The following is a 115,343-nucleotide window of genomic DNA, read 5'->3' as shown; positions in this document are numbered from 1 at the left end:
GACGACCACGGCCCCGCCGACGACGTCAGAGTGCCCGCCGACGTACTTCGTCGTCGAGTGGACGACCACGTCCGCGCCGAGAGCGAGCGGCTGCTGCAGCGCGGGCGAGGCGAACGTGTTGTCGACGACGAGGAGCGCTCCGGCGTCGTGCGCGACCTTGGCGACCGCCGCGATGTCGGTGATGCCGAGGAGCGGGTTGGACGGCGTCTCGACCCAGACCACGGTCGTCTGGCCGGGGCGGATCGCCTCGGCGACGGCCTGCGGGTCGGACGTGTTGACCGGGGTGTGGCCGACGTCCCACGCGCCGTGCACGCGGGCGACGAGACGGTACGTTCCGCCGTACGCGTCGTCGGGCATGACGACGTGACCGCCCGGTCGCGTGAGCGCGCGCAGGAGGACGTCCTCGCCGGCGAGGCCGGACGAGAACGCGAACGCGCGCTCCCCTCCCTCGACCGCGGCGAGCGCGGTCTCGAGCGCGGTGCGCGTCGGGTTGCCGGAGCGGGAGTACTCGTACCCGCCGCGCAGCCCGCCGACCCCGTCCTGCTTGTACGTCGAGACCTGGTAGATCGGAGTGACGACGGCGCCCGTCGTCGTGTCCGGGTCCTGGCCCGCGTGGATGGCCTTGGTGGAGAAACCTGCGTCGTCCCAGTGTGCGTTCACGTCTCCGAGGCTACGCGGACGCTCTGACACCGGCCCACGAAGGGCGCGTCACGCCAGCACGTGAGACGGCGCGCGGCTCAGCCTGCGAGATATCCCAGCAGGTCGTGCCGCGTGAGCACGCCGACGGGGTGCCCGTCGTCGACCACCATGAGCGCGTCCGCGTCGTGCAGCGCGGCGCGCACCGCCTCGAGCGGCTCACCCGAGCCGATCTTCGGCAGCGCCGCCGCCATGTGCGCCCCGACCGTGTCGGTCAGCTGCGCGCGACCGGAGAACACGGCGTCGAGCAGGTCGCGCTCGCTCACCGAGCCCGCGACCTCACCGATGACGACGGGCGGCTCCGCGAGCACGACCGGCATCTGCGAGACGCCGAACTCGCGCAGGATCTCGATCGCGTCGCGCACCGTCTCGGTCGGGTGCGTGTGCACGAGGGCGGGCAGGTCGCCCGACTTGCCGCGCAGCACGTCCCCAGCCGTGACACCCTGGCCCGCGTCGAGGAAGCCGTACGAGCGCATCCACGTGTCCGAGAAGATCTTCGACATGTACCCGCGGCCCGAGTCGGGCAGCAGCACGACGATCACCGCGCGCCTCGCGGCCTCCGGGTCCTCGTCCTCGAGGCGACGGGCGAGCCGCAGGGCCGCCTCGACGGCCATGCCGCACGAGCCGCCGACGAGGAGCGCCTCCTCGAGCGCGAGGCGACGTGTCATCGCGAACGAGTCGGCGTCGGAGACGGCGATGATCTCGTGCGGGACGGCCGGGTCGTAGGCCTTCGGCCAGAAGTCCTCGCCGACGCCCTCGACGAGGTACGGGCGGCCTGTGCCGCCCGAGTAGACCGACCCCTCGGGGTCGGCGCCGACGATGCGGACCTCCCCGCCGTCCTCGAGCGCACGGTCGGCGGACACCTCGCGCAGGAAGCGGCCGGTGCCCGTGATGGTGCCGCCCGTCCCGACGCCCGCGACGAGGTGGGTGACCTTGCCGTCCGTGTCGGCCCAGATCTCGGGTCCGGTCGTCGCGTAGTGCGACGCGGGCCCGTTGAGGTTGGAGTACTGGTCGGGCTTCCACGCGCCGGGCGTCTCGCGGACGATCCGGTCGGAAACCGAGTAGTAGGAGCTCGGGTCGTCAGGCGCGACGGACGTCGGCGTGACGACGACCTCGGCACCGTACGCGGCGAGCACGTCACGCTTGTCCTGGCTCACCTTGTCCGGGCACACGAACACGCAGCGATAACCCTTGCGCTGCGCGACCATCGCAAGGCCGACCCCCGTGTTGCCGCTCGTCGGCTCGACGATCGTGCCGCCCGGCTGCAGCTCCCCCGAGGCCTCTGCGGCTTCGATGATGCGCAGGGCGATGCGGTCCTTGATGGAGCCGCCGGGGTTGAGGTACTCGACCTTGGCGAGGATGGTCGCGGAGAGGCCCGCGGTGACGGTGTTCAGCCGGACGAGAGGGGTGTTCCCGACCAGCTCGCTGACGTGCTCGGCAAACTTCATGCGCCCACGCTAGCCGCTCGGCCGCTGTCGGTCTGCCCCGCGCGGCGAGCGTCCGGGGTGCGGGAGAATCGGGACCATGCCGCTCGTCCTCCCGCCCGCCGTCGACCCCGTCCTCGACGGCCTGAGCCGCTGGCCCGACGTCGGGGCGGACCTCGTCGCGGTCGACGCCGCCGACCGGCTCCTGCTCGCCGAGGCTGCGCCGCTGCTCGCGACGTGCGGCCCGGGCGAGGTCGTCGTGATCGACGACGCGTACGGGGCGCTCGCGCTCGGCGCCGTCGCGCTCGGCGCACGCGACGTCCGCGTGCACACGGACGCGGTAACGAGCGAGCGCGCGATCCTCGCGAACGCGGCGCGGCTCGACGGCGTCCCGCGGCCCGGGGACCCCGCGACGCGTGCGACGTCGCTGCCGGGCGCGGAGGGCCGGGACATGCCGGCGCTTCTCCCCGAGCTGCGGGTCGAACCCGCACTGACGCCGTCAGTCGTCGGGGGCGCGCGGCTCGTCCTCGCGCGGCTCCCCCGCGCTCTCGACGCGCTCGCCGAGCAGGCGGCGCTCGTCGCCGACCACGCCGCCGCTGACGTCACGTTCCTCGCGACGGGCCGCCTCAAGCACATGACCCGCAGCATGAACGAGGTGCTCGCCTCCCGGTTCGACGACGTGCGCGCGACCCTCGCGCACGGCAAGTCGCGCGCGCTCGTCGCGCGCTCCCCGCGCCCGGCGCCCGCAGGCGCCGTCCCGTTCCCCCGCTCGGTGCACCACGGCGACGTCGGCCTGGACGTCGTCGCGCACGGTGCGGCGTTCGCGGGGACGAGCCTCGACATCGGCACGCGCTTCCTGCTGACCTTCCTCGACGACGTCGCCGCGGACCTCCCCGAGGGCGGCACCGGGCTCGACCTCGGCTGCGGCACGGGACTGCTCGCCTCGGCCGTCGCGCGCGCGGTGCCGTCGGCGCGCGTCGTCGCGACCGACCGGTCGGCCGCTGCGGTCGCGTCGGCCGCGCTCACGGCGCGCGCGAACGGCGTCGGTGACCGGGTCGAGGTGCTGCGCGACGACGTCGCGGCCTCGGTCCCGGACGCGAGCGTCGACGTCGTCGTGTGCAACCCGCCGTTCCACGCGGGGGCGGCGATCAGCACGGACATCGCGTCGGCGATGTTCCGCGCGGCCGCGCGCGTGCTGCGCCCTGGCGGGGTGCTGTGGACGGTCTACAACACGCCGTTGCGGTACCGCGGCGAGCTGGGTCGCGTCGTCGGGCCGACGACCCACGCGGGGCAGAACCCCAAGTTCACCGTCACGCGCTCGGTCCGCGGGTAGCCCGCGGCTCGTCAGAGCGCACGCAGCCGCGGGAGCGCCGCGGCGACCTCGGCGAGGATCGCCGGGTCCCCCGCGTAGAGCCCGTCCGGTCGCGGCCGGTGCACGACGACGTCGGTGAAGCCGAGCTCGGCCGCGCGGCCGACCATGTGCTCGAGCCGGGCGACCCCCTCGAGGTGCCCGCCGTCGCCGGCAGGCCCGAGCGAGTAGGTGAACGAGTCGAGGGAGAGGTAGCGCGGGAACAGCTCGTGGTCCTCGACCGCGTCCTCGCGTCCGCCGCGGAGCAGCGCCTCGTCGAGGCGCGCGGTGAGCACCTCGAGACCGGCCCACCACGCCTCCTCGGACTCCATGTCCTCGAGGCCGGTCGTGACCCAGCCGCTGCCGTGGCGCACGGCGACGTCGAGCGCGCGCGGGCCGTTGGCCGCGACGAGGAGCGGCGGTGGACCGTCGAGGGGACCGGGGAAGGTGCGGGCGTCGACGGCCGTGTAGAACTCGCCGACGTGGTCCGTGACGGGCTGGGTGAGCATCGTCGTGAGGAGGGTGCAGAACTCGTCGAGGCGCCGCACGCGCTGCCCGGGCGTGAGCTCGTCCTGGCCGAGGACGGCGGCGTCGAAGCCGCGCCCGCCAGCACCGATGCCGAGGAGGAGGCGCCCGCCGGACATGTCGTCGAGCGTCATGACGTCCTTCGCGAACGTCACGGGGTGGCGGAAGTTCGGGGACGCGACGAACGTGCCGAGCGGGATGCGCTCGGTCGCGAGGGCCGCGGCCGTCAGCGTGGGGACGGTCGCGAACCATGGCTCGCCCGCGAGCGTGCGCCACGCGAGGTGGTCGTACGTCCAGGCGTGGTCGAAGCCGAGCTCTTCGACCTCCCGCCACATGGGTGCGGCCTCGGGCCACCGGTACTGGGGAAGGATGCAGACGCCGACTCGCATGCGGCCACGATAGTGCGGCCGTGCAGGCCGGTGACGTCCACCGGTCCGGCGCGGCGTCGGGGCCGGTACGCACGCAGGGCCGGACCTCGGTGGAGGTCCGGCCCTGCGTGAGGGGTGCTGGTGTCAGCTGACGCCGAGGATGTCGACGACGAAGACGAGGACGTCGTCGCCACCGATGCCGGCCTGCGGCACGCCTCGCGAGCCGTAGCCGTGGTGCGGCGGGATCGACAGCAGGACGCGGGAGCCGACCTGCTGGCCGACGAGGCCCTGGTCCCAGCCGCCGATGACGGCGCCGACGCCGATCGGGAAGTCGATCGACGCGCCACGGTCGTAGGAGTTGTCGAAGACGTGACCGCCCCAGGTCTGACCCAGGTAGTTCACGACGATGGTGTTGCCGGCCTCGACGGTGTCGCCGGAGCCCTGGACGAGCACCTTGATCTCGAGCTCTTCAGGTGCTGCTGCGTCGGGGAACGTCAGGACCGGCTTGTCGCCGAACCCACCGGACGCCTGGGGAAGTGAAGCCATGACTGCCTCTCGTCGTCGGTCGGGCGCGCGGGAGCGCGACCGTGGTCAAGCCTAGGGCGCTCGCAGGGGCGCCGCAGACGGGTCGGTCAGTCGCGCCCGGAGAGCAGCGCGAAGATGCGGAGGAACTCGGTGTAGAGCCACACGAGCGTGAGGATGAGGCCGAAGGCCGCGCTCCACGCGAAGTTCCGCGGGGCACCGGACTCGACGCCGCGCTTGATGGAGTCGAAGTCCATGACGAGCGAGTACGCGGCGAGCACGACGGCGAGAGCACCGATGACGACGCCGAGCGGCAGGCCGGCGATCGTGATCTCGGAGCGCAGGCCCCACGCGGCGTCGGTCGCGCCGAACAGCATCATGCCGAGGTTGACCAGGCTGAACACGGCGTAGCCGATCATCGCGACGAGGAAGATCTTGGTCGCCTTGGCGGACACGCGGACCTTGCCCGACGCGAAGAGGGCGAGGGTGACGCCCGCGGTGACGACGGTGGCGATGAGCGCTTGCATCGCGATGCCCGGGTACACCGAGTCGAGGATCGCGCTCAGACCACCGAGGAACACACCCTCCGCGACGGCGTACGCCGTGATGAGCGCGGGGCTCGGGGTCTTCTTGAAGATGTTGACGAGGGCCAGCACGAAGCCGACGCCGAGGCCGACGAGGTACAGGCCGGGCATCGCGTCCGTGAGCTGCCAGGTGATGGCCGCGACGATGACGAGCAGGCCGAGCAGGCCGCCGGTCTTCACGATGACGTCGTCGTAGGTCAAGCGGTTCGTCTGCACCGGCGTCGCGGACGGCGCACCGTACATGGCGTCGAGGGTCGCAGGGCTGACGGAAGCCTCGCCGCGGCGCTTCACCGGGTCGGCGAAGACGGGGTTGGATCCGAAGGCGGGGTTGGACACTGGTCCTCCAGGGGGCCGGGTGTGTTCACGAGGCGCCTGGATGACGCCCCTGCACGCTGAACGCGCGAGGTGGTCGATCCGTTCCCGGCTCTGCCGGGCGGTCCGCCCGCACGCTGCGTGCGCCGATCCTACTGGCCGGATCTGGGCGGCACCTGGGTGTTCTCCTGCTCGTCTCGCGGAAGGGGCAGAACCGGTGCCCCCGGTGGGACTCGAACCCACACTCGGTCGGGTTTAAGCCGACTGCCTCTGCCGGTTGGGCTACGGGGGCGTGCCGCCGGGCGGCACCGCCCGAGCATAGCGAGAGGGGACGGCCCGCCGGGCCGTCCCCTCTCGTGTGCTGCTGCGTGCTTACTTGCTCTCGGCCGCAGGCTTCGCCGGAGCGGCGGGCCGCGGCGCGGACGCGGCGCGGAAGGACGCGCGCGGGTCGTGGATCGAGCCGAGCGAGATGACCTCGCGGCGCAGGAACAGCGCGCCGGTCCAGCCCGCCATGATGCGGATCTTGCGGTTCCAGGTCGGCATCGCCATGACGTGGTAGGTGCGGTGCAGGACCCACGCGAGCGGGCCGCGGACCTTGATGCGGCCGAACATCTGGGCGACGCCCTTGTACATGCCGAGCGACGCGACGGCGCCGACGTTCTTGTGGCTGTACTCGGTCGGCTCCGCGCTGCGCAGCACCTTGGCGAGGTTGTCGCCGAGGTGGTTCGCCTGGCGGATCGCGTGCTGGGCGTTCGGCGGGCAGAACTTGCCCGGGTTGAGCAGGTCCGGGACGGCGGCGCAGTCACCGGCGGCCCACGCGTCGGGCACGACGTTGCCCTCGGCGTCGACGACCTGGAGCGTCGGCAGGCAGGTCACGCGACCCATCTGGTCGAGCGGCAGGTCGGAGTCCTGGAGGACCGGGTTGGCCTTGACGCCGGCGGTCCACACGATCGTGTCGGCGTCGAACTCGACCTTGTTGGAGAGCACGACGTGCCCGTCCACGCACGAGTTCAGGAACGTCGAGAGGTGGATCTCGATGTTGCGCTTGCGCAGCACCTCGAGGGTGTAGCCACCGAGCTCCTCGGACACCTCGGGCAGGATGCGGGGCGAGCCCTCGACAAGCACGAAGCGCAGGTCGGCGGCGTCGAGCTCGGGGTAGTACTTGACCGCGGCGCGGGCCATGTCCTCGACCTCGCCGAGCGCCTCGATGCCGGCGAAGCCACCACCGACGAAGACGAAGGTGAGCATGCGCTTGCGCACCTCAGGGTCCCAGGTGGACGACGCGACGTCGATCCGGTTGAGCACCTGGTTGCGGACGGCGATGGCCTCCTCGACCGTCTTGAAGCCGATCGCCTGCTCCGCGAGGCCCGGGATGGGCAGCGTGCGGGCGACCGAGCCGAGACCGACGATGAGGTGGTCGTAGGTGATCGAGTACGCCTCGCCACCCTCGGGCTGGATCGTGACCTTGCGGTCGGCGTGGGCGATGCCGGTGACCATGCCCTGGAGCAGGTCGACGTTCTTCATCGCGCGGCGCAGCGGGGCGACGACGTGACGGCCGTCGATCGAGCCGGCTGCGGCCTCCGGGAGGAAGGGCGCGTAGGTCATGTAAGGACGCGGGTCGACGACGACGATCGCCGCCTCGCGCTTCCCCAGACGCTTGCGAAGACGACGGGCGGAGTAGAGGCCGACCGAGCCACCGCCGAGGACGACGATGCGCGGGACCTTGCGGGGCTTCGGCTTGGCCGGTGCCTGGTTCTGGGCAGCGTCCACCGAGGACAGTTCATTCTGGGGCATGAGTCAATGCTAATACGCCCTCGCCTGCGCGCATCCGTCTCGTCCGTCACACGGGACCGGGGCGGGCCTGACGATGCTCAGCGGACCGCGCGAGCCCGTCGCCGCTGGTCCCACGCGCTGCGCATCCGCCTCTCGACGGGACGCTCGACACCGGCGTGCAGCGCCCAGGCGGCCGCGAGGGACAGGACGAACGCGAGGACGGTGGCGGCCAGCCCGGCGAAGCCCTGCTGACGGCCGAGAAGGGCGACCAGGCCGTACACGACCGTCGCGTGGACGAGGTAGAACGCGAACGACCACTCCCCCAGCCGTACGGCGAACCGGCCCGCGAGGCGGCTCGGCCGCCCCTCGAGCTCACGCACGGCGACCGCGACGACGAGGGCCGCCGTCCCGACCGTCATCACTTCCTGGAGCCCGCCCGCGAGGCCACGCTGGACGGCCACCACGCCCTCGCTGAAGCCCGCGGACACGAGCACGTCGTCCCCGGCGAAGAACCACGCACCGAGCGCGACGACGCCGAACGCGACCGGCAGCACCGGCAGCCGGGGCCGCCAGCCGAGGGCGACGGCGCGGGCGAGCGCCATGCCGAGCAGGAACTCCGACAACCGCAGGACGGGCCACGGCAGCCCGCCGACCGAAGCACCGACGTCTCCCCCGGCGAGCACGAGCACCCGCACGAGCACCGCGACGCCGACGACGGCGCCCGCGACGGCGAGCGCTCCACGGCGCGTCGTGCGCGCGAGCGCGCGGTCCGCGGCGGGGTGCAGGGCGTAGAAGAAGGCCTCGCACGTCAGGGTCCACGCGGCCGGGTTGCCCGAGAACAGGACGCCCGGCTCGCGGGACCACCCCTGGAGCAGGAGCACCGAGAGGATGATCAGCACGGCGTCGAGCGGACGCACCCACGGCCCGGCGTCCTGGTCGAGCGCGAGCGTCGTGAAGACCGGGAGGGCGAGCGCGAGGGCGACGAGGTGCGCCGGGTAGATCCGCGCCACCCTCCGCCACCAGAACGTGGGAGCGTCCGGCGGCACGAAGCCCGGGACCGCTCGCCCCGAGGACCACGTGAGCACGAACCCTGACAGGACGAAGAAGAACGTCACGCCGTGCGTGCCGACCATCAGGGGGCGCGCGATCTCGGGAGGCAGGACGACGAGCTGACCGACGTGGTGCGCGAAGACCGCGAACGCGGCCCACCAGCGCAGGCCGGTGAGCGCGTCGAGGCGGACCGGGCGGCTCGCGGACGTGCCGGGCGCGGCGGCGCCGGGCCCGGAGACGGAGGGGGTGCCCCCGTCAGTCACGAGCGGCGGCGCTGAGGGCGATCCCGTCGAGGATGTCGTGCTCGCTCGTGACGACCGACGTCAGGGTGCCGCCGCGCGCCGCGACCTCGTCGCGCACGCGCGCGACGACCTCGGACCAGACGAGCGCCCCCGCCGCGATGACGTCCACGCGCCCGGGGTGCATGAAGCCGAGCGCCGCGCGCTCGTCGCGCGGCATGTGCACGAGGCTGTCACACGCCGCGAGGACGTCCTCGACGGGCAGGACCGCGCCGTTGATCTTGTCGCGGTCGTACACCGGCAGACCGAGCGCGTGCGCGGTCACCGTCGTGACCGAGCCGGCGAGCCCGACGAGCGTGACGGCCTGCCCCAGGTCGACGGTCTGCTGCGCCGTGTCGAGCGCGGCGCGGACGTCGGCGCGAGCGCCGGCCTCCTGCTCCGCGGTCGGCGGGTCGTCGTGCAGGTGGCGCTCGGTCATGCGGACGCAACCCACGTCCATCGAGTGCGCGGCGTCGGGCGTCGTCGTGCCGAGCACGAGCTCGGTCGAGCCGCCGCCCAGGTCGACGACGACGAACGGGCCGCCGTGCTCGCCCCCGAGGACGCTCGTCGCACCTGCGAAGGAGAGCTCGGCCTCCTCGTCGCCCGCGACCACCTCCGGCTCGACGCCGAGGATCTCGCGGACGCCGTCGACGAACTCCTGGCGGTTGCGCGCGTCACGCGTCGCGGACGTCGCGACGAAGCGGACATGCTCGGCGCCAAGCTCGGCGATCGTCGCCGCGTACTCGCGCGTCATCTCGAGCGTGCGGGCGAGCGCCTCCGGAGCGAGCTCGCCCGTGCGGTCCACCCCCTGCCCCAGACGCACGACCTCCATGCGGCGCACGAGGTCCGTCAGAGAGCCGTCCGGCGCCACGTCGGCGACGAGGAGGCGGATGGAGTTGGTCCCACAGTCGATGGCAGCTACGCGAGTCACGCGGAACATCCTCGCACCTGTCGCCGACGCTCCGCGCAGGACCGTCCGGCCCGCGTCGGGGCCAGGCGGTTCAGCAGAAGCAGCGGTCGCGGTTCCACGTGTCGCGGATCATCTCGAGCGCCTCGTCGCCGAGCGGCTGCACGCCCGGGCCCGCCGCGAGGGCGTGCCCGATGAGGACGTGCAAGCACTTCACACGCGTCGGCATGCCGCCGGCAGAGATGCCGTCGATCTCGTCGACGTGGCCGAGCTCCTCGCGCTGCGCGAGGTAGTGCTCGTGCGCGCGGCGGTACGCCGCGGCGAGCTCCTCGTCCTGCGTGAGCCGCTCGGACATCTCCTTCATGACGCCGTTGGCCTCGAGCGTGCTCGCGGCCGCCACGAGCACGGGATGCGTGAGGTAGTACGTCGTCGGGAACGGCGTCCCGTCGTCGAGCCGCGGCGCCGTGCGCACGACGAGCGGACGACCGCAGCGGCACCGCGCCGCGATGCCCACGACACCGCGGGGAAGCCGCCCCAGCTGCTCGGCGACGACTGCGAGGTCGCCGTCGGTCACGGTCGCGTCGTGCCCCAGGCGGGCGGTCGGGTCGTCGGCGGCAGGGTTCGCCGCAGGCTGGTCGTTCACGGGACTCCGTCAGTCGTCGGAAGGATGGGGCACCCCATTGTCGCGCACGCGCGGCTCAGGGGGCGTCGGGGTCGTCCTCGTCGTCGACGACGACGTCACCCGCGACCTCGAGGGAGTTCCAGATCGTCGAGTACCAGGGGGTGTCCGCGAAGCCGACGTCGACGGGGCCGTCCCCCTCCGGCTTGCCCGTCCCCGGGTTGACGGCGTCCTCGACCGTCTCGGGGTCGAGGACGCGGTACGCCGTCTCCCCCGGGTAGACGAACGCGAGGCGCTCGCGCGCCTGCGACGCGACGTACGCGTCGTCGGCGAAGCGGCGCCGCTGGTACTCGAGCTCCTCGTTGCGCTCGGTCGCTGCCGCGACCTGGTCGCGCAGCGCCTGGAGGTGGGCAGCCTGCGAGAAGTACGCGCGGACGGTCGGGAAGAGCATGACGAACGCGAGCATGACGACGATCGCGAGCGCGGCCGAACGCATCGTCAGGACGCGCGGCCACGACGAGCGGGGCCGCTCCGGGGGCGCGGCCGGGGTGCGCGCCGAGCGCGCCTCACGGCCGGCGGGGCGCGACGACGCGGGACGGCCGCCGTCGTTCCGCTGGGCGCGCGGCTTAGCGCCGCCAGCCCGCACGGGGCTGACGGGCGTCACGGGGCGCCGGGCAGACATGTCTCCATCCTCGCCCGCCGACGGCGTGAAAACCGTCAGCGACTCTCGGCAGCCGGGCGCAGGGAGGCTTCCTTCACCGAGCCCACACGGGCCCGGGGACGCCGGAGGCCGGCTCCCTGACGGGAACCGGCCTCCGGACGAGCTGTCGCGCTAGGCGAGCGTCACGCCTTCCAGCGCGGGAACGCCGAGGCGCCCGCGTAGGTGGCAGCAGCGCCGAGGTTGTCCTCGATGCGCAGCAGCTGGTTGTACTTGTTGATGCGCTCGCCACGGGCGGGGGCACCGGTCTTGATCTGGCCCGCGTTGACCGCGACCGACAGGTCGGCGATCGTCACGTCCTCGGTCTCGCCCGAGCGGTGCGACACCATCGCCGTGAAGCCGGCACGCTGCGCGAGCTGGACGGCCTCGAGGGTCTCGGTGAGCGAGCCGATCTGGTTGAGCTTGACCAGGAGCGAGTTGGCCGACTTGAGCTCGATGCCCTTGGCGAGGCGCTCCGGGTTGGTGACGAACAGGTCGTCGCCGACGATCTGGACCTTGTCGCCCACGGTCTCGACGAGCTTGGCCCAGTCCTCCCACTCGTCCTCGGACAGCGGGTCCTCGATGGAGACGAGCGGGTAGTCCGCGACGAGCTGCGCGTAGTACTCGATCATCTCGGCGCCGGTCTTCTGGCCGCCCTCGAACTGGTAGGCGCCGTCCTTGAAGAACTCGGTCGACGCGACGTCGAGCGCGAGCGCGACGTCGACGCCCGGCTTGTAGCCGGCCTTCTCGATCGCGACGAGGATCAGGTCGAGCGCAGCGCGGTTCGACGGGAGGTTCGGCGCGAAGCCACCCTCATCGCCGAGGCCCGTGGCCAGGCCCTCGCTCTTGAGGACGGACTTGAGGGAGTGGTAGACCTCTGCGCCCATGCGCAGGGCCTCCTTGAAGGAGGACGCGCCGATCGGCGCGATCATGAACTCCTGGATGTCGACGTTCGAGTCAGCGTGCGAGCCACCGTTGAGGATGTTCATCATCGGGACGGGCAGGACGTGGGCGTTCGGGCCGCCGACGTACTGGAAGAGCTCGAGACCGGCCGACTCGGCAGCGGCCTTCGCGACGGCGAGCGAGACGCCGAGGATCGCGTTGGCGCCGAGCTTGCCCTTGTTCGGGGTGCCGTCGAGCTCGATCAGGCGAGCGTCGATCGCGCGCTGGTCGCCAGCGTCGAAGCCGATGAGCTCGTCCTCGATCACGTCGTTGACGGCGTCGACGGCGCCCTGGACGCCCTTGCCGAGGTAGCGGCCCTTGTCGCCGTCACGGCGCTCGACTGCTTCGAAGGCGCCGGTGGAGGCACCGGACGGGACGCCGGCACGCGCGAACGTGCCGTCCTCGAGGACGACCTCGACCTCGACGGTCGGGTTGCCACGGGAGTCGAGGATCTCGCGGGCGTGCACGGCTTCGATGATGGCCACAGAAACTCCTTGAGAAGACTTGGTGGTTGTCGTCTCAATCCTAGGACCTCCCCGGCGCTGCCGTGGACCGTCTTTCGTCCTATGACCCGCTGCGGGCCGCGCGACGCCGCGGGCCCGGGGCGACGTTCGCCCCGGGCCCGCGGCCGCCGTCGTGCTGCGCTCAGCTGCTCGGGCAGGGGTTGGTCGACGAGACCTGACCGTCCTGGACGCGCGCTACCGCGCCGTTCAGGGTGTAGTCGCGGGTGCCGTTGTTGTCCCACGTGCCAGAGCCGTCGTTGAAGGCCGCGACGACGGTCTGGCCGCCGGACTCGACGGTGTGTCGGACCCAGCCGGAGCACGCGGGCGTCATCGAGACGCCGGGGACCGCCGTCCAGGATCCGGACCCGACCTTGTAGTGGATCTTCACCGAGCCCCACCGCGCCGGGTAGTAGACGGTCGTCGACGTCGTCGCGGACCGGCACGGGTCGCCTGCGCGCACGGCGCCGTTCTCGACGATGACCGACGCCCCGCTCAGGGTGTAGTCGCGCGAGCCGTTGTTGTCCCACGTGCCGGAGCCGTTGTTGAACGCGGCGGTCGCGCTCGTGGCGGAGCCCAGGTCGAGGTCGATCTTGGCGTAGCCGGTGCACGCCGGCGTCATCGCGCGGCCGGGCGCTGTCGTCCAGGCGCCCGACCCGACCCGGTAGTGGATGTTCGTCGTGCTCCAGGACGTCCGGTAGAAGACGGTCGTGCGGTTCTGCCCGGGGTCACCCGGCTCCCCGCCGCCGGGCGTCGAGGCGACGACGGCGAGCGCGAGCGCGCCGTACTGCGGGACGGTCGCGGTGAAGCGGCCGGAAGAGTCGACCGTGTACCGGGTGCCGGTCGCAGAGACGAGGTCGGTGTACTCCCCCGCCGGGAGCGACGTCTGGTACGTGCGCGTCACGGCGTTCGCACCGTTGTTGATCACGACGTAACCCTTGTCGCCGCGGCCGAACGCGATGTGGTTGTTGCCGTCGTCCCACCAGCTCGTCACCGACGTGCCGCTGACCGCGTTGCGGAACTTGACCATGCCCTGGATCTCGGGCTTGCGGTGCATGCACGTCCACACCGCGGTGTTGGAGCAGCTCGCGTCCGGGACGCGGGTCGCCGTCGAACCCGGCACGCCCGCGTCGCGGTCGGTGAACTTGTAGCCGGAGTACACGGTCGGCCACCCGTACGGGTAGGCGAGCATGAAGACGTTGCCGAGGATGTACTTCTGGCCCCACTGGTAGTTCATGGTGCCGTGACCGTCACGCTCCGTGTCGTGGTTGTCGACGAAGACGCCGGCACGGTCGGACGGAAGCAGGCCGTTGGTGATCCCGCGGATGCCGGCGATCGACCCGTCCATGTAGCTCTTGAGGTTCCGCGCGTACTGGAACTCGTGCGAGTCGCCTGAACCGAGGTATTCCGAGGGCTGGATCGGCTCGCCGGCCGAGCCGATGACCTCGTGGACCCAGAAGACGTTCGGGTTGCTCAGCCGCGACTTGATCGCCTCGAGGTCGGCGGCAGGGATGTGCTTGGAGGCGTCCATGCGGAAGCCGGCGACGCCGAGGCTCAGGAGGTCGTTGAGGTAAGCGGCGATGCGGTCGCGGACGGCGTTCGAGCCGGTGCGCAGGTCCTGCAGGGAGACGAGCCGGCAGTTCTGCACCTGGTAGCGGTCGCCGTAGTTGGAGATGTTCGAGCGGCAGTCGTTGAAGCTGCTCGCGTCGTAGATCCCCGGGAAGTTGTCGACGCCGAAGGTGCTGCCGCCCGTGCCGGTCCCCGAACCGGCGTCAGCGCCGGTCATGTGGTTGATGACGGCGTCGGCGATGATGCCCACGCCGGCGGCGCGGCACGTGTCGACCATGTTCTTGAACTCGGCACGCGTGCCGAGCTTGCTCTCCAGGCGGTAGCTGACCGGCTGGTACGACGTCCACCAGGCCGTCCCCTGGATGTGCTCCTGGGGCGGCGAGACCTGGACGTACGCGAAGCCCGCGGGTCCGATCGTCGACGTGCACTCGGCGGCGACCGAGCTCCACGTCCACTGGAACAGGTTGAGGGCGGTGCTGCCGCGACCGGGGACCTCGGGCGCGCCGAGCGCGACCGGGGCGGCGGCGACGGTCGCGGGCGCCGGGGCGGCGGCCGCGCCGCTCGCAAGGCCCGCTCCGGCGAGGAGGGCGGCGCCCGCGGCGATCGCGAACGCCTTGAGCCGCACGGACGACGGCGCTGTCGTTGTGGTGCTTCTTCTGATGAGCATCAAGCTGCCTCTCACGGGAAAAGGGCGCGCTCTCGTGGGCGAATCGTTCGACCTTGAGCGACCCGTACGATGCCGCTCCTCCCAGGCGACAGCCTGCATCTGCAGGCTCGGCCACCGTAGGCATGCCCGCAACCTCGCCGCAACCGTTCCGAGCGTTTGCAGAAGGAACCCGTTCCACTAGCCTGGGTGGCACAACTCCATCGAGGGCGATGGCGAGATTCCGCGGCTCGGACACCTGCAACGTTGCAGCAACGTGCTGCGCGCCGACGCGCCCTCCTATCGACGTCCCACATCCTCCCGGTGGGCGAGAGCCCGGCCGCGCTCCCTCGACAGGGTGCGCGGCCGGGCTCTTGTGAGCCGATCGGGGGCGCGGCTCAGTAGGCACCCTCGTGCGCGAAGACAGCCTTCGCCGTGCGCAGGAGGATGAGCAGATCACCGGCGATGGTCCAGTTCTCGACGTAGTAGAGGTCCTTCCGCAGACCCTCGTCCCACGACAGGTCGGACCGCCCGCTGATCTGCCAGAGGCCAGTCAGTCCAGGCTTGACGAGCATGCGCCGCGGCGCCCACCCGTCGTAGAGAGCGACCTCGCTCGGCAGCGGCGGCCGCGGGCCGACGAGGCTCATCTCGCCCTTGAGCACGTTGAACAGCTGCGGCAGCTCGTCGAGCGAGTAGCGCCTCAGGACACGACCGAGCGGCGTGACCCGAGGGTCGTCCTTGAGCTTGAACAGCACACCGTTGCCCTCGTTCTCGCCCTCGAGGACCGCACGCTCCGCGTCGGCACCCACGCGCATCGAGCGGAACTTGATCATGCGGAACGTCTTGCCGTCCCGCCCCACGCGCTCCTGGCGGTAGAGGGCCGGCCCATCGCTCGTCAGGCGGATCGCGGCGGCGATCGCGAGCATCGGCAGCGAGAGCAGGAGGACGACCACGAGCGCGCCGACCCAGTCGATGATCGACTTGAAGACGTAGCGCACGCCCGCGTACTGCGGCGCGTCGACGTGGACGAGGGACAGGCCCTCGGCGGGGCTGAGCACCATGCGGGGACCCGCGACGTCGACGAGCCCGGGCGCGACGATCAGGTCGGTGCCCGTGGACTCGAGCCGGTACCCGAGGTCGCGGACGACGGACGCGTTGATGTGGTCGGCGCCGACGACAGCGACGGCGTCGGCCCGCACGCGGGTGACGGTGTGCGGGACGTCGAGCACGTCGCCCAGGACAGGGACGTCGTCGATCCACTCGCCCTCGAGCGGGTCGCCGTCCGGGACGCAGGCTCCGACGACGACGTATCCGGCGAGAGGGCGCGCAGCGATCTCCCGGGCGAGCTCGGCGACGCCGGACCGCGAGCCGATCAGGACCATGCGCGAGAGCGCGCGGCCGCGACGACGCAGCCTCTTGAGGTAGGTGCGGGCGCCGTAGCGCCCGACGAGCAGGAGCGCCGTGCCGAGCGGGATCGCGATCGCGACGTACTCGCGCGGCAGGTCCACCTCGGCGACGTAGGCCGCGAGCGCGACGGCGGCGAAGACGTGCCACGTCGCACGCCACACGCGCCCGTACTCCTCGACCCCGATCCCGACGATGCGCCGGTCACGGGACTTCTCGGCCGCGAGGCTCGCGAGCCACAGCACCGCGAGGACGAGGCCGACGACGACGTTCGCGCCGGGCCGTGCCGGGTCCGCCGACGGGAGCGACAGCATGAACGCGGTCGCCGTGGCGACGAGGATCGCTGCGAGGTCGGTCGTGAGCACGAGCGACGAGTACCGTCGCGGCCAGCTGATCGACGGGAAGACCCGGCGGACCGGTGTGCTGCTCGCGATGGCGCGGGTCGGCTGCTCGCGCGTACCGACCGGCTCCGGCGTCGTCGTCGCCGGCTGGGCCGGCGCAGGCGCGGGCTGCGCCACCATCCCTGCCCTGCCCCTGAATGTCGTCTCTGTGGTCACAGCTCCCCCACTGCTCAGGTATGTCTCTCCTCGGTGTCGGCGGTAACAGCCCGCCGCGTCGGGCGGGCTCGTCGCTCCGTCCGTCCCCTGGTCGCCCCCGCGACCTGAGGAGAACCTCTCCGGGCGGGTCCGGGGCCTTGCACCCCGCACCGCTCCCCGCACTTGAAAACTACTGACGTCACCAGCGGCGAAACAGGTGTCGGCGAGGCGAGGCGAGGGTGATCGTCCGAGACGGGCGGGCGAGACACAGGGTGGTCGAAGGTGACCTTTGCCGGGGCGCGTATCACCAGGTTGCGGGCGTGCCCGTGGCACGCTCGCACAGGGGCCCGGGCGCTGGGGTGCCGGACGAGGGGCGCCCTCACCCCGCCGTCGCCCGGGGTCACCCCCAGGGGCCGGGTCGGGCGACCCGATCGCGCCCCCCGCGACCAGGCGGACGCGGCGCGACTCGTCCGGACGACGACCTGCCGGGTGCGCGCCGCCGAGACGACGCGGTTCGTGCAGGACGATGCGGTGCGTGCAGGACGACGCGGTGCGTGCAGGACTACGCGGTGCGTGCAGGACTACGCGGTGCGTGCGGCTCCGGGCTCAGCTTTCGAGGGCGACCTGCTCGATGCTCTCGGCAGGCGACTCGAGGAGCGTCAGCGCGCGGCGGAGCTTCGTGCTCGACGTGTGCACCGTGTACGGGAAGTAGACGACCTGGACGCCGACGTCGGCGAAGCGCTGCTCGAGCTCGTCGCCCTTGGGCGTGCCGCGCCAGTCGTCCCCCTTGAAGAACACGTCGAACTGGCAGCGCCGCCACGTCTCGAGCTTGTCCGGCTGCGTCTCGATGAAGACCTCGTCGACGTAACCGATGTGGCTGACGATCTCCGCGCGCTCGTGCACCGGCACGACCGGCCGACGGCCCTTGGCCTGCTCGAGCATGTCGTCGTCGACGACGCCCGCGATGAGGTAGTCGCAGTTCGCTGCGGCATGACGCAGGACGTTGAGGTGCCCCACGTGGAACAGGTCCCACGCTCCCGGGGCGTAGCCGACCACACCCGTGCCCTTCACAGGGCGCTCTCGGCGCCCCCGTACCATCTGTCCCACGTGCTCCCCCGTCGGTCTGCGCCCCTCGGGTGCGCACCTCAACGCTAGGAGCAGGGACGGAGCAGCAGACACCCCTCGCGGGGTGGCCCGTGGGGTGATTCGCGCACCGCGCGCGGCTCGCCCGCGCGCCAGGCTGGTCCGCAGGCGAGCCACGCCGGGCGCTCGCCGTGGGGCGCAGCGACGCCAGGCGCGGCGACGCGAGGCTCAGCGCCCCGGGCTCAGCGACCTCCGGCTCAGCGACGCCGGGCTCAGCGAGCGGAGCCCGAGGCGCCCGCGGTGCCGACGCCCGCCGCAGCAGACACGGAGCCGCCGATCACGGCGTCGATCAGCTCGGTCGCCCACGTCAGCACCTCGGCACCCCGCAGCGGACGGCCACCGATGCGCGCGGTCGTCGGGAACGGCACGAGGACCGCCCGGATCGCCGGCTTGAGCACCGTCCCCGGGTACAGGCGCTTGAGGCGCAGCGTCGCCGACTCCGGCAGGTCGACCGGCGCGAACCGCACGAACTTCCCCTGAGCGGTGACGTCGCTGAGGCCCGCCGCGCGCGCGTGGTTGCGGAACGCCGCGACGTCGAACAGCGCGGACACGACTTCCGGCACCGCGCCGTAGCGGTCCGTGAGCTCGGCACGCACCTCGTCGAGCGCGGCCGACGTCTGCGCGGCAGCGATCTTCTGGTACGCCTCGAGGCGCAGGCGCTCGTGCGCGATGTAGTCGTGCGGGATGTGCGCGTCGACCGGGAGCTCGATCGTGACCTCGGGTGCCTCCTCCTCCGCGTCGCCGCGGTAGGCGGCGACCGCCTCGCCGACCATGCGCACGTACAGGTCGAAGCCGACGCCCTGGATGTGGCCCGACTGCTCGCCGCCGAGCAGGTTGCCCGCGCCGCGGATCTCGAGGTCCTTCATCGCGATCTGCATGCCCGCACCGAGGTCGGTGTGGGCGGCCATCGTCGCGAGGCGGTCGTGCGCCGTCTCCGTGAGCGGCTTCTCCGGCGGGTACAGGAAGTACGCGTACGCGCGGTCGCGGCCACGCCCGACACGACCGCGCAGCTGGTGGAGCTGCGACAGTCCGAGGACGTCCGCGCGCTCCAGGATGAGCGTGTTCGCGTTCGAGATGTCGAGCCCCGTCTCGATGATCGTCGTCGACACGAGCACGTCGAACTTCCGGTCCCAGAAGTCCATGATGACCTGCTCGAGCTGGGCCTCGTTCATCTTGCCGTGCGCGGTCGCGATGCGTGCTTCGGGGACGAGCTCCTGGAGGCGCGCAGCCGTCTTGGAGATCGTGTCGACCTTGTTGTGGACGTAGAAGACCTGGCCCTCACGCAGGAGCTCACGGCGGATGGCCGCGGTGATCTGCTTGTCGTCGTACGCGCCGACGTACGTGAGCACGGGGTGGCGCTCCTCGGGCGGCGTCTGGAGGGTCGACATCTCCCGGATGCCTGTGACGGCCATCTCGAGCGTGCGCGGGATCGGCGTCGCAGACATGGCGAGCACGTCGACGTTGGTGCGCAGCTGCTTGAGGGTCTCCTTGTGCTCGACGCCGAAGCGCTGCTCCTCGTCGACGATCACGAGGCCGAGGTCCTTGAAACGGACCGAGCCGGACAGGAGGCGGTGCGTGCCGATGACCACGTCGACCGACCCGTCCTTGAGCCCCTCGAGCACCGCGTTCGCCTCGGCGTCCGTCTGGAAGCGCGAGAGCGCGCGGACCTTGACGGGGAACGCCGAGTAGCGCTCGGAGAACGTGTCGAAGTGCTGCTGGACGAGCAGCGTCGTCGGGACGAGCACGGCGACCTGCTTGCCGTCCTGCACCGCTTTGAAGGCCGCGCGGACCGCGATCTCGGTCTTGCCGTAGCCGACGTCGCCGCACACGAGGCGGTCCATCGGCACAGGCTTCTCCATGTCCGCCTTGACCTCCTCGATCGTCGCGAGCTGGTCGGGGGTCTCGACGTAGGCGAACGCGTCCTCGAGCTCGCGCTGCCACGGCGTGTCAGGGCCGAACGCGTGCCCCTGCGTCGCCATGCGCGCCGAGTACAGGCGCACGAGCTCCCCGGCGATCTCCTTGACGTGCTTGCGCGCCTTCGCCTTGGTGCGCGACCAGTCGGAGCCGCCCATCTTGTTGAGCGTCGGCGCCTCGCCGCCCGTGTACTTCGTCACGAGGTCGAGCTGGTCGGTCGGCACGAAGAGGCGGTCGCCCGGGTGCCCGCGCTTCGACGACGCGTACTCGACGACGAGGTACTCGCGCGTCGCCGCGTTCGCGCCCGAGCCGAGCGTGCGCTGCACGAGCTCGACGAAGCGGCCGACGCCGTGCTGCTCGTGGACGACGTAGTCGCCCGCGCGCAGCGAGAGCGGGTCGACGACGTTGCGCCGCCGCGACGGCATGCGGCGCATGTCCTTCGTCGTCGCACCGGCGCGACCGGTGATGTCCTGCTCCGAGAAGACCGCGAGGCGCAGCTCCTCGTCGACGAAGCCCGCGCCGACGGACGCGGTGACGACGTGGACGACGCCGCCCTCGGGCGCCGCCGGGACGTCGGGGACGAGGCGGGCCGCGGTCTCGGCGGCGCCGAGCTGCTCGGCCATGCGCTTCGCCGGTCCGGGGCCCTCGGTCGCGAGCACCAGGCGCCACCCGGCGCGCTGCAGGCCGCGCACGTCGTCGAGCGCCCGCTCGACGTCGCCGTGGTACGCGACGACGTCGCGCGCGCGCATGCGCAGCGTCGCGCCGTCGGTCTCGAGGCCCGGCTCGACGTCGTCCTCCTCGGGGCCCTGCCCGAACGGGCTGAGGGTCCACCAGCCGAGCGCTCGGCGCGCGCTGATCGCGCGCAGGTCGGCGAGCGACATGAACGACGCCGCCGACAGGTCGATCGGCACGGAGCCGCCCGCGGCCGCGGAGGTCCAGGCGGCCGCGAGGAACTCCTCCGTCGTCGACACGAGGTCGTGCGCGCGGCGGCGCACACGCTCGGGGTCGGAGAGGACGAGCAGCGACTCGTCCGGGACGAGGTCGAGGACCGGGACCATGCGGTCGACGAGCGCGGGGCTGAGCGACTCCATGCCCTCGACCGCGATGCCCTGCGACATGCGGTCGAGCATCTCGGTCGCGCCCGGGAGCTGCGGGATGAGCGCAGCGGCGCGCTCGCGCACCTCGGGGGTCAGCAGGAGCTCGCGGCACGGCGGCGCCCACAGGCCGTGCTCGGCGATCTCGAGGCTGCGCTGGTCGGCGACCGCGAACCAGCGGATCTCCTCGACCTCCTCGCCCCAGAACTCGATGCGCAGCGGGTGGTCCTCGGTCGGCGGGAAGACGTCGAGGATGCCACCGCGGACGGCGAACTCGCCGCGCCGCTCGACCATGTCGACGCGCGTGTACGCGGCCGCGACGAGCTGCTCGGCGACCTCGGTCAGGTCCGCCTGCTGGCCGGCCGCGAGCTGGACCGGGTCGAGGTCCCCGAGGCCCTCGACGACCGGCTGCATGAGGGCGCGCACGGGCACGACGAGGACGCGGACGGGGCCCGCGGGGCCGTGCTCCGGCGTCGGGTGCGCGAGGCGGCGCATGACGGCGAGGCGGCGCGCGACCGTGTCGCTGCGGGGTGACAGCCGCTCGTGCGGCAGCGTCTCCCACGCGGGGAGCACCGCGACGTCGTCGTGCGGGAGGTAGCACGCAAGCGCGGCGGCGAGGTCGTCAGCCTCGCGGCCCGTTGCCGTGACGACGACGAGGGGCCGCGCGCCCTGGACGGCCGCGTCGTCCTGGCCGTGCGCGCCCGCGAGGAGCGCGAGCAGCGGAGGGCGCGCACCCGACGGCGTGACGACGTCGAGCTCGCCGCGCGCGTGCACGTGCTCGAGCGCCGCCGCGACCGCGGGATCCTGTCGCAGCAGGGAAAGGACACCGGTGAGCGACATGGGTTTCCTCGAGCATGGGGAGCGGGTGGGCGACGTTCCAGTCTACGTGTGCGCCGCGACCCTGCTCCCTGGGAGCGCGACCCTCCGGGCCGGTGCGGGATCGCGCCGCGCACGCGCTGCGGCCAGCGGCAGCGCGAGGCCGAGGGCGAGAGCGAGGATCGACATCGAGGAGTAGACCGGCGCGAAGAACATGTCCCACAGGCAGCGCAGCGTCAGCGCGACGAGGAGGCCGCTCGCGACACCCGCCGCGAGACGGGTGACGAGGCCGCGTACGAGGAGGACGGTCATGACGGCTGCGAGGAGCAGCCCGAGGAGCCCGGCCCACGCCCACAGGTCGCCGACGACGGAGTGCAGCTCGATCCCCCGCCCGAACATGTAGCGGTGGACGTAGCCGTTGTCCGGGTCGTAGCCCAGCTCGGCCATGCCGCCCTTCGCCGCGCGCAGGTCGAGGCCGTTCGGCACGACGCCGAACCCGAAGCCCCACGGTCGCGCCTCGGCGAGCGCGAAGGTCGCGCCCATCTCAGGCCGTGAACCCACCAGGAGCGAACCGGACTGCTCGATCTGCCGGGCCGACCGCTCGGCTGCGGCCGTGCCGAGCGCCCCCTCGAGCGCGAGCGCCTTGCCGAGCTGGTAGACGCCCGCGCCGAGCACCGCGAGGAGCACGAGCAGGCTCCGCGCCGACCGCCGCCGTCGCGACCGGCGCCGCCACGCCTGCCACATGACGAGCGCCGTGGCCATGAGCAGGAGCCCGAACATCGACCGGCTGTCCTGCACCGCGCAGACGCCCGCGAGCAGGAGCAGCCCGCCCACCTCGACGTACCAGCGGCGCGTGAGCCACGCGAGCGACATCACGACGACCGTCACCGGCAGGCCGTACGCGAACTTCCACGCGTTCGAGCCGGTCGGGCCCAGCGCGCCGTCCATCAGCATGCCGACGCCGAAGAACAGCGCGACCCACGCGTCGCCCCACACGCTCCGCGCCCACAGGACCGCGGCGACGCCGACGACGATGCCGACGACGTGCATCGCCGCGTCGCGCGTGACGCTCCGGATGACGACGTGGTCGACCTGCGCGAGCGCCGACAGCGCGAGCCCGTTCGCGACGGCGAGCGCGCCGACCGTCAGGAGCAGACCGGCGCCGCGGAAGCGCAGCGCGGCAGGGACGACGACGGGCAGGACCGCGATCGTGAGCGCGGTGCCCGCGGTCAGGCCGCCGAGCACCGAGTACCAGGAGCCGACGATCAGGACGAGGAACGCGGACGCGCCCTGCGTGAGCCGCAGGCGGTGACGCAGCGCCACCTCGTCGACGACGCTGAGCACGGGGACGCCGCGACGAGCCAGGTGGGACGCCGGGGACACGCCCGTCGTCTGCACTGTCGCCATCGCGCTCCCCTTCGCGTCCGTGCGCACGCTCACGGGCGCGCGACCGTCACCGACGGTACTCCTGGTAGACGCTCCCGACCGCGCCCGCGACCATGCCGGCGCCGCGCACGGCGGTCCGTGCCCCCTGGGCCCGCAGGCCGGTGTCGAGGGTAGCGAGCCCGCCGAGCGACCGCACCGCTCCGCCCGCGACGCGTGCAGCGCCCTGGACGGCGAGCTTCACCCGTCCGCGCAGCGCGGCGCCGCGCGAGCGGACGCCGAGCAGGTGCACGCGCGCGCGAGCGTTGCCGTTGCGGAACGCCCGCTGCAGCACCCACGAGCGCGTGGCGCGCTCGACCGGCACGATGTCGACGATGCTCGCCTCGTCACAGAAGACGATCTCCCCGCCGCGGGCGACGATCTCGCTCGTGAACGCGGTGTCAGAGCCTCCCGTGAAGCGGAAGGCCTGGTCGAACCGCAGCCCCCACTCGCGCACGAGCCGCATGTCGAGCAGGAGGTTGCCCGTGCCGGCGGCGGGGACGCGCGTCCCCGTCGGGTAGCGCTTGCGCTCGAAGAACTTGCCCTCCGCGATCCACCGGTCGGGCTCCTGCTCGAACTGCGCGACGACGGCACCTGCGACCGCGGCGCACCCGTACTCCTCGTGCGTCGCGAGCATCGTCCGCAGCCAGGCGGGCGACGGGATCTCGTCGTCGTCGATGAACACGAGGATGTCGCCGGTCGTCTCGTCGAGGGCGCGGTTGCGCGCGGAGACGATCCCGGGGTCGGGCTCGTGCACGTACCGGACCGGGTCCCCCGCGGCCTCGCGCTCGGCGACGATGTCGCGTGCGCTCGGCACGTCGTCGTTGTCGACGACGAGGAGCTCGGCACCGGGCACCTGCCGCACCTGCTCGAGCAGGCGCGGCAGGGCTTCGCGGAGACCGTCGGGGCGACGGAAGGTGAGGATCCCTACCGTCACCCCGACGGGTGCTGCTGCTCCCGTCACGGCTGGCCGGCCCAGAGGTCGTCCCAGGCGACGAGGACGTCCGGGTTGCCGGTCGTGCCACCGACGTACGCCTGCAGCGCGACCCCACCAGCCTCCTGGAGGTCAGCGGTCGAGTCGTTCGCCGTCGCCCGCCACGCAGCCGGCTCCGGGTCACCGTCACGCCACACCTTGGCGCGCACCGTCGTCGGCGACGTGCCCGTCACCTGCGCCCGCACCCGCAGCTTCTCGCCCGGCACCAGCGTCAGACCCTCGACCACACCACCGTTGAGCGCCGTGATCGACGAGATGCCACGACCCACGTGCAGCTGGATGCCACCGTCGGTCGCCACCCGAACGCGAGCGACATAACCGCTCGTGCCGATCGCACGACCAGCGATCGTCAAGAACGAGTTGCCCGCAGGCAGCCGGTCCATCGACACCGTCGTCTGGATCTCCGTCGACGTCGACGACACCGACCGCAAGAAGGCCGAGCGCGTCGCACCCGGGGTCAACGACATCCGACCCTCACCACCAGCGACCGAGTACCGCGACAGCGTCGACGCCGTGCTCGTGACCGTCCAGTCACCACCGGTCTGCGCCGAACCCCAGCCCGACGTCACCGACCGGGCGAAGCCGTCCACGGCCAGAGCGCCCGCAGGCGGCTCCTCCACGTCCGGCTCCTCGACCACGACCTGGTGCGTCACCGTGCCCGTCGCACCGTCGTCGTCCGTCACCGTCAGCTTCACCGAGTACGACCCAGCCTCCGCGTACGTGTGCGACGTCGTACGACCCGTGCCGTTCTCACCGTCACCAAAGTCCCACGCGTACGACGCGACCGTCCCGTCCGAGTCAGACGAACCCGACGCATCGAAGCCCACCTCCAACCCGTCCACCGCCGACGAGAACGCCGCCACCGGCGCCACGTTCGGCACCGGGGGCTGCCCGCCGCCGCCGAACCCGTCGGGAGCGCCGGCCCAGAGGTCGTCCCAGGCGACGAGGACGTCCGGGTTGCCGGTCGTGCCACCGACGTACGCCTGCAGCGCGACCCCACCAGCCTCCTGGAGGTCAGCGGTCGAGTCGTTCGCCGTCGCCCGCCACGCAGCCGGCTCCGGGTCACCGTCACGCCACACCTTGGCGCGCACCGTCGTCGGCGACGTGCCCGTCACCTGCGCCCGCACCCGCAGCTTCTCGCCCGGCACCAGCGTCAGCCCCTCGACCACACCACCGTTGAGCGCCGTGATCGACGAGATGCCACGACCCACGTGCAGCTGGATGCCACCGTCGGTCGCCACCCGAACGCGAGCGACATAACCGCTCGTGCCGATCGCACGACCAGCGATCGTCAAGAACGAGTTGCCCGCAGGCAGCCGGTCCATCGACACCGTCGTCTGGATCTCCGTCGACGTCGAGGACACCGACCGCAAGAAGGCCGAGCGCGTCGCACCCGGGGTCAACGACATCCGACCCTCACCACCAGCGACCGAGTACCGCGACAGCGTCGACGCCGTGCTCGTGACCGTCCAGTCACCACCGGTCTGCGCCGAACCCCAGCCCGACGTCACCGACCGGGCGAAGCCGTCCACGGCCAGAGCGCCCGCAGGCGGCTCCTCCACGTCCGGCTCCTCGACCACGACCTGGTGCGTCACCGTGCCCGTCGCACCGTCGTCGTCCGTCACCGTCAGCTTCACCGAGTACGTCCCAGCCGCCGCGTACGTGTGCGACGTCGTACGACCCGTGCCGTTCTCACCGTCACCAAAGTCCCACGCGTACGACGCGACCGTCCCGTCCGAGTCAGACGAACCCGACGCATCGAAGCCCACCTCCAACCCGTCCACCGCCGACGAGAACGCCGCCACCGGCGCCACGTTCGGCACCGGGGGTGCCACGGTGACGTTCCTGGTGGTCTGCGCGGTCGCGCCGCGGTTGTCCGTGACCGTGAGGGTGATCGTGTACGTGCCCGCTGCGGCGTAGGTGTGCGTCGTGGTGCGACCGGTACCGGTCTCACCGTCGCCGAACGCCCACGTGTAGGAGGCGATCGTCCCGTCGGGGTCGCTCGACGCGGAAGCGTCCACCGCGACCCCGAGGTTGGTCACGTCCGTGGTGAACGACGCGGTGGGCGCCGCGTTCGGCTCTTCGCCCGTCGCGCCGAGCGCGTGGTGCAGCGCGACGGTCTGCGCGTCGAGCGGCGCGCCGTAGACGGCGACGTCGTCGATCGAGCCGATGAGCGTCTGCGAGGACGAGCCCCACGTGTTGTCGCCGCCGACCCTCCAGTAGCCCGTGTAGTTCTCCGGCAGCACCTGCGGGTTGGTGCCGACGAGGACGCCGTCGACGTACAGCCGCATGCCGTTGTCGCCGAGCGTCGAGACGACGTGGTGCCACTGACCGTCGTTGTACGCGGTGGACGACGTCACGCGGTACTCGGCGCCGCGGTAGATGCCGAAGACGAGTCGGCCGTCGTCCTGCATGTACGTGTGCCGGTCATAGCTCGTCGACGTGTTGGCCGTCGAGTTGCCGAAGCCGACGATGCGACCGCCCTGCGTCGTCGTGGTCTTGAACCACGCCTCGGTCGAGAACTTCGTGGGGTTGGCCTGGGCCTGCGCGTCGTAGACGTGCGCCCGGTTCGTGAACCGGATGGACGCGTTGTTCAGGTCCCTGATCGCGCCGGCCTCGCCGCGCACCGCGGTCCCGGACAGCGTGCCGGGCTTGCCGAGCGGGCCCGAGTCGGCGACCGCCGAGCCGGATGTCTCGGCGAAGCGCCAGAAGAGCAGCGGGTCCGCAGCCGCGACCGCGGCGCCGTAGGCGTCGCTCGGAGCCGTGTACGCGGGAACCGTGCCGCCTGCGGCCGCGTAGTGCTCACGCACCTGCTGCGGCGTCAGGACGCGGCCGTCGTAGACGGCGGCCTCGTCGATCGCACCGGCGAACCACACGCTCGTCGGCACGCTCGCCCAGCTCGAGAGGCTGCCGCCGCCGAGACGCCAGAAGCCGTTGTAGGCGTCGGCTGTGCGCACGTCGTCGCGGTGCGCGACACGGACGCCGTCGACGTAGAGCGCGAGCCCGTCGGCCTGGCTCATCGTCGCGACCACGTGGTGCCAGGCGTTGTCGTTGTACGAGGCGCGCGACGAGACGACGTTGCGCCCGTTGGCCTGGACGCCGAAGTGCAGACGTCCGGAGTTGTCCATGTAGACGTGCCGGTCGGACGTGCCCGAGGTGCCTGAGCTCGCGGAGCCGAATCCGATGATGCGGCCGCCGCGGGTCGTGCTCGTCCTGAACCATGCCTCCGCCGAGAACTCGATCGGCGCGGGCTCGCTCGTCGAGTGGACGGCGTCACCGTTGCTCGACCCGGAGAACGTCATGGCCGTGTTGCTGTCGCCGGCGACCGCACCGGCGGACCCCGGGGTCACGCCGGCGCGCGTCGTCAGCGGGCGCGTCCCCGTGAGGTCGGCAGCCGTCGTCCCGCTCGCCTCGGACAGCCGCCAGTAGCTCGACGGCCCGTCCTCGGCGACCGTGCGGGCGTACGTCGAGAACGACCCGCTCGAGGCGACCGTGACGGTCACCCACTCCGACCAGACGTTGTTGCCCGCGGCGTCCATCGCGCGGACGCGGTAGCGCGGCGTCGAACCGGGCGCGAGGCCCGTGTCGACGTAGGACATCGTGGGCCGCTTCCAGAAGGAGGCTGTCACCGTCCGCTCCTGAAGGACGGTGTTGTTGTCGTTCCGCACGAGGCGGTACGTCAGCTCCTCGTCGCCGCGGTCGAAGTTCGCGGGCCACGAGACGACGACCGTCCCGGACGCCGGCGAGACCGCGCGGAGCGCGGACTGGGCGCCGCCGTAGCGGGGCGCGTCCGTGTCGGGCGTCGTCTTGCGGGAGGCGAAGCGAGCGAGGCCCTGCTGGGCGGTGTTGTTCACGCGCGTGAACTCGCCGCCCATGATGACGTAGCCGCTGCCGGCCGCGATCGCCCAGGCGCCCTGGCCCTGGCCCGTGTAGGAGCCCGTGTTCAGGTCGGGGAACCAGTCGAGGATCTCCGGGTGCGGCTGGCCCTGCGTGTCCGCGTACCCGTAGATGTCGGGGACGTTCGTGCCGGTCGCGTACTTGGTGACCGCGGTGCCGCGGTTGACGCGCCACGGGTTGGTCTGCGGGAAGCCGCCGCTGTTGCCGCAGTAGTGCTTGTGGGACGCGACGTAGACCGCGTCCTCGAACGGCGTGACGTCGTACGAGTCACCGTGGCAGTCCTCGACCCACTTGAGCGTGCCGTCGGCCCACGAGACGGCGAACACGCCCTCGACGTTGCCGCCGGCACCGAAGTGGTAGCCGACGCCGTAGAAGTTCTCGCTGTCCTTCGAGAGCCTGAGGATCGCCGACTCGTCGCCGGCGTTGCGGATCTGCGAGTTGGCGGGCAGCGACAGGAGGTTGCCGGTCGCGGCGTCGAAGCGCGCGAGGCCGTATCCGGGGTTCGAGGAGCCACGGACAGACGTGAAGTTGCCGGCGACGACGACCGCGGAGCCGTCGGGCGACACCTCGACGGCCTGCACGCCGCGGTTGTCGATCCCTGCGTCGAACGGCAGCGTCGTCGTGCCGGCCCCCGGCGCGACAGCGGCGACCTTGTACCGGGCGATGCCGTTGACCGCGGTGAACGAGCCACCGATGAAGACCGCGGTGCTCGACACGGACACGCTCAGGACGGTCGTGTTGACGACGGGTCGGAACGGCAGCAGCTCGCCGGTCGCGGTGCTGAACGCCGCGACGCGGTAGCGGGCCTGACCGTCGATCGACGTGAAGCTGCCGCCGACGTACAGGGTCGAGCCGTCCGGGGAGACAGCGACCGAGCGGACCTGCGCGTTCGCCTTCGGCGCCCACGGCAGGAGCGCGCCCGTGCGGACGTCGAACGCCATGAGGTTGCCTCGGACCTGCTCGCTCGTCCCCGCGGCCGCGCCCGGCGGGCGGGCCGACGTGAACTCGCCACCGACGTACACGGTGTTCCCGACGACGACCTGCGACCACGCGACGCCGTTGATCTGGGCGGTCGGCAGGCTCGCGGAGCCTGCGACCTCCGGCTTCGAGCTGCGCGGGGGGCCGACGACGCCGGTACCGGTGTCAGAGGTCGGCGCGGCCTGGGCGGCGGTCGGCACGAGCGCCCCGAGGAAGAGGATCGCGAGCGCCGAGAGAGCCGCGAGCAGGGCCCTCCGGGGACGGTGGAGACGGATCATGATGTCCTCGAGCTTCTGTGCGTCGCGGTCGTGCGCGGTTCGTGCGGACTGAGGTGAGGTGGGGCTGGAGGCGCGCATCACGCGTCTCCCTCGAACGCCACAACCTTGAGGTCGGCGGCGACGTCGACCTCCACGTGGACGGGGACGTCGCGCTCGGCGACGCGGAAGACGTACGTCCCGGAGGCCTTCTTGCCTGCGGCGGCGGACGCGGGGAAGGGGTCGACACCCGGCCCCGACAGGGTGGTCGCGGGCGTCTCGTCCGCGCCGAGGTAGAGGTTGACGATCGCGCCCGACAGGTCGAGGGCCTCGTCCGTGTCGTTCGTGACGGTGACGGTCACCCGGAGAGCGTCGCCGGCGACCTCGCCGGGGAGGGTGGCCTCGCCCTCGACCTCCTCGACCTTCGTCACCCGGGCGACGACGCCCTTCGTGATCGTGGCCTTCTCGTCGAGCTGGACGGGCTTCCCCTTCTTGCGCTTGACCGGGTCGAGCGGCTCGGGAGCCTTCTTCGGGTCCGACGGCTCGGTCGGCAGGTCGGTCGGCGGCGCGGGCACCTCGGCCTGCGTGGAGCCGGACGTCGCGCCCGCCCCTGCCGTCGCCGACGGCGTCGCGCTGGACGCGGCGGTCGGCGCGTCCTGCGACTGCCCGGTGCACCCACCGAGCACGAGGGCGGTCGCGACCATCGCGACGACCCTCGTCGTCCTCGTCCGGCGCCCCTGTGCGCGGACCTTGTCCTGATTCATCCTGTGTCCTCCCCCGAGCGACGCCGTCAGCACGCGGCTGACAGGTGACTGAATCGTGCTCCCGGCCGACGCCTGCGGCGCACAGGTGTCGCGCAACCTCACCCGTGCGTCACCCGTCCTTCACCCAGGGCGAGCCCGCCCGGGGCGGACGAGCCCGGCTAGCGTGAACGTTGCTCAGGGAACGTTCGCGAGACTGGAGGGGGCATGAGCCGAGCACTCGTCGTCGTGAGCTACGGGTCGTCCGCCCTGCTCGCGGAGAACCTCGCGGCCTGGGGGCGCGCGAGCACGCCGGGCTGGACCGTCGTCGTGGTGGACAACCCGACGACGACCGAGGAGCGCGCCCGTGTGCGGTCCCTCGCGGACCAGCACGGTTGGCTGCTCGTCGAGCCGGACCACAACCTCGGTTTCGGCGACGGCTGCGCGGCCGGCGTCGCGGCGGCCCGCACGGTCACCGAGCCGAACGCGATCGTGCTGCTCAACCCTGACGCGCGCGTGTCCGTCGAGGACGCCGACGAGCTCGCGCGACGGGTCGAGGAGGACGAGTCCCTGCTCCTCGTGCCGCAGATGGTGCACGGCGACGGTCGGCCCGCCTTCACGATCGGCTACGTCGACCGCCGCACGGGCATGCCGACCGGCGCGGCGTCGTCGTCCGGGCTCGCGTGGCTCACGGGCGCGTGCCTCGCGATGGCGCGCGGCGCGTGGGAGACGCTGGGCGGCTTCGCGAGCGACTACTTCTTGTACTGGGAGGACGTCGACGTCGCGTGGCGGTGGCATGCTGCGGGCGGCCGGGTCGACGTCGCACGCGACCTGCGCTGCGTGCACGACGCCGGCGGGACGCAGGCCGGCGCGGGCTCGCCGAGCAAGTCGCCGCTCTACTACTTCTTCAACACCCGCAACCGTCTCGTGTTCGCCGCGCGCAACCTGGGCGCGCGCGGCCGCGTGCGCTGGGCGCTGCACTCGCCCCGCTACGCGCGGCAGGTGGTGCTGCGTGGCGGGCGCCGCCAGCTGCTGCGCCCGTGGCGCTGCGTCGTGCCCGCCGTCCGGGGCACCGTCAGCGGCCTGAGAGCCCTCGTCGTCGGACTGCCCGCGACCACCCCGAGAGCTGCGACGCCGCAGGTAGGCGCGCCGTCGGCAGGCTGATCGGGTGGTTCAGGGGGTGGTTGCGGCCCGTGCGGTGGCCCCACGTCCTGAGGGCGTGGTTCGATCTGACCAGGGCCCGGACAGGCGGTCCCGTCCCGGTGCCCGCGCTCGTCTCAGGAGCGCCGCGCCGGGTGACGATCATGGGGTGCACGTGGATCTGATGGAATACCTCTCAGCCTTGCGCAAGCGCTGGCTGGTCATCGCCCTTCTCGCCGTCCTCGGCGCGGGGGCAGGGTTCGGGCTCGCGAAGTCCACCACCCCCACCTACCGGTCGTCGACGACGACGTTCGTGTCGCTCGCGCGCGGCGAGACCGTCACCGAGCTGGTCCAGGGCACGATGTACACCCAGAACCTCGTCGAGTCGTTCGCGCGGCTCGCGACGATGCCGACGGTTCTCGAGCCGGTCATCGAGGAGCTCGACCTGGGCATGAGCGCGCGCACGCTGGCTCGGACGATCACCGCCACGACGCCGCTCGACACGATGTTCGTCGAGATCAGTGCGACGTCGCGCGACCCCGCGCTTGCCGCAGAGGTCGCAGACGCCGTCACCGCAAGCCTGGCCCGCACGGTCGAGGAGATCGCTCCCTCGGGTTCGGAGGACACGCCGGCCGTCACCATGACCGTCGTCGCCGACGCGGTCGTGCCGACCGTCCCGTTCACGCCGAACACCAAGATGAACGTCGCGCTCGGCGGCACCGCCGGTCTCGCCGTCGGCGTCGCGCTCGCGCTGCTCCTCACGGTGCTCGACACGCGCGTCCGCGGCATCAAGGACGTCCCGTCGCACCAGGACCGCGTCCTGCTCGGCGTCGTCCCGCGCGAGCGCTCGCGCCGCGACCAGGTGACGATCCTCGGGGAGCCGCACGGCGCTGGCGCCGAGTCCTTCCGACGCATCCAGACCAACCTGCAGTTCATCGGCGCGGCGAGCCAGCTGCGCACGCTCGTCGTGTCGTCGTCGATCTCGGGCGAGGGCAAGTCCACGGTCGCGATCAACGTCGCGCTCGCCCTCTCGGAGAAGGGCGGCCGCGTCCTCCTCGTCGACGCGGACCTGCGCCGCCCCACGATCGCGAGCGTCACCGGCCTCGAGCCGTCGGTCGGGCTCACGACGGTCCTCGTCGGCTCGGCGTCGCTCGAGGACGTCACGCAGCCGTGGGGCCACCCGGGTCTCGACGTCGTCGTCTCGGGCGACATCCCCCCGAACCCCGCCCAGCTCATCGACTCCTCGGCGATGCAGGAGCTCATCGACGAGGCGGCGAAGGAGTACGACCACGTCGTGCTCGACGCCCCACCGATCCTGCCCGTGGCGGACGGCGTCGTCCTCGCGCGACGGACCGACGGCGTGGTCATGGTCGTGGGATCGGCGCGCGTGCGTCGCACCCAGGTGAGCACCGCGCTCACCGCCCTCGACACGGTCGGGGCGCGCTGCCTCGGCGTCGTCGTGAACTTCGCCGACCCGAGCGACGCGGACACCCCGCGCGGCTACGTCGCGAGCGAGCCGTCCGGCCTCGCCGCGGCGGCCCGCCGACAGCGGTCGCGCCGCTCCGTGCCGACACCGGAAGACACGGGGACCGAGACCCGGCGCGGGCCGCGCGCAGCGAAGAGCAGCTGACGAGGCCACGCCCCGGAAGACAGACGCCGCGGCCCGCTCCCTCCGGGGAGCGGGCCGCACGTGTCGTGTGAGTGCTCAGCGGCGCCGGCGGGCGAGGGCCGTGCGGACGATCGCGGCGACGTCCACGACGTCCGTGCGCACGCGCGGCACGACGAGCGCGAGCAGCCCCAGGGCGGCGAGGCCAGCAGCGACACCCGCGAGCGTCGCGGGCCACTCCCCTGCGACCCGCCCGGACACGAGGTGGGCTGCCCCAGCGATCGAGCCGCCCACGAGCAGCACCCGCACGGCGCCGAGCATGAGCGTGCGCGTCGGGATCGGGGCACGGCGGGACAGCCACAGGATCGACAACGGCCACTCGACCGTGTGCGCGAGCGTGTACCCGACCGCGACGCCCACGAGACCCCAGCGGCTCGCCACGACGACGAAGACGACCTTGACCGCGATCGTCACGACGGTGAACCGCAGGAGCAGGTCCGACAGGCCGTGCGAGAGGTAGACCCAGTACCCGACGTACGCGAGGGTCTGCATGACGGCGGTCGTCGCGAGCAGACGCACGAGCGGCTCGACGCCGACCCAGCCGCTGCCGAGCAGGATCTGGGTCGCCGGGTCGGCGGTGCCGACGAGGAGCGCCGCCCCGATCATCACGGGGTACGCGAGAGCGATCTGCCCGCGTGCGAGGAACCGGGCGAACCTCGGCGGGTCGTCCTGGAGGCGGGAGAGCACAGGCAGCGCGATCGTCGTCGTGGGGGCGCGCACCTGCGCGACGGGCGTCATCACGAGCTTGAACGCCCGGTCGTACGTGCCGAGCTGCGCGGTGCCGAGCTGGGACCCGATCACGAAGTTGTCGACGTTGTTGCCGATGTACACGGCGACCTGCGAGGCGGCGAGGTTCCATCCGAAGTGCCAGAACTCGCGCATCGGGACGCCGCGGCGCGGCCGGTCGGGCACCCACCGGCACTTCACGGCGAGCATGACGAGCAGCACGAGCGACTGCAGCACCTGCTGCCCGACGAGCGCCCACACGCCCGCGCCCGCGAGCGCGAGGACGACCGCGACGGCGATCGCGGCGGCCTGCGAGACGACGTCGACGACCGCGAGCGCGCCGAAACGCATCGTGCGCACGAGGTCCGCGCGCAGCTGGCTCGCCATCCCGTTGAGGAGGAAGACGACGCCGACAGCGCGGGCGACCGGGACGACGGCAGGCTCGTCGAACACCATGCCGACGAGCGGAGCCGCCGCGACCATGAGAAGCCCGAGCCCCGCGCCGATCGCCGTGTTGACCCAGAACAGGTTGGAACGCTGGGCGTGCGTGATCGTGGGCGCGCGCATCGCAGCCGTCGAGAGGCCGAGGTCGCGGAAGATCTCACCGACGCCGACGAACACGAGGACCATCGTCATGACGCCGTACTCGGTCGGCGAGAGCAGCCTCGCGAGCAGGACGACCGAGGCCATCTGCATGCCGACCCGTGCGATCTGGGCGGCGAAGGTGATGCCCGCGCCGCGTGCCGCCGACCGTCCGAGCTCGTCCACGTGTCCCCGTCCCCCTGCTGTCCCTGACCGCTGGAAGTCTAGTTCTGCGGGTCGTCGCAGCCCGGCGGTCTGCGGGTGAACCGGGGGCGACCCTGCAGGTCGCCGGGGGCGACGGCGCTGCTGCGGGCGGCGCCGGGAGCGTGGTCGGGCGACGCCGGCGTGAGGGTGAGGGTGAGATCGTCCTGCGATCCCGTCCGGCACTCCGGGTCGTTCATAGACTCGCGGACAACCACCGTTCCCTCCCGTACGAGGTCATGCCGTGCCCCGCCTGATGATCGCGCACCCGTCCGCCGACCAGTACGGGAGCGACCTGCAGCTGCTCGAGACCGTCGTCGCGGCCCGTGCCGCCGGCTGGTCGGTCCTCGTGGTGGTCCCCGAGGACGGACCGCTCGTCCCGATGCTCGCCAAGGCGGGCGCTCACGTCGTCGTGCAGCGTTTCCCGGTGCTACGCCGGTCGACGATGAGCGCGCGCGGTCTGGTCGGCTACGCGCTCTCCGGGCTGCGCGCGATCGTCGCGGGAGCGCGCTCGCTGCGCCGCGCGAAGCCCGACGTCCTGCTCGTCAACACGGTCGTCGTACCGACGTGGCTCGTGAGCGCGCGGCTCGCGCGCGTCCCTGTCGTGTCGCACGTCCACGAGGCGGAGGAGTCGTCGGGCCGCACGGCGCGCCGTCTGCTCGCGTCACCGCTCCTGCTCGCGACCCAGGTGATCGCGAACTCGCGCGCGACCGCGCGCACGTTGACCGACGTCGTGCCGTCGCTCGGGCGCCGGACCACCGTCGTGCACAACGGTGTGCCCGACCGCGGCCCCGAGCCCACGGACCCGCGCATCCGGCGTCCGCAGGACCCTGCGGTCGTCGCGATCGTCGGGCGTCTGTCCCCGCACAAAGGCATCGACGTCGCGCTCGAGGCCGTGGCGCACCTGCGCCGCGAGGGCCGCGACGTGCGGCTCGAGGTCGCCGGCTCCGCGTTCCGCGGCTACGAGTGGTACGTCGCCGAGCTCGAGCAGCGTGCTGACGAGCCGGACCTGCGCGGGGCGGTGACCTTCCACGGCTACGTGGACCCGGCGCGGAAGGTCATCGACAAGGCTGACGTCGTCGTCGCGCCGTCGTGGCGTGAGTCGTTCGGCAACGCGGCGGTCGAGACGCTCCTCGCCTGCCGCCCGCTCGTCGCTGCCGCGACGCAGGGGCTCGTCGAGGTCGTCGACGACGGGCGCACCGGCCTGCTCGTGGCAGCGGGCGACGCGCCCGGCTTCGCGCGCGCCGTCGCGAAGCTGCTCGACGACCCCGAGCAGGCGACGCGCATGGCGCGGGCGGGCCGCGCCGACGCGCTCGACCGCTTCTCGACCCGCCGCTACGCAGCGCAGATGCTCGCGGTGCTCGGCACGGCGAGCGGTCGCAACACGACGCAGCGCCGCGGTCGCGCAGCCGGCGCGCGGCAGGCCGTCGGGACGGTCGAGCTGTCCGAGCACGCCAACCCCCGCGCGGCCGACCGCCCGCGGGTCCACGTCGCCGTGCCGACGTTCCGCCGCAACGAGCTCCTCGAACCGCTCCTCGGGATGCTCGCGCCGCACGTGCTCGGCTCGCCGTCGCTCGCGGACCGCACCGAGATCCTCATCATCGACAACGACCCGGACGGCGGCGCACGGGACGTCGTCGCGGCTGTCGCGGCCGAGGCCGACCTGCCCGTCCGTTACGTCCACGAGCCGCGGCCCGGCATCGCGGCGGTGCGCGCCCGCGCGGTCGAGGAGGCGTCCGCCGACGGTCTCGTCGTGTTCATCGACGACGACGGCCTCCCGGGCGAGAGCTGGCTCGGTCCCCTCGTCGAGACGTGGGAGCGCACCGGCGCCGAGGCCGTCGCGGGGCGCATCGTCCCCGGCTTCGTCGACGAGCCCTCGGCGTGGAGCGCCGCGGGCCGGTTCTTCGAGCGGAGCAACCTCCCCACCGGCACGCTGCGTCGCAGCGCGCCGTCGGGCAACCTCCTCGTCGACGTCGCGGGGGTCGCGGCGCTCGGCGTCGCGTTCGACCCGGAGGTGGGCATGCGGGGCGGCGAGGACACGCTCTTCACCCGCGGCATCACCGAGGCGGGCGGACGGGTCGTCGCGTGCGGGGAGTCAGTCGTCGTCGACCTCGTGCCGCCGGAGCGGGACGACCGGCGCTGGGTCGTCTCCCGCGTCTACGGTCATGCGAATCGCTCGGTCGACGTCGAGCTCGCGTTCACGCAGGGCGTTGTCGCGCGGGCGAGGGTGCGGACGGCGTCGGTCGTCCGCGGCGTCGTCGTCGCCGCTCGTGGCGCGGCCCGCTGGGTCGCCGCCCAGGCCACCCGCAACCTTGCGACCGACGCGTCGGCGTGGCGCGACCTCGCGCGCGGGCCTGGTCTCGTGGCAGGCGGTCTCGGGCTGCAGCACGAGGCGTACCGCCGTTCCTGAGGCCCTCGCCCGGCTGCGCTGCACGCACGGCAGGAGCCCCGGTCCGTGCGGACCAGGGCTCCTGCTGTCGGTCGTGCGAGGTCAGCCGCGCTTGAGCACGAACGGGCGACCGTCGACGAACACGTTGTTGTCCGAGACGACGTTCGTCGTCACCGGGCGGATGATGCCGCAGCCGTCGATGCGCTGGCCGTTGCCGAAGACGTTGTCACGGAAGACGACGTTCTCGAGCGGGCCGTTGTTCATCTGGGCGATGTTCACGGTGCAGCCACCGTTGTCGAGGTAGCTGTCCTCGACGGTGAGGTTGCCGACCTTGCCGCGGGCCTGCGTGATCTGGATCGCGGCGTTGTACGTGTCCTTGAGGACCGAGTTCACGATCTTGATGTTCTTGCCGGCCTGGATCTGGACGTTGTCGTCGTGCGACGGGCCGCCGTTGTGGTTCGGGTCGTTCGCGTACCACTTGTTGCCGTGGAGCATCGAGTCCTTGATCGTCACGTTGTCGCCGATGATCGTGACCTGGTCGACGACGGTGTGGATGTTCACGCGCTCGAGCGTGAAGTTGTAGCCGAGGACCGCGCTGTCGTAGGGCGACGGCGCCTGCGAGGCGATCGTCGTGTCCTTGATGACGAGGTTCTTGTTGCCCTCGGTGTTCCACACGAAGTGGGTGATCGCCTTCGCGGGGGTCGCGGCGCCGCGGATGATCGAGTTCTTGATCGTCACGTTGTCAGCGCGGACCTTGACGATGCCGTGGATGTCCATGCCGTCGAGGACGGTGTTGGGCTCCCAGATCGTGAGGTTGCCCTTGTGGACGGTGAGCTTGGTGCCGGCGGGGACGCCGGTGGTCTGCTCGGTCGGGAGCTGCGGCTCAGCCGGGGCCGGCGCGGGGGTGGGCGTCGGCGTGGGGGTGGGCGTCGGCGTCGGCGTGGGGGCGGGCGCCGGCGTGGGGGTGGGCGTCGGCGTCGGCGTGGGGGCGGGCGTCGGCGTCGGCGTGGGGGTGGGCGTCGGCGTCGGCGTCGGGGTCGGCTCCGGGGCCGGAGCAGGAGCCGGGGCGGGCGCCGGGGCGCTCTCGGCCGGGAAGCCCATGAAGGTGTAGCCCAGGACCTTGACGGTCACGCGGACCGAGGCGTCCGAGCTGTGCACCGTGAGATAGTCCTTGCCGTCGAGCGCGATCTCCGTCTGCGCGGAACCGAGGTTCTGGACCGGCGTCGTCAGGACGGGCGAAGCCTTCGCGGCGGCCGTCATGTCGCCGGCAGAGACCGAGATCTTCGTCGCCTTCCACGCCCAGCGGCCCTCGACCTGGAGGCGGGCCGACAGGACGTTGTCCGGGAGCGCGGAGAGGTCGACACGGGTCGTCCCGTTGGAGGCGACGGAGACGTCGCCCAGCACCGTGAGCGGCTCGGCGAGCGTCGTCGTCTGCTCCGTCGGCTGCGTCTCGACGCTGTAGCCGACGACCTTGACGGTCACGCGGACCGAAGCGTCAGAGCTGTGGACCGTGAGGTAGTCCTTGCCGTCGAGGGAGATCGACTTCTGGGCCGAGCCCAGGTCCTGGACCGGAGTGGTCAGGACGGGCGCGGCCTTCGCGGCGGCCGTCATGTCGCCGGCGGCGACCGAGATCTTCGTCGCCTTCCAGGCCCAGCGGCCCTCGACGACCAGGTCGGCGGCGACGACGTTGTCGGGCAGGGCCGAGAGGTCGACGCGAGCCGTGCCGTTCGAGGCGACGGCGACGGAGTCGAGGACGGTCAGGGGGGTGTCGAGGCGGACGGCGTCGAGACGCGGGGCGGGGGCGGTAAACGCCGTCGACACGGAGCTCGCGGTAGCGGCGAACGCCGGGATCGACGAGGCCGCGAACGGGGTGACGAGGGCGAGAGCGACCGAGGCCGCGAGGACTGCGCGTCCCGCGGTAGGCCGTGCGGTGAGGGGGTTTCGCACTGATGATTCACAATCTGTCGGCCCGACAGGGGGGGCTGGCCGACGTGTCAGGGGCTGGCGGGCAACGCCTGAACCCGAGTGGGTGTTTCCACCCTTCCGATCGACGACCCTACCGATCGATTTGAGGAGAATTCGGACAACTTCGTCCGAACCGGGTCTCACCGCGCCCTCCCGCGAGCGCTTCCGGCGCGCGTCGACGAGAGCACTCTTCGCCGAGTCGCGTCCTACGTCCGATCGCCACACCTGCAGCGACGCTCGCCCTCCGCGCGCCGAAAGCACTCGCCGAGCGCATCGTCCGGACTTGTGCTCCCCGCCCTCACCGCCGCTCCGAATGTGATGCGGATCATGCCCGCCGCGGCGGCTCCGCAGCCGTAGCCCGGCCTCCCCGACGCTCTCCGCGGCCCTCGCCCACCCCGGGACGGCCCTCCTCGCTGAACCCGGGCGCGACCACCCCGCCCCAGGCGCACGGCACCCACCCCCACCCGCTACGACTCGGGCCTGCGAACGCTCGCCGGGGTGCACCCGGCACGCCAGCGGTCGCCGCGGCCCGGCACGCCAGCGGTCGCCGCGGCCCGGCTCGCCAGCGGTCGCCGCGGCCCGGCCCAGCGGCGTCACCCGCTCGCGCCCGGGTGCGGCGGCACCTCTCCCAGCCCCCCGCACGCGACGAAGCCTCCGGGGCGTCCACAACCCCGGAGGCTTCGTCGTGCGGGCGGCGCCCGCGTCTACGTCGCCCGGTCTCGGCCGGGCCTCGGCTTGGCTATCCCACCTGGCCGAGCGCAGCGATCTCGCGGAACCACTTGCGCGCTGCTGCGACGAGGAACGCCGCGGTGAGCGCGACGATCACGCTGTACACGGCAGCGAACACCGTGACGGCACCGAGAAGCAGGAAGACGAGGCACAGGACGCCATAGTCCGTCGGCGTCATCAGGAGCGCCCGCAGGTCCAGGCCCGAGCCGCCGGTCGGCGCCGTCGACCGCACGCCGTGCGCCTTGCGCATCTGTTCCGTGAGGATCATCCCGAAGAACAGGACCGAGCTGACCACCGCGTTGAGCAGCGGCACGAGCAACCACACCGTCGGCATCGCCTCGGCACGGTAGAAGCTGACCGCGAGCGCGAGCGGCAGCACCGCGACCTTGGTCGCGTCGACCATGTGGTCCAGCCACTCCCCCGCGCTGCTCCCGGTGCCGGACAGTCGAGCGACCTGACCGTCGGCCGAGTCGAACGCGTAACCGATCACGAGGCACAGCGACACGACGAGGCCCGCCCACCAGCGAGGCGTCGTCGCGGCGAGCACACCGATCCCTGTGAAGGTGAACAGGGCGCTGATGCCGGTCACCTGGTTCGGCGTCAGACCACGGCCGTACGCCCACGCGGCGAAGACCCTGCCGAGCCGCCGGTTGACGTACCGCGAGTACGCGGGCGCCGAACGTGCGACACCCTTCTGCGCCTGAGCAAGACGGTCGTACGTCTCCCGGAACGTGGCCCCCTGGACCTGCGAGCTCATCGCGACACCTTCTGCTTGGTCCTGGACGACTCCGACGCGCGCCGGCCGTCCTGCTTCCCCGGGACGCGACCGTCCGCGAGGTCGAGCGCGAGGCGCTCGTACCGGTCGGCGACGTCGTCCCAGCTGTAGTCCCGCGCGCGCTGGCGCGAGGCCACCCCGCGCCTCGCCACCTCGTCAGGCGCTGCCTCGGCCGCCTCGACGTGGCGGGCGACCCCGCCGGGGTCGCTGAAGTACCAGCCCGCGGCCCCGAGCACCTCGCGGTTGAAGCTCACGTCGAACGCGATCGTCGCGGTGCCCGCGCCGATCGCGCGCAGCAGCGACGGGTTGGTCCCGCCGACCGAGTGCCCGTGGAGGTAGGTGGCCGCGTTGGCGTAGAGCTGGTCGAGCAGGTCCTGGTCCCACACCCCGCCGAGGAACCGCACGCGCGGGTCGCCACCCGCGGCGGCGTGCACCTGGCGCGTGTAGTCGTCCGTGTACGGCGCCGACCCGACGACGACGAGCGGCATCGTGGCGTTCGACCTCACGTAGCCCTCGACGATCAGGTGGACGTGGTTCTCCGGCTCGAAGCGTGCGACCGCGACGTGGAACCTGCCCGGCTCGAGGTCGAGCTCGGCGAGCCGGTCCGAACCGACCTCGACGATCGGGGCGCCGTACGCGATCAGGCGCGTCTCGGCCGCGAACTCCTCCGTGTAGTAGTCGGCGATGCCCTGGGCGTCGGCGATGAGCGCGTCGGAGCGGCGCACCGCGGCGCCCTCGGCCCAGCGGTAGTAGCTGCGGCCGCGCGCGCTCCACTTGGTGCGCTTCCACTCGAGACCGTCGACGTGGGTCGCGACCGGGACCCGGGCCGCGCGCACGGCCGGCAGGAACGGGGCGTTGGCCGCGTTGAAGACGAACGCCACGTCGGTCCGGCGGGTCAGCAGGTGCATGACGGACAGCCCGCTGTGGCTGAGGGTCTCGAGCGCGCGGTGGCGGACGGCGGGAAGCGTCACGAGGCTCATGCCGGCGTACTCACCGCGTTCCTCGGAGTTGCCGTTGCGGCAGTAGACGCGGACCTCGTGGCCGCGCGCGGCGAGCCGGCGCCCGACCTCCTCGACGGCGGTCTCGAAGCCGCCGTAGCGTGCCGGGACGCCGCGGGTGCCGATCATCGCGATCGACAGGCGCCGCCCGCCGTCGTCCCTGAGCGTCCCCTGCTGCTCGTCCGTGCTGTCGGTCGTGGTCATGGTTCTCCCCCGGCATGTGTGACGTCTGTGACCACTGTGTCGACCCTCGGGCTCCAGGTGCATCGACTGTCACCCCGTTGTCACCCGGACCGCCCCTATTTCACCCGCGGTGGTGCCGCAGCCCGGTCGCGGCTCGCGGGATGCGGACGGCGGCGCGGACCGCCGCCGCGGCGCCGATGTCGTCCTCGTGGACTGCGCGTGCCGCCTCGACCCGCTGCACCCACTGCGCATCCACACGGCTCGTCGTGAGGTCGCGGCACAGGTCGCGGATCCCGTGCGCGAGGGTCCAGCGGAGCTCGAGACCTGGCCACACCTGAGAGAGCCGGCCCAGGTCGGCGGGAACGACGTCGCCTGGGTCCAGCGCGGCACCGAACGTCACGGGGGCGCCGGTGATGATGCTGACGAGCTCGAGCGCGTCCCGCAGCGTCAGGACGTCCTCGAGACGGCCGACGTCGATCGTGTCGCTGCCCGTCGACGTCTGCCCGAGGCGCACGAGCGCGTGCATGATCGTGCGGCACGCGTCCTTGACATGGAGGAAGGCGCGCAGGCGGCTCCCGTCGTGGTCGATCGCGACGGCACCGTCGACGAGCGCGGAGACGACAGCGCGGTTGAGCTCGTCGTCGAGGCGCAGCCGAGGTGACGCGCCGTAGAGCGTCGCGAGGCGCAGCACGGCGACGCCTGCGGTCGGGGAGGCGGCGAGTCGGAAGGCGTCCTCGGCGGAGATCCGGGCGCTCGCCGAGGGGGACGAGCGGTCGAGCAGGGGGGCTCCGGTCGTCGTCGTCGCGGGTCTGCCGCGGTACACGTCGCGGCTCGACACCATGACGAGGCGCTCGACGCCGGCGCCCGCCGCGGCGGTCGCGACGGCGCGGGCCATGTCGACGAGCTGGGTCTGGACGACGGACGCCGCCCAGTCGTCCTCGGGCGTCGCGGCCATGCCTGCGAGATGGACGACGGCGCCGACGTCGGCCAGGTCGTCGGCGCTCAGGTCGCGGACGTCGCCGTCGCGCTGCTCGTACGGGTAGGGCGAGCGCTTGGCGGGCGGGACGTCGCGCCAGCCGCTGTCGACGCCGAGGACGTCGTGGCCCGCGCGGCGGAGCATCGGGACGAGAACTGAGCCGAGATAGCCGCGGTCACCTGTGACCAGCACCTTCATGCCCAGTCCTCCTCGACGTCCTGAACGAGGACGTGCTCCTCGCAAGATCGAACGTACCCGGACGTACCGCGCGCCAGAACCGTATGGCGGTATGACCGGAGGGTGACCCCGAGGGGCAGGGCGGGTGACGTCTCGGTCCGCGTCAGGGACGCGCGTGGATGCGGTTCTGCGCGGCGACGAGACCCTCGGTGACGACGGCCTCGACGGCGTCGGCGGCGAGGTCGAGCAGGAACGGCAGCTCCTTGCGCTCGGTCGACGAGAAGTCCTTGAGGACGAAGTCGGCCGTGTCCATGCGGCCGGGCGGGCGACCGACACCTGCGCGCACACGGACGTAGTCCTTGGTGCCGAGCGCCTTGGTGATGTCGCGCAGGCCGTTGTGGCCGCCCTCGCCGCCACCGATCTTGAGCCGTACGTCACCGAACGGGATGTCGAGCTCGTCGTGCACGACGACGACGCGCTCGGGCGGCACGCCGAAGTAGCTCGCGAGCGCGCTGACGGGGCCACCGGAGGTGTTCATGTAGCTCGTGGGCTTGGCGAGGACGACTCGCGGCCCGGGTGCGCCGCCCGGCAGCACGCCGAGCCGCGCCTCACCGACGACGTTGCGCGTCCGGTGGGTGGAGAACGTCGCGCCCGTCCGCCGCGCGAGCTCGTCGAGCACCATCTGCCCGAGGTTGTGCCTGTTGCCCGCGTACTGCGGCCCGGGGTTGCCCAGGCCGACGACGCACCACAGGTCGGCGCTCATCGGGTTCTCCGTTCGGGTTCGTGGGTGTCAGGGTCATGACGAAGCGCCCGGCACCTGACGGTACCGGGCGCTGCGTCGTAAGAGGCTCAGGCCTCCTCGGTCGCCTCCTCGGCGGACTCGGCGGCCTCGCTGCGGACCTCGGAGACGAGGACGATGTCCGACTCGGCGTCGGTGAGGAGCTCGGCACCGGCCGGGAGCTTGACGTCGGCGGCGCGGACGACGGCGCCAGCCTCGAGGCCGGTGATGTCGACCTCGAGCGACTCGGGCAGGTCGGTCGCGTCGGCGCTGATCTCGAGCGTCTGGCGCTCGGTGACGTGCATCGTGCCGGGGGCAGCGTCGCCGACGACGACGATGTTGACCTCGACGTTGACCTTCTCGCCCTTCTTCACGAGGAGGAGGTCGACGTGCTCGATGACCTGGCGGACCGGGTCGCGCTGGACGTCGCGGACGATCGCGAGCTTCTCGTCGCCCTCGACGTCGATCGTGAAGAGAGCGTTCGAGTGCTTGAGCGCGAGGAACGTCTCGTGGCCCGGGAGGGACACGTGCAGCGGGTCGGTGCCGTGCCCGTAGAGGACGGCGGGGATGAGGCCCTCGCGGCGCGTACGGCGCGCTGCGCCCTTGCCGAAGTCGGTGCGCAGGGTTGCGGTGAGCTTGATGTCAGACACGGAACTGCTCCTGAGAAGAGTGCGGACCGGACGCAGTGGGAGACGCCCGGCAGGCGGTGCATCGGCGCGGGGCACATGACGGACGCGCGCGTGCGACCGCCCAGTCGATCACGGAGCGACAGCCACACCGGTCAGACCGGTCCCGTCCTGCACCCACGCTTCACAGCGTGGCGGTTCTTCGGGAGGCTCCTGCGGAGCCCGTCCTGCGTCCCTCGCCGAGGCAACCTGTCCATCGTACACCGCGCCGCACCCCTCCGGGCGCGGCGCGGTGCACGGGTCAGGTCAGGCGTTGCCGTCGAAGAGGCTCGTGACGGAGCCGTCGTCGAAGACCTCGCGGATCGCGCGCGCGATGAGCGGCGCGATCGACAGGATCGTCAGCTGCGGGAACCGCTTCTCGGGGACGATCGGGAGGGTGTCGGTCACGACGACCTCGCGGGCGCCGGACTCCGAGAGCCGCTGCGCGGCCGGGTCGGAGAGAACACCGTGCGTCGCCGCGACGATGACGTCCTTCGCGCCCGCGTCGAGGACGACGCGGACGGCACCGGCGATCGTGCCGCCGGTGTCGATCAGGTCGTCGACGAGAACGCAGGTGCGGCCGACGACGTCACCGACGACGCGGTTGGCGACGGCCTGGTTCGGGCGGCTCGTGTCGCGCGTCTTGTGGACGAACGCGAGCGGGCCCCCGCCCAGCTTGGACGCCCAGTGCTCTGCGACACGGATGCGGCCGGCGTCGGGCGAGACGACGGTGACGTTCGAGACGTCGACCCGCGTCCGGACGTAGTCGATGAGCAGGGGCATCGCCCACAGGTGGTCGACGGGGCCGTCGAAGAAACCCTGGGTCTGCGACGTGTGCAGGTCGACGCTCATCAGGCGGTCTGCACCCGCGGTCTTGAACAGGTCCGCCATGAGGCGCGCCGAGATCGGCTCGCGGCCCTTGTGCTTCTTGTCCTGACGGGCATAGCCGTAGAACGGCTGGACGACCGTGATCGTCTTGGCGGACGCACGCTTGAGCGCGTCGACCATGATGAGCTGCTCCATGATCCACTGGTTGATCGGAGCGGTGTGGCTCTGCAGCACGAAGACGTCCGCTCCGCGCACGCTCTCCGCGTAGCGCACGTAGATCTCGCCGTTCGCGAAGTCGTAGGCGGTCGTGTGCACGAGGTCGATGTCGAGCTCGGCGGCGACGTCCCGCGCGAGGTCGGGGTGGGCCCGACCTGAGACGAGCACGAGCCTCTTCTCGTCGGCGTGGGAGATGATCCCGGTCATCGTGCGCTGTCTCCTTCGTGAGGGGTGTGGTCGCTGCGGGGAGTCAGGGGTTCTCCGGGCGTGGCCGCCTGGAGGCGCTCGTGCCGCGCCTGGGGCGCGAGCGTCGCGGTCTCGTCCTGGGCGGCGAGGGCGAGCTCGGCGGCCTGGGCGGACTCAGTCCCCGGACGACGGCGGGCGACCCAGCCGTCGATCGTGCGCTGCGGGGCGTTCGAGACCGCGAGCGCGCCCGGCGGGACGTCCTGGAGGATGACCGCGCCGGCGCCCGTGTAGGCGCCGTCGCCGATCGAGACCGGGGCGACGAACTTGTTGTTCGCACCCGTGCGCGCGTAGGCGCCGACGGTCGTGCGGTGCTTGTTGACGCCGTCGTAGTTGACGAAGATCGAGCCCGCGCCGATGTTGGTGTGCTCGCCGATCGTGGCGTCGCCGACGTAGGTCAGGTGCGGCACCTTGGAGCCCTCGCCGATCGAGGCGTTCTTCGTCTCGACGAACGTGCCGATCTTGCCGTCCGTGCCGAGGCGCGTGCCGGGGCGGAGGTAGGCGAACGGTCCGACCGAGGCGCCGTCGGCGATCTGCGACAGCGACCCGTGGGTGCGCACGATCGTCGCGTGCTCGCCGACCTCGACGTCCTGGAGGGTCGTGTCGGGGCCGATCGTCGAGCCGGAGCCGATCGTCGTCGCACCGAGGAGCTGCGTCCCGGGGAGGATCGTCGCGTCCTGGCCGATCTCGACGTCGACGTCGACCCACGTGGTGCCCGGGTCGACGATCGTCACGCCCGCGAGCATGTGGCGCTCGAGGACACGGCGGTTGAGCTCGGCGCGCAGGACGGCGAGCTGGGCGCGGTCGTTGACGCCCTCGACGGTCATCGCGGACCCGGCCTGCACGGCGCGCACACGGCCGCCGTCGGCCTTCGCGATCGCGAGGACGTCGGTGAGGTAGACCTCGCCCTGAGCGTTGTCCTGGCCGAGGCGCCCGAGCGCGGAGCGCAGCACCGCGGCGTCGAACACGTACATCGACGAGTTGATCTCGCGGACCTCGCGCTGCTCGTCCGTCGCGTCCTTGTGCTCGACGATCCCGGCGACGTCACCGTCGGCGTCGCGCAGGATCCGGCCGTAGCCGGTCGCGTCGTCGACGACGGCCGTGAGGACCGTCACGGCGTGCTGGCCGGAGGTGTGCTGCGTGAGCAGGTCGGCGAGCGTCTCGGCGTCGATCAGCGGGGCGTCGCCCGCGAGGACGACGACGGGACCGTCGACGCCGAGCGGGCCGGCGGCGCCGGGCTCGAGCTCGCCCGTCGCGGCCGCGGCCGCCTGGACGGCGGCGTCGAGCGACGCGAGCGCGCACTGGACGGCGCGGCCCGTGCCGGGGATCTCGTCCTGGTCGACGACGAGCGCGCCGGGGACGCGGGCGAGAGCCTCGGCCGCGACGGCCTCGCGCTCGTGCCGGACGACGACGGCGACCCGCTCGGGGTCGAGCGAGGTCGCCGCGGCGAGGGCGTGGCCGAGGATGGTGCGCCCGGCGAGGGCGTGGAGGACCTTGGGGGTGGCGGAGCGCATCCGCGTGCCCTGGCCTGCAGCCAGGACGACGACGGCGGCGGGACGTGCATTGCTCACAGCGGTGGTCACATGGACTCCGGTCGCGTGGGGTCAGGGTGTCGCACTCACCGCATCGGGCTCGTGCCTCGCCACTCTACCGTTGCCCCGCCTCTGCCCGCGCGGACGATCGGCTCCGCCCTCAGGATTCGAACCTGAACTGCACGGCTCCAAAGGCCGGCGTGCTGCCGTTACACCAGGGCGGACCGGCGGCCCAGGCCACCGACCCGTCTAGTCTGCCAGGTCCGGCCACCTGCCCCGTTCCGGGGCCGTGACCGGCATGATGGGGACGTGTCCACCGAGAAGAAGCAGCCTCGCGCCCGCATGTCTGCCAAGGAGCGCCGCGAGCAGCTGCTCGCCGTGAGCCGGAAGCTCTTCGCCGAGAAGGGCTTCGACGGGACGAGCATCGAGGAGATCGCGACGCGCGCGAACGTCTCGAAGCCTGTCGTCTACGAGCACTTCGGCGGCAAGGAGGGCGTGTACGCGGTCGTCGTCGACCGGGAGGTCGAGGCGCTCACGAGCGCGCTCACGAGCGCGCTCGAGGCGGGCGGGCACCCGAAGCTCCTCGTCGAGCGCACCGCCATGGCGCTGCTCGACTACATCGAGAAGAACGAGGACGGCTTCCGCGTCCTCGTGCGGGACTCCCCCGTCGCGCAGGCGACGGGCACGTTCTCGAGCCTCATCGGTGACGTCGCGATGCAGGTCGAGCACCTGCTCGGCGCGCAGTTCAAGAAGCGAGGGCTCGACCCGCGGTCCTCGCCCGTGTACGCGCAGATGCTCGTCGGCATGGTCGCGCTGACGGGCCAGCACTGGCTCGACGCGCGCAACCTGCGCAAGGACGAGGTCGCCGCGCACCTCGTCAACCTGGCGTGGAACGGTCTCGCCGGGATGGAGAAGGACCCGCGCCTCGTCGAGGAGTACCCGGGCTGACGCACGTCAGGCCGGGCAGGTCGTGAGACCTGCCCGGCCTGCGTCGCCCGCCGACCCGCTCGCGCGGGGCCCTGCGACGGGACAGCCGTGCCGGTCGTGCGCGATCGCGGCGCGCACGACCGGGTCGATCAGACGTACAGGGGCGTGAGCGCCAGGTAGTCGTCGAGCGACCCGTCGCGCAGGCACACCTCGATGATCTGGCGGCCCAGCGGGTCGAGGTCGTCGGTGAGGAACTGCACGAGCTCGCTCTTGAAGAAGTCCGTGAGGATCTTCGCGCCGGCGTCGTACGCGTCGGTGCCGACCTGCGACTGGAACTCGGGCTGGAGGAACGTCGGCCGGATGAGCTGGCCGTCGATCTTGACCTCCTTGAGCGCGTAGCCGAACAGCGGGCAGCGCGCGGGCGTGAGGTTGTCCGGGTTGATGCGGCCGCCCCCGCGACGCGCCAGGTACTCGCGGGTGAGCCACTCGGCGCCGAACCCGACCTTGTAGGCACCGATGTGCTGGTTCGGGGTCAGTACGTAGCGGGTGCGGTCGGCCTCGACGAGCTGGCGCAGCAGGAGGTTCGCCGCGGCGACCTTCGTGCCGGTCGAGAAGGGCCAGTACGAGCCGACACCCTCGGCGACCATGCCGCCGTGCTTGAGCTTGTCCGTCTGCGACTTGGACTCGCCGATCGACGGGTTCTTGTCGCCGCGCGGCGCGATGAGGCGCCACAGCCAGGCGAGCGCCGGCGGCACGACGTGCATCATGCCCATGATCCCGTAGGTCGCGTCGAAGCGGGTCGCGGCTGGCATGCGCACGCCGAACGTGCGGACGTCGATCGCCATCGGCTTGGAGACGACGTCCTTGATCATGCGACGCGGGATGACGACGCGCGGGTTGGGGCAGCGCTTGCCGTTGGAGTCGAGCTCGTGCTCCCACGGGAGGCACGTCGCGTTCGGGACGCCGTGGATGTTGAAGAACACGAGCGGCGTGTCGGGCTGGATGCACGCCTTCTCGAAGTGCGGGTCCTCGCCGTAGGACTGCAGGTTGTCGACGCGGACGAACCAGCCGTCCTCGGCGTCGGCCACGACGAGCTTGCCGTCACCGGGCTGCAGGTCCTTGTGGCACAGCGTCATGTCGTCCGTGACGGGCGCCAGGTGCGACGACTCGTTGAGAGTGATGTAGTACGGCTCGTTGGTCACGACGTTCGTGCCGAGCAGGATGCGGCCGTCGGGCTGACGGCGGATGTCCTGGCACATCTCGGACTTGCCGCCGCCCGAGGCGCCCTCGTGCATGATGACGGTCTCGTTCTCGTACGGCGTCGTCACGAGGACGGACGACGCGTGCGCGGTGATCCAGCCCTCCTGCTCGCCGATGTCGAGGAGCGCGGAGAAGACGCCCTTCTTCGCGGACGGCCCCGGGTAGAGGTTGTAGGCGTAGATCTCGTGGAGCGTCTCGGTGCGGTCGTGGACGACGACCTGGCGGCCGGCGAAGTGCGTGTGCCGGAACGGCGGGGCGGCGTACATGATCGAGCGCGGCGTGAACTCGCCGAGCTCCTCGAACGTGACGAAGCCCTGGAGGTCGACGAGCGCGGTCGCGAAGAACGCGCAGTTGGCGGGGACGATCGCGAGCGAGGGCGAGCCGTAGGTGAGGCCGCCGGCCTTGAAGGGAACCACGATGAGGTCCTGCTGGGAGAGCCAGTCGAGCGTCTCCTGCTTGGTCGACGCGAAGTCGTGCCCGTAGACGTCGCGGAAGCGCGGCTTGTCGGTCGGGCGGTCGTCCGCGATGCGCATGCAGTCCGGGTCGCGGCGCCGCATGTAGTCCTCGGGGTAGTTCACGGCGATGCCGTTGGTGCAGCGGACGACGTCCGCCTCCTTGACGAGACCGTTCCCGGGGACCTGGAACACGACGTCGAACGTGTCCGCGTTCGCGTCGGGTCCCATGGACATCGCGAACAGCTCGGCGCGCGTCGCCGGCACCGTGATGTTCGTGCACGCCCTCAGGGCTGCCTCCACCGCGGGCGGCAGGGTCACCTGGTCCAGAAAGTCCTTCACTACGTCCTCCTTGGTCGCGCCGAGCGTGGCCTCGGAGGCGTGCGCGCTCGGTTGTCCGGCTCCAGCCCCGACCACGGGGCTGACTCGCCGTTGACCAAGACGTTACTGAGGGCTACGTCACATTCCCTGGGACTAAGGGCTAGGACGGGCATCCCGGTAGATGGACACCAGGATCTCACGACCGGCCGCGACAGTCTCGGAGATATCTCGACGTCAAGGTAATCTGTCCGGATGGACGCCCCACGCGAGACCCGCGCGCGCGACCTCGACCGCGCCGAGGTGCCTGGCAGCGCCACGAGCACGACGCGCGCCACGCGCTCGGACGAGGTCGACCGCATCGTCGCCGCCTGGAACCGCGAGCGCCCCGACCTCGACGTGGGGCCGCTCGAGGTCCTCTCGCGCGTCGCGCGCCTCACGCGCCACCTCGACCGTGCCCGCCGCGGTGTCTTCGCCGCTCACCGCCTCGAGCACTGGGAGTTCGACGTCCTCGTCGCCCTCCGCCGGGCCGGTGCGCCCTACCAGCTCTCCCCCGGCGCGCTCATCCAGCAGACGCTCGTGACGAGCGGGACCATGACCAACCGCATCGACCGCCTCGAGGCCCGCGGTCTCGTCGAGCGCCACCGCTCCGCCGAGGACCGCCGGGGTGTCATCGTGCGCCTCACCGCCGACGGCCTCGCCCTCGTGGACTCCGCCTTCGCCGCCCTCCTCGCCGAGGAGAACGAGCTCCTGAGCGACCTCGACCCCGCAGGACGCGCCCAGCTCGCGACCCTCCTGCGCGTCGTCCTGGCGCATTTCGACGACGCCGAGGGGCCCGCGCGAGCCACGTAGGCTACCGGGGTGGCTCATCTCCTGGGCGCAGAGAACCTGCGCATCGCCTTCCCCCACCGCACGGTCCTCGAGTCCGTCAGCCTCGGCGTCGACGAGGGCGACCGCATCGGCATCGTGGGTCGCAACGGCGACGGGAAGTCGACACTCATGCGCCTCCTCGCCGGTGTCGCGACCCCCGACTCCGGGCGTGTGACCGTCCGCGGCGGCGTGACGATCGGCATGCTCGACCAGTCCGACACGCTCGACCCCGACCTCACGATCGGCCGCGCTGTCGTCGGCGACACGCCCGAGCACGAGTGGGCGGGCGACGCGAAGGTCCGCGACGTCATCTCCGGCCTGCTCGGCGACCTGCCCTGGGACGGTCGCGTCGGCGACCTGTCGGGTGGTCAGCGCCGTCGCGTCGCTCTCGCCGCGCTGCTCACGGGCGACGACGACGTCCTGTTCCTCGACGAGCCCACGAACCACCTCGACGTCGAGGGCATCACCTGGCTCGCCGCCCACCTCAAGCGCCGCTGGAGCGCGAACGCGGGCGGGCTGCTCGTCGTCACGCACGACCGCTGGTTCCTCGACGAGGTCTGCACGACGACGTGGGAGGTCCACGACGGCATCGTCGAGCCGTTCGAGGGCGGCTACGCGGCGTACGTCCTGCAGCGCGTCGAGCGCGACCGCATGGCTGCCGCGTCCGAGGCCAAGCGCCAGAACCTCATGCGCAAGGAGCTCGCGTGGCTGCGTCGCGGCGCACCCGCGCGCACGTCGAAGCCCAAGTTCCGCATCGAGGCCGCCAACCAGCTCATCGCGAACGAGCCTCCGGTCCGCGACTCGGTCGAGCTCGCACGGATGGCGACGTCGCGCCTCGGCAAGGACGTCGTCGACCTGGTCGACGCGGGCTTCGCGTACGGCGACACCCCCGTCCTCGAGGGCGTCGAGTGGCGCATCGCGCCCGGTGAGCGCACCGGGCTGCTCGGCGTCAACGGGGCGGGCAAGTCGACCCTCCTCAAGCTCGTCACAGGGGAGCTCTCGCCGACGTCGGGCCGCGTCAAGCACGGCAAGACGGTCAAGTTCGCGACCCTCACGCAGGAGCTCGCCGAGCTTGCGGACGTGTGGGAGGACCGCGTGAGCGACGTCGTCGCGACGAAGCGCACGACGTACATGGCGGGCGGCAAGGAGATGACGCCGGGCCAGCTGCTCGAGCGTCTCGGCTTCACGAACGCCCAGCTCTCGACCCCCGTCAAGGACCTGTCCGGCGGGCAGCGGCGGCGCCTGCAGCTCCTGCTCATCCTGCTCGACGAGCCCAACGTCCTCGTGCTCGACGAGCCGACGAACGACATGGACACCGACATGCTCGCCGCGATCGAGGACCTCCTCGACTCGTGGCCCGGCTGCCTGCTCGTCGTCTCGCACGACCGCTACCTGCTCGAGCGCGTCACCGACCAGCAGTACGCGGTGATCGACGGTCGCCTGCGCCACCTGCCCGGCGGCGTCGACGAGTACCTCGAGCTGCGCAAGGCGCAGGACGCGGCGCGGGCCCGCGGTGCAGCCCCGTCCGGCACCCCGACCGAGGACTCGGGCTCCGGGCTCTCGGGCGCCGAGCTGCGCGCCGTGACGAAGGAGATCGGCGCGATCGACCGCCGCCTGACGAAGCTCGCGAGCCAGGTCGAGCAGGTGCACGCGACGATGGCGAAGCACGACCAGAGCGACTTCACCGGCCTCGCGGTGCACACCGAGAAGCTGCGCGCCCTCGAAGCCGAGATCGAGGAGCTCGAGGCCCGCTGGCTCGAGCTCTCAGAGCTCGTCGACTGACGCGTCGGGCGGCACCGCCCGAGCCGGGACGCCCACCCACGCGACCGCTCTCTCCCCACCCCGCGTTACCGATCGCCCATGGGCACACCGCACGTGTGCAGGCAGGCGATCTGTCGATGCGGAAGGGCGCGTCAGGCGGGCTGGGAGACGACCCGCGCGCCCGGGACGTTCCCGACCGCCGTCGCGACGTCGTCGACCACGTCGGCGGCCGTCATCGCGGCCGCGATCGCAAGAGCGTGCTGGCGCGAGCGCGCGAGCGCCGCGACCGTCGGCCCCGAGCCCGACACCACGACGCCGAGCGCGCCGGCAGAGCGAGCGACCTCCATCGTCTCGCCGAGCCCGGGTGCCATCTCGAGCGCGGCCGGCTCGAGATCGTTGCGCAGGCACGCGCCGAGCGCGTGCGCGTCACCCGCCCTCAGCGCGTGCATCATCGCGGTCGACGGCTCCTCGTCGAACGAGTCGGCGAGCGTCCCCGCCCGCTGCAGGTCGTCGAACGTCGAGTAGACCCCAGCGGTCGACATGCCGTCGATGCGGAGCCCGAACGCCCAGCAGAACTCGCCGCGCGTCATCGCCGGCGTCACGAGGTGACCGCGTCCCGTCCCGACCGCCGTGTGCCCGAGCAGCGCGAACGGCACGTCAGAACCGAGCTCGCCCGCGAGCTCGTGCAGCTCGTCCCGGCTCAGGCCCGCGCCCCACAGCGCGTCGCACGCGACGAGCGCCGCGGCGCCGTCGGCCGAGCCTCCCGCCATGCCGCCTGCGACCGGGACGCCCTTGCGCAGGTGCAGGTGCACGTCGGGGTCCACCCCGGCGCGCTCCGCGACGAGCACGGCGGCGCGCCACGCGATGTTGGTCTCGTCCGCGGGGACGGCGTCCGCCTGCGGCCCCGTCACCGTGAGCGACAGCCCGTCGGCCGGGCTCGCCTCGACCTCTTCGACGAGGGACACCGCCTGGAACACCGACAGGACGCGGTGGTAGCCGTCCGCGCCGAGCGGGCTCACCTGGAGCGCGAGGTTCACCTTCCCCGGTGCCCGCACCACGACGGGCCGCCCGGGGGCGAGAGGAGCCGTGCTGCCCGGCTCGTCGGCCGCGCGCAAGCCCCCGCGCCCGGTCACCGCTGCCTCTCGCGCGGCCCCGCGACGCTCAGCCCGTGCTCGATCAGCTGCTCGGTCACCCGAGCGAAGTCCGCGACGTCGAGACGCTCGCCGCGCGCGGTCGGGTCGACGCCCGCGGCGCGGATCGCCTCCTCGGTGCGGACCGCGTCCCCGGTCACGGCGGCGAGGGCCGAACGGAGCGTCTTGCGGCGCTGCGCGAACGCGGCGTCGACCACCGCGAACACCTCGACGCGCGACGCACGCGTCGTCGGGGGCTCGCGCCGCGTCATCGACACGAGGGCCGAGTCGACGTTCGGCACCGGCCAGAACACCGTGCGACCGACCGTCGCGGCACGGTGCGCGCTGCAGTACCAGGCGGCCTTCACGGACGGCACCCCGTAGGTCCGCGAACCGGGCGGCGCCGCCAGGCGGTCCGCGACCTCCGCCTGGACCATGACGAGCACGCGCTCGAGAGAGTCGAAACGCTCGAGGAACGTCAGCAGCACCGGCACCGACACGTTGTACGGCAGGTTGGCGACGAGGGCGACGGGCGGCGGCCCGGGCAGCTCGGTGACGGTCATCGCGTCCTGGAGGACGAGCTCGAAACGGTCGACAGCGTCAGGCTGGTGCGCCGCGACCGTCGCCGGGAGCTCGGCCGCGAGCACGGGATCGATCTCGACCGCGACGACCGACGCACCCGTCTCGAGCAGGCCGAGCGTGAGCGAACCGAGGCCGGGCCCGATCTCGACGACCCGCTCCCCCGCCTGCACGCCAGCCGCGCGGACGATCTTGCGGACCGTGCCGCCGTCGTGCACGAAGTTCTGCCCGAGCGTCTTGGTGGGGCGGACGCCGAGACGCTCCGCGAGGGCCCTGATCTGCGCCGGGCCGAGCAGCGCGGCAGGAGTCTCGGTCATGGGCACGAGCCTACGCGGAACCGCGACGGCACGGAAAAGGCCGGGGCCGCACGGTCTCCCGTGCGGCCCCGGCCGAGGTCGAGCCTGCTCATCGCAGGCCGAGCTTCGCCGAGCAGTGCGGCCACTGGCCCCAGCCCGAGCGGGCCTGGAGCATCTTGGCGCGCTTCGTCTGCTCCGCGGCGGACGCCTGCGACGGCAGGCCGCTGCCGCCGACCGAGCGCCACGTGGCGACGGAGAACTGGTACAGGCCGTGGTAGGCGCCGCTCGCCGAGACGGCGTTCGGGCGACCACCGGACTCGCACGCGGCGAGCTTGGCCCAGACGCCGGACGACGGCGCCTTGCCCTGCGACTTCGTGGACGTGCTGCCGGAGGACTTCGCAGCCTTGGGGGCCGGCCGCTCCTTCGTGCCCTTGACGCGGACCTCGGTCACGGGCTTCTTGGTGACCTCGTCGGACGTCTTGACCTTGTCGACGACCTCGCCGTCGACGAGCGTGACCTCGTACGTGCGGGTGCGCTTGCCGTCCTTGCCCGCGGTGCGGACGACGACGGGCAGGTCCTCGTAGCGCGAGGAGTCCTCGACGGTCTTGGTCTTGTGCTCGATCTTCGTGACCTTGGTGCGCTCCTCGACGGCGTGGCGCGTCACGACGACGGACACGGTGCCGACGACGCCGGGCTCGAGCTCGCTGCCGTCGTCGTCACGGACGTCGACCGCGACGGTGTCGAGCTCGCCGAGGGTGACCCCGGCAGCGTCGAGCGCCTCGTCGACGTTCGACGGGCCCGCGGCGAGCGGGATGACCTCGCCGGCGTCGACGACGTTGACGGCCTCGTCGGACGGGAGCTCGACGGGGAGGGCGGTGCGCTCGGACGAGCGCGAGGCGACGAGGTGGACGTCCTCGCCGCGGGCGGCGAGGGTGTCGAGGACCTCGCCGGCGTCCGTGCCGGTCGCCCAGACGGTGCTCTCGGTGTCACCGTCGGAGACGGTGACCTGGCGTGCGATGCGCACGGTGACCTGGGTGCCCTCGTTGAGGGCTGCCTCGGGCGTCGGGGCGACGATGTCGTGCTCGCCCACCGTGAGGCCCTGCTCGGCGAGGACGCCGGCCACGGAGCCGCTCCAGGTGCTGACCTTCGTGACGTCACCGTCGATGTCGAGCGTGACGCTCTTGTGAGCGTCGCTCGCGACGGCGGCTCCCGCACCTACGACCGCGAGGGCTGCGACGCCGACGACGAGCGCCGCTCCACGGCGTCGGTTGCGTCGGCGCGAGCGCATCGCGGGAGGGGTGTCGACGACCTGCAGGGGGGCGGTCGGGGCGTCGGCCGCGTCGGCGGACCGGAGGTAGGGGTTGTGCATCAGGTTCCAGACGTCGAGCTCCCCGGGCACAGGAGCGCGGCCGTCGATGCCCCGAGGGCGGACGTCACAGCACAGGCGTTCCCTCGTGAGGGCTTCTGTGTGGGGGGCGACGTCCGGTGCGCCACGCGCACGCGTCTCGACGGTCGGCTGCTGATCCGGCCGTTCCGGGTGGCCCGTGGGCCTCGTCCCGGGTCCTGCGCCGCGGTCGCTGCCGTGTCTTCGGCAGCATCTCGAGTGCGTGGCCTGCGCGCTGCGCGGGCCCTGTCCACGACGTGAGGACGCTCCAACGTAACCGATTCGTGATCATGCGCCAACCCCTGAAGGTCCCGACCACGCCGACTTCGTGGCGTCCGCGCAGATCACCGGTACGGTGACGATCGTCTCAGTACCAGTTCTTCGCCTGCGAGTGCGCCCAGGCGTCGCACGGGGCGTCGTAGCGGTTCGCGATGTAGCTCAGGCCCCACGCGATCTGCACGCTCGGGGTCGAGAGGTAGCGCGCCGCGGCGGCGCTCTCCCGCCAGCCAGCGCCGAAGTGGATGCTCATGATCGCCTGCGGGATGCCGCGTGCCGTGCTGCTCGGGTTGGCGGCCTGGTAGCGCCAGCCGCTCTCCTTCTGCCACAGGCTGACGAGGCAGGAGTACTCCTTGCCGGTCCAGCCGCGGTCGGCGGCCATGCCGCGTGCGAGCTCCTTGGCGCTCGCCGGGGTGGTCCCGGGCGTGCCCGCGGGGGCGTCCGTCGGAGGGCTCGTCGGCTTCGGGTCAGGCTTCGGGTCTGGCGCTGTCTCGGGCTTCGGGTCGGGCTCCGGCTCCCCCGCGGGGTCCGGGTCGGCAGCGGGCCCGGCCTCGGTGGTCGGCGCCTGCGTCGGTGCGGTCGGCGCAGACGGCGTGCGGGTCGGCGCGGAGGTCGGCGTGGGCGACGTGCCGGTGCCCACGCGGACGACCTCGTCGACCGGTGCGGTCGCGACGAGCGAGACGACCTCGCTGCGGGACACCTCGACGCCGTCGATCCGGGAGACGAGGAACGTCGTCACGGCGGACCCGGGACGGCCGGCGGTGCGCACGACGCGCTGCCCCTCGGGGAGCGTCGGGTCCTCGACCTCGACCGTCTCGAAGGGCACCTCCGTCTCGAGGGTCTCGTCGTCCCACTCGACCCTCGCGACGACGACGCGCATGCCGGGCTGGACCGGCGCGTCGAGGTCGTGCGAGGTCGCGTACCCGTCGAGGACGACGCCCTGCGCGACGAGGAGGTCGGACACGGTCGTCGCGGTCGTCGTGACCTCGAGCTCGTCGCCGTCGAGCGAGACGGTCACGGGGACGGGCGCCCCCTCGCGCACCTCGCCGCGGGATACCGCGCCGTCGGTGCGCTCGACCGCGTCGGCGCCCAGCAGCTCGGCTCCGTCGGCGACGACGACGGGCGGCGGGTCCCCCCACGCGACGTCGCCGAGGGGCGCGACGAGCTTGAGGCCGCCGACGGTCAGGGCGCAGACGCCCAGGACGATGGCACCCGAGACGAGCGGACGGGCAGAACGCGACAAGGGCTCAGTACCAGCCGCGCGCCTGCGAGTGGTTCCAGGCGGCGCACGGCGTGCCGTACCGGCCGGAGACGTACCCGAGGCCCCACGTGATCTGCGTCTTGGCGTTCGTGCGCCAGTCCGCCGCGACCGAGCCCATCTTCGAGCCGGGGTACGCCTGCGGGATGCCGTACGCGCCCGAGCTCGAGTTCGCTGCGGTCACGCGCCAGTTGCTCTCCTTGGTCCAGAGCTTGTCGAGGCACGCGAACTGCTCGCCGTCCCAGCCGCGGTCGGCGACCATCGACTTGGCGAGCGCGCGGGCCTGCGACGGGCTGAGGACCTTCGCACCGGCGTCGGGAAGCTTGAGGGTGCCGACGCGCACGACCTCGTCGCGCACCTCGGACTCGACGACGCTCGTCACGGGCGTGCGGGAGACGACGGCGCCCCCGACCTTCTCGACGATGTAGGTGACGGACGACCGACCGTCGCGGCCCGACGTCTCGACGATCTTGGTGCCCTCGACGAGCGCGTCGTCGGGCTTCTCCTGGGAGTCGTGCTCGACGACCTCGACCTCGGTGACGGTCGTGCGCTCGACCGTGTCGACGACGACCTCCATGCCCTCGGCGACAGGGGTCGTCGGGTCGACCGACACGGCCTCGTCGTCCGCGAGGACGACGCCGAGCTCGGTGAGCGCGGCACCCACGGTCGCGGCGGCCGTGCTGACGGCGGTCTTCTCGCCGCGCAGCACGACCGTGAGGTTCTGGGTGCGGGCGGACGAGCGTGAGGCGACCTCGCGCGAGCGCTCGGTCAGGTCGGCGACGGCCGCGACGGTCGCAGCGCTCGTGGGCTCGGGAGCCTCGGCGGATGCTTGCGCGAAGGCGACCGACCCGCCGACGACGAACGTGAGCACGCCTGCCTGCGCGACGACCTTGAGGCCGGCTCCGCTGCTGCGGGCGCGACGGGCGCGCCGGGCGCGGCGTGGGGCAAGTGGCACGTTCGTCGCTCTCCTCTCGGTGCTCGCGCGGCGGCAGCTCCCGCCGGGTCGGCGGGGACGTCCCGACGATTCAACCCCGGGTCCCGCGGTCAGGGCAACACACGACCTGAGGCCCTCGAGACACCTATCGCCACAAACCCGGACAACTTGAGCGTCGGCCTGCTCAGGTCACCACTCGCCGTAGACGCGGACGGCTGTCTCGGCCGTCGCGCGGGCGACGTCCTGCACCGGGAGGTCGAGAGCCGCGGCCATCCCGCGGACCGTGTGCGGGAGGAGATAGGGGGCGTTCGGGCGGCCGCGCACGGGGTGCGGCGTCAGGTACGGGGCGTCCGTCTCGACCATGACGAGAGAGAGCGGCACCGCACGCAGCGCCTCGCGCAGGTGCTCGTTCGCCGGGTACGTGACGGGGCCCGCGAAGGACAGGTACCAGCCGTGCGAAGCGCACACGCGCGCCATCTCGGCGTCGCCCGAGAAGCAGTGGAACACCGTGCGGTCGGGCGCGCCGTCCGCCTCGAGCAGCTCGATCACGTCCTGGTGCGCGTCGCGGTCGTGGATCTGCAGCGCGAGACCGAGCTCCTTCGCGAGCGCGACGTGCGCCCGGAACGACTCGCGCTGCACCTCGCGCGCCCGCTCGCCGCCCCGGAAGAAGTCCAGGCCGGTCTCGCCGATCGCGCGGACACGCTCGTGACGCGCGAGGTCGGCGACCTGCGCGAGCGCGTCGTCGAGCGGAACCGCGTGATGCTCGCGCGGCTGCGGGTCGAGCCCGTCCGGGGCGACTTCGCGGATACCCGCATGCAGGGGCGCCTCGTTCGGGTGCAGCGCGACCGCACCGAGCAGCGCGCGGTGCTCGTCGAGCATCGCGACCGTCTCGCGAGCGGCGGGCAGGTCGCAACCGACCTGGACCATGCGCGTGACGCCGACCGACGCCGCACGCGCGACGTGCTCCGCGACCGTCGGTACCGGCTGCGACCCGTCGAGGACGTGGTGGATCGAGTCGAGGTGCGTGTGGTTGTCGACGACCTGGACGCCGAGCGGCTCCGGGTCCTGCGGCCAGCTGCGGTCCCGCTCCCGACGACGCCCCACTCAGACCTCGGGGTCCTCGAGACGCGGGAAGAGCACCGCGCCCTTGGTGATCGTGGTGCCGGCGGCGAGCACGCCGAACGTCCCGGCACCGCTCACGGGCTGCGCGTCGAGCGCGCCGAGCCGCTCCTCGGCGCCGAGCGACTCCCAGAGCCGCTCGGTCGCCTGCGGGATGACCGGGTGCAGCAGCACGGCGAGCGAGCGCAGCGCCTCGGCGGCGGTCACGAGGATCGTCGCGAGGCGGCCACCCTGTCCGGTCTGCGACTCGTCCTTCGCGACCTTCCACGGCTCGGTGTCGGTGATGTAGTGGTTCGCGGCGTCGACGAGCGTCCAGATCGCGCTGATCGCCTCGTGCGGCGCGATGCGGTCGATCGCGGCGTCGGCGTCGGCGGTGGCCTTCGCGGCGACGGCCGCGAGGTCGGTCTCGAGCTGCGTCGGCTCGCCCGCCTCGGGCAGCACCCCGCCGAAGTACTTGCCGACCATCGCGGCGACGCGCGAGGCGAGGTTGCCCAAGCCGTTGGCGAGGTCGCCCGCGTAGCGCGCGGACATGTCCTCCCACGAGAACGAGCCGTCGGAGCCGAACGAGATCGCGCGCATGAAGTAGTAGCGGAACGCGTCCGAGCCGAAGTGGTCGATGATCTGGCTCGGCGCGATGCCCGTGAGCTTCGACTTGCTCATCTTCTCCCCGCCGACGAGCAGCCAGCCGTGCGCGAACACGGTCGTGGGCAGCGGCAGGCCGGCGGCCATGAGCATCGCGGGCCAGATGACGGCGTGGAAGCGCAGGATGTCCTTGCCGACGAGGTGCACGTTCGGCGGCCACACCTGCGCGAAACGCTCGGCGCCCTCACCCTCGGTGTCGCCGAGACCGACGGCGGTCGCGTAGTTGAGCAGCGCGTCGAACCACACGTACAGCACGTGCGAGGAGTCCCACGGGATCGGGATGCCCCAGTCGAACGTGTTGCGGGAGATCGACAGGTCCTTCATGCCGCTCTTGACGAACGAGATCACCTCGTTGCGCGCGGACGCGGGCTGGACGAACTCGGGGTGCTCCTCGTAGAGGGCGAGCAGCCTGTCCGTGTAGGCGCTCATCCGGAAGAAGTAGTTGTCCTCCTCGAGCCACTCCACCGGGCGCGAGTGGATCGGGCAGACCTTCTGGCCCGCGTAGTCGCCCTCACCGTCGAGGACCTCGCCCTCGAGCTTGAACTCCTCGCAGCCGACGCAGTAGTAGCCCTCGTACTTGCCCTCGTAGATCTCACCGGCGTCGAACAGGCGCTGGATGAACGACTGCACGCGGTCGACGTGCCGCTCCTGCGTCGTGCGGATGAAGTCGTCGTTGCGCGCGTCGAGCGTCTCGAGGACGGGCTTCCAGGCGCTCTCGACGAGGCGGTCGGCCCACTCCTGCGGGGTGACGCCGTTGGCCTCGGCGGTGTTCATGACCTTCTGACCGTGCTCGTCGGTCCCGGTGAGGAACCAGACGCTCTCCTGGCGCTGGCGGTGCCAACGGGTGAGGACGTCCGCCGCGACCGTCGTGTACGCGTGCCCGATGTGGGGGGCGTCGTTGACGTAGTAGATCGGCGTGGTCAGGTAGAAGGACTTGGTCTGCGCCATGGCGTCATCCTAGAACCCGGCAGGCACCGGCCGGGACGGCGTCCCGCGCAGCGAGGCGCGGCCGGCACGACGGCGGACGGGTCACGGCACGTCGGTCACCTGGAGGCGCACCCGCAGCAGCCGGTCGTCGTCGTCCGCAGGGTCGCCGCGGCCGTCGGTGCTGCCCGTGACGACGAGCAGGTGCCCGTCCGGCAGCGCGACGACGTTGCGGACGCGGCCGACGCCGTCCAGCAGGACCGTCGGCGTCGCGGGCTCGCCACGCACGAGCGTGCCGAGGTCGACGCGCCACACGCGCTGGCCACGCAGGGCGGCCACGTAGACGCCGTCGCGGGTCACCGCGATCCCGCTCGGCGACGCCTCGTCCGTGCTCCACGTGACGAGCGGGTCGACGAAGCCCTCGGCCTCGCCTCCCGTGCCCTCGATGTCGGGCCAGCCGTAGCTCGCGCCCGCGACGATCTCGTTGAGCTCGTCGAACGCGTCCTGGCCCAGCTCGGACGCGTACATGCGACCGTCCTCGTCCCAGCCGAGGCCCTGCACGTTGCGGTGGCCCGAAGTCCACACGGGCGACCCGGGCAGCGGGTTGTCGGCGGGCACCGAGCCGTCGGGCTCGAGCCTGAGGATCTTGCCCGCGAGGCTGTCGAGGTCCTGTGCGTTCGCGGGCTCCGTCGCGTCGCCCGTGCCCGCGTAGAGGCGGCCGTCGGGGCCGAACGCGAGCGCGCCGCCGTCGTGCGTGCGCGCCTTCGGGATGCCGTCGAGGACCGTCTCGAGCCGCCCGAGGGTCGTGCCCTCGAGCACGCCCCGCACGATCGCGTTGTCCTCCTCGCCCGTGCGGTAGACGTACACGTAGCCGTCCGTCGCGAAGGTCCCGGCGACCGCGACGCCCAGGAGGCCGCCCTCGCCGTCGGGCACCGTCGTCTCGCGCAGCTCGTCCGCGCCCGGTCCGTCGACCCGCGTCCGCTCGCCGTCGGGCGCGACGCGCACGAGGCGCGCGGAGTCGCGCAGGGAGACGAGCAGGTCGCCGCCCGGCAGGGCCGCGACGCCCCACGGCACGTCGAGGCCCGACGCGACGACCTCGACGTCCGCGGCTGTCGCGGTCGAGCGGGACGGCAACGGCTCGGGCGTCGGGGTCGCGTCGCCCGGCTCGTCGGTCTCGTCGTCGTCGGCGGGGGCCGACGACGCCGCTCCCCCGGGCATGGGCACCGCAGGAACACGCGGGGCGTCGTCGTCGAACGCGCCCGCGAGCGCGGCCACGAGGAAGCCGACCGCGGCGAGCGCTGCGACGACCGCGACGGTGACGCGCACACGCTTCGGGACGCCGCGTCGGGCGGCGCGGTCCGTCACCGGGCGTCCCCCTGCCAGCCGAGGTTGCGCGCGACCCGCTCGAGCGTCGCGACCGTGACCTCGTAGTCGCGGGCGGCGATGCCCTCGCCGGCAAGCTCGCGACGTCGGGTGATGACCGCCTGCAGCTCCTCGTACGCGGCCTCGCCCGCGACCGTCACGGCGAGCGTGCCGACGTCGTCGGGCGCACCCTCGACGTGCTCGTGACCGGCGACCCAGCCGCGGTGGCGCAGGTCGTCGACCAGCAGGGAGGTCGTGCCCGTGCCGCCCGGTGCGTGCACGAACGGCGCGAGGACGGCGTCGACCTGCGCGGTGCTGCTCGCCCCGTCCCGGATCACGGAGAACACCTGCCAGTGGCGCCGCGAGAGACCGCCCCACTCGTCCGCGTCGGCGCTCATGGACTCCTCGAGGAGGGAGTCGACGAGCTTGACCCAGTACCCGAGCGGGCGCCCCGTGCCGCCCGCGATCGAACCTGACAACGGCATGACCCCTGCTCCTCCCGCCGGCCTGTACGGTTCGTTCCCAGTCTGGTCCCGCCGCGCGACGGGCGCGACCGGCGCCGTCAGCGGGCGCGACCGGCGAGGACTGCCTCGTAGAGGTCGCGCTTGGGCACCCCGGCGCGCTGCGCGACCGCAGCGACGGCCTCCTTGAGGCGCGTGCCGGCGTCGACCTGCGTGAGCACGGCGGGCACGAGGTCCTCGACCGAGGGCGGCGCCTGCTCCTGCGCTCCCGCGACGACGATCGAGATCTCCCCGCGCAGCTGCTCCTCGCCCGCGCGTGCGGCGAGCTCGGCGAGCGTGCCGCGCAGCACCTCTTCGTAGGTCTTGGTCAGCTCTCGGCAGACGGCGGCCGGACGGTCCGCGCCGAAGGCCTCGGCCATCGCGGCGAGCGTGTCGTGCACGCGGTGCGGCGACTCGAAGAACACCATCGTGCGGCGCTCGTCCGCGAGCGCGCCGAACGTCCGGGCACGCTCGCCGGGCTTGCGCGGCGCGAAGCCCTCGAAGCAGAAGCGGTCCGTCGCGAGGCCCGAGACCGCGAGCGCGGTGAGCACCGCGGACGGGCCGGGCGCGGCGGTGACGCGCAGCCCGCGCTCGACCGCGCGCGTGACGACGCGGTAGCCCGGGTCCGAGACGGTCGGCATCCCGGCGTCCGTCACGACGAGCACGGTGCCGCCGCCCTCGACGACGTCGAGCAGCTCGTCCGCGCGCGCCGTCTCGTTGTGCTCGTGATAGCTGACGATCCGGCCCGCGACCCTGAGGTCGAGGCGCGCCGCGAGGGCGAGCAGCCTGCGCGTGTCCTCGGCCGCGACGACCTCCGCCTCGACGAGGAGGCGGCGCAGCCGCGGCGAGGCGTCCTCGACGTCGCCGATCGGGGTGGCCGCGAGGACGAGGGAACCGGTCATGCGCCAAGCCTGCCACGGCGTCGGCCCCTCCCCTACGATGGCGTCCGTGAGCGCAGCCGCCCCTTCCCCCGCGTGGGACCCCGTCCCTGACGCGCCGGAGGATCCCCGGTCCACGCACGAGCGGCTCCTCGCCGTCCTCCTCGGCGAGCGCGCGCTGCGCCTCGGCACGACGGCGTCCGACCGGCTGTGGGGCTGGCTCGGCCCGGCCCTCGTCGCGGTCGTCGCGGCCGTGCTGCGCTTCTGGCACCTCGGCCGGCCGGGGACGCTCGTCTTCGACGAGACGTACTACGTCAAGCAGGGGTACACGCTCCTCGTCGCGGGCTTCGACGCCGAGTGGCCCGAGGACCCGAACGCCCTGTTCGAGGCGGGCGACCAGGACATCTGGCTCGACAAGGCCGACTACGTCGTCCACCCGCCGATCGGCAAGTGGATGATCGCGCTCGGCCTGCGCATCGGCGGCTCGCAGAACCCGTGGGCGTGGCGGCTGGCGACCGCGGTCGTCGGCGTGGTCGCGGTGTTCCTGGTCGCGCGCGTCGCGCGCCGCCTCTTCTCCTCGACGCTCGCCGGCGTCGTCGCCGGCGGTCTGTTCGCGGTCGACGGCGTGGGCATCGTGCACGCGCGCACGGGCCTGCTCGACAGCTTCGTGATGTTCTGGGCGGTCGTGGCGTTCGCGCTGATCGTCGCGGACCGCTTCGACTCGCGGCGGCGGCTCGCCGCGCGGGCGGCGGCGCTGCTCGACGCGAACCAGCCGTTGGGCCGGTACGGCCCGTGGCTGGGCGTGCGCTGGTACCGGCTCGCGGCCGCGCTCGCCCTCGGCCTGTGCATCGGGACCAAGTGGTCCGGCATGTACTTCCTCGCGGCGTACTGCGTCCTCGTCGTCCTGTGGGACGCGTCGGCGCGCCGCGCCGTCGGCGTGACGGGCTGGCCGATCGGCACGCTCCTCCGGGACGCGATCCCGGCCGCGCTGACGATGGTGCCGATCGCGGTCGCGACCTACCTCGCCTCCTGGGCCGGCTGGTTCCGCAGCCCGTCGTCCTACATGCGCCACTGGGCGCAGGACAACCCCGGGCAGGGCGTCCAGTGGCTCCCCGAGAGCTGGCGCTCGTTGCTCGAGTACCACTCGCGGATGTGGGACTTCCACAACGGGCTCACGTCGCCCCACCCGTACCAGGCCCACCCGCTCGGCTGGATCGTGCAGTGGCGGCCGACGTCCTTCTACTACGAGGACCAGGTCCGCGGCGAGGCGATCCCTTCGGGGGGCACGTGCGGCTGGGACGAGTGCACGCAGGCGATCACGTCGCTCGGCAACCCCCTCGTGTGGTGGCTCGGCGCGCTCGCCGTCGCCGCGACGGTCGTCCTCCTCGTGCGCCGGAAGGACTGGCGCGCGACGGCGGTGCTCGTCGGCCTCGTCGCCGGCTGGGTGCCGTGGCTCGGCTACGCGCACCGCACGATCTTCACCTTCTACTCGATCGCCTTCGCGCCGTTCGTGTACCTCGCGCTCACGTACGTCTTCGTGGTCGCGTGGGAGTGGTCCGAGGGCCGACCGTCGCGCCGGGTCACCGTGCGGCGCACGGCCGTCTGGGTCGCGGTCGCGATCGGCGTGGTCTCGCTGTACTTCTACCCGATCTGGACCGCGATGCCCGTGCCGACGTGGTTCTGGCGCTCGCACATGTGGCTGCCCGGCTGGGTCTGACGCGCACCGAGCGCTCCCCTGCCTCCGGCGTGGTCCGCCTGTCCGCACCGGGGCGAACAACCCAGGCCGAGACCTGGGCCCGGGATAAATGTCAGGCGGTCGTGACACGCTCGTAGGTAGCCTTTCCATGCCGCTTGAAAAGCCCACCCGCACCCGTCGGAGGCCCCTCGTGTCCCTGCTCCGTCTCACGCTGGCGTACCTGCGCCCCTACAAAGCCTGGGTCGCGGCCGTCGTCGTGCTCCAGTCGATCGCGACGATCGCGTCGCTCTACCTGCCGAGCCTCAACGCGCGGATCATCGACCAGGGCGTCGCTCAGGGCGACACCGACTTCATCTGGTCGACGGGAGTGCGCATGCTCCTCGTCTGCCTGCTGCAGGTCGCCGCCGCGATCGCCGGCATCTACTTCGGCGCGCGCGCCGCGATGGCCGTGGGCCGCGACATGCGCCGCGACGTCTTCCGCAAGGTCGACTCGCTCGGGACGCTCGACGTGAGCCGGTTCGGCACCGCGACCCTCATCACGCGCAACACGAACGACGTCCAGCAGGTGCAGATGCTCGTGCTGATGACGCTCAACTTCATGGTCTCGACGCCCATCATGTGCGCCGGTGGGATCGTCATGGCGCTGCGCGAGGATCCGGGCCTCTCCTGGCTCGTGTGGGTGTCCGTGCCGCTCCTGTTCGTCGTCGTCACGGCTCTCGTCGTCAAGCTGCTCCCGCTGTTCCGCGTGATGCAGGAGCGCATCGACGGGATCAACGGGGTGCTGCGCGAGCAGATCGTCGGCATCCGCGTCATCCGTGCCTTCGTGCGGGAGGGCTTCGAGTCCGAGCGGTACCGCGAGGCGAACCTCAGGCTCACGGACGTCTCGGTGCGCGTCGGCAACCTGTTCGTCCTGATGTTCCCCGTGATCATGATGATCCTGCACCTCGCGACGGCCGCGGTGCTGTGGTTCGGCGGCCACCGCGTCGACTCGGGTCTGATCGAGGTCGGCGCGCTGACGGCGTTCCTCCAGTACCTGCTGCAGATCCTGGTCGCCGTCATGATGGGCGTCTTCATGGTCATGATGATCCCGCGCGCCGCGGTCTCCGCCGAGCGCGTCCAGGAGCTCCTCGGCACGGACCCGACGATGGTCGTCGCGACCGGCAGCGCCCCCACCCCGTCGAGCGGGGAGGTCGAGCTGCGCGACGTGACCTTCGGCTATCCCGGCGCCGAGCTGCCGGTGCTCGACCACGTGTCGTTCGTCGCCCCGCAGGGCCGCACGACGGCGATCGTCGGGTCCACCGGTTCCGGCAAGTCGACGCTGCTCTCGCTGGTCCCGCGCCTGTTCGACGCACAGTCGGGCACCGTCGCGATCGGCGGCACCCCGGTCCAGGACCTGTCCCGCGAACAGCTCGCGACGCTCATCGGCTACGTCCCGCAGAAGCCCTACCTGTTCTCGGGGACGATCGCCTCGAACCTCCGCTTCGGCAAGCCCGACGCGACGGAGGACGAGCTGTGGGAGGCGCTCCGCGTCGCCCAGGCCGAGGACTTCGTCCGTGAGAAGTCGGACGTGCTCGACGAGAACGTCGCCCAGGGCGGCACGAACGTCTCCGGCGGGCAGCGTCAGCGGCTCTGCATCGCGCGAGCGCTCGTCGGCAGGCCGCGCGTCCTGCTGTTCGACGACTCGTTCTCCGCGCTCGACGTCACGACCGACGCCCGGCTCCGGGAGTCGCTCGCCGAGGCGACCGCGGACACCGGCACGACCGTGATCATCGTCGCGCAGCGCATCGCCACGATCCGGTCCGCCGACCAGATCGTCGTCCTCGACGGCGGCAAGGTTGTCGGCACCGGCACCCACGAACAGCTCCTCGAGAGCAACGAGACGTACCGCGAGATCGTCGAGTCCCAGATGAGCGCGGAGGAGGTGGCCTGATGGCTGACGAGGACGTCGCAGTCCAGGACGAGATCGAGTTCCAGCCCGGCGAGGCCGACGGCGGCATGTTCGGCGACGGGCCGCCCGCCAAGAAGGCCAAGCACTTCTGGCCGTCCGCCAAGCGGCTCGTCGGGCTCCTCGCCCCCGAGAAGTTCCTCATGAGCGTCGTCATGGTGCTCGTCGTCGCGTCCGTCGTGCTCACCGTGATCGCGCCGCGCATCCTCGGTCGCGCGATGGACGTCATCTTCAACGGCTTCCTCGGGAAGTCCTTGCCCGCGGGCGTGCCGAAGGACGTCCTCGTCGAGGAGCTCCGCGCCGCCGGGGAGGCCCGCCAGGCCGACATGCTCGCCGCGACCGACGTGATCCCCGGACAGGGCATCGACTTCAGCCGGCTCGCCGAGCTGATCGTCCTCGTGCTCGGGATGTACGTCGTCGCGTCCGTGCTCATGTGGGCGAACGGGTTCCTGCTCAACCGCCTCGTCATGCGCGTCGTGTTCCGGCTCCGCGAGGACATCGAGCGCAAGCTCAACCGGCTCCCGCTGAGCTACTTCGACACGCGCCAGCGCGGGGACCTCATGTCCCGCGTGACGAACGACGTCGACAACATCCAGGCGGCCCTGCAGCAGGCGTTCTCCCAGCTCGTCTCGTCGCTCATGACCGTCCTCGGCATCACGGTGATGATGTTCGTCGTCTCCTGGCAGCTCGCGCTCATCGCGCTCGTGGCGCTGCCGCTCTCGGGCATCGTCGCGGGTGTGATCGGCGTGCGGTCCCAGAAGCTCTTCGCCGCGCAGTGGAAGAACACCGGCGCGCTCAACGGGCACGTCGAGGAGTCCTACTCGGGCCTCGAGCTCATCCGGGCGTACGGCCGCGGCGAGGAGATGCTCGAGGAGTTCGACAACCGCAACGACAAGCTGTTCTCCGCGTCGTTCGGGGCGCAGTTCGTCTCCGGGATGATCATGCCCGCGATGACCTTCATCTCCTACCTGTCGTACGTGCTCGTCGCGGTGGCGGGCGGGCTGCGGGTCGCCTCCGGCAGCATCACGCTCGGCGACGCGACGGCGTTCATCCAGTACTCGCGCGAGTTCACGCAGCCCGTGAGCGAGATGGCGTCGATCGCCAACATGCTGCAGTCCGGCGTCGCCTCCGCGGAGCGCACGTTCGAGCTGCTCGACGCCGACGAGCAGGAGCCGGAGGACGTGCGTGCCACGCTCCCCGAGACCGCGAACGGCCGCGTCGTCTTCGAGGACGTGTCCTTCAGCTACGACCCGGAGGAGCCGCTCATCGAAGGCCTGTCCTTCACGGTCGAGCCGGGGCAGACGGTCGCGATCGTCGGGCACACGGGCGCGGGCAAGACGACGCTCGTCAACCTCGTCATGCGCTTCTACGAGCTCGGCGGCGGTCGGATCCTGGTCGACGGCGTCGACATCCGCGACCTCTCGCGCGACGAGCTGCGCGGCCGCACGGGCATGGTGCTCCAGGACGCGTGGCTGTTCGAGGGCACCATCCGGGAGAACATCCGCTACGGCCGCCTGGACGCGACCGACGAGGAGGTCGTCGAGGCGGCGAAGGCGACGATGGTCGACCGCTTCGTGCGGCAGCTCCCCGACGGCTACGACACTGTGATCGACGCGGAAGGCGGGAGCGTGTCGGCGGGCGAGCGCCAGCTCATCACGATCGCGCGCGCGTTCATCGCTCAGCCGTCGCTGCTCATCCTCGACGAGGCGACGTCGTCGGTCGACACGCGCACCGAGCTGCTCGTGCAGCACGCGATGGCGGCGCTGCGGTCCGACCGCACGTCGTTCGTCATCGCGCACCGCCTCTCGACCATCCGTGACGCGCACACGATCCTCGTCATGGAGCACGGGGCGATCGTCGAGCAGGGCACGCACGCCGAGCTCCTCGAGCGCCGCGGCGTCTACCACGCGCTCTACGAGAGCCAGTTCAAGGGGTCCGCGATCGGCGACCCCAACGCTCGCCAGGAGGCCTGAGCCTCCCGAGCCACCTCACGAGGGCGGGGCGCGACACGCGCCCCGCCCTCCGTCGTCCCCGCGCGACTTCTGCTCGTCTCCCGCGGGGCCACGCCCTCGAGGCCGCTCGCGCTCGCGGGGCCCGTCCGCCGCCGCATCTCCCCCAGCCGGACCGACCCGCCTGACCGCCCGCGCGCGTGCGCGCAGGTCTACCGTGAGTGCAAGAGCGGTTCCTGCAGCGGAGGCCAGACGTGCGCATCGGAGTCCCGACCGAGATCAAGGTCCACGAGTACCGCGTCGCCGTGACGCCGGCTGGCGTCCACTCGCTCACGGGCGCCGGCCACCAGGTGGTGGTCCAGTCCGGCGCCGGTGCCGGCTCAGCGCTCTCCGACGACGAGTACCGCGCCGCAGGCGCGACCGTCGTCGACGACGCCGCCGCGGTCTGGGAGCAGGCCGACATGATCTGCAAGGTCAAGGAACCGCTGCCCCAGGAGTACCCGCTCATGCGTGACGGCCTGCTCCTGTTCACGTACCTGCACTCCGCCGCGGACCTCGCGGGGACGCGCGCCCTGATCGACAACGGCGTCACCGCGGTCGCCTACGAGACGGTCTCGGCGCCGGACGGCTCGCTGCCGCTGCTCGCCCCGATGAGCGAGGTCGCGGGACGCATCGCCGCCCAGGTCGGTGCCGTCGAGCTCATGCGGCCGCGCGGACGCGGCACGCTCATGGGAGGCGTGCCGGGCACCCCGCCCGCCAAGGTCGTCGTGCTCGGCGGCGGCACCGTCGGACGCAACGCGACGCAGGTCGCGGCGGGCATGCGCGCCGACGTGTGCGTCGTCGACGTGTCCCCCGCCGTGCTTCGCGCGATCGACGCCGAGCACTCGGGCCAGGTGCGCACAGCGATGTCGAACCCGTGGGAGATCGAGCCGCTCCTCCTCGACGCCGACCTCGTGATCGGGGCGGTCCTCGTGCCCGGCGCGCGTGCGCCGCACCTCGTCTCGGAGGACCTGGTGGCGCGCATGCGCCCGGGCTCGGTGCTCGTCGACGTCGCGATCGACCAGGGCGGCTGCTCGGAGGTCTCGCGTCCGACGACCCACGAGTCGCCGACCTACCGTGTCCACGGGACGACCGTCTACGCGGTCACCAACATGCCGGGCGCGGTTCCGGTGACGTCGACGCGGGCGCTCACGAACGCGACGCTGCCCTACCTCCACGAGCTCGCGAACGTCGGGGCCGCGATCGCCGAGAGCACCGGCCCTACGTGGGACGTGCACCCGCGCCGCGCAGCGCTGCTCGCGGGCCTGCAGGCGGGTCTGACGACGCACGCGGGCGAGGTCCGCAACGCGGCGGTCGCGCGGGCGCACCGCCTCTGACCTGGCACGGCGCGCCGAAAGGCTGGTGAAACGCCAGAGGGACCGTCTCGGTGAGACGGTCCCTCTGGGCTTCCGGTGGAGCTAAGGAGATTCGAACTCCTGACCTCTTCGATGCGAACGAAGCGCGCTACCAACTGCGCCATAGCCCCGTGAAGCGATACCTAGGTTAGCACCTGCACCGCGTGGTTTGCACATCCGTGTCGCGCTGTCAGAGCCTCCCCGCCGGGGCGGCCGAGACAGCCGCGAGTCACTCGCCGGAGGCGCGCCTCCGGGCGAGGATCGCGTCGAGGTCGAGACCGAGACCCTCGGTCGAGACGGCCTCCGACTCCTCCGCGCTCGAGGCGCTCGCGCTGCTCGCACGCTCGGACGCGTTGCTGGGCGTCGTCACGTCGGCGTCGTCGAGCGGGGCAGGCTCGCGGCGCGGGGCTGCGGCCTTCATCGTGTAGGTGGGGCGCGGGAGCGAGAAGCCAGCGAGCTCGCCGCCCTCCTCGACCACGGTCGCAGGGGCCGGCGTGGCCTCGGTGGCCTTCGCCGCGGGAGCCGACTCCTCGGCCTCCGAGACCGCAACCTCTGCCCCGGACGCCACCGGCTCGGACGCCGTCGACTCGACGGTCACGGCCTTCTCGGTGCTCTGCGCTTCCTCGGAGCTCTGCGCTTCCTCAAAGCTCTGCGCGACGACCGCGCGCACCGCGTCCGAGGAGATCATCTGGGTGCTCACGTCGCTCGCGTGGACCGCTCGTCCGGTGACCGACGGACGCGTCTTCGCGGGTGCGGCACCGGAGCGGGCCTGCGCGGCCGCGGCAGCGTCCGCGCGGCGACCGGCGACGACCGCGCGGCGACCGAGCACGAGCACGCCCGCGAGCATCGCGGTCAGCACGGACGGGATCACGACGGGGATCGTGAACGCGGAGACCGCCGTCCAGGCGATCGCCGACGCGGACAGGAGCGTGAGGGTCAGGGCGAGCCGGCGCTTCGCTGCGGCAGCTCGCTGCTCGGCGATCGCGGCACGGCGGGCGCGCTGCGCTGCGGCCTCGCGGGCGGCGTCGCTGCTGCGAGGCGTCATGGGTCGCGCGGACACAGGTCGGGTACGCCCGGCAGGCGACACCGTGCGCTGCGCACCCGTGGTGGGTCGGTCCATGTCCTGCGCTCCCTTCGCGCGTCCGGTGATCTGTCCTGCGCTGACCGTGGGCATCGAACCCGTGAGCAGCTGGTCGTGCTTCGTCTGTCCCGGCCGGCACTCCCGGTTCTCGTCCCCGAGGGCGCGAGCCGGTCGTGCGACCGCGAGGATCCGCATCGAGCCCGAGAAGCGGTCGTCGGACCTGGCCTCGAGCAGCTGGTCGCGATGACGCGTCCGCTGCGGGAGCAGGTAGGCGACCCACAACCCGACCAGGGCCAGGATCCCGGCCCCGCCTGGAATTGGTTCCACCGTTCTGACGGTATGCGAGCGCGCTCGGGTGGCCGTGCACGCGGCACGGCGTGTCTTACACGGTTGTGATTAACGCCCCTCGCGGGCGGCCTGCCACCGGGCGAGGAGGCCACCCGGAACTTCCTCGGAGGTGAGCGCGAACGTGCGGTGGTCGCACCACCGCCCCTGGATGTGGAGGTACCGCTCGCGCACGCCCTCGTCCCGGAAGCCGAGCTTCTCGACGACGCGCAGGCTCGGCGCGTTCTCGGGACGGATGTTGATCTCGATCCTGTGCAGCTGCAGCGCGGAGAAGCAGTGGTCGACGGCGAGGGCGACGGCGGTCGGCACGGCACCGCGGCCCGCAGCCTCCTGCGCGATCCAGTAGCCGATGCTCGCCGAGCACAGCGACCCGTAGGTGATCGACGAGACCGTGAGCTGCCCGACGAGCTCGCCGTCGAGCTCCAGGCCGAACGGCAGGGTCGTGCCCGAGCGGGCCAGGCGGCGCAGCGCGGACACGTACGACGCGAACGTCCCAGGCGGCGACGAGTGCCCCTCCGGTGTGGTCGCGTCCCACGGCGTGAGCCACGCGGCGTTGCGCACCCGCAGCTCGGTCCAGCGTTGCGCGTCGGCACGGCGCAGCGGGCGCAGGACGACGCTGCCCGCCGGGGTGTCGTCCCGCAGGACCACGGGCCAGCCGACGGTCATCCCTCGAGGACCAGGCAGTTCACGCGCTCGCCGAGCTGGACGAACGTCTGCTGCTCCGGGACCACCGCGAGCGCGTTCGCGTCGGACAGGGCCGACAGAGAGAGCTGGTCGATCGTCGCCGGGTCACCGACCGGGGTGACGCGGTAGCCCTCGTCGGGGCTGCCGACGAGGTGCGCGGGCACGAACTGGCGCACGTCCGCCGGGCTGCTCCACGCGACGTCGGCGTACGCAGCGACCGACGGGCGGAACAGGTCGGCCTTCCCGGCCATCGCGCGCAGGGCGGGCCGCACGAACACCTCGTAGGAGATCTGCGCCGCGACCGGCTGGCCGGGCAGCGCGAAGATCGGGACCTGGTCGTCCCCCTCGCCGAGCATCCCGAAGCCCTGGTGCCGGCCGGGGCTGACGGCGACGTGGTCGAACCGCACCGTACCGAGGGGACCGAGCACGTCCTTGAGCGTGTCGTGCGTGCCCTCGGACAGACCGCCCGTCGTGATGAGCAGGTCCGCGCGCACGAGCTGGTCCTCGATCATCTCGCGCAGCGTCGCGCGGTCGTCCGAGACCGCGGCGACGGGGATCGCGACGGCACCCGCGTCCTGGACGGCGATCGCGAGCGCCTGGCCGTTGGCGTTGTAGACGCCGTCACCCCGGCGGCCCGGCTCGATCAGCTCGGAGCCGACGGGGAGGATGACGACTCGCGGCCGCGGGTGCACGCGCAGCCGCTGGCGGCCGAGGGCCGCCGCGAGCGAGATCTGGCGGGCGCCGAGCCGCACGCCCGCCCCGATCGCGACCTGGCCCGCCACGACGTCGGCCGCCGCGTGGCGCACGCCCGCGCCCGCAGGCGTCGGGCGCAGCACGCGCACGGTGGCCGTGCCGCGGTCCGTCACCTCGAGCGGGAGGACCGTGTCCGCGCCGAGCGGCACGGGCACACCCGTGCTCACACGGATCGCCTGCCCGGGCACGAGGCGCACGGGTTCGACCGCACCGGACCACACGTCCTGGACGACGGGGAGCGTGACCGCTCCGCCGTCCGCGGCCCCGTAGACGTCGTCGTGCCGCACCGCGTAGCCGTCGTGGAGCGCGACATCGCGCGCTGGTACGTCCGCAGGGGCGAGGACGTCCTCGGCGAGGATGCAGCCCGCTGCATCAGCGAGCACGACGTCGAGCGGCGGGACCGGGCGCAGCGCAGCGAGCGCCTCGGAGAGGTGGGTCTGGACCGGTCTCACGATCGCATCACGGCTGCAGCGTCCTCACATAGCCCTCGAGCCAGTCACGGAAGTCACCGCCCAGGTCCTCACGGTCGCACGCGAGCTGAACCACGGCCTTGAGGTAGTCGAGGCGGTCGCCCGTATCGTAGCGCCGGCCCCGGAAGACGACGCCGTACACGCCGCCGCCCTGCTCGGCGGGCGTGCTCGCGAGCTCCGCGAGAGCGTCGGTCAGCTGGATCTCGCCGCCGCGGCCGGGCTTCGTGCGCTCGAGCACCTCGAAGACGGCAGGGCTCAGGACGTAGCGGCCGATGATCGCGAGGTTGCTCGGCGCGTCCTCGGCCGCGGGCTTCTCGACGAGAGCGTCGATCCGGACGACGTCGGAGGCCTCGACCTCGAGCCCGTCGCCGACCTCGGCGACCGGAGAGACGGCTGCGCAGCCGTAGAGCGAGATCTGCGCCGGGTCGACCTCGAGGAGCGCGACGACGGAACCCCCCGTGCGCTCGGCGACCGCGGTCATCACGGGAAGGATCGGGTCGCGCGCGTCGATGAGGTCGTCACCGAGGAGCACCGCGAACGGCTCGTTGCCGACGTGGTGCTTGGCGCGCAGGACCGCGTGGCCGAGGCCGAGCGGCTCGCCCTGACGGACGAAGTGGATGTCGGCGAGATTCGTCGACTCCTTGACTGCCTCGAGACGGTCTTCGTCGCCCTTGGCCTCGAGGTTCGCCTCGAGCTCGGGGACGCCGTCGAAGTGGTCCTCGAGGCTGCGCTTGGAGCGACCGGTGATGAACAGGACGTCCTCGAGGCCAGCCGCGACGGCCTCCTCGACGACGTACTGGATCGCCGGCTTGTCCACGATGGGGAGCATCTCCTTCGGCGTGCTCTTGGTCGCCGGGAGGAAGCGGGTGCCGAGTCCTGCTGCGGGGATGACTGCCTTGGTGATCGCCATGACGAGAGCGTAGCCGCGGTCCCGCGTCTGCGCAGATGACGGGCGGCGCACAGAACTTTGAGACACTGGGCCCATGAACGGAGCGACACAGCCCTACCCGATCCACGCGGCTCTCGAGATCGAGGATGCGAAGAACGTGCTCAGGGCTGCTGTCCGTGCGAACCGCCAGCAGCGGTCGGCGAGGCTCCGTCAGGAGGCGGCTGAGGCGTTCGCCGACGTCCTCGTCTCGAGCGAGCAGCTCGCGAGCGCGAGGTGCGTCGCGGCGTACGTGTCGCGCCCGCACGAGCCCGGGACGCTGCCGCTCATCGAGCGGCTCGCAGAGCGCGGCGTGCGCATCCTGCTGCCCGTCCTCGGTGCGGGCCTCGAGCGGGGCTGGGCGCCCTACGCGGGTACCGACGACCTGCAGGAGCGCGCCCCCGGCCGTCCGCCGGAGCCCGGTACGGAGGCGCACGGCCCGGAGGCGCTCGAGGAGGCCGACGTCGTGATCGCGCCCGCGCTCGCCGTCGACACGACGGGTATGCGCCTCGGTCAGGGCGGCGGCTGGTATGACCGCGCGCTGAGCCACAAGCGCCCGGAGGCGCCCGTCGTCGCGATGGTCTTCCCGGAAGAGATCTACGACGCCGCGCAGCGCCCCATCCCCCACGAGCCTCACGACGTGCCGGTCGACGCGGTCGTGACTCCGTCGGGCTGGATGTCGATCCCCGCGACGTCGCAGGTCTGACGGCCCGAGCCGCCCGCGGCGGCACTCGGTCGAGCCGAGGCGCCGGCGGCGGCTACTCGGTCGGCTCGAGCACGAGCGTCGCCCGCGCCGCGGCCGTCGTCGCCTCCGGGGAGAACGGCCACGCGAACGTCTCCCCGCGCACCCACGCGCCGAGCTGGTCGGCGTAGTGCGTGTGCCCCGGGTGACCCGAGACGCCGGTGACGACGACCCAGCGTGACGCGTCGAGGTCGGCGAGGTCGACGACCATGCGCATCGACGGACCCGCCGTCACCGAGAAGTCTCGCGCCCCGGTGACCTCGTGCCGCGCGGAGGCGTCCCACGACGTCGCGTTGACGATCGACGAGCCGCCCGAAAGCTGCTCAGCACCGGGGTTGACGAGCATGCGCACGGGAGCGGGCACGCTGTCGCCGCCGAGCACCGGGTGCGCGAGGCGGAGCTGGTGCAGACGCCCCCACTGCCACTCGGACGGGTTCTTGCCGAGCGTCGTCGTCAGCTCGAGGCGGGCGCCCTCGAGAGCCTCCTTGAGGATCTCGTCGCGCGTCTCGACGACGTTGACCGTCCGGCGGTCGTCCCACCACTTCGACGTCGGGTCCGCCATGAGCTCGTCGACGACGGCGAGCCACCGGCTGCCGCCGGACGACTGCATCGACGCGGGCAGGTCGTCTCCGAAGGTCTTCTCGAGGAGGTGCGACCACACGGCCGCGAAGTAGGCGGCGCCGGCGGAGTCGGCGTCCATCTCGTAGTCCCAGTCCCGCAGGAGGTCCTGCCCCTCGGAGAGGAAGCCAGGCTCGAGCTCGACGTCGAGCAGCGCTGGCACCAGCAGGTGCGCGTACGGGCTCCACACGTCGGACTGGAGCGCCGCCATCGCGTCCACCGTGACGGGCGACCCGGACTCGACCTGGCCCTTGATGAGCGCGCGGATCCGCTCTGACCGGTAGCCGTAGTCCCAGTCGGAGGTGAGGTACGGCTCGACACCGCGTTCGGTGACTGCCTGGTTCGCCGCGACGATGAACCCCTCGGCAGGGTCGAGGACGGCGGGCATGTCCTCGGCGTCGACGAACCCGGTCCAGTCGTAGCGCGAGTCCCAGCCCGGTCGCGGCCAGGTGCCGTCGGACGCGGACGTCCCGGGGACGTTCGCGCGAACGGGGATCAGGCCAGGGGCCTGGTAGCCGATGTGACCGTCGGTCGTCGCGAAGACGATGTTCTGCGAGGGCACCGCGAAGAGCGCGGCAGCCGCGGCGACGTCCGCGGCGGTCTCGGCGCGGTTGAGCGCGAACACCGCGTCAGCGGTCCGGCCGGGGGTGAGCGCAGTCCACGAGAGCGCGACGCCGTACGTCTGCCCCGTGCCCGGCGCGGTGCCCGTGGGGGTGCGCAGCGCGCCGACCACGTCGCCCAGCTCGCCCGAGACGACCGGGCCGTGCACCGTGCCGCGGACGGTGATGACGACGTCGTCCCCGCCGTTGACCTTGATGGTCTCCTCGCGCAGGGTGAGCGGTTCCCACTCGCCGTCGCGCAGGTACGTGTCGTCCTTGATCGCCTCGATGAAGAAGTCGGTGACGTCGGCGCCGAGGTTTGTCAGGCCCCACGCGAGGGACGCGTTGTGCCCGATGATCACGCCGGGGAAGCCTGCGAAGGAGAAGCCGGAGACGTCGTACGGGCATGCGTCGGACACGGGAGCGCAGCGCAGGCCCACCTGGTGCCAGATGCTCGGCGCAGCGAGGCCGAGGTGGGGGTCGTTCGCGAGGAGAGGCTTGCCGGTCGCCGTGAGGTCGCCCGAGACGACCCACGAGTTCGAGCCCGTGCCCTCGCCGCGCGCGACGGTCTGCGGGACGGCCGCGAGCGCGGCCGCGGCCGTCTCGACGGCGTCCTGCAGAGACGCGTCGCCCCACGGCACGTCGTCCTGCGCGTCGGCGGTCGTGCGCGCGCCCGTGCTGCCGCTGGCCTCCCCCTCGCCCGCCGCGCGGGCCTTGCGCTGCTCGGTGAGCTCCTTGCGGTCGAGGATCGGGGCGTTGCCGGTGCGCGCGTAGCGCGGGAAGAGCTGCTCGACCTGCTCGACGTCGCCGACGATCCCGTACGTCGCCGCGCGGTCGAGCTCGTCGTCGTAGTTGCCGCGCAGGTCCCACGCCATCGCCTTGAGCCACGCGACCGAGTCGATCGGGTCCCACGGCTCGGGAGCCGTGACTTTCACCTGCATGCCGAGGACCGTGTACTCGACCGCGATCGACGACGTGCCGCGCCCGGCGAGGTAGTCGTTCACGCCCGCCGCGTAGGCGGTGAGGTTGGCGCGCGTCGCCTCGTCGAGGAGCGCCCACTCCTGCTCGGCGACCCGGCGCCACCCGAACGTGCGCACGACACGGTCGGCGGCGATCGCGTCGGGGTTGTCCCCGACGAGCTCGGCGAGGCGGCCCGCAGTCACGTGGCGGCGGTAGTCCATCTCGAAGAAGCGGTCCTGCGCGTGGACGTAGCCCTGCGCGCGGAAGAGGTCGGCGCTCGACGTCGCGGTGATCTGCGGGACGCCCTGCGGCCCTCGCTCGACGGTCACCTCCGCCTGGAGCCCGGCGATCGGCACCTCTCCCGACGCGGACGGGAAGGGTCGGCGCACCGCGCCGACGACGATCACGCTCGCGGCGACCAGGACGATCACGACGAGCGCGGAGACGACGATGAGGGAACGACGAAGGAGGCGGGCACGACGAGGCACAGGCCGAGCCTAGCCCGAGAGGCTGGACGAGGTGTGAGGAAGCCGTCAGACCGGGCGCGGGCACAGCGCGTTAGAATCAGCACTCGGAGAGCTGGAGTGCCAAGGGCGGCCGACCGGTCGGCGCCGCGCCGGACGGTACTCGCCCACATCCCGCTCGGAGCACGTCACGTCGCCGTCCTTGAGGAGTTCCGCCAGTGCCCACCTACGCGTACACCTGCACCGCGTGCGGTCACAGCTTCGACATCCAGCAGTCGTTCAGCGACGACGCCCTGACGGTGTGCCCGGAGTGCTCGGGTCGCCTGCGCAAGATCTTCAGCACGGTCGGCGTGACCTTCAAGGGGTCAGGCTTCTACCGCACCGACTCGCGCTCGGGCTCGAAGAGCTCGGTCCCCGCGTCCCCGTCGAAGTCGTCCGGCGGTTCGTCCTCGGCGCCCGCGGCGTCCTGACCGGCGGGCGCCGGCGGCTGCCCACAGGGCGACCGTCGGAGAGCCCCCTCCGCATGTCCTCCTGTCGGCGGGTCGGCCGCAGCGTGGCAGACCTAGCGTCCCGGCATGCCTCCGCTCCCGACGCCCGGATCCGACAGAACCGCACACCCCGGCCGCGCGCACTCTGACCGCGCCGCGGCCGCCCGCCGCAGACAACGCCTGCGCACCCACCTCTGGCGCTGGCGCGTCGTCGCGACGTGCCTCGCGCTCGCCGCGACGACGGTCGCGGTCGTCGCGGCCGTGCGCACCCCGCACGCGCCCACCCGCCCGGTGGTCGCCCTCGCCCGGGACACCGCGCCGGGCGAGCCGCTCGCGCTGACGATCGCCCGGCTGCCGACGCACCTCGGGCCGGCCTGCGCCGTGACGACGCCCGGCGAGATCGAGGACGAGACCCTCGTCGTCGCGCTGCCCGCCGGGACGCTCCTGTGCCCCTCGATGCTCGCGAGCTCCCCCGCCCAAGGGCTCGCGCGCGACGGGGACGTCGTCGTCCCGGTCACGCTGACCGACCCGGCCGTCGCAGCCGCGCTCAAGCCAGGCGACCGGGTCAACCTCGTGCGCGGCCGCAGCACGGACGGCGACGATGAGACCCGTGTCGTCGCGCGTGGCGCGCTCGTGCTGCCGTCGCGCGACGACCAGGAGACCGCCTCAGACGGCGGCCTCCTGGGTGGCTCCCCTGCTGCGAGCAGCGCGCGGACGACCGTCCTCGTCGCGGTGCGGCCTGACGAGGGTCTCGCACTCGTGGACGCCTCGCTCTCGGGCTACGTCGGCGCGGTCATCGTGCAATGATGCTGACGAGACGGCGTCCACGAGGGCGCGCCACATACGGACAAGTCCCCGAGGGAGACGACGCATGAAGGAGACCTTGAACGGCTTCAAGGAGTTCATCCTCCGCGGCAACGTGATCGAGCTGGCAGTCGCCGTGATCGTCGGCACCGCGTTCTCGGACATCGTCGCGAAGATCCAGGAGGGTGTGATCAACCCGCTCATCGCGGCGTTCTTCGCGGCTCCGGACCTGTCGTCGGTCGGTGCATTCACGATCAACGACTCGGTGTTCCGGCCCGGCCTCGTGCTGAACGCGGTGATCAACTTTCTCATCGTCGCGGCCGTCATCTACTTCGTGATCATCCTGCCGATCAACAAGCTCGCGCAGGCCCGCAAGCGTGGTGAGGTCTCGGAGCCCGCAGCCCCGTCCGAGGAGATCCTGCTGCTCCAGGAGATCCGCGACCTGCTCAAGCAGCAGAACGGCGGCGCCACGAGCGAAGCCCCGGGGACGACCCCGACGCTCTGACGTCCTCCCCGCACCGCAGCACAGCACAGACGAGGAGAGAGCCGGTCCCGTGGGACCGGCTCTCTCCTCGTCTCCGTCTGCTGCCTTCCCGTCAGTCGCGGTAGCCTGCGCCGCCCCAGTGGGGTGGCAGGTCGCGCAGGAGGTGCGCGTCGTCGTTCTCACGGGCAGGCCCCTCGGACCACCCCTCGCCCCGCTCGTCAGCGCTGATCCCCGACACCTCCGCCGTCTCGGTGCCGCGGCGCACGACACGCCGGTGCTTGCGGCGGGGAGCCGCCGCACCGGCGTCCGTCACCGTCGCTCCGCCCTGCGGCGCCCCGGCTGCGGCCTCGGCGGCCGCAGGAACGTCGGGCTGGTCGGGCGCGGGCTGGTCGGGGCGGGGATCGTGCTGGCTCACGCCACCATCATCCCAGGCGGGCGATGCCCTTCCCGCCTGCGCCCGGGCAGCCGGTGCCGGCGGCTGGACGGCCGCCGAGACAGGGTCCGGGCCCGCGCTCAGCCCTCGAGCGCGCGGCGCACAGCCGCGTTGACGGCCGCGTCCACACGGTTCGACCGACGCACGACCCCGAGCTCCGCGCGCAGCGCACCCGCGAGCTGCTCGGCGTCGCGCTCGATGCCGTCCGAGCGGATCCACGCGGCGAGCTCGTCGATCTCGTTGTCGCCGTAGGCGTTGATCGGCAGGCCGGGCTGGACGTCGGGGCGCGGAGCACGCACGGACTCGACGGTCGTGTCGGAGGCGGCGGTGACGAGGTCGACCTGCACCCCGCCCACCATCGCGAAGCCGCCCTGCATGACGGACTCGGGCCCGGTGTGGCGCGCGCCCTCGACGACTTCGGACGCCGAGCCGGGTGACACGACGTCGGCCGCCGCAGCGGGCGCGACGTGCGCCTCCTCGGCCGTCGAGGCGGCCGAGGCCGCGGTCGCGGCGCTCACGCCGGACACGCTCGAGCGCGCTGAGCCGGAGGACAGCGTCGACTGCGCGACGCCGGTCTCGTGCGCGGAAGCGACGCTCGACACGTCCGCCGCCGTCTCACCCGAGACGGGCGCCCAGGCGGGCGCGCCCCATCCGGGTGCGTACGGGTTCGCGCGGGGCGTCTCCCCCGAGATCGCGGCTGCGAACGACGGCGTCACGACGCCGTCGACCGGCCGGACGGGCTGCTCGGGTGCGTCGTCGCGCGGCGCGACCACGGGCTCGGCGACGGCAGGCGCGGCCACGTCGTCCACAGGAGCCGCGCCGACGGCCACGTCTGCGACGCACGGAGCGTCCTCGACGACGACGTCGCCCGACGCCTCGCCAGCGACCGGCTCGACCGGCCTCTCGAGCTCGATCGGGTCGACGACCGCCGGCAGCGTCACGGGGACGTTCGCGGCCTCGCGGCCGCCGAACATCGGCTGCTCGAACATGCTCGCGGCCACGTCGAGCACGACCTGCCGGATGCGGCTCGCCTCCTTGACAGGGTCCAGGAAGGCTGCAGCCGACCACACCTGGACGACCGTCCACCCGAGCGCCTCGAGGCGCTCGGCCCGCTGGCGGTCACGCACGCGCACGGACGGCTCCGCGACGTACGCGGCGTCGTCGGTCAGGACGGCGACGAGCATGCGGTCCGGGAGGTCGGGGTGCCCGACGACGAGCGGGATCCGCTCCCCGCCGCGCATGCCGAAGTCCGTCTCGACCATGAGGCCGGCACGCCACAGGCGCTCGGCGAGGTCGATCACGAGACGGTCCGGGTTGAGGTCCGTCTCCATGCCGTCCGCGAGCATCGAGCGCGGGCCCTGGGCAGCGCGGCGCTCGACGAACTCGAGGAGGTCGCCCAGCAGGCGCGCACCGGGGGTGCGCAGACGCTCCGGGTCGAGGTCCTCGTAGCCGAAGCACGAGACGACGGTCAGGCGCGCGCGCGAGACGCCGAGCGCGTCGAGCAGCATCGCCTCGCCTGCAGGCTCGGACACGGCACCGAAGCGGTGCAGGACGCGGCCGTGCGGCGTGCGACCGAAGCCGACCGACATGATGACGGCGTCGCGCGAGAGGCCAGCGACCGCGGAGAGGTCCGCGATCACGACCGGCTCGTGCGCGGCCGGGTCGAAGAACGAGGACAGCGCCGGGTTGCGGCGCACCTCGCCGAGGAGCGCCTCGCGGACGCGGTCTGCGTGCAGCTCGCTCAGCGTGATGATCGCGAGCGACTCCTCGGGGCGGACGAGCGCGTGCTCGATCGCGAGCTCGACGACCCGCTCGACCTCGCCCTGCGTCGTCTGCACCGTGCCGGTCGTCGCGTCGGGCATGCCGGACGCGTCGACCGTCTGGAAGTCGATGAGATCCCGCGAGACGGGCAGCGGGGTCGGCCGCAGCACGTCGCCGTAGCCGTGCTTCGTGAGGAACTCGACGAGCTCCTGGTCCCGCGACGAGACCTGCGCGCGCAGGGGCACGGTCGGCAGGACGCGTGCGAGGTCGCGGACCGCCGCGCCGGACGCGGAACGGGCGTCGCCGATGACGACGACCTGGCGTGCGCGCGCGATCGCGGGGACGAGCAGCTCGGCGGGGAGGTGCTGGACCGCGTCGAGGATGACGAGGTCGACCGTCCTGGTCGGCGGCAGGATGTGCGGCACGAGCGTCGGCGACGCGACCGTGACGGGGCGCAGCGAGCGCAGCAGGTGGCCGTAGCGGGAGGTCGTGTCGCGCAGACCCGTGAAGCGGCCCTCGAGCAGCTCGGCGAAGAGCTCCTCGGTGTCCTCGGGGTGCTTGCGCATCGCGAGGGTCGCCTCGCCGATCGCAGCGGTCAGGACGGGGCCGGGCAGCGCGGCGACGTGCGCGCGGTCGAGCTCGCGGAAGCGAGCGGCGAGCGCCTCGAGCGCCGCGCCGTCGTACGCCGCGAGCGCGACGTCCTGGCGCAGGATCTCCTCGAAGACCGAGGACCACCAGGCGAGCTCGAGCTCGGGGCCGACGAGGCCCGTCGAGACGTGGCGGTCGCGCAGGTCGTCGACGAGCGCGGACAGGCCCGCGGCGCGCAGGTCGCGCAGGAGCGCCGTGCGCTCGGGAAGCGTGTCGAGCGCCGCGCGGTCTGCTGCGAGGCGCTCCGTGCGCTCGACGAGCGCGGCGATCGGCATGTCGAGGAGGCCACCGCCCGCAGGCGTCGACGCGAGGACAGGCTCGAGCGCCTCGACGTCCTCGAGGACCTCCCGGTAGGTCGCCTCGATCACGGCGAGCCCCTCGGGCAGGCGCGGCCAGCCGCCACCCGGGCACATAGCCGTCCACTGCTCGCGCTGGGCCTGGACCTGGACGAGCGCCCCGTGCAGGTCGTCGACCCGGGTGCCCGGGCGAAGCATGTCCTTCGCCTGCTTGGCGAGACGGCGGCGCTGGCGGCCGGTCATCTCGGGGGCGTTCATCGCGCGCCACTTGGGCGTCGCGGTCGCCGCGACGAGGTCGGCAGCGGTCCGCTCGAAGATGATCGGCTGGAAGACGTCGAGCGTCGTGCGCAGGCCCGCGATCATCGCGAGCTGCTCCCCCCAGGCGCGCAGCGACGTCGGCTCGACGAGCCCGGACGACGCGCGGACCTGCTCGATCTGCGCGTCGAGGCGCGGGAGCAGGTCGTTCGCGAGGCGGTCGGCGCGCGCGTACGCGTCGCGGGCGGCCTCGTCGTCGACGAGGTCCGCGCCGTACCAGGGGGTCGACGTCGGGCGGATCGTGAAGGCGCCGAGCTCGGAGACGCGGATGAGCGTGTCGATCGCGTCCTGGCGCACGTCGTCGGTCAGCGCGGCGGTCGTCGCGGGCGACAGGCGCACGTGGGTCGACGGCGACGGGCGCGCGGCGGTCAGTCGGGCGAGCGCCTGGAGGACGTCGTACGCCGAGACGCCCCACGGACGCCGCACGAGGTGCAGCGACTCGATGTAGCCGGCGAGGCGGCGGCGGGTGTCGATCAGGTCGGCGCGCAGGCGGCCGAGCGCGTGCCGGTCGATGTACGGCGGCTCGAGCGTCATCGCGGCGAGCAGGCGGCGGGAGACGCCCGCGCGCCAGGTGGGCGACGGCTCGATGTCCATGAGGAGGTCGGACAGACCGAGGCTCTCCATGCGGGCGACGACCTGCTCGGCAGCGCGGCGGTGGCCCGGCACGTAGAGGACGGAGCGGCCGGAGGCGGCGGCGTCCGCGACGACGGCGGCGACGGTCCCGGGCACGTCTGCGCCGGCGGGCGCGTCGACGAAGACGTGGCGGCCGCTCGTGACGGCGTCGAGCAGGTGGCGCTGCGCGGGGTCGAGGTCACCGACGCCGCGCTCGTCGGCCGGGTCCTCGTCGCCCTGACGCACCTCGGGCAGGGTCTGCGGGACGAAGGCGCGCGCGACCGCGGCCGCGACGTCGTCCGTCGGGTCGGCGAGAGGCGCCTCGTCGACGGTGGTCGCGTCGTCGTCCTGCGCGTCCGCGGCGACGGCGCCGGCGGGCAGCGCAGACGTGCGCGTCGGCGTCGTGGCGGGTGCGTGCGCCTGGAGGTGCTCGTCCTCGTAGGCGAGGGTCGCGAGCGCCGCGACGACCTCGTGGTGGTCAAGGCCTGAGAGCTCGTCGAGGTCGTCGACGAGCGCCTGGCCCGGGTGGACGAACGAGCCGACGACGAGCTTCTCGGTGAGCGTGAAGTCCGTGAGCACGGCCGAGCCGAGCGCGTGGACGCGGTCGGTGACGATGCTCGGCGCGAACGCGCCGGAGTCGAACGCGGACTGCGCGAGCGCGACCGGGTCGAGGAGCGCGCCGCGCGCGCGCAGTGCGCGGGACAGGACGGGGTTGAGCTCGGCGGACGTCTCGAGCATGAGCTCGTAGTCGGACTCGCCCGAGCCGCGCGCCTGGAGGCGCAGCGGGCGCAGCAGGACGGGGGCGCGGACGGTGCGGCGCGTCTCGCGCGGCTCGTCGTCGGTCGAGCCGGCGGGATCGGGGGCGGCGCCGGCGATGCGGGCGAGGGCCGCGACGTCGTCGGCCGACTCGTCGCCGACCTCCTCGGTCCACGTCGCGATCCCGATCGCGAGGTAGGTGGGCGCGATGCCGTAGCGCTCGGTCTGCTCCTTGGCGCGTGCGGCGACAGCCCGTGCCCGGCGGCGCGCGGTGGGCAGGGAGACGCCCTCGCGGAAGATGTTGGCGAGCTGGGTCGGCCGCCCGGCGAAGAGCTGGGCGATGCCCGACGGGTGCGCGGCGGTGAGGTCGAGGACGGCGTCGCCGAGCAGGCGGATGTCGGCGAGCGAGGACCCGCCCGCGCGGGCGGCGAGCGCGGTGCGCCACCCGCTGACGGACCGCGCGACGATCTGGGAGGTCGTGGGCGCAGCGACGATCGTGGGCGCGCTCGGGGCGCCGACGGGCTGCTCCCCCTCGGGACGCTGGTTGCTGGCCATGACATTCACGTTGGAAACGCTAACCGGCAGCGGGGTGAGAGTGGGGGTGACGCGCCGCAGGGCTGTCTGCGAGGCCCGAGACAAGGGACTTCCACGGCCGTTCGGAGGGTGGGAGTCACGGCTCGAGGGCCGAGAATGAGGGACAGCGCGCACCGCGCAGGGGGCAGGCGATGCGCGCCGTCATGGATGATCTTGCACGCTCGTCCACCCGGTGTCAACGCGCTGCGAGCGGCGAGTTCTTCCCGGTGTCGTCGCCCTGAGACGCCTGGCACGCGGGTGCGTCACACCGGTCGAGATGACGCGCCGTCGTTTCCGACGGGACCTTCGATCCTGTCGTGAACTCCCGCCGAAAACGGGCGCGGATTCGGGGGCACGAGGGTCGACCGAGTAGGCTCGTCACGCCCGACCGCGACGGTCGGGATTGCGTCTGTAGCTCAGTGGATAGAGCACCGCTCTCCTAAAGCGGGTGTCGGCAGTTCGAGTCTGCCCAGGCGCACCGCACGGGCCTCGGCCCGCCGTCCGGCTCCGCGCACCTGCGCGAGACCGATCCCCCCGAGCACGGCGACGACGCCGACGCCCTGGAGGATCGTGAGCGACTCCCCTCCGACGAGGGTGCCGAGCAGCACGCCCGTGACCGGGTTGAGCAGGCCGACGACGCCGACCGTCCCGGCGGGCAGGTGCGCGAGTCCCAGGTTCCACGCGACGTACGCGAGTCCGGTCGCGACGACGCTCATGTAGACGAACGCGACGACCTGACCGCCGTCGAGCCGGGGCGGCGCCCCCTCGACGAGGAGCGCGACGGGCACGAGCACGAGCGAGCTCGAGACGAGCTGCCACGAGGTGAGGGCGACCGGGTCGACGCCCGTGCGCCAGCGGCGCGCGAGCACGAAGCCGACGGACGACATGACGAGCCCCGCGATGGACGCCAGGACGCCCCACGGGTCGATCGCCCCTCCTCCGCCGGCGAGGATGAGCACAGCTCCGCCGATCCCGACGGCAGCGCCGAGCGCGGCGACGGCGCCGGGGCGCTCGCCGAGGAGCCCCCAGCCGAGCGCCATCATCGCGACGGGCGAGAGCGACATGATCATCGAGGCGACGCCTGTGGGCAGCGCTTGCGCCGCGACGTAGACGAGCACGAAGAACGGCCCGGTCGTGAGGGCGCCGAGCACAGGGGCGCGCCACCACCAGGAGCCGCGCGGCAGACTCCGGCGCAGGGCGACGAGCAGGAGACCGCCGGGGAGCCCGCGCAGGATCGCTCCCCAGAGCGGTGCGCCGTCGGGCAGGACGGCGTGGGTGAGGTAGTACGTGCTGCCCCAGAGGACGGGCGCGATCGCGGTCACGGCGATCCATCGACGGTTATCTTCCATGGAAGATAGTTTGCTTCCTCGGAAGGTATTCTGTCCATGTGTCTGACCACGTATCCCGCATCCAGGACGAGTGGCGCCGCGAGCGCCCCGACCTCGACCCGCGCCCCCAGGGCGTCTTCGGCCGCCTCCACCGGCTCGCCAACGCCCTCACCGAGCACCTCGAGGTCGTGTACCGCCGCCACGGACTCACCGAGGGTGAGTTCGACGTGCTCGCCACCCTGCGTCGCACGGGCGCCCCCTTCGAACGCACCCCAGGCGAGCTGAGCGCGCACACGATGGTCACGACCGGTGCGATGACGAAGCGCGTCGACCGGCTGGCTGCCGCAGGCCTCGTCACCCGCAGGCCAGCCGACGGCGACGGCCGCAGCCGCGTCGTCGCGCTCACCCCTGAGGGCCGCGCCCTCATCGACGCGGCCTTCACCGAGCACCTCGCCAACGAGGCGCGCCTCCTGGCGGCCCTGCCGTCGAAGGACGCCGACGACCTCGAACGCATCCTCGCCACCTGGCTCGCCGCGCTCGACGACTGACGCCCGGTCTCTCCTGTCGGGAGCACAGGCCAGCCGATCGGTGCACGTCGCAGGGCCGTGGAAAACTGAGCCCATGACCATCGACCCCGCTCTCGCTGCCGCCCTCGCCGAGGAATCCGTCCCTGCCGTCGCCCCCGACGCCGTCTGGATCGAGCGCGTCGGCCCCCGCCAGTACGCCGGCTTCAACGGCCGCGGTGCCCGCGTCGCGATCGGCTCGACGGAGCATGACGGCCGCTTCACCCCGGGCGAGCTCCTCAAGCTCGCGCTCGTCGGCTGCACGGGCCTGTCCTCCGACGTCTCGTTCGCGCGACGCCTCGGCCCGGACTACAAGGCACGCATCGACGTCACGTCCGTGAAGAACGTCGAGGAGGAGCGCTACACCGAGCTCGTCGAGAAGCTCGAGGTGGACCTCTCCGCCCTCGAGCCCGACGCCCGCGACCGCCTGCTGACCGTCGTCAGCCGTGCGATCGACGCGAGCTGCACGGTCGGCCGCACGATCAAGTCCGGCGCGACCGTCACCCTGAGCGTCATCGACGAGGCCTCGGGCGAGACGGTCGCCCACACGTCCGAGGACGGCATCTGACGATGGCCCCCGCCGCGCAGATCTCCGGGACGGGCCCCGACGACCGCACCGCGCTCGAGGCCGCTCTCGACAAGGCGATCCGGGTCCCGTCGCCCGTGATCCGCGCGCACGTCGACCGGCTGACGGCACGCAACCCCGAGGCGAACGCCGAGCAGATCCTCGCGCTCCTCGAGAAGGAGCTCCTCCGCGTCGTCACCTCGACCGGGGCAGCCGTCGGCGCGGCGGCCGCCGTCCCGGCGGTCGGCACCGCAACCGCTGCCGCGCTCACGGTCAGCGACCTCGCGGCCTTCTTCGCGGCGTCGGCCGCGTACACGCTCGCGGTCGCGGACGTGCACGGCATCGCGGTCGACGACGTCGAGCGGCGACGGGCGCTCGTCCTGGCGACGGTCCTCGGCGAGGACGGCACCAAGGCGCTCACGTCCGCGGGCATCAGCCCGGTCGCGTGGGGTCGCGTCCTGGTCGCGGCCGCGCCGTCGAACACGATCAAGCGCGTCAACAAGGTGCTCACGGGACGCTTCCTCAAGCGCTACCTCGCGAAGCAGTCGGGCCTCGCGCTCGGGCGGCTCGTGCCGTTCGGCGTCGGCGCCGCGGTCGGGGCGATCGGCGGCCGTGCGCTCGCCAAGGGTGTCGTCCGACAGGCGGCAGGGGCGTTCGGCCCACCGCCCCTGCGCGTCGGAGAGCCGGCGCGCGTCGTCGAGCCGGCGCCTCCGGCGGACGCGTCGCGCCAGGTCGAGGGAGCGTGACGGTGGCCCGCTATCTCATGTGCCCGCCGACCTACTTCACCGTGTCGTACGAGATCAACCCGTGGATGGACACCTCCGTGCCGGTGGACCAGGCGAAGGCCGTCGCCGAGTGGGAGCGGCTGCGCGACGTCCACAGGGACCTCGGGCACACGGTCGAGCTGATCGACCCGCTCCCCGGGCTGCCGGACATGGTCTACGCCGCCAACGGCGCGACGGTCGTCGACGGCGTCGCGTACGAGGCCAAGTTCTCGCACGTCGAGCGCGCGGCCGAGGGGCCCGCGTACCTCGCGCGCCTGGCCGAGCTCGGCTTCCACCCGCACGAGGCCGCCGAGACGAACGAGGGCGAGGGCGACCTCCTCCTCGTGGGTGACCTGCTGCTCGCCGGGACCGGCCTGCGCACGTCGCGCGAGGCGCACGCCGAGGCGAGCGCCGTCCTCGGGCGCGAGGCTGTGACGCTCGAGCTCGTCGACCCGCGCTTCTACCACCTCGACACCGCGCTCATGGTGCTCAAGGGGCTCGACGGGGGCCCGGAGGTCGACGTCGCCTACCTGCCGGGCGCATTCAGCGGCCCGTCGCAGGAGCGCCTGCGGGACCTCTTCCCCGACGCGCTGCTCGCGACGGAGGAGGACGCGGCGGTGCTCGGTCTCAACGCGGTGAGCGACGGCGAGCACATCGTCATGTCGGCGCGCGCGCCGCGCCTCGCCGGCGCGCTCGAGGAGCGCGGCTACACGCCCGTCCCGGTCGACCTCCCCGAGCTGCTGCTCGGTGGTGGCGGGGCCAAGTGCTGCACGCTCGTCCTGCGCGGCTGAGCAGCGACTTATCGGGGCCACGGCGCGCTCGCGCCGAGCGTCGTGCCATGCGGGGCGCGCCTCTCCCCTGCCTGACGAGGGCACGTGGACCGAGGTGCCCCCAGCATGGGCTCGCCCCTCTCCTGCTTGACGAGGCCGCGCACGCTGAGGGGTGCTAGCGCCCGTCAGCCGGGCGAGCCGGCGCTCTGGGACGACGGGACGGCGTCGTTCGACTTCTTGGTGACGACCATGACCGGGCACTTGGCGTGGTGCAGCACCGCCTGCGACGTCGAACCGAGGAGCAGGCCCGCGAAGCCCCCGCGACCGCGTGAGCCGACGACGACGAGGTCGGCCGCGGTCGAGAACTCGGTGAGCAGCTCGGCGCCCGTGCCGTCGAGGACGATCCGGCGGACCTTCTGCCCCGGGAAGTCCTGCAGGACACGGTCGACGATGACGTTGAGGCCCTCGGCGACGTCCGCGAGGACGGCCTCGTGGTCGACAGCGGCCGGGAGCCAGGCGAGCATGCCCGCTCCCGCACCCACGGGGACACCGGCGACGGCGACGAGCTCGCAGTCCCAGATCTTCTGCTGGCGCAGGGCTGCACGGATGGCGCCCTCGGCGGTCGGTGACCCGTCCATGCCGACGACGATGCGACGGATGGGGAACAGCGGGCGCTGGTCGACCGGCTCGAGGCCCGCGTTGGACGCGACGGAGGAGATCGCGGTGCGCTCGCCGTCCTCACCCAGGTAGGGCACGACCACGGTCGGGCAGTGACTGTGGGCGGGCAGCGCGGAGGAGACGGTGCCGAGCAGGCGGCCGGCGAAGCCTCCGTGCCCGCGGGTACCGACGACGACGAGGCGGTGCTCGCGGGACAGGTCGACGAGGACGCCAGCGGGGTCGCCGGTCGTCACGGATGCCCGTACCTCGACGCCGGTTGCCTCGGCGCGCGCCTTGGCCTCTTCGAGAACGGCCTTGGCGCCGTCGAGGATCGCCGTGTCGTCGAGAGCGGCGTAGCCGCCGTCGAGGCTCGCGGCGGTGAAGGACGGAAGAGAGTAGGCGCAGACCACGTGCAGCGGCCATCCGAGGCGGAGCGCCTGGGCAGCGGCCCAGTCGAGCGCGTGCAGGCTCGGCGAGGAACCGTCCACCCCCACCAGGACCACGTCACGGTGCGTCATCTGCGAGCTCCTCTCTGAGTTCCGCGGTCGGCGCTCGTCGCGCCGACCGTGCTTCGACTTTACCCTCTCATCACCACGCCTATGCCCTGCTGGGCGCGGGTCTCACCCCTGATATCGGGCCGCGCGGGTCGGGCCCGGCGCTAGCGGGCGCCGGTTGCACGCCGGGCATGACAAAGGCCCGGACCGTCAGGTGCGGTCCGGGCCTTCGTCGAGCTGTCTCGATGCTCAGCCGATGCGGATGAACGTCGGGTTCGACTGCCAGATCTTGCGGAACTGGATCGTCTTGCCCGGGCGCGGGGCGTCGATCTGGGTGTTGCCACCGGCGTAGATCGCCACGTGACCGGGGGTCCAGATGAGGTCGCCTGGCTTGGCCTGGCTGCGCGGGACGACCGTGCCGACCGAGCGCTGGGCACCCGAGCTGCGCGGGAGGTTGATGCCGAGCTGCGCGTACACGTAGCTCGTGAAGCCGGAGCAGTCGAAGCCGTTCGGCGTCGTGCCGCCGTAGACGTACGGGACGCCGACGTAGCGGGACGCGATCTCGATGACCGCGGAGCCGGAAGCCGCAGCGGGAGGCGCGGTCTTCTTCTCGGCCTTCGGGGCCGCCTGGCTGTTGTTGTTCTCGACGGCGGTGCGCGCCTGGCTGCGGGAAGCGGCCTCGTTGACGCGGGGAGCCTCGACGGTCTGGCGGACCTCGGGGGCCGGCTTGACCTTGACCGGCTTGACCTTGGCGGCCGAGACGGACCACGACGCGTCGGCGACCGTGACAGCGGGGGCCGCCTGCAGCTGCGCGCGAGCCTGCGACGTGAGAGCCGAGACATCTGCCGTGCCGATCGACACCTTGGAGTCGGTGGCGGCGCTGGCAGAGGTGCCGAGCATCGAGACGAGGAGTCCGGAGGTCGCGGCGACGGCGACGGTGCGCTTCCCCGCGGTGCTGAGGTTGTCCCCCGCCGCGTCGACGATGACCTGGCTGATGGGGCGACGGGCCGCGCGGTGCTTTGCGCGAGTCGTGCTGATCGTCACGTGGTAGTGCCTCTCCATGAACGCCTACGAAGTTAGCTGTCGGGTTCGGGCTAGAGAGCTGCCCGGCCGACCGGCGAACCGGCCGACTTCACCCCAAGGCTCCGGTGGTGCTGGAGCCGTTGGTGGTTCCCCCGCCTCTGCCAGCGGTCTTGGTGCGTCACCCGCAGTGGCAGAGCTCGGCGTCTGCGGGTGAGCCTCTACCGGGGTTCCGGTTGAAGCCAGATCGAAGGTACCCCATCGGGTGAAGAAATGTCACGCTCCGGTCACGACAATTTTCCGAGGGGTTCGGACGCCCGTCAGGCAGCCACGAAGATGTGCCGTGAGACCTCTGCGGGGAGCTCCAGGATGGTGTCCTTGCCCTCCGCCGTGACGGTGAGGTCACGGCCCGTCGACGTCAGCTCGACAGTGCCACCGGGCACGACGCCGGCGGACGCGAGACGCCCCAGCAGCACGACGTCTGTCTGCAGCGGTTCACCCAGCCGGGCGACCTGCACGGTGCGGCTCTCGCCGTCGGCCAGGGTGCCGCTGACGACCGTGAGAGAGACCACGCCCTCGAGGAAGCCCTGCTCGGGACGTTCGTCCCCGAGCTCGCCCAGCCCCGGGATCGGGTTGCCGTAGGGCGAGTGGGTCGGGCGGTCGAGAAGGTCGAGGAGGCGCATCTCCACGCGGTCGCTCATGACGTGCTCCCAGCGGCAGGCCTCGTCGTGGACGTACTCCCAGTCGAGACCGATGACGTCGGTGAGGAGACGCTCCGCGAGACGGTGCTTGCGCATGACGCGCATCGCCTTCGCGTGGCCGACCTCGGTCAGCTCGAGGTGCCGGTCGCCCGAGACGACGACGAGCCCGTCACGCTCCATGCGCGCCACAGTTTGGGAGACCGTCGGCCCCGAGTGCCCGAGGCGCTCCGCGATGCGGGCGCGGAGCGGCACGATGCCCTCTTCGGCCAGCTCGTAGATAGTCCGGAGATACATCTCGGTGGTGTCGATGAGGTCGCTCACGCTACCCAGCCTCCTGTTGTCGGTGTCCCGCCACAGTTTAGGCGAACGGGGTGTCAGCACGAGCCTCGCCGCTATCCTCGGAGGGTGCCCGAGACGATCCAGATCCCCACCGAGCTCCTTCCCGCTGACGGCCGCTTCGGCTCAGGCCCCTCGAAGGTCCGTGACGAGCAGGTCGCGGCCCTCGCCGCGGCCGGGCGCTCGCTCCTCGGCACGTCGCACCGGCAGGCGCCGGTCAAGGACGTCGTCCGCCGGGTACGCACAGGCCTTGCAGAGCTGTTCGACCTCCCCGACGGTTACGAGGTCGCGCTCGGCAACGGTGGCGCGACGGCCTTCTGGGACGTCGCCACGTTCTCGCTCGTCGAGGACCGCGCGTCGCACGCCGCCTTCGGCGAGTTCTCCTCCAAGTTCGCCAAGGCGACGTCGGCCGCGCCATTCCTTGCCGACTCGCTCGTCCGCACGGCCGAGCCGGGCACCGTCGTCCTGCCCGAGGTGCGCGACGACGTCGACCTCTACGCGTGGCCGCACAACGAGACGTCGACGGGCGCGATGGCTCCCGTAGTCCGGCCCGAGGGATCGGAGGGCTCGCTCGTCGCGATCGACGCGACGTCCGGCGCCGGCGGCCTCGCCGTCGACGTGTCGCAGACCGACGTCTACTACTTCGCGCCGCAGAAGGTCTTCGCGTCCGACGGCGGCCTGTGGCTCGCGATCCTCTCCCCCGACGCCGTCGAGCGCGCCGAGCGGCTCGCCGCCGAGCGGTGGATCCCGGAGATCCTGTCCCTCAAGATCGCGGTCGACAACTCGCGCCTCGAACAGACGCTCAACACCCCCGCCGTAGCGACGCTCGTCATGCTCGCCGAGCAGGTCGAGTGGCTGAACGCTCAGGGCGGTCTCGCGTGGTCGGCCGAGCGCTGCTCGCGCTCCGCCGCGGCCCTCTACGACTGGGCGGAGTCCCGCGACTGGGCGACGCCGTTCGTGACCGATCCCGCCGCGCGCTCGAACGTCGTCGCGACGATCGACCTCGACGACGCGATCGACGCGACCGCCGTCGTCGCCGCGCTGCGCGACAACGGCGTCCTCGACGTCTTCCCGTACCGCAAGCTCGGCCGCAACCAGCTGCGCGTCGGCGTCTTCCCCGCCGTCGAGCCCGACGACGTCGCGCGCCTCACCCAGGCCGTGGACTACGTCGTGGAGCGGCTGCGCGGCTGAGAGGCGGGGCGCTCGCTAGCGCCGGCAGGCGCCAGCCACCCGACGGGCTGCGTCGGGTGAGTGCGGCTGGACCTGCTCGTACGGCATTATGGTCGGCATGCGCGGAATCATCCTGGCTGGCGGCTCAGGCACACGGCTCCACCCGATCACCCTCGGCGTCAGCAAGCAGCTGGTCCCCGTGTACGACAAGCCGATGATCTACTACCCGCTGTCGACTCTCCTGCTCGCGGGCATCCGCGACGTGCTCGTCATCACGACGCCGCACGACGCCGATCAGTTCCAGCGCCTCCTCGGTGACGGGTCGCAGTTCGGCATCTCGATCCAATACACGGTGCAGGCCGAGCCGAACGGCCTCGCGCAGGCGTTCGTGCTGGGCGAGGACTTCATCGGTGCCGAGAAGTGCGCGCTCGTGCTGGGCGACAACATCTTCTACGGGCACGGCCTAGGCGACCAGCTGCAGGCGTACACGGACGTCGAGGGCGGGGCGGTCTTCGCGTATCGGGTCGCGAACCCGTCGGCGTACGGCGTCGTCGAGTTCGACGACGACTGCCGGGCGATCTCTCTCGAGGAGAAGCCGGCCGTGCCGAAGAGCTCGTACGCGGTTCCGGGACTGTATTTCTACGACAACGACGTCGTCGAGATCGCCAAGGCCCTCGAGCCGTCGGCGCGCGGAGAGTACGAGATCACGGACGTCAACAAGGAGTACCTGCGCCAAGGGCGCCTCCAGGTCGCGGTGCTGCCTCGAGGCACGGCGTGGCTCGACACGGGCACGTTCGACTCCCTGCTCGAAGCCTCCGACTTCGTCCGCACGATCGAGAACCGGCAGGGTATGAAGATCGGCGCGCCTGAGGAGATCGCATGGCGGCGCGGGTTCCTCACGGACGACCAGCTCGCGGAGCGCGGCCGCGAGCTCGAGAAGTCGGGTTATGGGGCGTACCTGCTGGGGCTGCTCGACGGGGCGTGAGCCCTCGCGCAAATGCCATGTCGAACGCTCCTCGGGCACGGCGCCGAGTAGGCGCCATCGCCTCATTACACCTGGCGCTGCGATGTTCCACGAGAACTCCCCGCACGCGTGCCGCCTCCACCCGGTCTCCATTGGATCTTGCTCCACTCGTCGCGTCGTCGCCCCCCTCATAAGTGTCACCTCGCCCATTCCGGCCCGCTTCGCGCCAAGCAGTCAACGCACAGCAGGAACGAGCTGCTGCGACAGCCTCGCAGCAGGCTGAACCACGAAGTTCTCGAACGGACGGTGCAGTGCGAGCGACAGGACGGTCGCAATCACCACCAGCGCCGCCGTGAACCACGGCTCGTCACGCATCGTGTCGAAGTCGAGCCCCGCGTACTGCACGGCCCGGGTCGTCGCAGAGATGAACATCATGTGGAGGATGTAGACGGTGGACGCCCGCCCCCCCGAGTCTCGAGAGCACCGACGGGCGGGTGCCCGCTCGCACCGCGTAGGCGCCGAGCGCGTAGGCAGCCACCAAGATGAGCAGGTCCTTCGCGCTCCCCGCACCGAGATAGCGCAGGAGCGTGTACACCGCCAGGGCCCCCGCCATGACAGCGACGTGGCGCCACGAGCCCTGGATCGAACGTTCCGCTATGAAGACCCCGAGCGCGAGGAACACGAGCGCTCGCGGGAAGCCTCCGGAGACCACAAGCGCCGACAGGTCGACGAACCCGCTGAGCGACACCACCCAGACAGCCCCGCCGACCGCGAGCATCGTGCCCGCCGACGCACCACGGGAACGCATGAGAGCAAGCAGCAGCCCCGCGGCCGCACATGCCACGAGGTACCAGAGATGAACCTCCGCCAAGTCACCCCGGACGAAGGTGCTCATGCTCCAGTCCTTCACGACCGATCGCAGGCCGCTGCGAAGCCCCCGGTCAAGGAACAGCCTGTCCGTCACGACGCGCACCACATCGACCACGACATAGATGCCGGTCGCAACCAGGTAGAGCATGAGGACCTTCGCCGACCACGCGACGATCCCGCGTGCGTCCTTGCGTGCGAGGAAGTACCCGGAGAGCACAAGAAATATGGGGACGGCGATGTCGAGCGCGCCGCGGTAGACGTCGTACGTCCAGAACGACCGCTGCTCCGATGTGTACATGTACCAGGAGGCATGAATGGCGACGACCATGACGACCGCGACGAACTTCACCGAGTCGATGCGGTGCAGGTGCTCAGGCTTGGTCACGCGCCGACTCTAGCGGCCTGTCGTCGCGTCGCGTGCCCTTCGGAGCATCAGGTGCTCGATACGCAGCTCAAGTGCGTCGGCGCGCACGAGGACGCGGACGTCATAGGCATGTGTCGGCGCGAGGAAGGGCTGTGCGTCGAGCACTCTGTCGTGGACCCGCAGGGATACCGGAGGCCCCCCGGGCTCGACGAGCTGGAGCCGGACACTCGTCACGCTCGGCGCGACGTCACCGTCCTCCTCCTCGGAGTGCGGGACGTCGAACCTCACGACATGCGGTGACGATGCCGTTATCTCGAGCCCGACCTCGCCGCCGGGCTCACGGCGCACCGCGACCCAGCGTGACCCCGCGGGCACGTCAGCAAGCCCCGCCTCGGCGAGCTCGAGCTCGATCATCGAATCGGTCGTCCGGACCTCGGTGAGCAGCAGACGCGGTCCGGGAATCGCGTGGAGCGTCCCGCGCGACGCGCGCGCGACCCCTCGCGGCAGACGGCGACCCACTGCGGCGCGGGCGAGCGGTCTCAGGTCTTGCTCACCCACCGTCACCTCGAGCGGCGCATCCGCCGCCAGGGCGGCAACGGTCGGCATCGCGACCGTCCACGCGCCGTCGCCCGGTAGGAGTGCCACGCTCGACCCGAACCGCGGTCGAGTCACCTCGTCGGTTGCCGTGAACGCTAACCGCAGGCGACCGTCGAGGACGGTGACGTCGTCCACGATGACGAGAGCCCGTGCCTGGCGAAGGACGAATCCTCCTGCCTCCGAGACGACGGGCGTGATGCTCACCGGGCCCACGAGGTCAGGGGTCGGGCGCGGCGCGCGCGTGCCCGTGCCGGGCACGATCCGCACGTCCACCGTGACACCCGCCGCGAGGTCGGCGTGTGCCCCGACATGCACCTCGACCTGGTCCCGCAGGGCGCGCGCGAGCTGTTCGCGCGGCACCCGGACGAGCACGTCGAGCTCCGAGCCCGTGCGGGGCGCGTCGACACGTCGTCGGGCCACCGCGAGTGCTGGCGCAGCGACCCGCACCAGCGCATCGGAACCGGATGACAGCGTCAGGGAGACCGACTCCGGCCCGACGGAGACGCCTGGGACGCGGAGCGTGCCACGGACGAGAAGCGCACCCTCGTCCCATGCAAGACGGGTCACGACAAAGGTCGATGGTTCGGTCGGGAGCATCGTCGCGAGCCAGTCCGGCAGTGGCGGCGCGAGGACGATACGCCCCGGGTCAGCAACAACGAGGCCTCGTGCCGCCGAGCCGTCGGATCGGGTGAGCAGAGGCGGCCGGCGCCGCTCGAGGTCGTCGGTCAGAGAAGCCAGGGCCGGCCAGTCACGGTGCGCCGCATACCAGAGGGCAAGACGCCGATGGGCGCGGACACGACCACTCCAGCGGAGCCTGAAGGACTCCGACCCTTCAGCCAGCTCGAGGTACCGCGCGGCGGTCGTGGCGAGGAGGTCCCGGTACTCGTCGGACGCCGTCCCACCGTGGGCCAGGTAGGGCGAGAGATCGAGGTCGAGCACGCGAGCGAGCCAGAGGCCCTGCTCCTCCTCCGTCCCTTCAGCCTCAAGGACCTTCCACGCCTCGGCCTTGGCGCGCGCACGGTCAGCGAGGTTCGCGAGCTCGTCCTTCGGCTGGCTCGACGACCCTCGGTCCTCCCGCCGACGCCAGCGGTACGTCACCTGCGCGAGCACGTCGAAGCGCGAGCCGCCCAGCAGCGCCCTGAGCATCGGGACGTGATCCTCGAAGACCATGCCCTCGGGAAACGCCTGCACCCGCTTGTCCCAGAACGAGCGCCGATAGACGCGGTTGCACGCGAGGATGTCTCGCATCGCCTCCGGCATGTCGGCGAGCGTCGTGCCCCGCACGTCTGCGCGGTGGACCGCACGAGCCCAACCCGGGACCCACGCCCGCTCCGAGTCGAACCGCTCGACGTTGCCGAGCGCCATGTCGGAGCCGGACGCCTCGAGCGAACCGACCATCGCGGCATAAGCGTCGGACGGGACGACGTCGTCAGCATCCATGAACGTCACGTACTCACCCTGCGACCGCGCGAGCGCGTGGTTGCGCGCCGCGCCCTGGCCACCGTGCGGCACCTCGAGCACCGTGAAACGCGGGTCGTCCGCGGTGAGAGAGCGGGCGAGGGCGAGCGAGCCGTCCGTCGAGCCGTCGTCCACGAGGAGCACCTCGAGGTTGTCGTACGTCTGCGCGCGCAACGACCCGACGGCCTCGGCGAGGAAACTCTCCACGTTGTAGAACGGCACGATCACACTGAGCAGTGGTCCTGCCTCTGTCGCACCGGGGCTCCTGCGCGGCGGTGCTCGGAACAAGGACGCCAAGGTAGAGCGGAGGCCTCTGCTCGGCAACTTCACCGCGAGAGCCTCCCCAACTCGAACGCCTCATTCACCCCCATCGTTGATCGGACACGGCGGGGTAGCTTTTCGATCGCCTTGACGATGCGTGCAGAGGCCCTACCATCGCGATACGGGAATGCCCTCGCGAGGCGTTGCTCGTACTCGGCGGGCACACCGTCACGCAACAGCGAGACAATCGCATCCTCAGCCGCAGCAAGATCGAGGACCACGGGGCCGAATCCGTCACGCTCATAGTCGAAATAGCCTGGGCGGCCCTGATGAGCGCCACGGAGCACCCGATCCGCATCGAAGTGGAAATAGACGACAGGCCGCTCGAGATACGCCGCATTGAATGCCGTGGACGAATGATCCGTCACGAGCACCCGCGCCCTCGCAAACGTGCGCTGGATCGAGCCTCCGTCGTACGCGAGCCGCTCGACGTGGTCAGGGAGATCAACGTTTCGCATAAGACGCGCCATGTTGGGATGCGGGAGCAAGCCGATGCGCACCCCGGCCTCGCGGCACGCAACTGCCACCCGCTGCGAACGGACGAGCCCCAGCCAGTTTCGAGCGAACTCGGTCTCGGCGAACTCGTCGAAGGTCCGGTCGCCTTCGCCTGCGTCGCGCCCCAGCAGCGGCGCGAGCCACTGACGCCACGTCGGAGCCACGAGGACGAGGTCCTTCTCCTCGTCGTGGAGTTGTCCAGCGATCGCGCGGAGCCGGTCGAAGCGCGGCAGCTCCGTGAGCCTCACCTCTCGAGACGTGAAGACGTATGGCGACCCGTCCTGAACGATCGAGTCGAATTCGTCCTGCGTACTTGTTACAAATAGGTCGATGGGCTTCCCGTTGAGCCACCGACTGATGTCGTCCTTGATAACGCCGTGCTGCAGGAAGGTGAACCGCCACCGCTCGGGGGAGACGAGCCCACGAAGCTGGGGAGGATTGACGATCGGACGATCGATGTGACTCGAGATCATGTGGTCCGCATTACACATGAGCAGTCGCCACGCCAGGGAGCCGTGCGCAACGACGCGCTTGTACCCCTCACGTCGAAGTCGCGCGAAGTCAGGCGAGTCTTTGGCAACGACGAACCAAGCGTTGATATCGCGACGCTTCGCGCGCAAGTACCTGAACAGGATCTCCGCGGAGTCATCCGCATCAGTGATGCGGTCCATGAGCACCCATGCGTTGCCGAACAGTCTCCTCACGATCCTCGAATCGGCGAGGCGACGCTCGCGCGCCTTCTTACGCTCCTCCCTCCGCACCGCCCTCCGCTTCGCTGGTGTGCGCCTGGCCGCGTCCCCCACTGGAGCAAGGGCCTTGATAAGCCGGCCCGCCTGCATCGGACTGTTCGCGAAAGTCCGCGCGTTCTCGTAGTTGCCCCGCTGCTCGACGACGCGTCCGTTAAGCTCGATCATGATCTCGCCACGCGCCTTGACCCAGAAGATGCGCTCGTACAGCATCGTGCGGCCAAAGAACGAGATGCTGCGGGTCTTCGCGACCTCCGGCTCGACAACGGCGCCGCGGTGTCGCACTACCTCGGTCGGCTGCTCGCCGACGTACCTGTACGAGAACTTGACGCGGCGTGGAAAGAGCTCGGTCTGGCGGACGACGACGAACTCGTCGTGCCATCTCGTGTCCGAGAGACCATGGAGCAGAAGTGCACGCCAATGCGACGCGAACGCTGTCGTGGAGTAGGTCTTGATCACGGCAGGGTCAAGATGCTGGAGAAGGCTGCGGAGATGGCCCACGAACTCGTCCGCGAGCTCCCGCAGCACCCCGGCACTCTGCGACGCGATGGCGTCCTCCGACTTGAGGACCCAGCTGAGCTCGTACAACACGTAGGTCTGGATCCAGGGACGAGCGTAACGCTCGCCGTCTGCTGTTCCCGCCCGAAGCACGTCAAGATACCCGAACTCCATGACGTCCGTGAACCGGCGCGGGTCAGCGAGACTCGACTGCATGGACGAGGTGCCCGTTGCTCTCTTGCGGTAGTAGTACTTGGCTTCTGGCAAGAACCCGACGAGCGGCCGCTCACAGCCAAGCAGGTAGTGGATGACGAAGTGGCCGTCCTCGAAGTTCGGCCTGATGCGCTCGTCGAACGTCAGGCGACTTGCATGTAGCCTGCCGGTTCGCATGAAGGCAGCGGGCACGCTCCCGAAGAACCTGTCCGCTCGGAGGTCGAGGTCGAGCAGCTCCGCTCCGTAAGCAAAGTGCGCCTTCAGCGGGTGGGTCGCGGTGATCCGGCCCGACTTCTCCATGTGTACGAGCCGGTTCGTCGCGACAAGCTCGGTTGTCGGGTGATCGTCGACGAAGCGGCTCACATGCTCGAAGTACTCGGGGTTGACAGTGTCGTCCGGATCGATGAACGTCACCCACTCGCCCCTCGCCAGCGGGATGCCGGCATTGCGCGCGGAACCCTGCCCGCCGTTCTCCTTACGGATCACCCTGACGTCGAAGGTCCCCTCCCTCGCCCAGCGCTCGAGCCGTTCAGCCGAACCGTCGCTCGATCCGTCGTCGACAGCGATGACCTCCAGCTCGCCATGCGGGATCGTCTGCGCCTCCAACGACGCGATGAACTCGTCGAGGTAGCTCTCGACGTTATAGACGGCCGTGACGAGCGAGAAGCGCACGCCATCCTCCTAAGGGATCGTGGGTATCGGGCCTCAGATTAATCCAGAACAGAGCGCGCACGAGACACGGTGAGCCTTCATGCCTACGCGGCCGTCGCCGTGTCCCGCGCCTGCTCGTCCGCCTCAGAGCCGGCCACAGCAGCGCGCGAGTCATGGTCGGGGACCGGCGACAGGTACCGCACCTGGACGTGGGGGCGGGACCGCACCCGGTAGCGCAGCTCGAAGTTCCAGTGCTTGCGCGTCCAGAGGAGAGCGCCGACGGCCACGACGAGCGACGCGATCGCGCCCACGCCGATCGACCAGCGTGCACCGAACGTCTCGCCGATCCAGCCGACGAGCGGCGACCCGAGCGGAGTCGAGCCCATGAGCACCATCATGTAGAGCGACATGACGCGGCCACGGAACGCGGGGTCGGTGCTGACCTGGATCGCAGCGTTCGCCGACGTGAGCATCGTCAGCGTGCAGAACCCGACGACGATCGACGTGATCGCGAACGTCGTGTAGGTCGGCATGAGGGACATGGCGCCGGCCGCGAGGCCGAACGCGAAGGCCGCCCCGATGACCAGGCGCACGCGCGGACGCTTGCGCCGCGCCGCCATGAGCGCCCCGCCGAGCGAGCCGATCGCAAGGATCGAGCCGAGCATCCCGTACTCGCCCGCCCCCTTGCCGAACACGGTCGTGGCCATGAGCGCGGACGTGAGCTGGAAGTTGAGGCCGAGCGACGACACGACGCCCGCGACGATCATGATGACGAGGATGTCGGAACGGTGCCGCACGTAGGCGACGCCTGCGCGCAGCTGGCCCTTCGCGCGCTCGACGCGCGGCCGGGGGCGCAGCTCGGAGCGGCGCATGAGCATCATGGCGCCGATCGTCGCAGCGAAGGACACCCCGTTGATGACGAACACCCAGCCGGTGCCGCCCACGGCGGCGATCAGCAGGCCGGCGACACCAGGGCCGATCATGCGGGCCGCGTTGAACGACGCAGAGTTCAGCGCGACGGCGTTCGGCAGCCCGGAGTCAGGGACCATCGACGTGACGAACGTCTGCCGGGCCGGACCGTCGAAGGCGGTCGCGACGCCCAGGAGCGTCGCAAGTATGTACACGTGCCACAGCTCGGCACGGCCGCTCAGGACGAGGCCACCGAGGGCAAGAGCGAGAACACCCTGCGCGCCCTGCGTGACCATGAGCAGACGGCGGTTGTCGAGGCGGTCAGCGAGCACGCCCGCCCACGGGGACAGCACGAGGGCGGGAGCGAACTGCAGCGCGGTCACGATGCCGACAGCGACGCCGGAGCTGTCCGACAGGTCGGTGAGCACCAGCCAGTCCTGGGCGACGCGCTGCATCCAGGTGCCGATGTTGGCGACGAGTGCGGCGACGAACCACACGCGGTAGTTGAAGAACTTGAGGGAGGCGAAGGTCTGGCTCATGCGTTGGCGATCCGTGTCATCAGTTTCGTAGCGTCTGCGAGAAGGGCCCGCTCGTCCGGGGTGAGTGCACCGAGCTGCTGGGTCAACCACTGGTCGCGCCGGCGGCGGACCTCGCGGATCACCGCGCGGCCCCCGTCGTTCAGCTCGACGAGCACCTGGCGGCGGTCCGTCGGGTGGTCGACCTTCGTCACGAACCCCAGCTCGGTGAGGTGCGCGACGGTGCGGGTCATCGCCGGCGGGCGCACGTGCTCGTGGTCCGCGAGCGCGCCAGGCGACATCGACCCGTGACGGTCGAGCGCGGTCAGGACGCCGAGCTGGCCCTCCGAGAGCGACTGCTCGCCTCGGGTGGCGCGCATCCGACGGTTGACCTTGGTCAGGGCTGCCGCGAGGTCACGTCCGAGCGAGGCCTGAGAGGTCCCGCGTCGCTTCGGCTTGCTGCACTCGTCGTCCATACCCACAGATCGTTACCTTAGTTCATTACCTGAGGTAAAGACAGAGGGGTCTGCGTCACTAAGACCTGCGCCTGGCGCTACCGGACGACGTCTCCCAGGAGGTTGAGCTCCTCGGCGTTGTCCCGGACGTAGACGTCCACCGTGTCGTCCGCGATCGTCTCGGCGAGCAGCTCGAGCCCCCCGTGGTCCAGCTCGACGATCGACTGCTTCCCGTCAGGGCTCCACCCGAAGCCCGCGAGCGGCACCGTCAGCAGCGCCACGTCGTCGCCCCGCAGGTGCCTCAGGCTCGTCGCGAGCGACAGCAGCGCACCCCGGTCGAGCTCGTCGTCGACCGCCACCGCGCCCGTGACGATCTCGACGAGGTTCGCGAGCCGCACCGGGTTCGTCAGCGTCCCGGTCGTCGCCGCCTCCTGCACGATCGACCGCATCCACGCCTGCTGCCGCTTCATCCGGTCGAGGTCCCCACCAGGCAGGCCGTACCGCTGCCTCGTGTAGGCGAGCGCCTGCTCCCCGTCGAGCCGCTGGTCGCCCGCCTCCACGACGAGCTTGCCCCGGGAGAACGTGTCCTCCGGCACGGACACCTGGACGCCACCGAGCGCATCCGTCAGGTCCTTGAACGACTCGAAGTCTGCGACCGCGAAGTGGTCGATGCGCACGTCCAGCAGCTGCTCCACCGTGCGGATCATCAGCGCCGGCCCGCCCCACGAGTAGGCCGCGTTGATCTTCGCCTCGCCGTGCCCAGGGATCGGCACCCACGAGTCGCGCGGGATACCGACGACCGTCACGTCCCGCCGGTCAGCGGCGACGTGCACGACCATGATCGCGTCCGTGCGCTGCGCCCCGACCACCCAGTCCTCAGGGTCTCCTGCCGAGATGCGCGAGTCCGAGCCGAGCACCAGGAAGTTGAGCGGCGTCTCGTCGCCCTGCGCGACCTCCGGCGGCACCGTCGGCCGCTGCGCGTCGTCGAGCTCCGCGAACGGGTCACCGATGCGCTCGATCCGGCTGTCCGCCCACAGGACGGCACCCGCGACGATCCCCGCCCCCACGACGAGGAGCCCCGCCATCGTCAACGCCACCACCGTCAGCACACGCCGACGCCCCCACCTGCCTCGCACCATGCGTCCAACGTAGGGCGCCCCTCCCCGGGCTCGCCTCGCACTCGCCCCGACCTCACACCGCCGCCCGCGAAGACCACCCCAGGCCGGCTCACGGAACGAAGACGACGACCGCCTCCCCGTCACCACGCAGCTCGAGACGCCCCGCCGCGTGCGGCACGAACACCGACTCGCCCTTCGTCAGCGCGAGCTCCGACCCGTCGGCAGCACGCAGACCGAGCGAACCCCTCGTGCACACGGCGACGCGCGGACCGTCCTGCGTCACGTACTGCGGCCCGCCGCGCGCAGGCGCGGCGAGCGCGAGCGCGAACTCCCGCGCATCCGCGCGGATCGTCGCAGGCTGACCGCTCCTCCCCGGGACGGGAGCAGGGCGCACGACCGGACCGTCGTCGTACACCGTGCACTCGAGCAGCGCCGCGACGTCGATCTTCTTCGTCGTCAGGCCTGCCCGCAGCACGTTGTCCGAGCTCGCCATCGTCTCGAGGCCCAGCCCCGCGAGGTAGGCGTGCACGACGCCGGCACCGACGAACGCGCTCTCCCCCGGCTCGAGCGTGAAGCGGTTGAGCATGAGCGACGCGACCGCCCCCGGGTCGCCCGGGTACCAGTGCGCGAGCGCGACCACCGTCCCGTACGCACGATGGTCGCCGAACCCCGTGAGGAGCTGCGACTCGCAACCCTTGACCGTCTCCTCGATGTCCTCAGGACTCACCGTGCCGCGAGCCGCGAGGACCGCCTCGAACGCTGCCTGCGTCCCGAGAGACGAGGAATCGGCCAGCAGCGCACCCCGGATCATCTCCGCGAGCGGCCCCCCGAGCGGCTCGAGCAGCTCGAGCACACGGCGAGGGCTGCGGAACCCGCACAGCCCTTCGAAGCGCGTGAGCGCGAGGATCATCTCCGGCTTGTGCTGATCGTCGTGAAAGCTGCGCTCGGGAGCCGTGAGCGGCGTCTGCGCCGCGTTCTCACGCGCGAACCCCGCAGCGGCCTGCTCCCGGTTCGGGTGCACCTGCAGCGACAACGGGCGCGACGCGGCGAGGATCTTGAAGAGGAACGGCAGGCGCACGCCGTGCTCGCGCGCGACGCGCTCGCCGAGCATCCGCTCCGGGTCCGACTCGATCATCTCGACGAGGCTCCGGCCGCCCGCCCACGACGGCGAGGAAGGGTGCGCGCCCATCCACACCTCTGCGACCGGGCGCCCGTCGGGCTCGGTGCCCAAGAAAGCAGGGATCGCCGACGTCGACCCCCAGTCGTAGTACTTCACCGCGTTCGTCAGGCGGTACATCGAGCCCCTTCCCGAGCCGCGTCACCAAAGACCTGCGGCCCCGCACGCTTCAAGCGTACGGGGCCGCAGGACGTCAACCAGGAAGCCTAGCCGAAGAGGGCCTGCAGGGGCTCGATCGCGAAGTACGCGACGAACATGAGCGACGCGACCCACATGAGCGGGTGGATCTTGCTCGCCTGCCCCTTCGCGAGGCGGACGACGACGTAGGCGATGAAGCCGACGCCGATGCCCGCGGTGATCGAGTAGGAGAACGGCATGACCGCGAGCGTGAGGAACGCGGGGATCGCGATCTCCGGCGCCTTCCAGTCGATGTCGAGGACCTGGGTCATCATCAGGTAGCCGACGATCACGAGCGCGGGCGCGGCCGCCTCGTTCGGGATGAGCTGGACGACGGGCGCGAGGAACGTCGAGAGCAGGAAGCACACACCCGTGACGACGGACGCGAGCCCCGTGCGGGCACCGGCCGCGACACCCGACGTCGACTCGACGTAGCTCGTGTTCGACGACGCGGACGCCATGCCGCCGACCGCGGCGGCGACGGAGTCGACGACGAGGATCTGCGTGGCCTTGGGCGGGTTGCCCTCGGCGTCGAGCAGCTTGGCCTCGGAGCCGACGGCGACCATCGTGCCCATCGTGTCGAAGAAGTCCGCGAGGAGCAGCGAGAAGACGAGGAGCAGCACGGCGACGACGCCGAGCTTGCCGAACGAGCCGAACAGCGAGAACTGGCCGAGCAGCGAGAAGTCCGGCACCGCGACCGGAGAACCGTCGAGGCCCGGCACGTTGAGGTTCCAGCCCTTGGGGTTGTCGACGGACGACCCGAGCTTCGCGACCGCCTCGACGACGAACGCGAGGACGGTGCCCGCGACGATCGCGATGAGCAGCGCGCCGCGCACACCGCGGACCGTCAGGACGATCGCGATGACCAGGCCGACGACGAACACGAGGACCGGCCACGTCTGCAGCGAGCCGCCGATACCGAGCTCGAGCGCGACGCCGCTCGGCGCCTTGCGGACGAAGCCTGCGTTGACGAGACCGATGAGCGTGATGAACAGGCCGATGCCGACCGAGATCGCGACCTTGAGGGTGCGCGGCACCGCGCGGAAGACCGCGGTGCGGAAGCCGGTGAGGACCAGGATCAGGATGACGAGGCCCTCGAGGACGACGACGCCCATCGCGTCGGCCCAGGTCATCTCGGGCATCGCGGCGATCTGGAAGGCGACGACCGCGTTGAGGCCGAGGCCTGCGGCGAGCGCCATCGGGAAGTTCGCCACGAGGCCCATGAGGATCGTCAGCACGCCCGCCGCGAGCGCGGTGACCGCCGCGACCTTGGCCAGGTCGGGCGCTGCGCCGCCGCCGAGGAACTGGCCGGTGCCGTCCTGGACCGTGCCGATGATCAACGGGTTGAGAGCCACGATGTAGGCCATCGCGAAGAACGTGACCAGGCCGCCGCGGACCTCGGCGGCGATCGTCGAACCGCGCTCGGTGATCTTGAAGAACCGGTCGACAGCGCCCCTCGGCGCCGTCGACGTGGAGGGGGAGGAAGTCATGCGCGCATATTCCCACGGGAGCGCAAGTTCATGCGGCGTCCTCCCACCTGCTGGGCGCACCGCCGCCCACGGCCCACGAGAGAGGCGGCCGCCGCGAGGCCTCGGCGCGAGGGCCGTGGCGTCGCGGTCAGCCGAGGTGCTGGCGCTGACGCTCCGGATCAGTCCGGGGCGACGACCACGGACAGCGCGCCGCCGCCGTAGCCCGGGATCTCCATCGTCACGTCGAGTCGTGGGACGTACGCCATGAGCAGCTTCTGGACGTCCCCCGGCACAGCCTGCCCGGGAGGCGTGACGTTCGTCAGGCGCAGGTGCGGAGCACCGTCGGCGTTGAAGAGCGACGCCATGACGTTGAGGATCTCGGAGAAGTTCTCGATCTGGGCCGCGGACATCTCCTTGTACTTGATGGAGGCCTCGACCTCCTTCGCCGGGATCAGGCCGATCGCGGAACCGGCAGCCGAAGCGAGGCCGATGTCCGCGGCGACGATCGCAGCGAGCTGCATCTGGTCGTCGACGTACTCGGCGACGCACGCGCCCTTCGCCGGGTCGACCATCGGGCCGCCCGTCTTGGTGTCGAAGTCACGACCGACGAGGCCCTCGAGGAGCTCACGGACCTCGAGCGCTGCGGGGAGCGGGGTGCCGTTCATGCGAGCAACGGGTCGATCGCGTCGCGGAACGCCTCAGGCGTGAACGGCTTGGCCACGAGGAACAGCGCCCCCTCGGCGTCCGCCTGCTCGCGCATCTCGGCGGACCCTTCGGACGTCACGAACCCCAGCGGGATGTCGCTGCCCTGGGCGCGCAGGGCCTGCAGCAGCTGGATGCCGGTCATCCGCGGCATGTTCCAGTCGGACAGGATCAGGTCGGGCTGCTCGGCGAGCGCCATCTCGAGCGCCTCCTGGCCGTCCGACGCCTGGCTGATCTGCCAGTCGTCGTACCCGGCCTGGCGCAGCGTCCGGATGACGATCTGCCGCATGACGCGGCTGTCGTCAGCGACGAGAACGTTCAGCTCCATGAACCTCTTCCTCTCAGACCAGCATCCACAGCGAGATGACGAAGCACGCACCTCGCCACGCGAGCGGAGTCTGCGCCACCATCATCTCGTGAGCGAGCACGGGCGGCTCGGCGGCCACGGTCGGCAGCGTCAGCTCGGCGTGCTCGGGCAGCAGCGACTTGAGGTTGCCGCCGACGACGTTCGCGATCTCACCGAACGCGTCGACGAGGTCCTCCTCGCCCACCGGCTCGTCGGGCTCCATGCGCAGCAGGGCACGGACGACCAGGTGGGCGTCTGCCTCTTCCGCCCGCACCATGGTACGCACGCCGTGGGACGAGTCAGCACGCCGCATGTCGACCCAGGCCGTCACGGGGTTCGCGAACGACTCGGGCGCGACGCCCTCGTGGACGAGCACCTCGCCGTCGTCGATCAGCGCGGCGAAGACGTCCTGGGCGACGCCCAGGATCTGTGCAGGGTCAGCGATCAGGGTGGTGTCGAGGGCGCTCATCGGACCTCCTGGACGGGGAGCAGACCAAGCAGCTCCAGCTTGTCCCGGAGCGCGTCCGGGGTGAACGGTTTGATCAGGTACTCGTGCGCGCCGGCGGCGAGCGCCCGCACGATCTGCGCGTGCTCGCCCTCCGTCGTGACCATCATGAGGGTGATGTCGCGCCACTCGGCGCGCTCGCGCACCTTCGTGACGAACGTCAGGCCATCCATGACGGGCATGTTCCAGTCGATGCAGCACAGGACGACGCCGTCGGTCGCCTCGAGCGCATCGAGGGCTTCCTGCCCGTCACCGGCTTCGATCGCCTCGTACCCGATACCTCGGAGCACGGAGGAGACGATCCGGCGCATCGTGCGCGAGTCGTCGATGACAAGGGCCTTCATGAGTCTCTCCCTGTTCCCAGGCGGTAGATGGAGCTTCGGTCGACCTGAATTCGTTCCCACGTGTCGTCGACGCCGACGGTGGTCTCGGCGGCGCCGAGGACCAGGTAGCCGCCGGGGCGGACGACGCTGCGCAGGCGGCGCAGGATGTCTTGCTTGACGGGCAGCTCGAAGTAGATGAGCACGTTGCGGAGGAACACGATGTCGAACGGCCCACCGGTCGGCGGGGCGTTGAGCAGGTTGTGCTTGAGGAACTTCACGCGCGAGCGCAGGTCCTTGCTGATCTCCCACTGGGCGCCGACGCGCGTGAAGTGCTGCACGAGGTACTTCGCGGGCAGGCCACGGTTGACCTCGAGCTGTGTGTACGAGCCGGACCTCGCCTTCTCGAGCACCTCGCTCGACAGGTCGGTCGCGGTGATCTCCGCGCGCACGGACGGCGGCAGCACCTCGTCGAGCGTGAGCGCGATCGAGTACGGCTCCTGCCCGGTCGAGCACGCGGCGGACCAGATCCTCAGGGTCGGCAGGATCCGTCCCTCGAGGAGGCTCGGCACGATGTGGTTCGTGAGCGCGGTGAACGGCTGCATGTCTCGGAACCACGACGTCTCGTTCGTGGTCATGGCCTCGACGACGAGCTCCTGCTCGTCGATGTCCGTCCGGTGCCGCAGGTCGGCGATGTACTGGTCGACCGACTTGCCCGTCCGGCGGGCCAGCGGCAGCAGCCGCGACTCCACCAGGTACTCCTTGCCCGGGGCAAGGCTGATGGCGCTCCTGCGCCGCACGAGGTCGGCGACGAACGAAAAGCTCTCGGATGTGAGCGTCATGCCGTCCTCCCTTCGATGAACTGGTCTGCGCGGGTGACCCGCGCGGTGATCGCTTGGGCGATCTCGTCGATCGGCAGGATCCGGTGCGTCGCGCCTGCGGCGGCGACGGCTCCCGGCATGCCCCACACGACCGAGGTCTGCTCGTCCTGCGAGATGACGGTGCCGCCGGCCTGGACGATCTCGCCCGAGGCGACCTTGCCGTCCGACCCCATGCCCGTGAGCACGACGCCGAGGATGTCCTTGCCGTAGCAGGCGAGGACGGACTGGAACATCACGTCGACGCTGGGCCGGCAGAAGTTCACGGGCGGTTCCTGGTGCAGCTTGATCTGCGTGTTCGCCGAGCGGCCCGCGAGGACCATGTGCCAGTCGCCCGGGGCGACGTAGATGGTCCCGGCGCGCGGCACCATCCCGTCGGTTGCCTCGACGACGGTGGAGGGGCCCATGCGGTCGAGGCGCGCCGCGAGCTGCGCCGTGAACACCGGCGGCATGTGCTGCACGACGAACACCGGCACGGGCAGCGGCGCCTGGAGACCCGACACGAGCCGCGAGAGGGCCTCGGGCCCTCCGGTCGAGGAGCCGACGACGACGGCGCGCACGGGGTGCGCGGTCGCCTTCGGCAGCGTCGCGGCCTTGCGGACGACCGGCTCGGGCGTCCCCGCCGGGGCGCCTCGCCGGGCCGCGGGCAGCGAGCTGCGCAGCGACCGCGGCGCGAGCGCCCGGATCTTCGGGCCGAGCTGCTCGGCGACCTGCTTGAGGCTCTCCTGGACGGAGCCGACGTTCGCCGGCTTCGTGACGTAGTCCGTCGCGCCCGCGGCGAGCGCGTCGAGCGTCGCGGTCGCACCGCGCGCCGTCAGCGTCGAGAACATGATGATCGGGACGCGGACACCCTTGGCGCGCAGCGCCCGGACGGCCTCGACACCGTTCATCTGCGGCATCTCGACGTCCATCGTGACGACGTCGGGACGCAGCTGCTCGAACTTGCTCAGCGCGAGCTGGCCGTTCGCCGCGGTGCCGGCGACCTCGATGGCCGGGTCGCTCTCGAGCGCCTGGACGACGAGCCGACGGATCACGACAGAGTCGTCGACCACGAGAACCCTGATCGCCATCAGCTGTTCCTCCTGTCGTCCCGGTCGCCCGGGAGCCTCGGGGCGGGCCGCACCGGCCCGCCCTGCGTGCACGTGAGATCACGCGTCGTCATGACCCCTATCGGTCGCACGACGCCCGCGCTGAGGCTCACACCGAGAAGGAGTGGGCGTGCTCGCGCAGACGCTGCGAGATGGTCGCGAGGTCGTTCACGGTCGCCGTCATCTCCGAGACCGCGGCGGCCGACTGCTCGGCCGCGGTCGCGACGCCCGTGATGTTCGCGGCGATCTCGCCCGAGCCTGCGGCGGCCTCGGTGACCGAGCGCGCCATCTCGTTCGTCGTCGCCGTCTGCTCCTCGACCGCGGACGCGATCGTCATCTGGTAGTCGCTGATCGAGTCGATGATCGTGACGATCTCGCTGATCGCGGCGACCGCGGACTGGGTCTGCGTCTGCACCTGGGCGATGCGGCGCGCGACGTCCTCGGCTGCGCGGGCGGACTCGCCCGCGAGGTCCTTGACCTCGCTCGCGACGACGGCGAAGCCCTTGCCGGCGTCGCCCGCGCGGGCTGCCTCGATCGTCGCGTTGAGCGCGAGCAGGTTCGTCTGCTCCGCGATCGACGTGATCAGCTTGACGACCGAACCGATCTCCTGGCTCGACTCGCCGAGCTCGCCGACGGTGCGCGACGCCTCGTTCGACATCGCGACGGCGGTCGACGCGAACTGCGCCGCCTGGCTCGTGTTCTGGGAGATCTCGCGGATGGACGAGCCCATCTCCTCGGAGCCGGCCGCGGTGGCCTGGACGTTGCGCGAGACCTGCTCGGCGGCGGCCGCGACGACGCCCGCCTGGGCGGAGGTCTCCTCGGCACCGGCGGCGACCTGCGTCGAGGCCGCGGTGAGCTGCGAGACGGCGTCCGTCACGCCGTCGGACTCCTCGATGACGGACTTGACGACCTCGCGCAGGTGACGCTGCGCGACGTCGTACGAGCGGGCCATGCGGCCCAGCTCGTCGTTCGAGCTGACGTCGACCGCACGCGTCAGGTCGCCCTGCGCGAGGGCCCCGACGGACGCGTCGACCTCCTGGATGTCACGGACGATGCGGCGCGTGACGACGACCGCGAGCGAGATCGCGACCGCGGCACCAACGATGAACCCGACGAGCAGCGCGACGATCGTGAGGCTGATCCGCGACGTCGCCGCCGACATGACCTGGCCGACGCGGTACTCGACCGAGCCCTGCGCGAGCTCGAGGGCGCGGCCCGCACGGTCGGGGTCCCCGGCGGCGTCGGACGCGAGGAGCGCGGCGGCCGCCTCGGCGTCGCCCGCCTCGACGAGGGGGCGCACCTGCGAGTCGCGGAACGACGTCCAGTCGGCCCAGCGCGTCTTGAAGTCCTCCCACTGCTGCGTCTGCGACTGCTCGTACCCGTCGAGGACGCCGATCAGGCGGTCGACCTCACGGTCGTTCCACTCGGTCGAGGTGAGGACCTGCTGGCGCTCGCCCTCCGACGCCGTGATCGCCGCGCGGCGGATCTGCAGATGGCTGCGGTCCTGCGCGGTGCGCAGGTCGCCGAAGCCCTTCTGCAGCTCGCCGGACAGGACGTTGATCTCCTTCATGTCGCTGCCCGCCTTGAGGAGGGCCAGCGCACCGGCACCGCCCACGAGGCTGAAGATGACGGCGAGGACACCCATGGCGGCGGCGATCTTCACGCCGACCGGGCGGTCCCAGAACCAGGCGGCGCGGGTGCGTCGCTCCGGCTGCGCCCCGTGCAGCTCGTTGCTCACGTCGACGGTGCTCATCGGATCTCCTCCGCGGTGAACGCGCCCGACTCGACGAGCACGCGCTCAAGGTTGTCCTGGGTGACCAGCTGGGGGGCGAGCAGCATCGTCGGGACGACCTTCACCCCGTTGTCGTAGCTCGTGAGGTCGTTCGTCTCGGGCTCGCGGCCCGAGAGGAGCGCGTGTCCCATCGAGACGGCCACCTCGGCGAGGAGCTGGGTGTTCTTGTAGATGGTGCTGGTCTGCTCGCCGGCGACGATGGACTTGACCGAGGCGAGCTCGGCGTCCTGCCCCGTGACGACGACGCCCGCCGGGGCGCCGTGCGACCTGATGGCCTCGATCACCGAGATCGCGATGCCGTCGTTCGGCGCGAGCACGGCGTCCGGGCGCTTGCCGCCCGCGTAGTGCTCCGTCAGGAGCGCGGCCATGCGCTCGCCGCTCTTGGCAGAGTCCCAGCCCTCGGTCGCGATCGTCGCGAAGTCCTTCTCGCCGGACGTGACGACGAGGTCGCCCGCGGAGATGTAGGGGTCGAGGACGCTCATCGCGCCCTCGTAGAAGACGGTCGCGTTGTTGTCGTCGGGTGAGCCGGCGAACAGCTCGAGCGTGAACGGGCCCGCGCCCTCGATCTTGTTGCCCTCGGCGTCCTCGAGCCCGACGGCGCGCGCGAGGCTGTGACCCTGCATCGTGCCGACGGCGAGGTTGTCGAAGGTCGCGTAGTACGCGATGTCCGGGGTGTCGCGGATGAGGCGGTCGTAGGAGACGACCGGGATGTCGGCGGCAGCCGCGCGCGCGAGCTGGTCCTTGAGGGCCGTGCCGTCGATCGCGCCGACGATGAGGAGGTCCGCTCCCTCGTCGATCATCTCGCCGACCTGCTGGACCTGGGTCGCGACGTCGTTCTCGGCGTACCGCAGGTCGACGTCGTAGCCGAGGTTCTCGAGCTGCTCCTGGACGTCCTCGCCGTCGTCGACCCACCGCAGGAGGGTGGTCGTCGGCATCGCCACGCCCACGAGGGACGAGTCGTCCCCCTGGACGTCGGCGCACCCGGCCGCGGTCATCGCCACCGCCGCGACCATGAAGGCCGCCGCAGCTGTCCGTGCAGATCGCATCGTGCTTCTTCTCCTCGTCGAAACCCTGGCGAGGCCATGGATCCGTCTCGATGATCCGGGACAGACGTCCCACCAGTCTCATCGGTGGCGGGCCGTGCGATATGAGTCAGATCACCCGTCCGGAACGATTCGATCGTGTGTCGCTCACCACGCAGCTAGTGGCCCTGACCTGCGGCTTCTCCCGACACGCCAGGCAGGCACGACGAAGGCGCGGGCCGACCTCCCCGGGCCGGCCCGCGCCTTCGCGGGTACACCTGGTCAGCGCGTGAAGTGCTCGACCTCGTTGCGCAGCGCGGCCGTCAGCTCGCCGAGCGAAGCGACGATCGAGCCGGCCTCCTGCGCGGCGGTCTCGGCAGCGCTCGCGGTCGACGCGACACCGATGATGTTCGTCGCGATCTCGGTCGACCCGGTCGCCGCCTCGGCGACGGAGCGCGACATCTCGTTCGTCGTCGCCGTCTGCTCCTCGACCGCGGACGCGATCGTGAGCTGGTAGTCGTTGATCGACGCGATGATCCCGGAGATCTCCTCGATCGCCGCGACAGCCTGGGCCGTGTCGTTCTGGATCGCCTCGACCTTGCGGGCGATGTCCTCGGTCGCACGGGCCGTCTCCTGGGCGAGGTCCTTGACCTCGCTCGCGACGACGGCGAAGCCCTTGCCGGCCTCGCCGGCGCGGGCGGCCTCGATCGTCGCGTTGAGCGCGAGGAGGTTCGTCTGCTCGGCGACGCCCGTGATCGCGCGGACGACCGCACCGATCTCCTGGCTCGACTCGCCCAGACGGGACACCGTCTCGGTCGTCGTGGCCGCGACGGTCGTCGCCTGCTGCGCGACCCGCGCGGCCTCGGAGGCGTTCTGCGCGATCTCACGGATCGACGCCCCCATCTCCTCAGCCCCGGCGGCAGCGGCCTCGACGTTGCGTGAGACCTGCTCCGCCGCAGCGGCGACGACGCCAGCCTGAGCGGACGTCTCCTGGACGCCCGACGTGACCGCGGTCGCGCTCGCCGTCAGGGCCGACACGGAGCCACCGAGCGTCCCGGCCTGCGCGTCGACGTTCGCGATCAGGTTCGCGAGCGACTCGCGAGCGATGTTGAGGTCCTGGGCCGCCTGACCGAGCTCGTCGAGCCGGTAGACAGGAGCCGGCACCGTAAAGTCGCCCTGCGCGACCGCGCCGAGCGCAGCACGCAGGCCGGCGACCGACCGGCGCAGACCGCTCGCCGTGCGCGTCGCCTGGACCCACTGGACGAGCCCGCAGACGACGGCGACCGCGACCACGACGATGATGCCCGTCTGGCTGTCGGCCTGGACCAGGTAGAACACGCTCACGCCCGTCACGATGAGGGCGAGGGCCATCGACCCTGCGAGCATGGCGACGAACTGCCTGCGGATGCTGCTCAGCTTGACCGGAGCAGCAGCGACGTCGTTGCGCGCCGCGTTGCCGTGGGCGGCGGGGGACGACGTGCGGGCGACCGTCGGGCGGGTGGCGGTGGTGTGCGAGCCAGTGCTCATGGTGACTCTTCTCCTCAGGACTTCTGTTCCTTGAGCGTCGCCGCAGCCCTGATGTCCAGGGCGAGCAGCAGGGTGCGCTCGAGCTTGTAGACGCCGACCACGAGGTCGCGGACGGCGGGGTGGAGCGTGTCGGGCACCGGCTCGAACTGGGCGTCATCCACCTCGAGCACCTCCCCGACGGTGTCGACGAGGAGCGCCACGGCCTCCCCGTCGACCTCGACGACGACCATCATCGGCTCGCTGCCCTCAGGCAGTGGGTCGAGCCGGAGGAGAGGGCGCAGGTCGACCGTGAGGACCACCTGTCCGCGGAGGTTCACGAGACCCGCGACGCCCTTCGGGGCGAGCGGCACGTGCGTGTGCGCCTGGTGGCCCAGGGTCTCCTGGACGTGCATGACGGGAACGCCGTACGTCGCGC

89 protein-coding genes, 4 tRNA genes, 1 pseudogene and 1 riboswitch (2 of these 95 running past the window's edge) are annotated in these 115,343 nt (G+C 71.9%); of the genes and pseudogenes, 22 read left to right on the top strand and 72 right to left on the bottom strand.

Going from position 1 to position 115,343, the window contains the following annotated elements; all coding sequences use genetic code 11:
- Together ATL41_RS11335 and ATL41_RS11330 are read right to left on the bottom strand one after the other, a co-directional pair.
- Nucleotides 1–660 carry the 5' portion of a cystathionine gamma-synthase gene (locus ATL41_RS11335; protein WP_098458567.1) on the bottom strand. Its footprint begins 537 nt before the window's first position, so the window shows 660 of its 1,197 coding nt (coding positions 1–660); its start codon is at nucleotides 658–660; its stop codon lies off the left edge, out of view.
- A 77-nt stretch (nucleotides 661–737) separates the two neighbouring features.
- Nucleotides 738–2,144: a cystathionine beta-synthase gene (locus ATL41_RS11330; protein WP_098458566.1), complete on the bottom strand. Its 1,407-nt coding sequence runs from the start codon at nucleotides 2,142–2,144 to the stop codon at nucleotides 738–740.
- A gap of 76 nt (nucleotides 2,145–2,220) precedes the next feature.
- Between ATL41_RS11330 and ATL41_RS11325 the strand changes: the two genes are divergently transcribed.
- Complete coding sequence (locus tag ATL41_RS11325; RefSeq protein ID WP_098458565.1) at nucleotides 2,221–3,453, top strand: class I SAM-dependent methyltransferase; 1,233 nt, start codon at nucleotides 2,221–2,223, stop codon at nucleotides 3,451–3,453.
- A gap of 11 nt (nucleotides 3,454–3,464) precedes the next feature.
- Here ATL41_RS11325 and ATL41_RS11320 read toward each other — a convergent pair whose 3' ends face one another.
- The 18 genes from ATL41_RS11320 to ATL41_RS11235 form a co-directional block, all read right to left on the bottom strand.
- Nucleotides 3,465–4,382, bottom strand: a complete 918-nt coding sequence (locus tag ATL41_RS11320; RefSeq protein WP_098458564.1) for an LLM class flavin-dependent oxidoreductase — start codon at nucleotides 4,380–4,382, stop codon at nucleotides 3,465–3,467.
- A 123-nt stretch (nucleotides 4,383–4,505) separates the two neighbouring features.
- On the bottom strand, nucleotides 4,506–4,907 hold the full coding sequence (locus tag ATL41_RS11315; RefSeq protein WP_098458563.1) for an FKBP-type peptidyl-prolyl cis-trans isomerase: 402 nt from the start codon (nucleotides 4,905–4,907) through the stop codon (nucleotides 4,506–4,508).
- An 86-nt stretch (nucleotides 4,908–4,993) separates the two neighbouring features.
- Nucleotides 4,994–5,803: a Bax inhibitor-1/YccA family protein gene (locus ATL41_RS11310; RefSeq protein WP_098458562.1), complete on the bottom strand. Its 810-nt coding sequence runs from the start codon at nucleotides 5,801–5,803 to the stop codon at nucleotides 4,994–4,996.
- Nucleotides 5,804–5,997: 194 nt separating this feature from the next.
- Nucleotides 5,998–6,071 (bottom strand) — tRNA-Leu (locus ATL41_RS11305).
- Nucleotides 6,072–6,151: 80 nt separating this feature from the next.
- The gene (locus ATL41_RS11300) at nucleotides 6,152–7,573 is read right to left on the bottom strand and encodes an NAD(P)/FAD-dependent oxidoreductase (protein ID WP_098458561.1); all 1,422 of its coding nucleotides are present in this window, start codon (nucleotides 7,571–7,573) and stop codon (nucleotides 6,152–6,154) included.
- A 77-nt stretch (nucleotides 7,574–7,650) separates the two neighbouring features.
- Nucleotides 7,651–8,865 carry an acyltransferase family protein gene (locus ATL41_RS11295; RefSeq protein ID WP_098458560.1) on the bottom strand — a complete coding sequence of 405 codons (1,215 nt, stop codon included), beginning with the start codon at nucleotides 8,863–8,865 and terminating at the stop codon, nucleotides 7,651–7,653.
- Nucleotides 8,858–9,811 (bottom strand): Ppx/GppA phosphatase family protein, encoded by a 954-nt coding sequence (locus ATL41_RS11290; protein WP_245854789.1) that lies wholly within the window; start codon nucleotides 9,809–9,811, stop codon nucleotides 8,858–8,860. Before ATL41_RS11290 ends, ATL41_RS11295 begins: the two co-directional genes overlap by 8 nt.
- A 70-nt stretch (nucleotides 9,812–9,881) precedes the next feature.
- Nucleotides 9,882–10,379 carry a DUF501 domain-containing protein gene (locus ATL41_RS11285; protein ID WP_181010261.1) on the bottom strand — a complete coding sequence of 166 codons (498 nt, stop codon included), beginning with the start codon at nucleotides 10,377–10,379 and terminating at the stop codon, nucleotides 9,882–9,884.
- A gap of 106 nt (nucleotides 10,380–10,485) precedes the next feature.
- On the bottom strand, nucleotides 10,486–11,088 hold the full coding sequence (locus ATL41_RS11280; protein WP_098458557.1) for an FtsB family cell division protein: 603 nt from the start codon (nucleotides 11,086–11,088) through the stop codon (nucleotides 10,486–10,488).
- A 161-nt stretch (nucleotides 11,089–11,249) separates the two neighbouring features.
- Nucleotides 11,250–12,530 carry a phosphopyruvate hydratase gene (gene eno / locus ATL41_RS11275; protein WP_098458556.1) on the bottom strand — a complete coding sequence of 427 codons (1,281 nt, stop codon included), beginning with the start codon at nucleotides 12,528–12,530 and terminating at the stop codon, nucleotides 11,250–11,252.
- Nucleotides 12,531–12,690: 160 nt separating this feature from the next.
- Nucleotides 12,691–14,781 (bottom strand): carbohydrate binding domain-containing protein, encoded by a 2,091-nt coding sequence (locus ATL41_RS11270; protein WP_169924561.1) that lies wholly within the window; start codon nucleotides 14,779–14,781, stop codon nucleotides 12,691–12,693.
- A 374-nt stretch (nucleotides 14,782–15,155) separates the two neighbouring features.
- Entirely contained in the window at nucleotides 15,156–16,682 is a 1,527-nt protein-coding gene (locus ATL41_RS11265) for a sugar transferase (RefSeq protein ID WP_098458555.1), read from the bottom strand.
- Nucleotides 16,683–17,303: 621 nt separating this feature from the next.
- Entirely contained in the window at nucleotides 17,304–17,753 is a 450-nt protein-coding gene (locus ATL41_RS11260; protein ID WP_245854788.1) for an FAD synthase family protein, read from the bottom strand.
- A gap of 299 nt (nucleotides 17,754–18,052) precedes the next feature.
- A complete protein-coding gene (gene mfd, locus ATL41_RS11255; protein WP_098458553.1) occupies nucleotides 18,053–21,688 on the bottom strand; it encodes a transcription-repair coupling factor in 3,636 nt (1,211 codons plus the stop codon).
- Nucleotides 21,689–21,730: 42 nt separating this feature from the next.
- Nucleotides 21,731–23,071, bottom strand: coding sequence for a hypothetical protein (locus tag ATL41_RS11250; RefSeq protein WP_143556620.1), 1,341 nt, complete (start codon nucleotides 23,069–23,071; stop codon nucleotides 21,731–21,733).
- Nucleotides 23,072–23,117: 46 nt separating this feature from the next.
- Nucleotides 23,118–24,023, bottom strand: a complete 906-nt coding sequence (locus ATL41_RS11245; protein WP_245854786.1) for a glycosyltransferase family 2 protein — start codon at nucleotides 24,021–24,023, stop codon at nucleotides 23,118–23,120.
- A 23-nt stretch (nucleotides 24,024–24,046) separates the two neighbouring features.
- On the bottom strand, nucleotides 24,047–29,311 hold the full coding sequence (locus tag ATL41_RS13625) for a PKD domain-containing protein (RefSeq protein ID WP_143556619.1): 5,265 nt from the start codon (nucleotides 29,309–29,311) through the stop codon (nucleotides 24,047–24,049).
- A complete protein-coding gene (locus tag ATL41_RS11235; protein ID WP_098458549.1) occupies nucleotides 29,311–29,973 on the bottom strand; it encodes a hypothetical protein in 663 nt (220 codons plus the stop codon). Before ATL41_RS11235 ends, ATL41_RS13625 begins: the two co-directional genes overlap by 1 nt.
- Before the next feature lie 204 nt (nucleotides 29,974–30,177).
- On the opposite strand from ATL41_RS11235, the gene ATL41_RS11230 reads away from it, so the two are divergent.
- Together ATL41_RS11230 and ATL41_RS11225 are read left to right on the top strand one after the other, a co-directional pair.
- The gene (locus tag ATL41_RS11230) at nucleotides 30,178–31,113 is read left to right on the top strand and encodes a glycosyltransferase family 2 protein (RefSeq protein WP_098458548.1); all 936 of its coding nucleotides are present in this window, start codon (nucleotides 30,178–30,180) and stop codon (nucleotides 31,111–31,113) included.
- A gap of 160 nt (nucleotides 31,114–31,273) precedes the next feature.
- Nucleotides 31,274–32,719 (top strand): tyrosine-protein kinase domain-containing protein, encoded by a 1,446-nt coding sequence (locus ATL41_RS11225; protein ID WP_098458547.1) that lies wholly within the window; start codon nucleotides 31,274–31,276, stop codon nucleotides 32,717–32,719.
- Nucleotides 32,720–32,794: 75 nt separating this feature from the next.
- Here the strand turns inward: ATL41_RS11225 and ATL41_RS11220 are convergent, their stop codons facing one another.
- Nucleotides 32,795–34,249, bottom strand: a complete 1,455-nt coding sequence (locus ATL41_RS11220) for a lipopolysaccharide biosynthesis protein (RefSeq protein WP_098458546.1) — start codon at nucleotides 34,247–34,249, stop codon at nucleotides 32,795–32,797.
- Nucleotides 34,250–34,508: 259 nt separating this feature from the next.
- Between ATL41_RS11220 and ATL41_RS11215 the strand changes: the two genes are divergently transcribed.
- Nucleotides 34,509–36,674 (top strand): glycosyltransferase, encoded by a 2,166-nt coding sequence (locus ATL41_RS11215; protein WP_143556617.1) that lies wholly within the window; start codon nucleotides 34,509–34,511, stop codon nucleotides 36,672–36,674.
- Between the two features lie 81 nt (nucleotides 36,675–36,755).
- Here the strand turns inward: ATL41_RS11215 and ATL41_RS13315 are convergent, their stop codons facing one another.
- The 9 genes from ATL41_RS13315 to ATL41_RS11170 form a co-directional block, all read right to left on the bottom strand.
- Complete coding sequence (locus ATL41_RS13315) at nucleotides 36,756–38,600, bottom strand: right-handed parallel beta-helix repeat-containing protein (RefSeq protein ID WP_098458544.1); 1,845 nt, start codon at nucleotides 38,598–38,600, stop codon at nucleotides 36,756–36,758.
- A 757-nt stretch (nucleotides 38,601–39,357) separates the two neighbouring features.
- Nucleotides 39,358–40,104, bottom strand: a complete 747-nt coding sequence (locus ATL41_RS11205) for a CDP-alcohol phosphatidyltransferase family protein (RefSeq protein ID WP_098458543.1) — start codon at nucleotides 40,102–40,104, stop codon at nucleotides 39,358–39,360.
- Entirely contained in the window at nucleotides 40,101–41,324 is a 1,224-nt protein-coding gene (locus ATL41_RS11200; protein WP_098458542.1) for a DUF1972 domain-containing protein, read from the bottom strand. The genes ATL41_RS11205 and ATL41_RS11200 overlap by 4 nt, the downstream gene beginning before the upstream one ends.
- A gap of 100 nt (nucleotides 41,325–41,424) precedes the next feature.
- Nucleotides 41,425–42,477, bottom strand: a complete 1,053-nt coding sequence (locus ATL41_RS11195) for an NAD-dependent epimerase/dehydratase family protein (protein ID WP_098458541.1) — start codon at nucleotides 42,475–42,477, stop codon at nucleotides 41,425–41,427.
- A gap of 142 nt (nucleotides 42,478–42,619) precedes the next feature.
- Nucleotides 42,620–43,219, bottom strand: a complete 600-nt coding sequence (gene pth / locus ATL41_RS11190; protein WP_098458540.1) for an aminoacyl-tRNA hydrolase — start codon at nucleotides 43,217–43,219, stop codon at nucleotides 42,620–42,622.
- A gap of 86 nt (nucleotides 43,220–43,305) precedes the next feature.
- Nucleotides 43,306–43,884: a 50S ribosomal protein L25/general stress protein Ctc gene (locus ATL41_RS11185; protein ID WP_098458539.1), complete on the bottom strand. Its 579-nt coding sequence runs from the start codon at nucleotides 43,882–43,884 to the stop codon at nucleotides 43,306–43,308.
- 282 nt (nucleotides 43,885–44,166) lie between these two features.
- On the bottom strand, nucleotides 44,167–45,150 hold the full coding sequence (locus ATL41_RS11180) for a ribose-phosphate diphosphokinase (RefSeq protein WP_098458538.1): 984 nt from the start codon (nucleotides 45,148–45,150) through the stop codon (nucleotides 44,167–44,169).
- The gene (gene glmU, locus ATL41_RS11175) at nucleotides 45,147–46,757 is read right to left on the bottom strand and encodes a bifunctional UDP-N-acetylglucosamine diphosphorylase/glucosamine-1-phosphate N-acetyltransferase GlmU (RefSeq protein WP_098458537.1); all 1,611 of its coding nucleotides are present in this window, start codon (nucleotides 46,755–46,757) and stop codon (nucleotides 45,147–45,149) included. The genes ATL41_RS11180 and glmU overlap by 4 nt, the downstream gene beginning before the upstream one ends.
- A 113-nt stretch (nucleotides 46,758–46,870) precedes the next feature.
- Nucleotides 46,871–46,942 (bottom strand) — tRNA-Gln (locus tag ATL41_RS11170).
- A 118-nt stretch (nucleotides 46,943–47,060) separates the two neighbouring features.
- Here ATL41_RS11170 and ATL41_RS11165 point away from each other — a divergent pair.
- Nucleotides 47,061–47,666 (top strand): TetR/AcrR family transcriptional regulator, encoded by a 606-nt coding sequence (locus tag ATL41_RS11165; RefSeq protein ID WP_098459071.1) that lies wholly within the window; start codon nucleotides 47,061–47,063, stop codon nucleotides 47,664–47,666.
- A gap of 128 nt (nucleotides 47,667–47,794) precedes the next feature.
- Here ATL41_RS11165 and ATL41_RS11160 read toward each other — a convergent pair whose 3' ends face one another.
- Complete coding sequence (locus ATL41_RS11160) at nucleotides 47,795–49,699, bottom strand: DUF4914 family protein (RefSeq protein ID WP_098458536.1); 1,905 nt, start codon at nucleotides 49,697–49,699, stop codon at nucleotides 47,795–47,797.
- Between the two features lie 231 nt (nucleotides 49,700–49,930).
- On the opposite strand from ATL41_RS11160, the gene ATL41_RS11155 reads away from it, so the two are divergent.
- Together ATL41_RS11155 and ATL41_RS11150 are read left to right on the top strand one after the other, a co-directional pair.
- Nucleotides 49,931–50,527, top strand: coding sequence for a MarR family winged helix-turn-helix transcriptional regulator (locus tag ATL41_RS11155; protein WP_098458535.1), 597 nt, complete (start codon nucleotides 49,931–49,933; stop codon nucleotides 50,525–50,527).
- Nucleotides 50,528–50,536: 9 nt separating this feature from the next.
- Nucleotides 50,537–52,327, top strand: coding sequence for an ABC-F family ATP-binding cassette domain-containing protein (locus ATL41_RS11150; protein ID WP_098458534.1), 1,791 nt, complete (start codon nucleotides 50,537–50,539; stop codon nucleotides 52,325–52,327).
- Nucleotides 52,328–52,458: 131 nt separating this feature from the next.
- Here ATL41_RS11150 and ATL41_RS11145 read toward each other — a convergent pair whose 3' ends face one another.
- From ATL41_RS11145 to rsmI, 10 genes are all read right to left on the bottom strand, one after another.
- On the bottom strand, nucleotides 52,459–53,439 hold the full coding sequence (locus tag ATL41_RS11145) for a 4-(cytidine 5'-diphospho)-2-C-methyl-D-erythritol kinase (protein ID WP_425432674.1): 981 nt from the start codon (nucleotides 53,437–53,439) through the stop codon (nucleotides 52,459–52,461).
- On the bottom strand, nucleotides 53,436–54,332 hold the full coding sequence (gene rsmA, locus ATL41_RS11140; protein ID WP_098458533.1) for a 16S rRNA (adenine(1518)-N(6)/adenine(1519)-N(6))-dimethyltransferase RsmA: 897 nt from the start codon (nucleotides 54,330–54,332) through the stop codon (nucleotides 53,436–53,438). The genes ATL41_RS11145 and rsmA overlap by 4 nt, the downstream gene beginning before the upstream one ends.
- Nucleotides 54,333–54,420: 88 nt before the next feature.
- Nucleotides 54,421–55,680: a resuscitation-promoting factor gene (locus ATL41_RS11135; RefSeq protein WP_143556616.1), complete on the bottom strand. Its 1,260-nt coding sequence runs from the start codon at nucleotides 55,678–55,680 to the stop codon at nucleotides 54,421–54,423.
- 382 nt (nucleotides 55,681–56,062) lie between these two features.
- Nucleotides 56,063–57,214: a resuscitation-promoting factor gene (locus ATL41_RS11130; RefSeq protein ID WP_098458531.1), complete on the bottom strand. Its 1,152-nt coding sequence runs from the start codon at nucleotides 57,212–57,214 to the stop codon at nucleotides 56,063–56,065.
- Nucleotides 57,215–57,218: 4 nt separating this feature from the next.
- Complete coding sequence (locus ATL41_RS11125; protein ID WP_143556615.1) at nucleotides 57,219–58,184, bottom strand: aggregation-promoting factor C-terminal-like domain-containing protein; 966 nt, start codon at nucleotides 58,182–58,184, stop codon at nucleotides 57,219–57,221.
- A gap of 168 nt (nucleotides 58,185–58,352) precedes the next feature.
- Nucleotides 58,353–59,267: a TatD family hydrolase gene (locus ATL41_RS11120; protein WP_098458529.1), complete on the bottom strand. Its 915-nt coding sequence runs from the start codon at nucleotides 59,265–59,267 to the stop codon at nucleotides 58,353–58,355.
- The gene (metG, locus tag ATL41_RS11115) at nucleotides 59,268–60,872 is read right to left on the bottom strand and encodes a methionine--tRNA ligase (protein WP_098458528.1); all 1,605 of its coding nucleotides are present in this window, start codon (nucleotides 60,870–60,872) and stop codon (nucleotides 59,268–59,270) included.
- 81 nt (nucleotides 60,873–60,953) lie between these two features.
- The gene (locus tag ATL41_RS11110; RefSeq protein ID WP_245854785.1) at nucleotides 60,954–62,213 is read right to left on the bottom strand and encodes a PQQ-dependent sugar dehydrogenase; all 1,260 of its coding nucleotides are present in this window, start codon (nucleotides 62,211–62,213) and stop codon (nucleotides 60,954–60,956) included.
- Nucleotides 62,210–62,695: a hypothetical protein gene (locus tag ATL41_RS11105; protein ID WP_098458527.1), complete on the bottom strand. Its 486-nt coding sequence runs from the start codon at nucleotides 62,693–62,695 to the stop codon at nucleotides 62,210–62,212. Before ATL41_RS11105 ends, ATL41_RS11110 begins: the two co-directional genes overlap by 4 nt.
- Nucleotides 62,696–62,772: 77 nt before the next feature.
- Nucleotides 62,773–63,612 (bottom strand): 16S rRNA (cytidine(1402)-2'-O)-methyltransferase, encoded by an 840-nt coding sequence (gene rsmI / locus ATL41_RS11100; protein WP_098458526.1) that lies wholly within the window; start codon nucleotides 63,610–63,612, stop codon nucleotides 62,773–62,775.
- A 37-nt stretch (nucleotides 63,613–63,649) separates the two neighbouring features.
- On the opposite strand from rsmI, the gene ATL41_RS11095 reads away from it, so the two are divergent.
- The 4 genes from ATL41_RS11095 (at nucleotide 63,650) to ald (ending at nucleotide 70,554) form a co-directional block, all read left to right on the top strand.
- The gene (locus tag ATL41_RS11095; protein ID WP_245854925.1) at nucleotides 63,650–65,305 is read left to right on the top strand and encodes a dolichyl-phosphate-mannose--protein mannosyltransferase; all 1,656 of its coding nucleotides are present in this window, start codon (nucleotides 63,650–63,652) and stop codon (nucleotides 65,303–65,305) included.
- 169 nt (nucleotides 65,306–65,474) lie between these two features.
- Nucleotides 65,475–67,214 carry an ABC transporter ATP-binding protein gene (locus ATL41_RS11090; protein WP_098458524.1) on the top strand — a complete coding sequence of 580 codons (1,740 nt, stop codon included), beginning with the start codon at nucleotides 65,475–65,477 and terminating at the stop codon, nucleotides 67,212–67,214.
- Nucleotides 67,214–69,202, top strand: a complete 1,989-nt coding sequence (locus ATL41_RS11085) for an ABC transporter ATP-binding protein (protein WP_245854783.1) — start codon at nucleotides 67,214–67,216, stop codon at nucleotides 69,200–69,202. The genes ATL41_RS11090 and ATL41_RS11085 overlap by 1 nt, the downstream gene beginning before the upstream one ends.
- 230 nt (nucleotides 69,203–69,432) lie before the next feature.
- Nucleotides 69,433–70,554: an alanine dehydrogenase gene (gene ald / locus ATL41_RS11080; RefSeq protein ID WP_098458523.1), complete on the top strand. Its 1,122-nt coding sequence runs from the start codon at nucleotides 69,433–69,435 to the stop codon at nucleotides 70,552–70,554.
- Between the two features lie 76 nt (nucleotides 70,555–70,630).
- Here ald and ATL41_RS11075 read toward each other — a convergent pair.
- The 5 genes from ATL41_RS11075 to galU all read right to left on the bottom strand — a co-directional run bounded on the left by ATL41_RS11075 (nucleotide 70,631) and on the right by galU (nucleotide 74,815).
- Nucleotides 70,631–70,703: transfer RNA gene (locus tag ATL41_RS11075), tRNA-Ala, on the bottom strand.
- 98 nt (nucleotides 70,704–70,801) lie between these two features.
- Nucleotides 70,802–71,980 carry a hypothetical protein gene (locus ATL41_RS11070; RefSeq protein WP_143556614.1) on the bottom strand — a complete coding sequence of 393 codons (1,179 nt, stop codon included), beginning with the start codon at nucleotides 71,978–71,980 and terminating at the stop codon, nucleotides 70,802–70,804.
- 69 nt (nucleotides 71,981–72,049) lie between these two features.
- Complete coding sequence (locus ATL41_RS11065; RefSeq protein WP_098458521.1) at nucleotides 72,050–72,664, bottom strand: GNAT family N-acetyltransferase; 615 nt, start codon at nucleotides 72,662–72,664, stop codon at nucleotides 72,050–72,052.
- The gene (locus ATL41_RS11060; protein WP_098458520.1) at nucleotides 72,661–73,887 is read right to left on the bottom strand and encodes a molybdopterin molybdotransferase MoeA; all 1,227 of its coding nucleotides are present in this window, start codon (nucleotides 73,885–73,887) and stop codon (nucleotides 72,661–72,663) included. Before ATL41_RS11060 ends, ATL41_RS11065 begins: the two co-directional genes overlap by 4 nt.
- A gap of 7 nt (nucleotides 73,888–73,894) precedes the next feature.
- Nucleotides 73,895–74,815: a UTP--glucose-1-phosphate uridylyltransferase GalU gene (gene galU / locus ATL41_RS11055; protein ID WP_098458519.1), complete on the bottom strand. Its 921-nt coding sequence runs from the start codon at nucleotides 74,813–74,815 to the stop codon at nucleotides 73,895–73,897.
- 73 nt (nucleotides 74,816–74,888) lie between these two features.
- On the opposite strand from galU, the gene ATL41_RS11050 reads away from it, so the two are divergent.
- Nucleotides 74,889–75,536, top strand: coding sequence for a 5-formyltetrahydrofolate cyclo-ligase (locus ATL41_RS11050; protein WP_098458518.1), 648 nt, complete (start codon nucleotides 74,889–74,891; stop codon nucleotides 75,534–75,536).
- Between the two features lie 52 nt (nucleotides 75,537–75,588).
- Here the strand turns inward: ATL41_RS11050 and ATL41_RS11045 are convergent, their stop codons facing one another.
- Complete coding sequence (locus tag ATL41_RS11045; RefSeq protein WP_098458517.1) at nucleotides 75,589–78,237, bottom strand: penicillin acylase family protein; 2,649 nt, start codon at nucleotides 78,235–78,237, stop codon at nucleotides 75,589–75,591.
- Nucleotides 78,238–78,431: 194 nt separating this feature from the next.
- On the opposite strand from ATL41_RS11045, the gene ATL41_RS11040 reads away from it, so the two are divergent.
- The 3 genes from ATL41_RS11040 to mscL all read left to right on the top strand — a co-directional run bounded on the left by ATL41_RS11040 (nucleotide 78,432) and on the right by mscL (nucleotide 80,010).
- A complete protein-coding gene (locus ATL41_RS11040; protein WP_098458516.1) occupies nucleotides 78,432–78,683 on the top strand; it encodes an FmdB family zinc ribbon protein in 252 nt (83 codons plus the stop codon).
- 105 nt (nucleotides 78,684–78,788) lie between these two features.
- Nucleotides 78,789–79,508: a CpaB family protein gene (locus ATL41_RS11035; protein ID WP_098458515.1), complete on the top strand. Its 720-nt coding sequence runs from the start codon at nucleotides 78,789–78,791 to the stop codon at nucleotides 79,506–79,508.
- Between the two features lie 64 nt (nucleotides 79,509–79,572).
- Nucleotides 79,573–80,010 carry a large conductance mechanosensitive channel protein MscL gene (mscL, locus tag ATL41_RS11030; protein WP_098458514.1) on the top strand — a complete coding sequence of 146 codons (438 nt, stop codon included), beginning with the start codon at nucleotides 79,573–79,575 and terminating at the stop codon, nucleotides 80,008–80,010.
- Between the two features lie 91 nt (nucleotides 80,011–80,101).
- Here the strand turns inward: mscL and ATL41_RS11025 are convergent, their stop codons facing one another.
- Both ATL41_RS11025 and ATL41_RS13205 read right to left on the bottom strand, forming a co-directional pair.
- Nucleotides 80,102–80,404, bottom strand: coding sequence for a hypothetical protein (locus ATL41_RS11025; RefSeq protein ID WP_098458513.1), 303 nt, complete (start codon nucleotides 80,402–80,404; stop codon nucleotides 80,102–80,104).
- A 98-nt stretch (nucleotides 80,405–80,502) separates the two neighbouring features.
- Nucleotides 80,503–85,365 carry a hypothetical protein gene (locus ATL41_RS13205; protein ID WP_098458512.1) on the bottom strand — a complete coding sequence of 1,621 codons (4,863 nt, stop codon included), beginning with the start codon at nucleotides 85,363–85,365 and terminating at the stop codon, nucleotides 80,503–80,505.
- Between the two features lie 423 nt (nucleotides 85,366–85,788).
- On the opposite strand from ATL41_RS13205, the gene ATL41_RS11015 reads away from it, so the two are divergent.
- Nucleotides 85,789–85,861 (top strand) — tRNA-Arg (locus ATL41_RS11015).
- A 55-nt stretch (nucleotides 85,862–85,916) separates the two neighbouring features.
- Here the strand turns inward: ATL41_RS11015 and ATL41_RS11010 are convergent.
- Nucleotides 85,917–86,732: pseudogene (locus tag ATL41_RS11010) on the bottom strand (EamA family transporter); the annotation flags it as partial.
- 38 nt (nucleotides 86,733–86,770) lie between these two features.
- On the opposite strand from ATL41_RS11010, the gene ATL41_RS11005 reads away from it, so the two are divergent.
- From ATL41_RS11005 to ddaH, 4 genes are all read left to right on the top strand, one after another.
- Nucleotides 86,771–87,259 carry a MarR family winged helix-turn-helix transcriptional regulator gene (locus ATL41_RS11005; RefSeq protein WP_098458511.1) on the top strand — a complete coding sequence of 163 codons (489 nt, stop codon included), beginning with the start codon at nucleotides 86,771–86,773 and terminating at the stop codon, nucleotides 87,257–87,259.
- A 73-nt stretch (nucleotides 87,260–87,332) separates the two neighbouring features.
- The gene (locus ATL41_RS11000; RefSeq protein WP_098458510.1) at nucleotides 87,333–87,842 is read left to right on the top strand and encodes an OsmC family protein; all 510 of its coding nucleotides are present in this window, start codon (nucleotides 87,333–87,335) and stop codon (nucleotides 87,840–87,842) included.
- Between the two features lie 2 nt (nucleotides 87,843–87,844).
- On the top strand, nucleotides 87,845–88,585 hold the full coding sequence (locus ATL41_RS10995) for a hypothetical protein (protein WP_098458509.1): 741 nt from the start codon (nucleotides 87,845–87,847) through the stop codon (nucleotides 88,583–88,585).
- A 2-nt stretch (nucleotides 88,586–88,587) separates the two neighbouring features.
- Complete coding sequence (gene ddaH, locus ATL41_RS10990) at nucleotides 88,588–89,394, top strand: dimethylargininase (RefSeq protein ID WP_425432672.1); 807 nt, start codon at nucleotides 88,588–88,590, stop codon at nucleotides 89,392–89,394.
- 164 nt (nucleotides 89,395–89,558) lie between these two features.
- Here the strand turns inward: ddaH and ATL41_RS10985 are convergent, their stop codons facing one another.
- The 3 genes from ATL41_RS10985 to ATL41_RS10975 all read right to left on the bottom strand — a co-directional run bounded on the left by ATL41_RS10985 (nucleotide 89,559) and on the right by ATL41_RS10975 (nucleotide 92,566).
- Nucleotides 89,559–90,548 carry a universal stress protein gene (locus ATL41_RS10985; RefSeq protein ID WP_098458508.1) on the bottom strand — a complete coding sequence of 330 codons (990 nt, stop codon included), beginning with the start codon at nucleotides 90,546–90,548 and terminating at the stop codon, nucleotides 89,559–89,561.
- Nucleotides 90,549–90,773: 225 nt separating this feature from the next.
- Complete coding sequence (locus ATL41_RS10980; RefSeq protein ID WP_098458507.1) at nucleotides 90,774–91,586, bottom strand: C40 family peptidase; 813 nt, start codon at nucleotides 91,584–91,586, stop codon at nucleotides 90,774–90,776.
- Nucleotides 91,574–91,724, bottom strand: a riboswitch (cyclic di-AMP (ydaO/yuaA leader). Its footprint overlaps the gene before it by 13 nt.
- Nucleotides 91,725–91,864: 140 nt before the next feature.
- On the bottom strand, nucleotides 91,865–92,566 hold the full coding sequence (locus tag ATL41_RS10975) for an iron-dependent transcriptional repressor DtxR (protein ID WP_098458506.1): 702 nt from the start codon (nucleotides 92,564–92,566) through the stop codon (nucleotides 91,865–91,867).
- Between the two features lie 84 nt (nucleotides 92,567–92,650).
- Here ATL41_RS10975 and serC point away from each other — a divergent pair, with 84 nt between their 5' ends.
- Nucleotides 92,651–93,772 carry a phosphoserine transaminase gene (gene serC, locus ATL41_RS10970; RefSeq protein WP_219810394.1) on the top strand — a complete coding sequence of 374 codons (1,122 nt, stop codon included), beginning with the start codon at nucleotides 92,651–92,653 and terminating at the stop codon, nucleotides 93,770–93,772.
- A 97-nt stretch (nucleotides 93,773–93,869) separates the two neighbouring features.
- Nucleotides 93,870–94,736: a glucose-1-phosphate thymidylyltransferase RfbA gene (gene rfbA, locus ATL41_RS10965; RefSeq protein WP_098459065.1), complete on the top strand. Its 867-nt coding sequence runs from the start codon at nucleotides 93,870–93,872 to the stop codon at nucleotides 94,734–94,736.
- Between the two features lie 213 nt (nucleotides 94,737–94,949).
- Here the strand turns inward: rfbA and ATL41_RS13200 are convergent, their stop codons facing one another.
- The 19 genes from ATL41_RS13200 to ATL41_RS10875 form a co-directional block, all read right to left on the bottom strand.
- A complete protein-coding gene (locus ATL41_RS13200) occupies nucleotides 94,950–95,090 on the bottom strand; it encodes a hypothetical protein (RefSeq protein ID WP_169924560.1) in 141 nt (46 codons plus the stop codon).
- On the bottom strand, nucleotides 95,083–95,970 hold the full coding sequence (locus tag ATL41_RS10960; protein WP_098458505.1) for an acyltransferase family protein: 888 nt from the start codon (nucleotides 95,968–95,970) through the stop codon (nucleotides 95,083–95,085). Before ATL41_RS10960 ends, ATL41_RS13200 begins: the two co-directional genes overlap by 8 nt.
- Before the next feature lie 9 nt (nucleotides 95,971–95,979).
- Nucleotides 95,980–98,226 carry a glycosyltransferase family 2 protein gene (locus tag ATL41_RS10955; RefSeq protein ID WP_169924559.1) on the bottom strand — a complete coding sequence of 749 codons (2,247 nt, stop codon included), beginning with the start codon at nucleotides 98,224–98,226 and terminating at the stop codon, nucleotides 95,980–95,982.
- 104 nt (nucleotides 98,227–98,330) lie between these two features.
- Nucleotides 98,331–100,949, bottom strand: a complete 2,619-nt coding sequence (locus tag ATL41_RS10950; protein WP_098458503.1) for a bifunctional glycosyltransferase/CDP-glycerol:glycerophosphate glycerophosphotransferase — start codon at nucleotides 100,947–100,949, stop codon at nucleotides 98,331–98,333.
- Between the two features lie 83 nt (nucleotides 100,950–101,032).
- The gene (locus tag ATL41_RS10945; RefSeq protein ID WP_098458502.1) at nucleotides 101,033–102,376 is read right to left on the bottom strand and encodes an MFS transporter; all 1,344 of its coding nucleotides are present in this window, start codon (nucleotides 102,374–102,376) and stop codon (nucleotides 101,033–101,035) included.
- Complete coding sequence (locus ATL41_RS10940; protein ID WP_098458501.1) at nucleotides 102,373–102,828, bottom strand: MarR family winged helix-turn-helix transcriptional regulator; 456 nt, start codon at nucleotides 102,826–102,828, stop codon at nucleotides 102,373–102,375. Before ATL41_RS10940 ends, ATL41_RS10945 begins: the two co-directional genes overlap by 4 nt.
- Before the next feature lie 77 nt (nucleotides 102,829–102,905).
- Complete coding sequence (locus ATL41_RS10935) at nucleotides 102,906–103,946, bottom strand: LCP family protein (RefSeq protein ID WP_245854780.1); 1,041 nt, start codon at nucleotides 103,944–103,946, stop codon at nucleotides 102,906–102,908.
- A gap of 88 nt (nucleotides 103,947–104,034) precedes the next feature.
- Entirely contained in the window at nucleotides 104,035–105,222 is a 1,188-nt protein-coding gene (gene manA, locus ATL41_RS10930) for a mannose-6-phosphate isomerase, class I (RefSeq protein ID WP_098458500.1), read from the bottom strand.
- Nucleotides 105,223–105,308: 86 nt separating this feature from the next.
- Nucleotides 105,309–106,769, bottom strand: a complete 1,461-nt coding sequence (locus ATL41_RS10925; protein WP_098458499.1) for an NCS2 family permease — start codon at nucleotides 106,767–106,769, stop codon at nucleotides 105,309–105,311.
- 158 nt (nucleotides 106,770–106,927) lie between these two features.
- Nucleotides 106,928–107,413 carry a hypothetical protein gene (locus tag ATL41_RS10920; protein ID WP_098458498.1) on the bottom strand — a complete coding sequence of 162 codons (486 nt, stop codon included), beginning with the start codon at nucleotides 107,411–107,413 and terminating at the stop codon, nucleotides 106,928–106,930.
- Complete coding sequence (locus ATL41_RS10915; protein ID WP_219810393.1) at nucleotides 107,410–107,778, bottom strand: response regulator; 369 nt, start codon at nucleotides 107,776–107,778, stop codon at nucleotides 107,410–107,412. The genes ATL41_RS10920 and ATL41_RS10915 overlap by 4 nt, the downstream gene beginning before the upstream one ends.
- A gap of 13 nt (nucleotides 107,779–107,791) precedes the next feature.
- Complete coding sequence (locus tag ATL41_RS10910; RefSeq protein ID WP_098458497.1) at nucleotides 107,792–108,265, bottom strand: chemotaxis protein CheX; 474 nt, start codon at nucleotides 108,263–108,265, stop codon at nucleotides 107,792–107,794.
- The gene (locus ATL41_RS10905) at nucleotides 108,262–108,645 is read right to left on the bottom strand and encodes a response regulator (protein ID WP_098458496.1); all 384 of its coding nucleotides are present in this window, start codon (nucleotides 108,643–108,645) and stop codon (nucleotides 108,262–108,264) included. Before ATL41_RS10905 ends, ATL41_RS10910 begins: the two co-directional genes overlap by 4 nt.
- The gene (locus ATL41_RS10900) at nucleotides 108,642–109,463 is read right to left on the bottom strand and encodes a CheR family methyltransferase (protein WP_098458495.1); all 822 of its coding nucleotides are present in this window, start codon (nucleotides 109,461–109,463) and stop codon (nucleotides 108,642–108,644) included. Before ATL41_RS10900 ends, ATL41_RS10905 begins: the two co-directional genes overlap by 4 nt.
- On the bottom strand, nucleotides 109,460–110,569 hold the full coding sequence (locus ATL41_RS10895; RefSeq protein WP_219810392.1) for a protein-glutamate methylesterase/protein-glutamine glutaminase: 1,110 nt from the start codon (nucleotides 110,567–110,569) through the stop codon (nucleotides 109,460–109,462). Before ATL41_RS10895 ends, ATL41_RS10900 begins: the two co-directional genes overlap by 4 nt.
- Before the next feature lie 127 nt (nucleotides 110,570–110,696).
- Complete coding sequence (locus ATL41_RS10890) at nucleotides 110,697–112,340, bottom strand: HAMP domain-containing methyl-accepting chemotaxis protein (protein ID WP_098458494.1); 1,644 nt, start codon at nucleotides 112,338–112,340, stop codon at nucleotides 110,697–110,699.
- Nucleotides 112,337–113,425, bottom strand: a complete 1,089-nt coding sequence (locus tag ATL41_RS10885; protein ID WP_098458493.1) for a substrate-binding domain-containing protein — start codon at nucleotides 113,423–113,425, stop codon at nucleotides 112,337–112,339. The genes ATL41_RS10890 and ATL41_RS10885 overlap by 4 nt, the downstream gene beginning before the upstream one ends.
- A gap of 258 nt (nucleotides 113,426–113,683) precedes the next feature.
- Complete coding sequence (locus ATL41_RS10880; protein WP_098458492.1) at nucleotides 113,684–114,928, bottom strand: methyl-accepting chemotaxis protein; 1,245 nt, start codon at nucleotides 114,926–114,928, stop codon at nucleotides 113,684–113,686.
- A gap of 14 nt (nucleotides 114,929–114,942) precedes the next feature.
- Nucleotides 114,943–115,343, bottom strand: the 3' portion of a protein-coding gene (locus tag ATL41_RS10875; RefSeq protein ID WP_098458491.1) for a chemotaxis protein CheW. Its footprint extends 34 nt past the window's final position; only the last 401 of its 435 coding nucleotides appear in the window; the start codon falls outside the window, past its right edge — the gene reads right to left on this strand; it ends in the stop codon at nucleotides 114,943–114,945.

This window comes from Flavimobilis soli (genome assembly GCF_002564025.1).
GTDB lineage: Bacteria > Actinomycetota > Actinomycetes > Actinomycetales > Cellulomonadaceae > Flavimobilis > Flavimobilis soli.
This window is presented reverse-complemented; position numbering and strand designations above follow the sequence as displayed.

Excerpts from the sequence above, each read along its gene's own strand:
- ATL41_RS10925 (WP_098458499.1), bottom strand. The coding sequence starts at position 106,769 with ATGACTTCCTCCCCCTCCACGTCGACGGCGCCGAGGGGCGCTGTCGAC.
- pth (WP_098458540.1), bottom strand. The coding sequence starts at position 43,219 with ATGAGCGCCGACCTGTGGTGCGTCGTCGGCCTGGGCAACCCCGGGCCG.
- ATL41_RS11000 (WP_098458510.1), top strand. The coding sequence starts at position 87,333 with ATGACCATCGACCCCGCTCTCGCTGCCGCCCTCGCCGAGGAATCCGTC.
- ATL41_RS11280 (WP_098458557.1), bottom strand. The coding sequence starts at position 11,088 with ATGTCTGCCCGGCGCCCCGTGACGCCCGTCAGCCCCGTGCGGGCTGGC.
- ATL41_RS11320 (WP_098458564.1), bottom strand. The coding sequence starts at position 4,382 with ATGCGAGTCGGCGTCTGCATCCTTCCCCAGTACCGGTGGCCCGAGGCC.
- ATL41_RS13200 (WP_169924560.1), bottom strand. The coding sequence starts at position 95,090 with ATGCGTGACGAGCCGTGGTTCACGGCGGCGCTGGTGGTGATTGCGACC.
- ATL41_RS11270 (WP_169924561.1), bottom strand. The coding sequence starts at position 14,781 with ATGCTCATCAGAAGAAGCACCACAACGACAGCGCCGTCGTCCGTGCGG.
- ATL41_RS10945 (WP_098458502.1), bottom strand. The coding sequence starts at position 102,376 with ATGAGCCAGACCTTCGCCTCCCTCAAGTTCTTCAACTACCGCGTGTGG.
- mfd (WP_098458553.1), bottom strand. The coding sequence starts at position 21,688 with ATGTCGCTCACCGGTGTCCTTTCCCTGCTGCGACAGGATCCCGCGGTC.
- ATL41_RS11315 (WP_098458563.1), bottom strand. The coding sequence starts at position 4,907 with ATGGCTTCACTTCCCCAGGCGTCCGGTGGGTTCGGCGACAAGCCGGTC.
- ATL41_RS11155 (WP_098458535.1), top strand. The coding sequence starts at position 49,931 with ATGGACGCCCCACGCGAGACCCGCGCGCGCGACCTCGACCGCGCCGAG.
- ATL41_RS11265 (WP_098458555.1), bottom strand. The coding sequence starts at position 16,682 with ATGGTGGCGCAGCCCGCGCCTGCGCCGGCCCAGCCGGCGACGACGACG.
- ATL41_RS13625 (WP_143556619.1), bottom strand. The coding sequence starts at position 29,311 with ATGCGCGCCTCCAGCCCCACCTCACCTCAGTCCGCACGAACCGCGCAC.
- ATL41_RS11195 (WP_098458541.1), bottom strand. The coding sequence starts at position 42,477 with ATGAAGGTGCTGGTCACAGGTGACCGCGGCTATCTCGGCTCAGTTCTC.
- ATL41_RS11330 (WP_098458566.1), bottom strand. The coding sequence starts at position 2,144 with ATGAAGTTTGCCGAGCACGTCAGCGAGCTGGTCGGGAACACCCCTCTC.
- ATL41_RS13205 (WP_098458512.1), bottom strand. The coding sequence starts at position 85,365 with ATGGCCAGCAACCAGCGTCCCGAGGGGGAGCAGCCCGTCGGCGCCCCG.
- ATL41_RS11325 (WP_098458565.1), top strand. The coding sequence starts at position 2,221 with ATGCCGCTCGTCCTCCCGCCCGCCGTCGACCCCGTCCTCGACGGCCTG.
- rsmA (WP_098458533.1), bottom strand. The coding sequence starts at position 54,332 with ATGACCGAGACTCCTGCCGCGCTGCTCGGCCCGGCGCAGATCAGGGCC.
- ATL41_RS10905 (WP_098458496.1), bottom strand. The coding sequence starts at position 108,645 with ATGAAGGCCCTTGTCATCGACGACTCGCGCACGATGCGCCGGATCGTC.
- ATL41_RS11135 (WP_143556616.1), bottom strand. The coding sequence starts at position 55,680 with ATGCACAACCCCTACCTCCGGTCCGCCGACGCGGCCGACGCCCCGACC.
- rsmI (WP_098458526.1), bottom strand. The coding sequence starts at position 63,612 with ATGACCGGTTCCCTCGTCCTCGCGGCCACCCCGATCGGCGACGTCGAG.
- ATL41_RS10985 (WP_098458508.1), bottom strand. The coding sequence starts at position 90,548 with ATGACGCACCGTGACGTGGTCCTGGTGGGGGTGGACGGTTCCTCGCCG.
- ATL41_RS10920 (WP_098458498.1), bottom strand. The coding sequence starts at position 107,413 with ATGAACGGCACCCCGCTCCCCGCAGCGCTCGAGGTCCGTGAGCTCCTC.
- ATL41_RS11205 (WP_098458543.1), bottom strand. The coding sequence starts at position 40,104 with ATGAGCTCGCAGGTCCAGGGGGCCACGTTCCGGGAGACGTACGACCGT.
- ATL41_RS11085 (WP_245854783.1), top strand. The coding sequence starts at position 67,214 with ATGGCTGACGAGGACGTCGCAGTCCAGGACGAGATCGAGTTCCAGCCC.
- ATL41_RS10940 (WP_098458501.1), bottom strand. The coding sequence starts at position 102,828 with ATGGACGACGAGTGCAGCAAGCCGAAGCGACGCGGGACCTCTCAGGCC.
- ATL41_RS10890 (WP_098458494.1), bottom strand. The coding sequence starts at position 112,340 with ATGAGCACCGTCGACGTGAGCAACGAGCTGCACGGGGCGCAGCCGGAG.
- ATL41_RS10900 (WP_098458495.1), bottom strand. The coding sequence starts at position 109,463 with ATGACGCTCACATCCGAGAGCTTTTCGTTCGTCGCCGACCTCGTGCGG.
- ATL41_RS10895 (WP_219810392.1), bottom strand. The coding sequence starts at position 110,569 with ATGGCGATCAGGGTTCTCGTGGTCGACGACTCTGTCGTGATCCGTCGG.
- ATL41_RS10995 (WP_098458509.1), top strand. The coding sequence starts at position 87,845 with ATGGCCCCCGCCGCGCAGATCTCCGGGACGGGCCCCGACGACCGCACC.
- metG (WP_098458528.1), bottom strand. The coding sequence starts at position 60,872 with ATGGCGCAGACCAAGTCCTTCTACCTGACCACGCCGATCTACTACGTC.
- ATL41_RS11065 (WP_098458521.1), bottom strand. The coding sequence starts at position 72,664 with ATGACCGTCGGCTGGCCCGTGGTCCTGCGGGACGACACCCCGGCGGGC.
- ATL41_RS10880 (WP_098458492.1), bottom strand. The coding sequence starts at position 114,928 with ATGAGCACTGGCTCGCACACCACCGCCACCCGCCCGACGGTCGCCCGC.
- ATL41_RS10910 (WP_098458497.1), bottom strand. The coding sequence starts at position 108,265 with ATGAGCGCCCTCGACACCACCCTGATCGCTGACCCTGCACAGATCCTG.
- manA (WP_098458500.1), bottom strand. The coding sequence starts at position 105,222 with ATGTACCGCCTGACGAACGCGGTGAAGTACTACGACTGGGGGTCGACG.
- ATL41_RS11095 (WP_245854925.1), top strand. The coding sequence starts at position 63,650 with ATGGCGTCCGTGAGCGCAGCCGCCCCTTCCCCCGCGTGGGACCCCGTC.
- ATL41_RS11250 (WP_143556620.1), bottom strand. The coding sequence starts at position 23,071 with ATGGCGACAGTGCAGACGACGGGCGTGTCCCCGGCGTCCCACCTGGCT.
- galU (WP_098458519.1), bottom strand. The coding sequence starts at position 74,815 with ATGGCGATCACCAAGGCAGTCATCCCCGCAGCAGGACTCGGCACCCGC.
- ATL41_RS10915 (WP_219810393.1), bottom strand. The coding sequence starts at position 107,778 with ATGGAGCTGAACGTTCTCGTCGCTGACGACAGCCGCGTCATGCGGCAG.
- ATL41_RS11300 (WP_098458561.1), bottom strand. The coding sequence starts at position 7,573 with ATGCCCCAGAATGAACTGTCCTCGGTGGACGCTGCCCAGAACCAGGCA.
- mscL (WP_098458514.1), top strand. The coding sequence starts at position 79,573 with ATGAAGGAGACCTTGAACGGCTTCAAGGAGTTCATCCTCCGCGGCAAC.
- ATL41_RS10980 (WP_098458507.1), bottom strand. The coding sequence starts at position 91,586 with ATGGAGAGGCACTACCACGTGACGATCAGCACGACTCGCGCAAAGCAC.
- ATL41_RS11225 (WP_098458547.1), top strand. The coding sequence starts at position 31,274 with ATGGAATACCTCTCAGCCTTGCGCAAGCGCTGGCTGGTCATCGCCCTT.
- ATL41_RS11035 (WP_098458515.1), top strand. The coding sequence starts at position 78,789 with ATGCCTCCGCTCCCGACGCCCGGATCCGACAGAACCGCACACCCCGGC.
- ATL41_RS11180 (WP_098458538.1), bottom strand. The coding sequence starts at position 45,150 with ATGACCGGGATCATCTCCCACGCCGACGAGAAGAGGCTCGTGCTCGTC.
- ATL41_RS11235 (WP_098458549.1), bottom strand. The coding sequence starts at position 29,973 with ATGAATCAGGACAAGGTCCGCGCACAGGGGCGCCGGACGAGGACGACG.
- ATL41_RS11230 (WP_098458548.1), top strand. The coding sequence starts at position 30,178 with ATGAGCCGAGCACTCGTCGTCGTGAGCTACGGGTCGTCCGCCCTGCTC.
- rfbA (WP_098459065.1), top strand. The coding sequence starts at position 93,870 with ATGCGCGGAATCATCCTGGCTGGCGGCTCAGGCACACGGCTCCACCCG.
- ATL41_RS11165 (WP_098459071.1), top strand. The coding sequence starts at position 47,061 with ATGTCTGCCAAGGAGCGCCGCGAGCAGCTGCTCGCCGTGAGCCGGAAG.
- ATL41_RS10885 (WP_098458493.1), bottom strand. The coding sequence starts at position 113,425 with ATGCGATCTGCACGGACAGCTGCGGCGGCCTTCATGGTCGCGGCGGTG.
- ATL41_RS11105 (WP_098458527.1), bottom strand. The coding sequence starts at position 62,695 with ATGCCGTTGTCAGGTTCGATCGCGGGCGGCACGGGGCGCCCGCTCGGG.
- ATL41_RS10935 (WP_245854780.1), bottom strand. The coding sequence starts at position 103,946 with ATGGTGCGAGGCAGGTGGGGGCGTCGGCGTGTGCTGACGGTGGTGGCG.
- ATL41_RS11200 (WP_098458542.1), bottom strand. The coding sequence starts at position 41,324 with ATGACCACGACCGACAGCACGGACGAGCAGCAGGGGACGCTCAGGGAC.
- ATL41_RS11050 (WP_098458518.1), top strand. The coding sequence starts at position 74,889 with ATGAACGGAGCGACACAGCCCTACCCGATCCACGCGGCTCTCGAGATC.